The sequence below is a fragment of the Streptomyces sp. NPDC059695 genome, from assembly GCF_042733785.1.
Classification (GTDB): domain Bacteria; phylum Actinomycetota; class Actinomycetes; order Streptomycetales; family Streptomycetaceae; genus Streptomyces.
In genome coordinates, this window is sequence record NZ_JBHWFF010000004.1 from 173,295 (window position 1) to 267,406 (window position 94,112).

62 protein-coding genes and 3 pseudogenes are annotated in these 94,112 nt (G+C 70.5%); 28 read left to right on the plus strand and 37 right to left on the minus strand.

Annotation, left to right across the window (positions count from 1 at the left end; translation table 11 throughout):
- Window positions 1-41: 41 nt before the first annotated feature.
- From ACFV2S_RS07450 to ACFV2S_RS07475, 6 genes are all read right to left on the minus strand, one after another.
- Window positions 42-719 carry a hypothetical protein gene (locus ACFV2S_RS07450; RefSeq protein WP_385555121.1) on the minus strand — a complete coding sequence of 226 codons (678 nt, stop codon included), beginning with the start codon at window positions 717-719 and terminating at the stop codon, window positions 42-44.
- Between the two features lie 78 nt (window positions 720-797).
- A complete protein-coding gene (locus ACFV2S_RS07455; RefSeq protein ID WP_385555122.1) occupies window positions 798-1,523 on the minus strand; it encodes a Crp/Fnr family transcriptional regulator in 726 nt (241 codons plus the stop codon).
- 331 nt (window positions 1,524-1,854) lie between these two features.
- Window positions 1,855-4,383: a polynucleotide kinase-phosphatase gene (locus ACFV2S_RS07460; RefSeq protein WP_385555124.1), complete on the minus strand. Its 2,529-nt coding sequence runs from the start codon at window positions 4,381-4,383 to the stop codon at window positions 1,855-1,857.
- Entirely contained in the window at window positions 4,380-5,954 is a 1,575-nt protein-coding gene (locus ACFV2S_RS07465; protein ID WP_385555125.1) for a 3' terminal RNA ribose 2'-O-methyltransferase Hen1, read from the minus strand. Before ACFV2S_RS07465 ends, ACFV2S_RS07460 begins: the two co-directional genes overlap by 4 nt.
- A gap of 71 nt (window positions 5,955-6,025) precedes the next feature.
- Window positions 6,026-6,949 (minus strand): homocysteine S-methyltransferase, encoded by a 924-nt coding sequence (gene mmuM, locus ACFV2S_RS07470; protein ID WP_385555127.1) that lies wholly within the window; start codon window positions 6,947-6,949, stop codon window positions 6,026-6,028.
- 13 nt (window positions 6,950-6,962) lie between these two features.
- Window positions 6,963-7,886: an LLM class F420-dependent oxidoreductase gene (locus ACFV2S_RS07475; protein WP_385555129.1), complete on the minus strand. Its 924-nt coding sequence runs from the start codon at window positions 7,884-7,886 to the stop codon at window positions 6,963-6,965.
- Between the two features lie 244 nt (window positions 7,887-8,130).
- On the opposite strand from ACFV2S_RS07475, the gene ACFV2S_RS07480 reads away from it, so the two are divergent.
- Entirely contained in the window at window positions 8,131-8,406 is a 276-nt protein-coding gene (locus tag ACFV2S_RS07480; RefSeq protein ID WP_385555131.1) for a hypothetical protein, read from the plus strand.
- Between the two features lie 173 nt (window positions 8,407-8,579).
- Here ACFV2S_RS07480 and ACFV2S_RS07485 read toward each other — a convergent pair whose 3' ends face one another.
- The 5 genes and pseudogenes from ACFV2S_RS07485 to ACFV2S_RS07505 all read right to left on the minus strand — a co-directional run bounded on the left by ACFV2S_RS07485 (window position 8,580) and on the right by ACFV2S_RS07505 (window position 13,214).
- Window positions 8,580-9,068 (minus strand): DUF6099 family protein, encoded by a 489-nt coding sequence (locus ACFV2S_RS07485; RefSeq protein WP_385555133.1) that lies wholly within the window; start codon window positions 9,066-9,068, stop codon window positions 8,580-8,582.
- 327 nt (window positions 9,069-9,395) lie between these two features.
- Window positions 9,396-9,716 (minus strand): annotated as a pseudogene (locus ACFV2S_RS07490) (nucleotide pyrophosphohydrolase); the annotation flags it as partial.
- The gene (locus ACFV2S_RS07495; protein ID WP_385555135.1) at window positions 9,713-10,858 is read right to left on the minus strand and encodes an ATP-binding protein; all 1,146 of its coding nucleotides are present in this window, start codon (window positions 10,856-10,858) and stop codon (window positions 9,713-9,715) included. The pseudogene ACFV2S_RS07490 and the gene ACFV2S_RS07495, both read right to left, overlap by 4 nt.
- A 364-nt stretch (window positions 10,859-11,222) precedes the next feature.
- Window positions 11,223-11,654, minus strand: a complete 432-nt coding sequence (locus ACFV2S_RS07500) for a cell division protein SepF (protein WP_385555137.1) — start codon at window positions 11,652-11,654, stop codon at window positions 11,223-11,225.
- A 330-nt stretch (window positions 11,655-11,984) separates the two neighbouring features.
- Complete coding sequence (locus ACFV2S_RS07505) at window positions 11,985-13,214, minus strand: PLP-dependent aminotransferase family protein (protein WP_385555139.1); 1,230 nt, start codon at window positions 13,212-13,214, stop codon at window positions 11,985-11,987.
- Window positions 13,215-14,054: 840 nt separating this feature from the next.
- Here ACFV2S_RS07505 and ACFV2S_RS07510 point away from each other — a divergent pair.
- Both ACFV2S_RS07510 and fabI read left to right on the plus strand, forming a co-directional pair.
- Window positions 14,055-14,627, plus strand: coding sequence for a hypothetical protein (locus ACFV2S_RS07510; protein ID WP_385555141.1), 573 nt, complete (start codon window positions 14,055-14,057; stop codon window positions 14,625-14,627).
- A 34-nt stretch (window positions 14,628-14,661) separates the two neighbouring features.
- Window positions 14,662-15,519, plus strand: coding sequence for an enoyl-ACP reductase FabI (gene fabI, locus ACFV2S_RS07515; RefSeq protein WP_385555285.1), 858 nt, complete (start codon window positions 14,662-14,664; stop codon window positions 15,517-15,519).
- Window positions 15,520-15,835: 316 nt separating this feature from the next.
- Here fabI and ACFV2S_RS07520 read toward each other — a convergent pair whose 3' ends face one another.
- The 3 genes from ACFV2S_RS07520 to ACFV2S_RS07530 form a co-directional block, all read right to left on the minus strand.
- Window positions 15,836-16,513 carry a GntR family transcriptional regulator gene (locus tag ACFV2S_RS07520; protein ID WP_385555143.1) on the minus strand — a complete coding sequence of 226 codons (678 nt, stop codon included), beginning with the start codon at window positions 16,511-16,513 and terminating at the stop codon, window positions 15,836-15,838.
- A 74-nt stretch (window positions 16,514-16,587) separates the two neighbouring features.
- Window positions 16,588-17,592: a proline racemase family protein gene (locus ACFV2S_RS07525; protein ID WP_383784185.1), complete on the minus strand. Its 1,005-nt coding sequence runs from the start codon at window positions 17,590-17,592 to the stop codon at window positions 16,588-16,590.
- Between the two features lie 88 nt (window positions 17,593-17,680).
- The gene (locus ACFV2S_RS07530) at window positions 17,681-18,604 is read right to left on the minus strand and encodes a dihydrodipicolinate synthase family protein (protein ID WP_385555145.1); all 924 of its coding nucleotides are present in this window, start codon (window positions 18,602-18,604) and stop codon (window positions 17,681-17,683) included.
- 157 nt (window positions 18,605-18,761) lie between these two features.
- On the opposite strand from ACFV2S_RS07530, the gene ACFV2S_RS07535 reads away from it, so the two are divergent.
- Together ACFV2S_RS07535 and ACFV2S_RS07540 are read left to right on the plus strand one after the other, a co-directional pair.
- The gene (locus ACFV2S_RS07535) at window positions 18,762-20,006 is read left to right on the plus strand and encodes an SLC13 family permease (RefSeq protein ID WP_385555147.1); all 1,245 of its coding nucleotides are present in this window, start codon (window positions 18,762-18,764) and stop codon (window positions 20,004-20,006) included.
- Window positions 20,007-20,121: 115 nt separating this feature from the next.
- Window positions 20,122-20,577 (plus strand): tellurite resistance TerB family protein, encoded by a 456-nt coding sequence (locus tag ACFV2S_RS07540; protein ID WP_385555149.1) that lies wholly within the window; start codon window positions 20,122-20,124, stop codon window positions 20,575-20,577.
- A 70-nt stretch (window positions 20,578-20,647) separates the two neighbouring features.
- Here the strand turns inward: ACFV2S_RS07540 and ACFV2S_RS07545 are convergent, their stop codons facing one another.
- Together ACFV2S_RS07545 and ACFV2S_RS07550 are read right to left on the minus strand one after the other, a co-directional pair.
- On the minus strand, window positions 20,648-21,931 hold the full coding sequence (locus tag ACFV2S_RS07545) for a cation:proton antiporter (protein WP_385555151.1): 1,284 nt from the start codon (window positions 21,929-21,931) through the stop codon (window positions 20,648-20,650).
- Window positions 21,932-21,936: 5 nt separating this feature from the next.
- Window positions 21,937-22,407 (minus strand): cation:proton antiporter regulatory subunit, encoded by a 471-nt coding sequence (locus ACFV2S_RS07550; protein WP_385555153.1) that lies wholly within the window; start codon window positions 22,405-22,407, stop codon window positions 21,937-21,939.
- Window positions 22,408-22,578: 171 nt separating this feature from the next.
- Here ACFV2S_RS07550 and ACFV2S_RS07555 point away from each other — a divergent pair, with 171 nt between their 5' ends.
- Window positions 22,579-23,580 (plus strand): HAMP domain-containing sensor histidine kinase, encoded by a 1,002-nt coding sequence (locus ACFV2S_RS07555; protein WP_385555155.1) that lies wholly within the window; start codon window positions 22,579-22,581, stop codon window positions 23,578-23,580.
- Window positions 23,577-24,299 (plus strand): response regulator, encoded by a 723-nt coding sequence (locus tag ACFV2S_RS07560; protein ID WP_385555157.1) that lies wholly within the window; start codon window positions 23,577-23,579, stop codon window positions 24,297-24,299. The genes ACFV2S_RS07555 and ACFV2S_RS07560 overlap by 4 nt, the downstream gene beginning before the upstream one ends.
- Window positions 24,300-24,304: 5 nt before the next feature.
- On the opposite strand, the gene ACFV2S_RS07565 is transcribed toward ACFV2S_RS07560, so the two are convergent.
- Genes ACFV2S_RS07565 through ACFV2S_RS07575 form a run of 3 tightly spaced genes read right to left on the minus strand, consistent with a single transcriptional unit; the run spans window position 24,305 to window position 26,167 of the window.
- Window positions 24,305-25,033 (minus strand): hypothetical protein, encoded by a 729-nt coding sequence (locus tag ACFV2S_RS07565; RefSeq protein ID WP_385555159.1) that lies wholly within the window; start codon window positions 25,031-25,033, stop codon window positions 24,305-24,307.
- A 3-nt stretch (window positions 25,034-25,036) separates the two neighbouring features.
- Window positions 25,037-25,720, minus strand: a complete 684-nt coding sequence (locus ACFV2S_RS07570) for an RNA polymerase sigma factor (RefSeq protein WP_385555161.1) — start codon at window positions 25,718-25,720, stop codon at window positions 25,037-25,039.
- Window positions 25,721-25,732: 12 nt separating this feature from the next.
- Window positions 25,733-26,167 (minus strand): hypothetical protein, encoded by a 435-nt coding sequence (locus tag ACFV2S_RS07575; RefSeq protein WP_385555287.1) that lies wholly within the window; start codon window positions 26,165-26,167, stop codon window positions 25,733-25,735.
- 324 nt (window positions 26,168-26,491) lie between these two features.
- Here ACFV2S_RS07575 and ACFV2S_RS07580 point away from each other — a divergent pair, with 324 nt between their 5' ends.
- The gene (locus tag ACFV2S_RS07580; RefSeq protein WP_385555163.1) at window positions 26,492-27,049 is read left to right on the plus strand and encodes an HNH endonuclease; all 558 of its coding nucleotides are present in this window, start codon (window positions 26,492-26,494) and stop codon (window positions 27,047-27,049) included.
- A 216-nt stretch (window positions 27,050-27,265) separates the two neighbouring features.
- The gene (locus ACFV2S_RS07585; protein WP_385555165.1) at window positions 27,266-28,408 is read left to right on the plus strand and encodes an EcsC family protein; all 1,143 of its coding nucleotides are present in this window, start codon (window positions 27,266-27,268) and stop codon (window positions 28,406-28,408) included.
- A 90-nt stretch (window positions 28,409-28,498) separates the two neighbouring features.
- Here the strand turns inward: ACFV2S_RS07585 and ACFV2S_RS07590 are convergent, their stop codons facing one another.
- Window positions 28,499-31,117: a DUF262 domain-containing protein gene (locus ACFV2S_RS07590; RefSeq protein ID WP_385555167.1), complete on the minus strand. Its 2,619-nt coding sequence runs from the start codon at window positions 31,115-31,117 to the stop codon at window positions 28,499-28,501.
- Between the two features lie 521 nt (window positions 31,118-31,638).
- Between ACFV2S_RS07590 and ACFV2S_RS07595 the strand changes: the two genes are divergently transcribed.
- Window positions 31,639-31,977, plus strand: a complete 339-nt coding sequence (locus ACFV2S_RS07595) for a hypothetical protein (RefSeq protein ID WP_385555169.1) — start codon at window positions 31,639-31,641, stop codon at window positions 31,975-31,977.
- 44 nt (window positions 31,978-32,021) lie between these two features.
- On the opposite strand, the gene ACFV2S_RS07600 is transcribed toward ACFV2S_RS07595, so the two are convergent.
- From ACFV2S_RS07600 to ACFV2S_RS07615, 4 genes are read right to left on the minus strand one after another with little or no spacing between them, the layout of a single operon-like run.
- Window positions 32,022-33,281, minus strand: coding sequence for a TIGR02679 family protein (locus ACFV2S_RS07600; protein ID WP_385555171.1), 1,260 nt, complete (start codon window positions 33,279-33,281; stop codon window positions 32,022-32,024).
- Window positions 33,272-37,387 carry a TIGR02680 family protein gene (locus ACFV2S_RS07605; RefSeq protein ID WP_385555173.1) on the minus strand — a complete coding sequence of 1,372 codons (4,116 nt, stop codon included), beginning with the start codon at window positions 37,385-37,387 and terminating at the stop codon, window positions 33,272-33,274. Before ACFV2S_RS07605 ends, ACFV2S_RS07600 begins: the two co-directional genes overlap by 10 nt.
- Window positions 37,384-38,616 (minus strand): TIGR02678 family protein, encoded by a 1,233-nt coding sequence (locus ACFV2S_RS07610; RefSeq protein WP_385555175.1) that lies wholly within the window; start codon window positions 38,614-38,616, stop codon window positions 37,384-37,386. Before ACFV2S_RS07610 ends, ACFV2S_RS07605 begins: the two co-directional genes overlap by 4 nt.
- Window positions 38,613-40,241 carry a TIGR02677 family protein gene (locus ACFV2S_RS07615; RefSeq protein WP_385555177.1) on the minus strand — a complete coding sequence of 543 codons (1,629 nt, stop codon included), beginning with the start codon at window positions 40,239-40,241 and terminating at the stop codon, window positions 38,613-38,615. The genes ACFV2S_RS07610 and ACFV2S_RS07615 overlap by 4 nt, the downstream gene beginning before the upstream one ends.
- A gap of 261 nt (window positions 40,242-40,502) precedes the next feature.
- On the opposite strand from ACFV2S_RS07615, the gene ACFV2S_RS07620 reads away from it, so the two are divergent.
- The 3 genes from ACFV2S_RS07620 to ACFV2S_RS07630 all read left to right on the plus strand — a co-directional run bounded on the left by ACFV2S_RS07620 (window position 40,503) and on the right by ACFV2S_RS07630 (window position 49,813).
- On the plus strand, window positions 40,503-41,705 hold the full coding sequence (locus tag ACFV2S_RS07620; protein WP_382863157.1) for a protein kinase: 1,203 nt from the start codon (window positions 40,503-40,505) through the stop codon (window positions 41,703-41,705).
- Between the two features lie 121 nt (window positions 41,706-41,826).
- Window positions 41,827-44,721, plus strand: a complete 2,895-nt coding sequence (locus tag ACFV2S_RS07625; RefSeq protein ID WP_385555179.1) for a DEAD/DEAH box helicase — start codon at window positions 41,827-41,829, stop codon at window positions 44,719-44,721.
- Window positions 44,722-44,731: 10 nt separating this feature from the next.
- Window positions 44,732-49,813, plus strand: a complete 5,082-nt coding sequence (locus ACFV2S_RS07630; RefSeq protein WP_385555181.1) for a class I SAM-dependent DNA methyltransferase — start codon at window positions 44,732-44,734, stop codon at window positions 49,811-49,813.
- A 49-nt stretch (window positions 49,814-49,862) separates the two neighbouring features.
- Here the strand turns inward: ACFV2S_RS07630 and ACFV2S_RS07635 are convergent, their stop codons facing one another.
- Both ACFV2S_RS07635 and ACFV2S_RS07640 read right to left on the minus strand, forming a co-directional pair.
- Window positions 49,863-50,066 carry a DUF397 domain-containing protein gene (locus tag ACFV2S_RS07635; RefSeq protein WP_385555183.1) on the minus strand — a complete coding sequence of 68 codons (204 nt, stop codon included), beginning with the start codon at window positions 50,064-50,066 and terminating at the stop codon, window positions 49,863-49,865.
- Complete coding sequence (locus ACFV2S_RS07640) at window positions 50,063-50,902, minus strand: helix-turn-helix domain-containing protein (protein ID WP_385555184.1); 840 nt, start codon at window positions 50,900-50,902, stop codon at window positions 50,063-50,065. Before ACFV2S_RS07640 ends, ACFV2S_RS07635 begins: the two co-directional genes overlap by 4 nt.
- 213 nt (window positions 50,903-51,115) lie before the next feature.
- Here ACFV2S_RS07640 and ACFV2S_RS07645 point away from each other — a divergent pair, with 213 nt between their 5' ends.
- Entirely contained in the window at window positions 51,116-51,538 is a 423-nt protein-coding gene (locus ACFV2S_RS07645; protein ID WP_385555186.1) for an ATP-binding protein, read from the plus strand.
- A gap of 155 nt (window positions 51,539-51,693) precedes the next feature.
- On the opposite strand, the gene ACFV2S_RS07650 is transcribed toward ACFV2S_RS07645, so the two are convergent.
- Entirely contained in the window at window positions 51,694-52,281 is a 588-nt protein-coding gene (locus ACFV2S_RS07650) for a hypothetical protein (RefSeq protein ID WP_385555187.1), read from the minus strand.
- A gap of 342 nt (window positions 52,282-52,623) precedes the next feature.
- Here ACFV2S_RS07650 and ACFV2S_RS07655 point away from each other — a divergent pair, with 342 nt between their 5' ends.
- The 3 genes from ACFV2S_RS07655 (at window position 52,624) to ACFV2S_RS07665 (ending at window position 55,081) form a co-directional block, all read left to right on the plus strand.
- Window positions 52,624-53,064, plus strand: coding sequence for a hypothetical protein (locus ACFV2S_RS07655; RefSeq protein WP_385555189.1), 441 nt, complete (start codon window positions 52,624-52,626; stop codon window positions 53,062-53,064).
- Window positions 53,065-53,114: 50 nt separating this feature from the next.
- Entirely contained in the window at window positions 53,115-54,560 is a 1,446-nt protein-coding gene (locus ACFV2S_RS07660; RefSeq protein ID WP_385555190.1) for a hypothetical protein, read from the plus strand.
- A gap of 164 nt (window positions 54,561-54,724) precedes the next feature.
- The gene (locus ACFV2S_RS07665; protein ID WP_382863131.1) at window positions 54,725-55,081 is read left to right on the plus strand and encodes a hypothetical protein; all 357 of its coding nucleotides are present in this window, start codon (window positions 54,725-54,727) and stop codon (window positions 55,079-55,081) included.
- 180 nt (window positions 55,082-55,261) lie between these two features.
- Here ACFV2S_RS07665 and ACFV2S_RS07670 read toward each other — a convergent pair whose 3' ends face one another.
- Window positions 55,262-56,857: an NnrS multi-domain protein gene (locus tag ACFV2S_RS07670; RefSeq protein ID WP_385555192.1), complete on the minus strand. Its 1,596-nt coding sequence runs from the start codon at window positions 56,855-56,857 to the stop codon at window positions 55,262-55,264.
- Window positions 56,858-56,955: 98 nt separating this feature from the next.
- Here ACFV2S_RS07670 and ACFV2S_RS07675 point away from each other — a divergent pair, with 98 nt between their 5' ends.
- Genes ACFV2S_RS07675 through ACFV2S_RS07685 form a run of 3 tightly spaced genes read left to right on the plus strand, consistent with a single transcriptional unit; the run spans window position 56,956 to window position 60,389 of the window.
- Window positions 56,956-58,269: a DUF262 domain-containing protein gene (locus tag ACFV2S_RS07675; RefSeq protein WP_385555194.1), complete on the plus strand. Its 1,314-nt coding sequence runs from the start codon at window positions 56,956-56,958 to the stop codon at window positions 58,267-58,269.
- A gap of 8 nt (window positions 58,270-58,277) precedes the next feature.
- On the plus strand, window positions 58,278-59,414 hold the full coding sequence (locus ACFV2S_RS07680) for a DUF3696 domain-containing protein (RefSeq protein ID WP_385555195.1): 1,137 nt from the start codon (window positions 58,278-58,280) through the stop codon (window positions 59,412-59,414).
- Between the two features lie 42 nt (window positions 59,415-59,456).
- Window positions 59,457-60,389: a hypothetical protein gene (locus tag ACFV2S_RS07685; RefSeq protein WP_385555197.1), complete on the plus strand. Its 933-nt coding sequence runs from the start codon at window positions 59,457-59,459 to the stop codon at window positions 60,387-60,389.
- A 6-nt stretch (window positions 60,390-60,395) separates the two neighbouring features.
- Here the strand turns inward: ACFV2S_RS07685 and ACFV2S_RS07690 are convergent, their stop codons facing one another.
- The gene (locus ACFV2S_RS07690; protein ID WP_385555199.1) at window positions 60,396-63,425 is read right to left on the minus strand and encodes an AAA domain-containing protein; all 3,030 of its coding nucleotides are present in this window, start codon (window positions 63,423-63,425) and stop codon (window positions 60,396-60,398) included.
- A 256-nt stretch (window positions 63,426-63,681) separates the two neighbouring features.
- On the opposite strand from ACFV2S_RS07690, the gene ACFV2S_RS07695 reads away from it, so the two are divergent.
- The gene (locus ACFV2S_RS07695) at window positions 63,682-70,506 is read left to right on the plus strand and encodes a DEAD/DEAH box helicase (protein WP_385555201.1); all 6,825 of its coding nucleotides are present in this window, start codon (window positions 63,682-63,684) and stop codon (window positions 70,504-70,506) included.
- Window positions 70,503-72,764 (plus strand): UvrD-helicase domain-containing protein, encoded by a 2,262-nt coding sequence (locus tag ACFV2S_RS07700; protein ID WP_385555203.1) that lies wholly within the window; start codon window positions 70,503-70,505, stop codon window positions 72,762-72,764. Before ACFV2S_RS07695 ends, ACFV2S_RS07700 begins: the two co-directional genes overlap by 4 nt.
- A gap of 80 nt (window positions 72,765-72,844) precedes the next feature.
- On the opposite strand, the gene ACFV2S_RS07705 is transcribed toward ACFV2S_RS07700, so the two are convergent.
- The 3 genes and pseudogenes from ACFV2S_RS07705 to ACFV2S_RS07715 form a co-directional block, all read right to left on the minus strand.
- Window positions 72,845-78,499: a DUF4011 domain-containing protein gene (locus ACFV2S_RS07705; protein WP_385555205.1), complete on the minus strand. Its 5,655-nt coding sequence runs from the start codon at window positions 78,497-78,499 to the stop codon at window positions 72,845-72,847.
- Between the two features lie 220 nt (window positions 78,500-78,719).
- Window positions 78,720-79,172 carry a hypothetical protein gene (locus ACFV2S_RS07710; protein ID WP_385555207.1) on the minus strand — a complete coding sequence of 151 codons (453 nt, stop codon included), beginning with the start codon at window positions 79,170-79,172 and terminating at the stop codon, window positions 78,720-78,722.
- 14 nt (window positions 79,173-79,186) lie between these two features.
- Window positions 79,187-80,043: pseudogene (locus ACFV2S_RS07715) on the minus strand (restriction endonuclease fold toxin-2 domain-containing protein).
- 98 nt (window positions 80,044-80,141) lie between these two features.
- Between ACFV2S_RS07715 and ACFV2S_RS07720 the strand changes: the two are divergent.
- Window positions 80,142-80,765, plus strand: a complete 624-nt coding sequence (locus ACFV2S_RS07720; protein WP_385555209.1) for a hypothetical protein — start codon at window positions 80,142-80,144, stop codon at window positions 80,763-80,765.
- Between the two features lie 752 nt (window positions 80,766-81,517).
- Entirely contained in the window at window positions 81,518-84,772 is a 3,255-nt protein-coding gene (locus ACFV2S_RS07725; protein ID WP_385555211.1) for an N-6 DNA methylase, read from the plus strand.
- Between the two features lie 23 nt (window positions 84,773-84,795).
- Here the strand turns inward: ACFV2S_RS07725 and ACFV2S_RS07730 are convergent.
- Window positions 84,796-85,041 (minus strand): annotated as a pseudogene (locus tag ACFV2S_RS07730) (transposase family protein); the annotation flags it as partial.
- Between the two features lie 132 nt (window positions 85,042-85,173).
- Entirely contained in the window at window positions 85,174-88,035 is a 2,862-nt protein-coding gene (locus tag ACFV2S_RS07735) for a CHAT domain-containing protein (protein ID WP_385555213.1), read from the minus strand.
- A gap of 140 nt (window positions 88,036-88,175) precedes the next feature.
- Here ACFV2S_RS07735 and ACFV2S_RS07740 point away from each other — a divergent pair, with 140 nt between their 5' ends.
- Window positions 88,176-88,937 carry a DUF6338 family protein gene (locus ACFV2S_RS07740; protein WP_385555215.1) on the plus strand — a complete coding sequence of 254 codons (762 nt, stop codon included), beginning with the start codon at window positions 88,176-88,178 and terminating at the stop codon, window positions 88,935-88,937.
- A gap of 392 nt (window positions 88,938-89,329) precedes the next feature.
- Here ACFV2S_RS07740 and ACFV2S_RS07745 read toward each other — a convergent pair whose 3' ends face one another.
- From ACFV2S_RS07745 to ACFV2S_RS07755, 3 genes are all read right to left on the minus strand, one after another.
- Complete coding sequence (locus tag ACFV2S_RS07745; protein WP_385555217.1) at window positions 89,330-90,316, minus strand: tyrosine-type recombinase/integrase; 987 nt, start codon at window positions 90,314-90,316, stop codon at window positions 89,330-89,332.
- Between the two features lie 162 nt (window positions 90,317-90,478).
- Window positions 90,479-90,685, minus strand: coding sequence for a helix-turn-helix domain-containing protein (locus ACFV2S_RS07750; protein ID WP_385203213.1), 207 nt, complete (start codon window positions 90,683-90,685; stop codon window positions 90,479-90,481).
- Between the two features lie 295 nt (window positions 90,686-90,980).
- Window positions 90,981-91,265, minus strand: coding sequence for a helix-turn-helix domain-containing protein (locus ACFV2S_RS07755; RefSeq protein WP_385555220.1), 285 nt, complete (start codon window positions 91,263-91,265; stop codon window positions 90,981-90,983).
- Between the two features lie 270 nt (window positions 91,266-91,535).
- Here ACFV2S_RS07755 and ACFV2S_RS07760 point away from each other — a divergent pair, with 270 nt between their 5' ends.
- From ACFV2S_RS07760 to ACFV2S_RS07770, 3 genes are all read left to right on the plus strand, one after another.
- Window positions 91,536-92,426, plus strand: a complete 891-nt coding sequence (locus tag ACFV2S_RS07760; RefSeq protein ID WP_385555289.1) for a hypothetical protein — start codon at window positions 91,536-91,538, stop codon at window positions 92,424-92,426.
- 107 nt (window positions 92,427-92,533) lie between these two features.
- Window positions 92,534-93,121 (plus strand): ATP-binding protein, encoded by a 588-nt coding sequence (locus ACFV2S_RS07765; RefSeq protein WP_385555222.1) that lies wholly within the window; start codon window positions 92,534-92,536, stop codon window positions 93,119-93,121.
- Between the two features lie 89 nt (window positions 93,122-93,210).
- Entirely contained in the window at window positions 93,211-94,002 is a 792-nt protein-coding gene (locus tag ACFV2S_RS07770) for a DUF2637 domain-containing protein (RefSeq protein ID WP_385203207.1), read from the plus strand.
- The last annotated feature ends 110 nt before the right edge of the window (window positions 94,003-94,112 follow it).

Below are 94,112 nucleotides of genomic sequence, written 5' to 3' on the forward strand. Positions count from 1 at the left end.
CCGCGGGCTGGGGGGCGGGGGGGGTGGCGTCCGCCGCCGCCTCAGCCTGGGGGGGGTGACCGCCGCTGGGCGGGGGGCGCGCGGGCGCCCCCCCGCGGCTCCCCCTCCGCCCCGGTCAGCGGCGGCGCGGTGCGGCGCGGTACGTGGAACCACGCGGTCTCGTCGGTCTCCTTGGACCGGATGCGGGCCGGCCGGTAGTGGGCCGGCTCGACGTACCGCCCGCCCTCGGCGACGACGTTCCCGTACAGCCAGTCGGAGACCACGATGAGGAGGTCGACCTCGGGGCTCTCCGCCATGATCCGTCTGGCGGGCGCGCTGTCGCAGAGCCGGGCGGCGAGGTCCACCGCCCGTCCGACGAGCCCGTGCGCGTCCTGGGCGACGAGCCCGGCGTTCATGCCGATCCGCAGTCGCAGGCGGCGGCTCCGGCCCTTGTTGTGGGCGCGCAGGCTCTCGTAGAGGGTGTCGATCCACCGTCCGACCATGAGGGTCGGCGGCACGTCGGGGCGCAGGGCGGCGAGGATGCCGTCCCCCCGGTCCTCCTGGTGGAAGGTGCCGGGCTCGACGCCGACGGAGCCGTACGCCTCGTCGAACGCGGCGTACATCGCGGCCCGGTGCAGTTCCTTCTCGGCCATGTCCAGGGTCCCGGAGCCGCAGATGTCGCCGAAGACGACGAACCGGTGGATCCCGCCCGCTACCCCGTTCACTCCCGCACTGCTCACTCTCGGACTCCCTGTGTGTGGTGCCGTGGTGGTGCGCGTTCCAGACTGGCCGCGTCGCGCGGCCGGCGATGTAGCCGTTTACACACCCGGCGGAGATTCGGCCGCCGGGTTTCCGCCGGGGCGCGCACGCCCCTGCGCGAGCAGCACCAGGACCGGCATGTCGAGGACGACGACGGTGCGGTTCGCGGTGCGGACGACGTCCTGGTCCCGGAGCAGGCGCAGCGCCTTGGCCACGGCCTCCCGGGTGGCTCCGATGGCCGCCGCCAGGTCGTGCTGGGGCAGCGGGAGGTCCAGTACGGTCCCGCCGTCGGCGCGCCGACCGGCACGCTCGGCGAGCTCGACGAGCCGGGCGGCGAGGCGCTGGAGGACGGTCTCGGAGGCGAGCGCGCGGCGTTCGACGTCGGCGCTGCGCAGCCGGGTGGCGAGCTGGCGCATGATCAGCGCGGTGGCGTGCGGCCGGGCGGCGAGGAAGCGCCGGAAGCGGTCGCCGGAGACGGCGACGGCCTCGACGGTGCCGAGGGCGGTGACGCTGGCGCTGCGCGGGCCCCGGTCGACGGCGGCGAGGTCGCCGACGACCTCGCCCGCGCCGCGCAGGGCGAGGATGAGCCGCGATCCGCGCTCGGTGCCGACGGAGACGACGGACCAGCCGGAGAGCAGCGCCAGGACGTAGGCGCTGGTGTCGCGTTCGCGGATCATCACCTCCCCGGGCTCGTAGACGCGCCGGGCGCCTTCGGCGAGCAGCGACCGCCGGTCGGCCGCGGGCAGGGCGTGGAGGAAGGAGCGGTCCTGGCCGAAGAGACTCATCGCCGCTCACCCCCGTACCGTCCCGCGGGCCCTCCGGGGAAGGCCGTCCGCCGGTGGCCGCCCGGCTTGTTCGCGCGTGTGTTCCCACCTCATGTGGCGTGCTGCGCCACACTATTGACGCTGTGTCACGCCATGGGGTGAAGAACGCTAGAGGGTGCGGAAGAAACGCGTCAACGAGCACGGGGGGCGCAGGGGAGCGCCGCCCACGGCACCCCTGCGCCCCCCGTGGGAGCGGCCCGGGGGTGGGCGCGAAGCCTTGGCGGAGCCTTCGCGCCCACCCACCGGAATCCACGCTTCTGCCCGGTCGCAGGAATCCCGGCGGCGCCCGGCCTCAGAGGCGCGGGTCGACCGGTTCCGACTCCAGGGCGAGGACCGCGAAGACGGCCTCGTGCACCCGCCAGAGCGGCTCGCCGGCCGCGAGCCGGTCGAGCGCCTCCAGACCGAGCGCGTACTCGCGCAGCGCGAGCGACCGCTTGTGGCCGAGGAACCGCTGCCGCAGCCGCTCCAGGTTCTCCGGCCGCGTGTACTCGGGGCCGTAGATGATCCGCAGGTACTCCCGGCCGCGCACCTTCACACCGGGCTGCCCCAGCCGCCCCTTGGCGTCGCGGACGAGCGCCGCCAGCGGCTTGACGACCATGCCCTCGCCGCCCGCCCCGGTCAGCTCCAGCCACCAGTCGGTGCCCGCGCGGACCGAGTCCTCGTCGCCGGTGTCGACGACCAGCCTGCGGGTGACCTGGAGCAGCCCGGTCGGGTCGTGCTCGACGAGCCGGTCGAGCCAGGCCAGCTGGGCGTCGTGCGGCACGTCCGCGAGCGAGCGGCCGCGCGCCGCCAGCAGCTGGAAGGGCGCGAAACGCACGCCCTCCAGGCCCTCGGTGGGCCAGCAGTACCTGCGGTACGCCTCGGTGAACGCCTCGGCGTCCACCGCCCGCTCCCGCTGCCGGGCGAGCAGTCCGTCGATCCCCTCGACCCCGCGCCCGACGGCCCGCTCCAGGGCGTCGATCGCCCCGGGCAGGACGGCGCCGGAGGCCGCGCCGACCGCCGCGTACTGCGCGCGGAGCAGCCCGGCCGACTTGAGCGACCACGGCATCAGCTCGCCGTCGAGCAGCAGCCAGTCCGTGTCGAGCTCGTCCCAGAGCCCGGCGGCACCGATCGCGGTCCGCAGCCGGCCGAGGACCTCCTCGGTGACCTCCGGGTCGTCGAAGAAGGGCCGTCCGGTACGGGTGTGCAGCGCGCCCGTGGCCCCGCCGACGCCGAAGCGCTCACGGGCCACGGCCTCGTCGCGGCAGACGAGGGCCACGGCGCGGGAGCCCATGTGCTTCTCCTCGCACACGACCCGCCCGACGCCGTCCGCCCGGTACTGGGCGAAGGCCTCGGCGGGGTGCTCCAGGTAGCCCTCCTCCCTGGACGTGGCGGTGGGCGCCATGGTGGGCGGCAGGTAGGCCAGGAGCCCGGGGTCGACGGCGAACCGGCTCATGACCTCCAGGGCCGCAGCGGCGTTCTCCTCGCGCACGGCGACGTTCCCGAGGTGGCGGGTCTCCACCGTCCGTCGCCCCTGCACGTCGGCCAGGTCCAGGGGACGTCCCTGGTGGCCGCCGGGCGCCTCGGTGGCGAGCGGTCGCGCCGGCTCGTACCAGACGCGCTCCGCCGGCACGTCGACGAGCTCGCGCTCCGGCCAGCGCAGCGCGGTCATCCTTCCGCCGAAGACGGCGCCGGTGTCGAGGCAGAGGGTGTTGTTGATCCAGGAGGTGTTCGGCACGGGGGTGTGGCCGTACACGACGGTGGCACGGCCCCGGTACTCCTCGGCCCACGGGTAGCGCACCGGCAGGCCGAACTCGTCGGTCTCGCCCGTGGTGTCCCCGTAGAGCGCGTGCGAGCGCACCCGCCCGGAGGTCCGGCCGTGGTACTTCTCCGGCAGACCGGCGTGGCAGACGACGAGGTTCCCGCCGTCGAGCACGTAGTGGCTGACGAGACCCTCGATGAACCGCCCGACCTCCGCCCGGAACTCCTCGCTCTCGCGCCCCAGCTGCTCGATGGTCTCGGCGAGGCCGTGCGTCTCCTGCACCTTCCGTCCCTTGAGCCACCGGCCGAGCTTGTTCTCGTGGTTGCCGGGGACGCACAGGGCGTCTCCCGAGGCGACCATCGCCATGACGCGGCGCAGGACGCCCGGCGAGTCCGGACCCCGGTCGACGAGGTCGCCGACGAAGACGGCCGTCCGCCCCTCGGGGTGGTGTCCGTCGACGTAGCCCAGCTTCGCGAGCAGGGTCTCCAGCTCGGAACGGCAGCCGTGGATGTCGCCGATGACGTCGAACGGCCCGGTGAGGTGCCGCAGGTCGTTGAAGCGGCGCTCCAGGACGACCTCGGCCTCCTCGACCTCCTCCACCGAGCGCAGCACGTGCACCTTGCGGAAGCCCTCGCGCTCCAGACCGCGCAACGAACGCCGCAGCTCGCGCCGGTGCCGCTGGATGACGTGCGCGGGCATGTCCGCGCGGTCGGGCCGCGCGGCGTTGCGGGTGCGGCAGACCTCCTCGGGCAGGTCGAGGACGATGGCGATCGGCAGCACGTCGTGCTCCCTGGCCAGCCGGACGAGCTGGCGCCGGGCCTCCTGCTGCACGTTCGTGGCGTCGACGACGGTGAGCCGGCCGGCCGCGAGGCGCTTGCCCGCGATGTAGTGCAGGACGTCGAAGGCGTCCCGGCTCGCGGACTGGTCGTTCTCGTCGTCGGCGACGAGCCCCCGGCAGAAGTCGGAGGACACGATCTCGGTCGGCTTGAAGTGGCGCCGGGCGAAGGTCGACTTGCCGGAGCCGGTGGCACCGACGAGCACCACGAGGGACAGATCGGTGACGGGCAGGGTGCGGGTCATGGGGCGACCTCCTTCGAGGCCTCGTCGGTACGGTTGTCGGTACGGCTTTCGGGACGGGTCTCTGTACGACCCTCGGTACGACCCTCGGTACGCCCCTCTGTACGGGTCTCTGTACGACCCTCTGTACGGCTTTCGGTACGGGTGAACACGGCCATCTGGGTCGGTGGACCGACCTCCGGGTCGTCCGGTCCCACGGGGGCGAACCCGACCTCGTACCCGTACCGCCCGGCAACCCCCTCCGCCCAGGTCCGGAACTCCTCGCGGGTCCATTCGAAGCGGTGGTCGCCGTGCCGGACGTGCCCGGCCGGGAGCGACTCCCAGCGCACGTTGTACTCGACGTTCGGCGTGGTCACGACGACCGTGCGGGGCCGGGCCGAGCCGAACACCGCGAACTCCAGCGCCGGCAGCCTCGGCAGGTCCAGGTGCTCGATCACCTCGCTGAGCACGGCCGCGTCGTAGCCGGTCAGACGCTTGTCGGTGTACGCGAGCGAGCCCTGCGTCAGCTTCACACGGGCGGCCTGCCGCTCCCCCATCCGGTCGAGGCGCAGCCGGCGCGCGGCGATGCCCAGGGCCCGCGCGGAGACGTCGAGGCCGACGATCTCCGTGAAGCGCGGGTCCTTGAGCAGGGCCTGCACCAACTGGCCCTGTCCGCAGCCGAGGTCGAGCACCCGGCTCGCACCGGCCGCCGTGAGGACGCCGAGGATCGCCTCGCGCCGCTGCTCGGCGAGCGGCACCGGACGCTCCTCCGTGTCGGTCGTCTCGTCGACGGCGTTGTCGACGTCCTCCACGTCGAGGCCCTCGGCCTCGGCGAGCCGCACCAGTTCGAGCCGCTCCGTCGCCTCCCGGGCGAGGCCCCAGCGACGGGAGAGGTAGCGGGCGGTGATCAGCTTCCGCTCGGGGTGGCCGGCCAGCCAGCCGTCACCGGCGCGCAGCAACTTGTCGACCTCGTCGGGCGCGACCCAGTAGTGCTTCGCGTCGTCGAGGACGGGCAGCAGGACGTACAGGTGGTTGAGGGCGTCCGCGAGCCGCAGCTCGCCCTCCAGGACCAGTCGCACGTACCGCGAGTCGCCCCACTCGGGGAACTCCCGGTCCAGCACGACCGGTTCGGCGTCCACCGTGTCCCAGCCCAGCGGCCCGAACAGCGCCCGCACCAGCTCCGCTCCGCCCCGGGCGGGCAGCGCGGGGACCTCGACGCGCAGCGGCAGCGGCGCCGCCGCCCGCTCGGGCATCGCCTTGCACTCGCCGTGCAGCGCGGTCTTGAAGACCTTGGCGAGCGCCACCGCGAGCAGCGAGGACGCCGCGTAGGGACGGTCGTTCACGTACTGCGCGAGCGCCGAGTCCGGGGCGCCGCCCCGGCCCTTGCCCTTGCCGCGGCGCACCAGCGCCACGGGGTCCACCTCCAGGAGGAGCGCCGCGGTGCACCGCTCGGCGCTCGCCTCGGGATAGAGGACGTGCGCCGTGCCGTGCGAGGTCGAGAACGTCTGCGCCCGCTCGGGATGCTTGTGCAGCAGGAAGCCGAGATCGGTCGCGGGTCGCTCCGGATTGCCGGTCGTACTGATCGTCAGGAACACGCCTTCGAGTATGGTTCGCCCCTCCCCTCCCCACCAGGCATTTTCCGCTCTGCCGGGCCCGGGTCACGGCCTCAGCCGGTGCCGTCCCCCCGCTCCGCCGCCAGGGTGCCGGCGAGCGCGCCGATCGTCGCGGGACCGACGCGGCAGCAGCCGCCGACCAGCCGGGCCCCCGCTCCGGCCCAGCCGAGGGCCCGCTCGGGGTCGAAGGCCATGTCCCCGCTCCAGCCCCGCGCGCGGGCGTCCCACCGCTCCCCGCTGTTGGGGTAGACCACGGCCGGTTTCCCGGTCACGGCCACGGCGAGCTCCACGGCGTCCCCGGCCTCGGCGGGATCGCAGCAGTTCACCCCGACCGCCACCACCTGGCCGTTCCCGGCGGCGACCGCGAAGGCCTCCGCCAGGTCCTGCCCGGCCCGGGTCCGGCCGCCCTCCACCGTGTACGAGAGCCACACGGGCACCCCACACCCCTCGGCCGCCCGCAACAGCGCCTCGGCCTCGTCCGCGTCCGGCACCGTCTCCAGGGCCAGGACGTCGGGCGCGGCCTCCGCGAGCACCTCGATCCGGGGCCGGTGGAACCGCTCCAGGGCTCCCACGGTCAGCCCGTACCGTCCCCGGTACTCGCTGCCGTCGGCGAGCATCGCCCCGTACGGCCCGACGGACGCGGCGACCCACACCTCCTCCCCCACGGCCTCCCCCGCCGTCCTGGCGAGCTCCACGCTCCGGGCGAGCAGCCGCGCGGCCTCCTCCCGGCCCGCACCCCGCCGGGCGAAGCCCTCGAACGTGGCCTGGTAGCTGGAGGTGATCAGCACCCGCGCCCCGGCCCGCACGTACGCCGTGTGGGCCGCCTCGATCTGCTCGGGCCCGTCGGCGAGGAGCCGCGCGGACCAGAGCGCGTCCGAGAGGTCGCAGCCCTGCGCCTCCAGTTGGTTGGACAGCCCGCCGTCGAGGACGAGCACCCCCGCGCCGAGGGCCTCGGCGAGTGTGCGTTCCGGTCTCATCGTTCCGCCCCGCTCACGCCAGCTGCGACTGGACCCGGGCGGAGATCAGCTCCAGGTGGTCGAGGTCCTCCAGGTCCAGGACCTGGAGGTAGACCCGGGAGGAGCCGATCGCCGCGTACCGTCCGATCTTGTCGACGACCTCGGCGGGCGAGCCCGCGAGCCCGTTCGCCCTGAGCTCGTCCACGTCCCGGCCGATGGCGGCGGCCCGCCGGGCCACCTCGGCGTCGTCCTTGCCGACGCAGACCACCAGCGCGTTGGAGTAGACCAGGTCGCCGGCGGGCCGCCCGGCCGCCTCGGCGGCGGCCCGGACCCGGCCGAACTGCCGCTCGCTGTCCTCGACGGAGGCGAACGGGATGTTGAACTCGTCCGCGTACCGCGCGGCCAGCCGCGGTGTCCGGCTCGCACCGTGCCCGCCGATCAGCACCGGGACCCTGGACTGGGCCGGCTTGGGCAGCGCGGGCGAGTCGGCGAGCCGGTAGTACTCCCCGTCGTAGCTGAAGGTCTTCCCGACCTCCGTCTCCCACAGTCCGGTGACGATCGCCAGCTGCTCCTCCAGACGGCCGAACCTCTCCTTCGGGAAGGGGATGCCGTAGGCCTTGTGCTCCTCCTCGAACCAGCCCGCGCCCAGTCCCAGTTCGACCCGTCCTCCGGACATCCGGTCCACCTGGGCGACCTGGATGGCGAGGACGCCGGGAAGCCGGAAGGTCCCGGCCGTCATCAGCGTGCCGAGCCGGATCCGCTTCGTCTCCCGCGCCAGGCCGGCCAGGGTGATCCAGGCGTCCGTCGGTCCGGGCAGCCCGTCGGCGGAGCCCATGCTGAGGTAGTGGTCGGAGCGGAAGAAGGCGTCGAACCCGAGCTCCTCGGTGGCCCGGGCCACCGCGAGGAGGGTGTCGTAGTCGGCCCCCTGCTGGGGTTCGGTGAAGATGCGAAGATCCATACCTCCATCCTGCACCGTCGGGTGCCCGTCAACCTCGCCGTCAGCCCCCTGTCCGCACCGGCTCGGTCGGGTGAATATCCGGCCCCCTGGCGGGCCGCGTCCGCCCTGGCCAGTGACCGGGACCGGGCACCGTCGTTGGCTCGGGCGGAGCCGGACCGCCCGGCCCGCGTGCCGGCGGCCGCTGCCGGTGCGTCTCCCTCACGGCCCCGTCCTCGGCGGCGGGGCCCGGGCCGAGGAGGCCGCCATGTCCCAGGAAGCCGCGCCGGAGCGGGCCGTGCCCGAACAGCCGGTGCCGCAGTCCGTGCCCGAGCAGAAGGGCGCCGGCGCCCCCAAAGGACTGCTCCAGCAGATGGAGGAGCTGATGGCGGCGCTCTCCGCCGACCTCTCCCAGCTGGACGCCGACCTCCAGTCGACCTCGGACCGCCTCACCCCGGACACCGGGCGGGACACGGAGCCGGGACAGGAGCCGAGCCCCCCGCAGGCGCACCCTCAGCGCCCTCAGCGCCCTCAGCACCCCTAGTACCCCCAGCACCTCTAGTACCCCCAGCGCCCCCAGCACCACGGACCCGGGCCCCGACCGGGACCAGGACCCGGTCCCGGCCTCGGCCCGTACGGATCGGCGCTCTGGGACCCCGTACCGCTTGGCCCCCACCCCCTTCGCTCCGTCCTCGCTCCCGCCGGGCGCGACCGCCCCTACCACGACGGGCTCCGCCCCGGGCCCGCTCGGCCTCGGGCGGGGTCGGGCGGTCGGGCACGCTCCCCGTCGCGCACGGCGAGCCGCCGCAGCATCCCTCGCACCCGGTCGCTCGACTCGTCGGCGGCGTCGATGGCCTCGATGCACTGCCAGTAGAGCCCCTCCTCGTCGGTGGCGCAGGCCACCCCCACCAGCGCAATCCCCACCTCTCCCAGTAGCTCCCCGAGCGCGGTCAACGCGCCCCACGGATCCGCCACTTCCGTCAGCTGGCCCGCACGCGGCCCGCCGGTCCCCCAGGTCGGGTACTCCCCGATCTCGCTCAGCCCCCGTGCCTCGCCGCGCAGCTCCATGGGCCCGCAGAGCGCGAGGTGACTCCCTATCGCCTGGGCGAGCGCCTGAGCCTGCCAGGCCTCCGCCACGATGTCCTGTGCTGTCCCGCTCTCCGCCAACGCGTGCCGGCCGAGCGTGATGAGTCGCTCCGCTTCCATCAACGCCGCCCCCGTTCGTACGACTTACTGCCCACTCACTCCATTACCCAGAGTGAGGCCGCCTGAGCCTCGACACCAGAGGAATTCGGAAATCTGTGGACAGGAAGCGGGATGGGGAGAAGTCGATCACTCCGAAGAGTGACGATCTTCGTCCGCGCCCCCACCCGAGGCTCCGTCCGCGGCGCCGGCCACGGCTCCGCCCGCGGTCCCACCCACGACCCCGCCCACAGCTCCGCCCGTGCTCCCACCCACGGCTCCGTCCGTGGGCCCGCCCACCGCCCCCTCCGCACGCTCGCCCTCACTCCCGCCTCCGCCGCCCCGCCTCCGGGCGGGGAAGCGGAGCTCGTTCCGGTCGATCTTGGCCGCGAGGGCCGCGAGGGGATCGACCCCGAGCACCTGACAGAACTGGAGGAGGTAGGCGAGCACGTCCGCCACCTCGTCGGCGACCCGGTGCGCCGACTTCGGGTCGTCCATCACCCGCTCCGCCTGTTCCGGCGTCAACCACTGGAAGATCTCCAGGAGTTCGGCCGCCTCGACGCTGAGGGCCGCCGCCAGGTTCTTGGGCGTGTGGTAGGGCTGCCAGTCGCGGGCCGCCGCGAAATCGGCCAGCCTGCGCTGCAGCCCCGCCACGTCGTTGTCGTCCGTCACACGCCCAGGTCTACCACCGTCACCCCGGGCGTCCGCCGCGCCTCCCCCGCCGACCGCTCGCCGACCGTGCCCGCCACCCTGATGTGCCCGTCGGCGGCGATGTCCGTCGCGAGTCGCAGCAGTTCGCCCAGCTGACGCCCGTCGAGCCCCCGGTCCAGCCCGTCGGCGAGCAGCGTCAGGCTCTGCATGGCGTCCGGCACCTCGGCGATCCGGTCCATCTCCAGGACGCCGGGGCCGGTGAGCAGGGTGAGCGCGAGGGCCAGGTAGCGGAGTTCGCCGTCGCCGAGGCGGCCCAGCGGGGTGACGGGGCGGCCGCCGCGCTCCAGGACCGCGCGGACCGTGCCCTCCGGGAGTTCCTCCACGCCGAGACCGGTGACGGGACCCGTACAGCCCGCGCCGGCGACGGCCGCGAGGCGGTGGTGCCGGCGAGGGCAGTCCGTGTGGGTGCGGTGCAGGACCTCGGCGAGGTTGCCGCAGCCGCGCCGCAGCCGGCCCTCGCCCGGTGCCACGGGGGCCCGCATCCGCTCGGGCCGGGGGTCGCAGGCGAAGGCGGAGCGCAGCCCGACGACCACCTGCTCGGCGGCGGCCAGGACCTCCAGCTGTCCCCGGGTCTTGCCCGCGACCCGCAGCGGCAGCAGGGCCGTGCCGAGCAGGTCGTCGGGGAGGGGTGCGCGGGTGACGGGGGTGGCGCCCGCCGTGTGCCATTCGGCCTGTACGGCGTTCCGGCCGGGGTCGCGGAGGGCCGTGGCGAGCAGGGTACGGCCGTCCCGGCCCGTGAGCCGCTCGCCGACGATCCGGAGCCGGGGCTCGGCCTGGACGGCGAGGTCGAGGTGGACGGGGCCTTCAGGGCCGTCGACCGTGCATCCGATCCGGAAGCCGCGCCTGCCCTGGGCGTCGGGCCGGGCGCGTTCGGGGACGCAGTCGGCGGCGTCGGGGAACACCTCGTCGAGCGTGTCGCCCGCCCCGAGCCGGGCCAGGGCCTCGTAGGCCCGCAGGGTGGTGGATTTGCCGCTGCCGCTGGGCCCGGCGAAGACGGTGACCGGTCCGAGCGCGTGCACGGCGGAACGGTGGCCCGCGAACGCGGACAGCCGCAGCTCGGTCACGGCGGGCCGGGCGACGCGCGGCCCGCCCCGGCCCTCCACGGCGCCCCGTCCCGCCGCGCCGACCCGCCCCTCTCCCGCGACCGGGCCCCGTGCCTCGGGGACGGAGGCACGGGACCGGGAGCCCCGGAGCCCGGGAGCGGGAGCGGGAGCGACCGAGTCGACGGACGCGACGGACGCGACGGCGGAGGAACCCGACGGGGAAGAGCCCGAACCGGCGGAGGAAGAGCCGTCGGCGGCTGAGCCGTCAGCGGAGGAGCGAACGGGAGAAGAGTGAACTGAGGAAGGAACGACGTCGGAAGAGGGGGCGTCTGACGTGCGGGCGAGCGTGGAGCCGCCGGTGAGGTCCATGCCCGGACCGTACGCAGTTCATTCCCTGGCGAACCGTTACGGCGAGATGACCTTCCTACGATCGGGGGACGCCGGCGCTCCGGCCGCCCACCATGCCTTCCTCGTCCTCGCCCTCCGCGCCCTCGACCTCCGTGCCGGCCGGGGCCAGCAGAAAAACGTTCCGGTCGACGCGGTGCATCCCGCTGCCGAGGCCGAAGACGACACCACTGCTGAAGTCGAGGATGCGCTTGGCGACCTCGGCGTCGGCGCTCGTCAGATCGAGGAGCACCGGGATCTGGGCGATCAGGTACTCGGCGACCTCACGGGCGTCGGCGAAGACCTGCACGCGGAGCACGATCATGCGGCGCTGCTCGGCGGATTCGTACTGCTCGGGGATCGCGCGGTGGTCGACCCTGGACGGCCATTCGTCACGGCCGCGCAGGGGCAGGACCTGCGCGAGACCCTCCCACTGCTCGTCGGTGACGTCGTACCTCTCGTACCTACTCATGGACCCATCCTCCCGCTCCTCACCCGTTCGGCCCAACAACGACACGAGGTGATGACGGGGAGGGGGCCGACGGGCGGCCCCGGGTCAGCCGGCCCTCCGGGCCGGGTCGGCGAGTGGGACGGAGTACGTCACGGTGGCCGACGCCGCCAGATCGCCTGCCTCGTCGCCGAGTTCGGCCGGTTCGACCAGTTCGGCGAGTTCGCCAGTTCGCCAGTTCGGCCAGTTCGGCAGTTCGCCAGTTCGGCCAGTTCGCCAGTTCGCGAGTTCGCCAGTTCGCCAGTTCGGCGAGGACCACGCAGGAACGCCGGCCGTATCGCGCCCCCGCGTCCCTCATCGGACGAAGCTCTTCGCCAGCCGGCGGAGCCCCTCCCTGATCTCGTCGGCCGAGTGCGTCGTGAACGACAGCCGCATGGCTCCGGGGTCCGGCTCGCCGCAGAAGAACGGCGCCCCCGGCACGTACGCCACCTCGTGCCCGACGGCGGTCTGCAGGAGGGCCGTCGCGTCGTGGCCGGCGGGGAGGGTCGCCCAGATGAACATGCCGCCCTCCGGCCTGTTCCACCGGGAGCCCTCGGGGAGCGCGGCCGGCAGGCCTTCGAGCATCGCGTCGCGGCGTTCCCGGTAGGCGGCGCGCATGACCGCGACGTGCGCGTCGAGGTCGCTGTCGCGCAGGTAGCGCGCGGCGGCGGCCTGGTCGATGGTCGAGGTGTGCAGGTCCGCGGCCTGCTTGGCGATGACGCAGGCGCGGCGGAGTTCCGCGGGCGCCCGCAGGTGGCCGAGCCGGAGGCCGGGGGCCATCACCTTGGAGAAGGAACCGAGCAGGACGGTGCGGTCGGCCGCCACGGGGTCGGCGGCGATGGCGGCGACGCGCTCGCCGTCGTAGCGCAGTTCGCCGTACGGGTCGTCCTCGACGATCCAGAACCCGTGCCGCGCGGCGGCCTCGGCGACGGCGTGGCGGCGGTCGGCGGGGAGGGTGCGGCCCGTGGGGTTCTGGAAGGTGGGGACGATGTAGAGCAGCGTGGCCTTCTCGCGGGCCGCGATCTCCTCCAGCGCCTCCGGGAGGATGCCCTGGTCGTCGGTGGGCACGGGCACGACCCGGGCGCCCGCGAAGCCGAAGGTCTGCAGGGCGGCGAGGTAGCAGGGATCCTCGACGAGGACCACGCTGCCCGGTTCGACGAGGGCGGTGGTGAGGAGCGTGAGCGCCTGCTGCGAGCCCGTGGTGACGATCAGGTCGTCCGCGTCCGTGGGCAGTTCGCGCGCGGTGAGCCGGGCGGCGATGGCGGCCCGCAGCTCCGGGTCGCCCTCGGTCGTCGAGTACTGGAGGGCCTGCTGGGGGTTCTCCGCCAGGACGCGGTCGTACGCCGCCCGGATCCCGTCGATGTCGAACAGCTCGGGGGCGGGCAGGCCTCCGGCGAACGAGATCACCTCGGGCCGTGCCGTGAGCGCCAGGATCTCCCGTACCGGCGAGGAACCGACATGGGCCAGCCGGGAGGCGGTGGCCGGCGCGGGCACGGAGGGGGTGGAGGGGGTGGCGTTCGTGGGCGCGGAGGCGGCGGAAAGCATGCCGCCAGCATATAGAGAGGGGAGGCGGTGTCCAGATCGTTCGATTCCCTTCGGACATGGGCGAGTTGGCGCTCTCCGGAGCCCCCGAGGAGCGGTGTTCCGGGGCCTCCACGAGGATGCGCCCCGTTCCGATCCGGCCACTCTGCGGGCCGTGGGAATCCGGCCGACGGAAGGGAATGCGGAGGAATGCGCTCCCTCTCCTCTTCCCGCTGGTCGACCCCGGCGCATACGGGCGGGGTGATCTTCCCTCGTCCTGTCCGACGCGCCGCAACCGCCTCTCGGCGCGATGCTCCGTGAGTCACGGACGACTCGGGGAAATCGGCCATTCCGGTCCTTGGCCTCATTGATGGACGAGTGGCGCCGCGGATAGCGTGCGACCGCGCCGGCACCGCGAGGGACGCGGTCTCCGCCCCACGCCCGGCGGTCTTTCGGGTCGAAGTCGAACGAGCGAGGCGAGTGGATCACCATGGCATCTTCCGTTCCCGTCGACGAGGCCGTCGTCGCCCGCACTCCCGAGGAACTACTCGCCCTGCCCGAGGACTACTGGGAGATCGGCGTTCGGGGAACGAGCGTCCACACCGAGGGAGAGGTGTCCGGCGCCGACGACTGCGTCCAGGCGGTGCGCGTGCGGAGCGGTCGAAGGCCGCGGTCCGTTTCGGGCTGCGGCAGACCACCGACGGTGAGGCGCGCGACATGTGGCGGGCGCAGCTCACCCGGCGGATCGAGCACTTCGGCATGAGGGCACGGGAGTAGGCGCGAGTGGCCCGGTACGGCACACCAGCTACGGCCCAGCCCGCACAGACACCGAGCAGCCGGCCCGACCGAGGAGTCCGCACGTCCATGGCCGCCCCCCTCACCATCACGCCGCCTCCTCCTCGGACCTGGTGGCGGCGGCCGGTGCCGCCCGGCGCGGGGCCGTGGGGGTACGGGGCGACGTCCGACGCCCATCACGGGACCGCGCCCCACCCCACCGGCGGGCCCGCGGGCCGGGCGGTCGCCCCGGCGCTGCGGGAGGCCCCGGTGACGCCCGGGGAGCCGGCGTACGGGAACGCCCGCGGGACCGACACCGCCCTCGGCGGTCGCCTGGAGTGCGAGGCCCCGCGGCAGGCCCTCGGGGCCGGCGTCCTCGCGGAGCTGCACCTCGCCTCCGGCAAGGGCGCCCTCGGGCACCGCCTCGGGGCGGCGGGCGCGGTCGAGGCCGTCACCACCCTCCAGGCACTGCGCCACGGCGTCGCGCCGCCGACGGTGGGGCTGCGCCGTCCGGACCCGGCGCTCGGCCCGCTCGACCTCGTCCGTACGGCACGGAAGCTCTCCACGCGCGCGCGTACGGGCGAGCTGGTCGGACTCTCCACCTCCTTCCGTTTCGGCGGACACGACGCGGCCCAGGTCCTGGCCGCGGAAGGGCGATCCTGATGCGCGCGTCCCGCGACCCCCACGGCCTTCCGACCTGCTCGGCCTCTCGGGGCGCCGCTATCTGGTGACCGGCGTCCTCAACGACGACTCCATTGCGTGGCACACGGCCCGCGCACTCCAGGAGGCGGGCGCGGAGGTCCTGTTGACGGGCTTCGGACGGACCCGGCGGATCACGGAGGCCGCGGCGTCCGGGCTCCCGTACCCGGCCGACGTCCTGGAACTCGACGTGACGCGCCCCGAGGACCTCGACGCGCTGACGAAGGAGCTGGAGCGGCGCTGGGGCGCGGTCGACGGCGTCCTGCACGCGATCGCCGCCGCACCGCAGTCCGCGCTCAGCGGCAACTTCCTCACCACGCCCGTCGAGAGCGCGGCCCTCGCGCTGCGCACGGCCGCGTTCTCGCTGCACTCGCTGACGACCGCGCTCGCCCCGCTGCTGCGTGAGGGCGGGGGCGCGGGTGCGGCCCGGGGCAGCGTCGTCGGTCTGGACTTCGACTCGTCCGGGGCCTGGCCGGGATACGACTGGATGGGCGTGGGCAAGGCCACGCTGGGTGCGGTCTGCCGCTATCTCGCGCTCTACCTGGGGCGCTCCGGGATCCGCGTCAACCTGGTCGCCGCCGGGCCGGTCGAGACCGTGGCCGGGCGGGCCGTCAGCACCTTCGACCGGATCGCCGACCGCTGGGAGCAGGAGGCGCCGCTCGGCTGGAGCCGCGCCGACCCGGCCCGGCTCGTCGGCCCGGTCCTGTTCCTGCTCTCGGACCTGGCGGCCGGCGTCACCGGGGAGATCGTCCACGCGGACGGCGGGATGCACGCGGTCCGCATGGGGGCCGGCGCGGTCGGCGACCCCCCGGCCCTCGGCGCCCCGCCCCGCGCCGTCGAGGAGCACCGCCCATGACCGCGGCGGTCGTCGGACTCCGCGCCGAGGGAGAACCGGACCACTCCGGGGCTCACCGTGGAGGGGGCCGCCCTGCTGGAGGTGACCACCCGGCTGGAGGCGGCCGCCCGCTGGGGACGGACCCGGGTCAGGCCTGACCCGGGACGCCGGCGGGGACCGCCTCCGGTCAAGCCTGATCCCGGACGGGCGGGGACCGCCTCCGGTCAAGCCTGATCCCGGACAGGCGGGGGACGGGCTCCGATCAGACCTGATCCAGGACAGGCGGGAGACAGACTCCGATCAGGCCTCATCCCGGACAGGCAGCGACGGCCTCCGATCAGACCTGATCCGACTCCGCGTCCGCCCACAGGGAGCGGACGTGGCCGAGGTGGCGGCGCATGCAGGCCTCGGCGCCCGCCGCGTCACCGGCGATCATCAGGTCGAGGAGCTCGACGTGCTCCTCGGCGGAGGAGACGAGCTTTCCGGCCTCGTCGAGGCCGGTCAGACCGTAGAGCCGGGAGCGCTTGCGCAGGTCTCCGACGGTCTCGACGAGCCGCTCGTTCCCGGAGAGGGCGAGCAGCGCGAGGTGGAAGCGGCGGTCCGCCTCCAGATACCCGATGAGGTCGTGCTCGCGGGCGCGGGAGACGATCTCCTCGGCGACCGGGCGCAGCTCCTCGAGCTGCTCCGGGGTGGCCAGGCGGGTGACCCGGGCGATGGTGGGGACCTCGATGAGCGTGCGGAGCTCGGTGTACTGGTCGAGGTCCCGCTCGCTGACCTCGGTGATGCGGAAGCCCTTGTTGCGGACGGGCTCGACCAGGCCCTCGCGGGCCAGGTCGAGCATGGCCTCGCGGACCGGGGTCGCGGAGACGCCGAGGTCGCTCGCGAGCCCGGGGGCCGAGTAGACCTGTCCGGGGCGCAGTTCCCCGGCGATCAGGGCGGCGCGAAGGGCGTGGCCGACCTGGTCGCGCAGGCGTTCCTGCGCTCTGACGAGGCCGTACTGCTTCAGGTCACCCATCGTGCGTCCTCCGAGAAGTCACGGGGGAGCATCGTACAATGTCACGTTTCTCCAGTGGTCGGCCCTGCGGTGGCTCAGAGCAGGAATCCGGCGGGGAACGGGTCCTCGGGGTCGAGGAAGTACTGGGCCGTGCCGGTGATCCAGGCGCGGCCGGTGACGGTCGGGACGACGGCGGGGCGTCCGCCCACGGTCGTCTCGCCGACGATCCGCCCGGTGAACTCGGTTCCGATGAAGGACTCGTTGACGAAGTCGGTGTGCGGGGCGAGCAGTCCGCGCGCGTGCAGCTGGGCCAGGCGGGCGCTGGTGCCCGTTCCGCACGGGGAGCGGTCGAACCAGCCGGGGTGGATGGCCATGGCGTGGCGGGAACGGGTCGCGTCGGAGCCGGGGGCGGCCAGGTAGACGTGCTTCACCCCGGCGAAGGCCGGGTTCTCGGGGTGGACGGGCCGGTCGGGGCCGGCGTTGACGGCGTCCATGACGGCGAGCCCGGCGGCGAGGAGCTCGTCCTTGTGGGCGCGGTCGAACGGCAGGCCCAGGGAGTCGAGGTCGACGAAGGCGTAGAAGTTTCCGCCGTACGCGAGGTCGTAGGTGACGGTGCCGTACCCGGGCACGTCCACCTTGAGGTCGAGCCCCACGGAGAAGGCGGGAACGTTCGTGAGGGTGACGGAGCGGGCCCTGCCGTCCTCGACCCGGACGTCGACGCTGACGAGCCCGGCCGGGGTGTCGAGGCGGACGGTGGTGACCGGTTCGACGACCGGCACCATGCCCGTCTCGACGAGGACCGTGGCGACGCCGATGGTGCCGTGACCGCACATCGGCAGCAGTCCGGACACCTCGATGTAGAGCACGCCGTAGTCGGCGTCGGGGCGGGTGGGCGGCTGGAGGATCGCGCCGCTCATCGCCGCGTGGCCGCGCGGCTCGTACATGAGGAGGGTGCGGACGTGGTCGAGGTGCTCGGCGAAGTGGAGCCGCCGCTCGGCCATGGTGGCGCCGGGGATGATCCCGAAGCCGCCGGTGATGACGCGGGTGGGCATGCCTTCGGTGTGGGAGTCCACCGCGTGGTAGACGTGACGGGTGCGCATGGGGTCCCCTTCTGGTGAGTGAGTGACGGGCGCTGCGCGAGACCCTCGGCGAGGACTTCCTCCGGGGCGGCGCGCACGACGGAGGGCGCTACGCGAGGCCCTCGGCGAGGGCCTTCTCCGTGGCGGCGCGCACGACGGCCTCCTGCCCGGGCGTCAGCGGGAGGCGGGGCTGCCGGGTGGCGCCCCCGGGGTGCCCCGCGAGGTCCATGGAGAGCTTGATCGCCTGGACGAACTCGGTCCTGGAGTCCCAGCGGAAGAGCGGGTGCAGCGAGCGGTAGAGCGGCAGCGCGGCGGCGAGGTCGCCGGCGACGGCGGCACGGTAGAGCGTGACGCACGCGCGCGGGAGGGCGTTGGGGAAGCCGGCGATCCAGCCGACCGCGCCGGCGAGGGCGAGTTCGAGGAGGACGTCGTCGGCGCCGACGAGCAGGTCGAGGCCGGGGGCGAGCTCGGCCAGCTCGTAGGCGCGGCGGACGTCGCCGCTGAACTCCTTGACGGCGACGATGTCGCCGTCGGCGTACAGACCGGCGAGGAGGCCGGGGGTGAGGTCGACCTTGGTGTCGAAGGGGTTGTTGTACGCGACGACGGGCAGTCCCGCGCGGGCGACCTCGGCGTAGTGGGCGCGTACGGACCGCTCGTCGGCCCGGTAGGCGTTGGGCGGGAGCAGCAGGACGGACCCCGCGCCCGCCTCGGCGGCCTGCTCGGCCCAGCGGCGCGCCTCGGCGCTGCCGTACGCGGAGACGCCCGGCATGACCCTGGCCCCGTCCCCGGCCGCTTCGACGGCGGTACGGACGACCTGGGCGCGTTCCTGGTCGGTGAGGGTCTGGTACTCGCCGAGGGAGCCGTTCGGGACGACGCCGTCGCAGCCCTCGGCGATCAGCCGGGCCACGTGCCGCGCGTAGGCGTCGTGGTCGACGGTGCCGTCCTGGCGGAAGGGGAGGGCGGTGGCGACCATGATCCCGTGCCAGGGGTGGGCGCGGGGCGCGGGATGCGCGGGGACGTGCGCGTGGGCCATGAAGGACTCCCTTGTGTGGTGTGTGACATTTTATTGATGGGGGCGAGGTGCACAAGGGTCCCGGACGCGCGCAGTTCTGACACACGATCAGGCCATTCGGGCGAGCTCGGCCCACCCCGGGGAAGATCGGCCCCGGCCGTCCCGGATGATCGAACGCATGCTCGTCCCCTCTGTCGCCGTACTCGCCCTGGCCGTGGTCCTCGCGGGGGCCGTCGCCCGGCCCTTCCGCCTCCCCGAGGCGGCCTTCGCCGTCCCCGCCGCCGGCGTCGTCCTGGCCGTGGGCGCGGTCACGCCCCAGGCCGTACGCGAGGAGGCCGAGCGCCTCGGGCCGGTGATCGGCTTCCTCGCGGCGGTCCTCGTCCTCGCCAAGCTCTGCGACGACGAGGGACTCTTCCACGCCTGCGGCACCTGGATGGCCCGCTGGGCCCGCCGCCGCCCCACACGGCTGCTCGGCGCCGTCTTCGGGCTCGCCTCTCTGATCACCGCCGCCCTGAGCCTGGACGCGACGGTCGTCCTGCTGACCCCGGTCGTCTTCGCGACCGCCGCCCGGATGGGGGCCCGGCCCGGACCGCACGCCTACGCGAGCGCGCACCTGTCCAACACGGCCTCGCTGCTCCTGCCCGTCTCGAACCTCACCAACCTGCTCGCCTTCACCGCCACCGGGCTCGGCTTCACCCGCTTCGCGCTCCTGATGCTGCTCCCCTGGCTCACCGCCATCGCGGTGGAGTACGGGATCTTCCGCCGCTTCTTCGCCCGCGACCTCGCCGCCCCGGCCGAACCCGTCGAGCCGCCGGAACCCGTCGAGCTCCCTCTCTTCGCCCTGTGCACGGTGGCCGCGACGCTCGTCGGATTCGGCGTCGCCTCGGCGACCGGGGTCGACCCGGCCTGGGCGGCCGCGGCGGGCGCCACGGCCCTCGCCGTGCGCGCCCTGGCCCACCGCCGCACCACGCCGCGCGCGCTGGTCCGCTCGGCGGCGCTGCCGTTCCTCGCGTTCGTCCTGGCCCTGGGCGTGGTCGTGCGCGCCGTCGTCGACCAGGGCCTCGGCACGGCGCTCGCCCACGTCCTCCCCGACGGCACCTCGCTCCCGGCCCTGCTCGGCACCGCCGCGCTCGCCGCGGTCCTGGCCAACCTGATCAACAACCTGCCCGCGACCCTGGCCCTGGTGCCGCTGGCAGCGCCCTCGGGACCGGGCGCGGTGCTCGCGGTGCTGCTCGGGGTGAACATCGGCCCCAACCTCACGTACGCCGGTTCGCTCGCCACCCTGCTCTGGAGGCGTATCGCGCACGACCACGACCACCCCGTCGCCCTCGGCGAGTTCACCCGCCTCGGCCTGCTCACGGTCCCGGCCGCCCTGACCGTCTCGACGGTGGCCCTGTGGGGCTCGCTCCAGCTGCTGGGGTGACCCGAAGCGCCATCTGCCGTACACCGGGAACCCCGGGCGCCGCTGCTACGTTCTACAAGTCCGTAGAAGTATCCGACCGGGCAGCCGGCCGGAACGAGCGACGTCTGGAGCACTCATGGCCCTGTGGGACCGCATCAAGGAATCCGCATCGACGATGCAGACCCAGCTGGTGGCGAAGAAGAACGACCTGAAGAGCGGCGCCTTCCGCGACGCGAGCATGGCCATGTGCGCGCTGGTCGCCGCCGCCGACGGCACGATCGACCCCGCCGAGCGCCGCCGGGTCGCCGAGCTCATCGCGGGCAACGAGGTGCTGCAGAACTTCGACGCGCTCGACCTCCAGCGCCGCTTCGACGCCAACCTGGACAAGCTCACCGCCGACTTCGACTTCGGCAAGGTGAGCGTGCTCCAGGAGATCGCCAAGGCGAAGAAGAAGCCGGCCGAGGCCCGTGCCGTCGTCCAGATCGGCATCGTCATCGGCGGCGCCGACGGCGACTTCGACAAGACCGAGCAGGCCGTGGTCCGCGAGGCGTGCTTCACCCTCGACCTGCCGCCCCACGAGTTCGACCTCTAGGCGGTACGGACCCCTGGCCGGTCGGTCGGTCCGGCCCCCGGCCGGTCAGTCGGTCCGGACCTCCGGCCGGTCAGTCGGTGCGGGAGGGCTCGCCCCGGGTGGCCAGATCGTCGTACGGAGCGGGAGGGGCGGGCGGGGAAGCCGGGGCGGGCCGTACGGTCGGCGAGGCTTCCCCGCCGCTCCCCTCCGCTCCCCCGTGCCGCCACCGCGTCACCGCGGCCGCGACCGGCTCGGTGAAGCGGGCCGTGAGAGGACCGACGACGACGAGGATGAGCACGTACGCGGTGGCGAAGGGGCCCATCTGGGGCTGCACCCCGGCGGACACGGCGAGCCCGGCGATGACGATCGAGAACTCGCCGCGCGCCACCAGCGTGCCGCCCGCCCGCCACCGCCCCTTCACACCGATCCCGGCACGGCGCGCGGCCCAGTACCCGGTGGCGATCTTGGTCAGTGCGGTGACGACGGCCAGGGCGAGCGCCGGGAGGATGACCGGCGGAATGCTGGACGGGTCGGTGTGCAGGCCGAAGAAGACGAAGAAGACCGCGGCGAACAGGTCACGGAGCGGGCTCAGCAGGGCGTGGGCGCCTTCGGCGACCTCGCCGGAGAGCGCGATGCCGACGAGGAACGCGCCGACGGCCGCGGACACCTGGAGCTGCTGGGCGACACCGGCGACCAGCAGGGTCAGGCCGAGGACCACGAGGAGCAGCTTCTCCGGGTCGTCGCTGGAGACGAAGCGCGAGATCAGGCGTCCGTAGCGGACGGCGACGAACAGCACCGCCCCGGCCACGCCCAGCGCGATCGCGAGCGTCGCGCTGCCCGCGGCGAGGCCCACACCGGCGAGCAGGGCCGTGATGATGGGCAGGTAGACGGCCATGGCCAGGTCTTCGAGGACCAGGATGCTGAGGATGACCGGGGTCTCCCGGTTGCCCAGCCGGCCGAGGTCGCCGAGCACCTTGGCGATGACGCCGGACGAGGAGATCCAGGTGACGCCGGCCAGGACGACGGCGGCGACCGGACCCCAGCCGAGCAGCAGCGCGGCGGCCGCGCCGGGCAGGGCGTTGAGCGCGAAGTCGACGAGCCCGGCGGGGTACTGGGTCTTGAGGTTGGAGACGAGATCGCTCGCGGTGTACTCCAGGCCGAGCATGAGCAGCAGGAGGATCACCCCGATCTCGGCGCCGATCGCGACGAACTCCTCGCTCGCGCCGAGCGGCAGGAGGCCGCCCTTGCCGAAGGCGAGCCCGGCGAGGAGGTAGAGCGGGATCGGGGAGAAGCGGAAGCGGCCGGCGAACCGCCCGAGCAGACCGAGACCGAGGATGATGGCGCCGAACTCGATCAGGAAGACCGCGGAGTGCACGCCCCTCACTCCTGACCGAGGATCGCGGCGGCCGCGTCGACGCCCTCGCGGGTGCCGATGACGATGAGCGTGTCACCGCCGGCCAGCCGGAAGGCGGGCGTCGGGGACGGTATCGCCCCGGAGCGGCGCAGGACCGCGACGATCGACGCGCCGGCCTCGGTACGCATGCGGGTCTCGCCGAGCACGCGGCCGTTCCAGTACGAGTGGGTGGAGAGCTCGATCCGCTCGGCGACCAGGCCCAGGTCCGTGGTGTGCAGGACGCTCGGGCTGTGGTGGGCGGGCATCAGCGCGTCGATCAGCGAGGCGGTCTCCGCCTCGGTGAGGTGCAGGGACTGGGCGCAGGCGTCGGGGTCGTCGGCCCGGTAGACGTTGACCGTGCGGGTCCCGTCGCGGTGGGCGATGACCGAGAGGTGACGGTGCTCCCGCGTGGTGAAGTCGTACTGGACGCCGATGCCGGGCAGGGGTGTCGTTCTCATCCGCGGAGCAGGCACAGGCCCGTCCCTCCCTGGGTGTCGTGGTGGGTGGTGTCGGGGCATCGTGTCATCCGCCAGGAGCCTCGGAACATGGGTGTCGGCACGGATGGACAGGACCCTGGCACACTGGTCAGGATGAGGCGGGGACATGGGTCCCGCCGCAGGTCAGAGGACATGAGTGGGGTTGCGGGCGAGCAGGAGGAGAGAACGGTCGTGTCGCTGTACTGGCGCCTCTTCCTGCTGAACGCCTCGGTCCTGGTGGTCGCCGTGCTGCTGCTGTTCGGTCCCGTCACGGTCTCCACGCCCGTCCTCCTCGGCGAGGCGGTCGTCCTGCTGGCCGGCCTGCTCGTGCTGCTCGTCGCCAACGCCGCCCTCCTCCGCGTCGGCCTGGCGCCCCTCCAGCGCCTGACCCGGGCGATGCGTGCGGCGGACCTGCTGCGGCCGGGCCGGCGCGCGGCGGTGACGGGGCACGGCGAGATCGCCGACCTCACCCGTACGTTCAACACGATGCTGGACCGCCTGGAGGCCGAGCGGGCCACGAGCACCGCGCGCGTGCTGTCCGCGCAGGAGGCCGAGCGGCGGCGGATCGCGCGGGAGCTGCACGACGAGGTCGGCCAGACCCTCACCGCCGTACTCCTCCAGCTGAAGCACACCGCCGACCACGCCCCCGCCGCGCTCCGGCCGGAGCTCCACCAGGCGCAGGAGACCACCCGGGCCGGCCTGGACGAGATCCGCCGCATCGCCCGGCGGCTGCGCCCGGGAGTCCTGGAGGAGCTGGGCCTGCACAGCGCGCTCAGGTCCCTGGCCTCCGAGTTCTCGACGCGCGGGCTGACCGTGCGGCCCCGCATCGACGCGGGGCTGCCGAAGCTCGGCCCCGAGACGGAGCTCGTGCTCTACCGGGTCGCCCAGGAGGGCCTGACGAACACGGCCCGGCACGCGGACGCGACCCGGGTCGAGCTGCGGCTGAGAGCCCTGCCGCACGGCGGGGTGGGCCTGCTGGTGCGGGACGACGGCCGCGGCATCGGCACGGCGCCCGAGGGCGCGGGCCTCCGGGGGATGCGGGAGCGCGCGCTGCTGATCGGCGCGGACCTGACGGTCGGCGACGGCGCGGAGGGCGGCACGGAGGTCCGCCTCGACACGACGAGCGACGGCCCGAGCCCGAGGACGAAGCCATGACGGCCCAGAACCCGCCCCACGACGCCGCGCCCACGGGGACCTCGGCGGCTACAGCCCCGGCCCTGGATCCCGCCCCCACTCGCATCCTCCTCGCGGACGACCACGCGCTGGTACGGGGCGGGGTGCGTCTCATCCTCGACGCGGAACCGGACCTCACGGTGGTCGCCGAGGCGGCGGACGGGGCGGAGGCCGTGACCCTGGCCCGCTCCCCGGACATCGACCTGGCCGTCCTCGACATCTCGATGCCGCTGCGCACCGGCCTCCAGGCGGCCCGCGAACTGAGCCGCCTCCGGCCCGAGCTGAGGATCCTGATCCTCACGATGTACGACAACGAGCAGTACTTCTTCGAGGCGCTGAAGGCGGGGGCGAGCGGCTACGTCCTGAAGTCCGTGGCCGACCGGGACCTGGTGGAGGCCTGCCGGGCGGCCGTACGGGACGAGCCGTTCATCTGTCCGGGCGCCGAGAAGGCCCTGATCCGCACGTACCTCGACCGGGCGGAGCAGGGCAGGCCGCTGCCGGACAGGGCCGTGACGGAACGCGAGGAGGAGATCCTGAAGCTCGTCGCCGAGGGCCACAGCTCCAAGGAGATCGGCGACCTCCTGGTCATCAGCCCGAAGACGGTCGAACGCCACCGGGCGAACCTGCTCCAGAAGCTCGGCATGCGCGACCGCCTGGAGCTCACCCGGTACGCGATCCGTGTGGGCCTGATCGAGCCGTAGGGCGGTCAGGGCCTGCCACCGCGCGACCGTTCGGGTCCGCGGCCGGGCCGGGCGGAGGGATCGCCGTACCCCCCATCCCGATCGGTACGGGGCTGCGCCGAAGGGTCGGGGACGGGGTCGGTCCGGCAGTACCGGGGAACGAGCTCCTCACCGCCGGCGGCGGCCACGAGGCGCTGCCGCGCGGCGGACTTCGACGCCTGTCCCCCCTTCTTCTCCTCGAAGGCGCGGCAGAGAGCCTCGCGGCTCCTGCCGGGGAGGTCCACGGGGTCCTTCTCGGGCCGCAGGGGCGCGGTCGTACCGGGAGCGGCGGACCGCGAGGCACTCGCGCCGACCCCGGCACCGGCGGTGGCGCCGGTCTCGTAAGGCGGCGTGGGGGCCGGGGCGGGCGCGGTGCGGGTGGGGCTCGGCCCGGGCGGCGGTACGGGGGTGCCGAGGAAGGGGTCGGGGAGGTCGCCGGTGGCGACGGCGACACCGCCCAGTGTCAGGCTCGCGACCAGCACCGCGAGGCCGGCCTTCAGGGAACGCCGGGGGCGCCGGGGGGCGGGGGCCGGGGTCCAGTCGTCGACGTCGCGGGTGGGCAGGGAGGTGTGGAGCCCCTCGTCCCGGGCGGCCCGGAAGGCGGCGAGGGCCGCCGCCTCCCCCGGGGTGGCGGCGTCGCCCCCGGCTCCGCGCTCGGCCCGCAGAGCGGCCCGCAGGAGCTCCCCCGGCTCGCTGCCGCTCAGCTCGTCAGGCATCCGTCACCTCCCTCTCTCCTTGAGCTGCTTCGCAAGTCGGTTCAATCCCCTATGTGCGGCGGACCGTACCGCACCGGGACGCTTGCCCAGCACTCGGGCGGCCGAGGGGCCGTCGAGACCGACGACGACCCGGAGCAGTACGGCCTCGGCCTGATCCCGCGGGAGGCCGGCGATGAGGGCGAGGGCCCGCTCCGTCGACAGCGCGTCCAGAGCCTCGCCGGCGGCGTCCCCTGTGGCGGGGAGCTCCGCCAGGTCCTGCTCGAAGGGGGCGGGGCGGGGCCGGGAGCGTACGCGCCGGAGATGGTCGAGGGCCCGGTGGCGGGCGATGGTCGCGGTCCAGGCGCGGAAGCCCGCGCCGTCGCCGCGGAACCGGCCGAGGTCCCGGGCCGTCTCCAGCCAGGCGTCGGAGGCGACGTCCTCGGCGTCCTCGCCGACGATCCCGCGCAGGTAGCCGAGCAGTCCGGGATGGACGATCCGGTAGACCTCGGAGAAGGCCTCCTCGTCCCCGCGCCGGGCCCGCTCGACGGCCGCTCCGAGCCGGGCGTCCCGAGCGGCGCCGGACTCCCCGGGCGACTCCGGACCGTGCGCGGTGGCGGACGCGTACCCCTTTTCCTCGCCCACCGACCTCTTCACACCCCGCACACCCAGGAACTCCACGTCCTCACGGAACAGCCGGAGGACGTCCATCCTGTCAGACCGTCAACAGGCCTTTCCCGACACGCTGTCCGGGACGCGGGCCAGGCCACGGCGCGAGCGGGCGGACCGCCGCCCGTGCAGGGTGAGGAAGTAGAGGTGCAGCGATTCCTTCGGGCCGATCTCGAAACGGTTCACGGTCCGGCCGAGCGGGTTCCACACGCGGCCGTCCGGCATCCGTACCGCGACGGGGTGCTCGAAGACGGAGCGCAGCAGGTGCCCGTCCGGCAGATCGACCCACACGGCCCCGGCCTCCCGCACCAGCACCTCCCCCACGTAGGCCCCGAGCCCGAGCAGCGCCCCGGCCACGCTCTCCCGCCCGGCACCGCCCTGCCGCAACCCGTCGACGATCCGGTCGACGACCCGCAGACTCCCCACGGAGTAGTCCAGGGGCAACCGCCCCCCGACCCGCTCCACGAACTCCGCGGCACACCCCTCCATACCGGCCGCACACAACACCAGGCTCTCGCAGTCCACCGAAGCCCACCCTTCCCCATAGAGGCGACGGAACCCACCGGCTGACCCAGCGCACCACCCCGGAGAAACATCACGGGCCACGGGCGTGACGCTGGTCACAGAGGCCCGGACGCGGGAGCCCGGCGTGCGAAGGGCCGCGTGCGGCGCTCGCGCGTACCGGTCCGGCGGCCGACGAACTCGCCGCCGATGAACGGGGCATCATCGGCGTACCTCTCGCTCCTCGGAACCGGCCCGCCACCCCGGTCTCGGCGCCGACGGAACGGGCGCCCGTCTCGAAAGGGAAGTGGAATGCACCAGGAAAGCCCGGCCCTCCCCTCGGAGGGCCGGCCGAGTCGCCATGTCGTCGAGGTCACCGGCGGATCCCCCGGACAGTGGACGTTCGACGTGCTCGATCAGGACCGGTGGTCCCGCCTCACCGAGGAGGAACGGAAGGCCGCGCGTCACAGGGCCGTCAAACGGCGGCAGAACCGCCGCCGTTCCCGACGGATGCGGGATAACGGTCCACGTGACCGCTACACGCCGGAGCAGATCGGGGACCGCGACGCATGGCGCTGCGTGATCTGCCACGGCGCGGTGAAGCGCGAGTACCGGGCACCGCACCCCTGCACGGCCAGCGTCCACCACCTCGTGGAGGTCGCGGCGGGCGGCACGGACACCCTGGACAACGTGGCTCTCGCCCATCTCTTCTGCAACAGCGACGCCTCCGCCTGGGGCCAGAAACCGCCCGCCGAGGCCCGTAGGAGGCTGGCGGACCGCGTCCTCCACGGCGCACACGGTCCGGGACGACGCGACCGGACTCCGGACGCGACCGCGGTGACCCTGGCGGCAGAGATCATGTCCGCCTAGCGCGGCCCCACGGCCGGTGCGACGCACTCACAGGGGCAGCCCCTGTCCGCCGAGGCGCATGTCGACTCCGTTGAAGGCGGCGGGAGTTCGAGGCACACCCTTATCCGACTATCGCCACGGAAGCGGGCATCGACCACTTATTCTCGGACCTCACGCAGCGGCCACGGCCCCGTCGCCCCGCCTCGACTCGCCCCGGATACAGGAGCGCCACCGACCATGAGCAACCCGCAGGACCCGCGGCAGCCCGATCGGCTCCCCTCTGAGTACGAGCTCGACGCATGGCACGCCGTTCAGGAGTTCAAGGGGCGCACCCTCTCGCGCACGATGAGGAACGCCGGCGAAGCGATGGGCAACGGCGTCGCGGAACTCGGCAAGCGGGCCGCGAAGAAGCTGGAGAGCCACCCGCGGGCCAGGTCGACGGTCGCGCGTGGACAGGAGTTCGCCGCCAAGGGAGCGCGGAAGGTCGGCGCCGGAGCCCGCGGAGTGGCCGACGCCATGCCGGACTGGGGCGGCACCGCCGTCCAGTCCCTGCGGAAGACAGTGGGACGGGTCTCGCGGGCGGGGCTGTCGCCGAAGCGCGTGGTGGCGCGCCACCAGAAGCACGGGCACGAGGTCGAGTCGCTGCGCGACGTGCGCCGCCTCGACCTGGAGCAGGTCGACGCGGTCCGTGGACGGGCGGCGAGTTGGTACCTTCCGGCGGCCGCGGCGCTCTCCGGAGCCACTGCGGGACTGGTGATCACCGGAGGGCAGGCCACCATCGCCGTCACCGCCGGTGCGGCGGCGGCGCCTTCGGGCGGGGCGATCGCGAGCGCCTTCCTCGCCGACACCGCGACCGTGCTGGGACTCGCCTCCCGCGCCGTGGGCCAGGTGTCGTTGTCCTACGGGTACGACCCCGAAGAGCCGGCCGAGAAGCTCTTCCTGATGTCGGTGGTCAACGTAGGAACGGCGAGCTCGGCCAGTGCCAAGAATGCCGCGATGGCCGACATCTCGCGCCTCACCCAGGCCCTGTTCCGTGGCAAGACCTGGAATGTCCTGAACGAGTCGCTGGTCAGCAAGGTCTCGCAGCAGTTCGCGAAGGCGTTCGGCTTCCGCCTCACCCAGAAGGGGCTCGGCAAGGCCGTGCCGGTGGTCGGGATCGCCGTGGGAAGCACCCTCAACTGGTCGACCCTGGAGGGGATCGTCGATGCCGCCGACATGGCGTACCGGCGCCGGTTCCTCCTGGACAAGTATCCGCATCTAGCCGACGAGGAAGCGTCCGACTGGTTCGCCGACACCGACCCGGACGTTCCGGACGGTGCCGACGAGGAGATCAGTCTGCTCGGGGAGATCGTCGTGGCGGGTGGACCCGACCTTCGCTGACCTTGTCCCGGCGGGGAGACCACGAGACGGCCCGGCACAAGCGCGGACCCGGCCAGGCCCCTCGGCCGTGTCCGGCCGTGCCGGGAGGGTTCACGCGGCGCCCTCGGGAGCGTCGTCCGCGGGCCGGCGGGCCTCAGCGAGCGCGACCGCGCGGACGAACCACTCCAGGACGCCGCGCAGCTCCTCGCCGTGGTCGGCGAAGACCTCCAGCGGGAACGAGGGACGCAGGTCCAGCTTGGCCTCCGCGAGCACGATGCCGTCCACACCGTTCAGCCGCGCCATCAGCTCGCGCCGCAGCACCTCGTCGTCGAAGGGCGGCCGGCGCTTCAGGTGCTGGAAGACCACCTCGGCGGTGCCCGTCACCGGGTACAGGGCGAGGGGCCAGATCGTTCGGGCGCGAGCACCCCCGAGGGACAGCATCGGGAAGCAGCTGGTCTCGCTCTTCTTCCCGTGTTCGAGGAACCCGCCCAGCTCCTCCCAGAACCGCAGGCTCGCGAGGACGCCGTCCACCGTGCCGGGCGTCTGGTTGTCGCGCAACAGCGTCTCGAAGCGCGCCGCCGCCGTCTCCGCGGCGCCGGTCCCGCCGGGCTCTCCGGCTCCCTCGACGGTCCGAACCGGGGCCTCGTCCTCGAAGTCGTCCCGGCCGGCCAGAGCGGCTAGGTCCGCCGCCGTGAGCCGATGGGCCCGGCGAGCGCGACCCCACTCGTCGAAGGGAACGCCCTCGGACTCCAGGACGCTCTTCGGACCGGGCCTGTCCTCCTGCCCCTCGGGCCAGCGGAAACCGGGCGAGATCTTGCCGTCGGCCATCAGCACGCGATAGGCCCCGTGCAGCGCGGGTCGTGTGCTGATGTGGTTGCCGACCGCGACCGCGTGGGTGCCGATGAGAGCGGCGAGGTCGCCGTACGTCGTCCACGTACCCGCGGGCATGTTCAGCAGCGCCTGTCGGAGCTCTCCCCAGCCGGCCCACTCGGCGTCGGCGTGGACCACCCCGTCGATGGGTCCGGGCCACAGCTCCACGGCACGGTCGCCCAACTCCTCGGCGCGGGCGACGATCTCCGCCCTCCCCCAGCGCTCCTGGGCCGCGATGTGCTGGTTCATGCGCAGGGCGCTGGAGTCGAGGATCTGCTGCTTGCGGTGGAAGGGGTGGTTGGAGAGGCGGGTGTTGTCACCGGAGAGCGTGAGGTTGCCGAGGGTGTGCACCAGCTGGGTGTGCAGCTCCTCCGGGCTCTCGGTCTCTCCGGCCTCCTCCGCGAGGAGGTCGAACCACTGCTGGGCGGGGTGCTGCGGCAGCACGTGCTCCACGGTGAGCTTCGCCTTGCCGTAGTCGACGGGCTCACTGGCGGCGTGGCTCTCCTCGAACCGGCGCAGGATCTCGAAGCGCTGGTGCGAGCGGCCCGACTTGTAGAAGGGACGACTGCGGATCGACTGCCGCGTGACCGCGTCGGAGGGCCAGATCCGCGTCCCCGTCTTGGCCGACAGTGCGCGGCGCACCGCCTCCGCGAGCGAGCGCCCGTTCTCCAGCTCCTTCTCCACCTCCTTGGGCAGTTCCATGAAGGTGCGGTTGTTGCCGGTGGTGGAGTTGCCGGCGAACAGACGACGCACCATGTAGCTCTCGGCGTACGCGAGGGCGGCCGCCGCCTCCTTGGGGTCGCACTCCCCCTCGTCGAGCAGGTCCAGCAGCTGGAGTGCCAGGGGGTAGTGGGTCTGGCCGCCCCAGCGGGCGAGCCGCTCCAGGACCTCGCGCAGACCGGGGTCGCTCTCCCGCGACGGCTCGACGATCCGCATGAGGCGGCCGGCCCGCACGTACAGCCGTGAGACCTCCGCCTCCAGCGCGTCCTCGTCGGTGCTGATGGGTTCGAGGCGCCTCTTCTGGTCCCGGTAGATCTCGCTCTGCTTGGCCCGGTTGTCACCGTCGACGACCAGGTCGAGCCAGACGAGCAGTTCCAGCAGGGCCGGTCCGAGCAGCTCCTGCATCGGCAGCCACAGCGTGCGGTAGACGGCCTCGCCGCGCTTGGGAAGGCACATGAACAGGTAGTTGCGCAGGAGATCGCTCTGGCTGAGGCCGACACCCGTGTTGTTGATGGACTCGAAGATCCGGTAGACGTTGTCGCCCTCGGCGGCGGTGATCGACACGATGGAGAGGAAGTTCCTGAGTACGGACTCGACAGCGCCGGTCCATGCCTCGCCGCCACGCTCCTCACCCTCGGTCAGAGCGGCCACGAAGAAGCGGTACGCGCCACCGATGTTGCCCGCGCCGCCGGCGGTGGGGAGCGACTCCACGCAGGCGACGAACGCCTCGCGGTCCGCCTGCGTCGGAAGGAGACGGTAGTGGTCGTTCCCGTCCTGGTAGCCGTTGACCAGGAGGAGATCGTGGATGCGGGCGGCGTTCTTGTCCCGTCCTCCCGCGCGATGGTGGTCCCGCAGGGCGGTGAAGGCGAGCATCAGCGTGGTCAGACGCTGCTGGCCGTCCACGACGAGCCACCGCTGCATGCCTCCCGCCGCGACCCGCTCCGGCGCGAGCACCACCGACCCGAGGAAGTGAGCCGCCGGCTCCCTGCCCTCCAGCTTGTCCTCGACGAGCTCCAGCACGTCGTCCCACAACTGCCGCAGCTCATCACGCTGCCAGGTGTAGGTGCGCTGATACAGCGGAACCTGGAACTGCGTCTCGCCGTGCACCAGTTTGCTGAACGTCGTCTCCTGCGCGTGCACGCAGATCCCCTCCCCGACTCTTGCCTGTCGGGCCGCCATTGTGCCGTACCTGGGTGCGGTGATCGGCGGAATCGACGATCGTAGGACCGGGAACGCACCGAGGTGGCATGCACCGATCTGCTCGATCTGCCCCCCGCAGTTGACCTCGGGCGGTTGCCTACCTGGGCCCGAGGACTGTCCCCCGCAGAACGTCGACCGGGAACTGGCCACGGACGGCCTGGAGGACGGCGTCCGACCGGAAGGAGAAGGAGGATCCCACGGCCCCGACGTTGTGGTCCCGTGGCATCAGTCGCAGGGCCACACTGCCCTGCGTAGCCGACCCTGCCATGCCGGGTGAAGCGTAGCCGTGCATCGCCACGATGTTCGGGGGACGCCGCCAGGCGGTCAGCACGGCGGGACGCGTCGGGAAGCAACCTGCAACCGCCCTTGCATCCTGTGAGCGGCACGATGCCCCCCGGGCGGCCGTCGTCACCTGTAGGGTCGTCGACCACGCTCGCCCTGAGCCGTCCGAAAGGTGCCGCATGACCAAGCCCGCCACCGTGGACCTGACGAAGGCAGCCCCCGCAGTCTCCCTGGCCAAGCATGGCGTGACCTCGGGGCTGATCAAGGTCAACCTGAACTGGACCTCACCGCAGACCGCCGCCCAGCGAGCGGCCGGCGAGGCCCGCGGCCTGTTCGGTCGACTCAGGGCGTCACTACGGTCGGCCGCCGCCAGGACCGTGGATCCGGAAGTAACGCTCCCCCCGGGCACACCCGGTACGCGACCGGGTAAACGGCCGCGCGCCTACCCGGTGATCGCCTCGGCAGCCGTGTTCGCCAAGGTGATGCACCCCCAGGTCGATATTGCCGCGACATGCTGACGCTCTCTCCCAACTGCCCTTGCCCAGAAGGGCGGTCACGAGCCTCACGTGAGATCGGACAACAGCAGCTCCAGTTCCCTCTCCTCCTCGACACGAACACCCAGTTCGGCGATGGCCGCAGCGAGTGCGGGCTCCCAGGGGGTCTCCGTCGGGGTGCTGACGAGCGGGGACAGCGGAGGTGAGGCGCTGCGGAGCACGGCGGCACGGTAGTCCGCGGCCGTGTAGCGCCAGGGCCGCCACGGGACGCGGCGGCGAAGGACGCCGGCGATCCTGAGCCCGCCCCAGTCGAAGTCCCCGTGGTAGTACAGGGTTGCTCCGTGGTCGTGCAGCCCCCGGAGCAGTGTGAGGGCGGCGGCGGAAGGCTGGCCCTGGAGGCAGACCAGGGGCGGGGAGGCAGGACCAAGCGTGTCGGCCGCCGCCGCGAGGACGGTCGGGTTCTCGCAGATCCGCACCACGGGAGCGGCGACGGCCGGAGGCCTGCGGGTGAGCTGGCGAAGGGTGAGCACGCAGGGTTCGCCGTCTTCGGCCAGGCGGTCCAGGGCTGGGGTGCCGCGCAGGTTCAAAGTCAGGACGGTCGAGGACAGCTCGTCCCGCAACAGTCCCACCGAGGCCCAGGCCTCGCGTCGCCATTCGGCGCCCTGGCCGTCGTGGAAACCGGTCAGTGCACGAGCCCCGGACAGGGTGAGGGTGGCCAGCGGTGTGCCGTCGTCAAGGGCGTGAGCCCCGCCGAGGACCCGGGCGGCGAAGGCGGGTAGCGAGACGACCGGGACGGCGGGGAGTGCGCGCAGGGCGGTGGACACCCCGGTGAGCAGATCGAACGTGACGTCTGGAGTGCGCCCCAGGCGCCGCGCCAGGCCGTCGGCGCGTATCCGGGCCACCCACTCCGCAAGCGCGGGGACCGTAGCGACGAGCTCGTCGAGCGGCGTGTGCGCCCGCTTCCAGGCGTCCTCCTCCTCTTGGCGGGCTTGGACGAGCGAGGTGACAGGCCCGGTGAGCGCCGCGACCGCGGCGGCGAGGCCATGGGGGCTTGCGCCCGAACGGCGCAGTACGGCGTCGACCGCTTCCAGCCGTACGGTCAGCGACTTGCCTCCACAAGGGGCCCGGGCAAGAAGTCGTTCGGCCGCCGCCCGCTGGGCCGGAGTGGGATCGGCCAGGGACACGGAACCGGTCAGGGGCTGCCCGGCCACAAGTCGTCGGCGCGCTCGTTCGACGAGCCAGGAGAGGTCCGGTGTGCCGAGCAGCCTGGCGAGCCGCGGGCTGTCGACTGCTGCGGTGCCGGGCTCGGGCCCGTGGGTCAGCTCCACAGTGGCTCGGGCTCCTCTACGCCGGGCGCGTCCTGGAGCGCGTGCCGTACGGGGTCCTCGCGGCGCTGCCGTCGCGTGCCGTCCCATTCCCAGCGGGTGACGAGGACCGCCGCCACCTCGTCGATCCGGGACAGTTGGGCGATGGCGATGCCGGGCACCTGCGGGTAGCAGGCCCATTCCCGTTCGCTGGTCATGACCACATCGAGGTCGAAGGCGCTCAGCAGGCCGAGGCACTTGGCGCGGGAATCGTCGTCCACGCCGGCGAACGCCTCGTCGAGGGTGACCAGGCGGGGCGCGTGCGGGCTGCCCGCGCTGGCGTAGTGCGAGGAGGCTGCGGCGAACAGCGGTACGGACACGGCGAGGACGCGTTCTCCGCCGGAGGCGGGGCCGGTGGCCGGAACCCAGCGCCCGTGCTGGTGACGTTCGACGCCGAATTCGTGCCAGGAGCGGTAGTCGAGCGCGGCGGTGAGGTGTTCGAGCCAGCTGCCCGAACCGTCGTCGGACTGCTGGCGGGCGATCTGGGCCTGGAGGAACTCGCCCACCGCCGCGCGGTCCTCCGACGTCCAGGCGTCCGCGGACTGGCGCAGCCTCTCGCGGGCTTGGGCGAGTCCGGACGGGGCCTTGCGCGAGGCCCGCCACACCAGCCGGAGTCTCATGCCGGTGGAGGTGGGACGGTCCTCCAGTTCGGTGTTCATGTCCCGCACCTGTCGTTCGGCGGCACCGATGAGTTCCTGAAGGGTGCCGGCGACCTCGTTGATCAGGTGGGTTTCGAGGATCTCGCGTTCGTGCGCGGACAGGATGCGCGTGAGCTCGCCGACCTCCGTGGCGAGCGCGTCGGCGAGTTCGGGTACGGCACGCTCGCGCCTCTGGTAGACGATGTCGACGACCACGCCGTCCTCGACCATGCGGGCGGACGCGCTGTGCCCGTGCCGGGACAGGGTGTCCTGCAGGGTCTTGAGTTCCTCGCTGAGTCGACGCTGGACGCGTTCCCAGGCGGCATCCGTGTCGTCGACGGACGACAGGCCGGAGTCGATGGCGCGGGCGAACGCGATGGCCGGGGTCGCAGCCCAGGTCCCGTCGTCCGAGGCGGGGACGGTGACCTCGGGCAGCGCGACCGCGACCAGGCCGGTGGCCGTGAAGCGCTGGAGCGCGGCGATGGCCTCCGCACGTGCGTCGACGGCGTCGTCGAGGTCCTTCTCCAGTTGCTCGATCCGCCCCTCGGCCCGGCTCGCCTCCCGGTCCGCCTGGGCGTGACGCTGTCGGGCGTTCTTCTGGTCGGCCTCACAGATCCGCTGTGCCTCGGCGGTCTCGGCGAGGCGCCGTTGGAGTTCGGCGACAGCGGCGCCGACGGTGGAGCGCAGGGTCCGGTGCCGCTCGTCGGCCGCCGCCGCCTCGCGCGCCGCCTCTTCGGCCCGCTGGGCGAGGTCGACGACCCGCTGCTCCGCCTCGGCCGCCTCGGCACGCTCGTCGTCCACCTGCCGTGCGGCCTCCCGTTGTTCGCGCAGCGCGGGCCAGAGAGCCGCCAGCGCGGTGGCGAGGGAGCCGAGGGCGTGACGCACGGCGGTGAGCCCGGCCCGGTCGGCGGGCAGCTCCAGATCAGCGGCGGCCTCGGCGAGTTCGATGGCGGCCCGCTCGGCGTGCTCTGCCGCCTTGGTGACCTCGGTAGCACGCCCTTCATACCGGACACGGGCCTTGCGTACGGTCTCGGCGGCGGCGCTCACGAGCGCGTGTGCCCTGGTGAGCGACGACTCGTCGGGGACGTCGGCGAGCTCGGCGTCGAGCGTGCGCCGACGTGCCGCGATCACCTCGGACCGAGCCGTGAGGTTCTCCGACTCCTCGCGCAGGGAGGCGAGTTCGATGCCGAGCGCGGCGACACGGGCTCGGCGCGCCGCCTCGCGGGCGCCCTCGCCGATGTATGTGGCGGCGGGCTTGGCCCACGTACCGGTGAGTGCACCGACCCGAAAGCGCCCGTCGGGTGCCACCCATGTCGTGGCTCCTCCCCCGCCGTCGAGGCCGATGGCGGCAAGAAGTCGGGTCACCGTCGTCTCGTCCAGGACAGCGGCCTGTCCATCGCCGTCGTCCACGGCCGGGCACAGCATGTCTGCCAGCGAGGGGCCGCTCACCGGTCCGTTCGACGGGGAGAGCAGGACGTCGTGTCCGTCCACAGCGAGGGCGGAGCCGTCGGGCAGCACCCAGGCGTCGAGGAGGCCAGAGACTTCGAGCGCCGCTTCGAGCCCGGCACGGTCCGCTTCGGATAGTTCGTCACGGAAGTCGACCAGGCGCCAGAGCGGCGCGCCCGGCAGTGTTTCGCGCAGGCCGGGGGTACGCGCCGCCGGGGGCCGGGGCTTGCGCCCGGTGCCGGCTTCCAACGCGGCGAGCTCGCGACGGGCCTCGGCGGTGCGCTCTGCCAGCTCCGTGGTCTCGCGGGCGGCTTCGGCCGCCTGGTCGGCGAGGTCCGCCGAGCGGGCGGTGTGCGCCCGGGTGGCACGGGCCCGTGCCGGGTAGGGGCCGTCGAGGTGACGGGTCCACTCCTGGAGTTCGTCCAGGAGGCCCGTCTCGTCAGAGTAGGCCAGCTCCTTCCAGGCGCGGGCGCGCTCGCGTACGTCGTCCAGGAGGGCCCGGCCCGCCCGCGCCGCGTTCTCCTCCGCCTCGCCGTGCGTCTCGGCTGCCAGCGCGAGGTCGGTCTCCGCCTCGTCGAGACGGCCCGATGCCCCACGGTGCGCGGCGGCGGCCTGCTCGGACGCTTCGAGGCGGCCCTCGATGTGGTCGAGCGCCCGCTGGGCGCGGTCCGTGGCTTCCTCGACGGCCCGCCGCGATGCGGGCTCGGGCAGCAGGTCGTCCGCCGGTAGGGCGACGTGCCCGGCGGCTGCCTGCTCCCGCGCGTGGGCGTAGGTCTCTTCGGCCCGGCCACGCGCGGCACGCAGCCTGTTGTCGGCGGTGCCGAGCCGCCCGAGCGCCTTGGTGTGCAGGGCGTCCGCCGTCTGCCGGTCCTCCCGTGCCCGGTCCGCCGCCTGCCCGGTTCGCGTCACGGCCTGGGCGGCGTGCTCCAGCTCTCGGGCGTCGCGCATCTCGGGCGCCTCGCGCAGCGCTGTCTCCTGGGCCCCCAGACGTTCCCCGGTCTCGGCCAGGGAACTGATCTCCTCTTCGGCCGCCGCTCGCTTCTCCTCGGCGCGGGTTCGGCGCTCCTGGTCCTCGGCCAGATCTCGCTGCACGCGCTCGTAGCGGGAGTGCTCGGTGCGCGGAAGCCGGGCACGACGCCGGGTGGCGATCCGGGCGTACCGCCTGTAGTGCTCCAGGAAGGCGGAGGCGGCCCGCTCGGCGGCGGACGCGGCCGCCAGCTCGTCCTTCTCCTCGTCCAAGGAGCGGAACGCCTCGGCCACGTCGGCGATGACGGCCTGGTCCACGGGCGGCAACGCCTCGGTGAGCGCGCGGGAGAGAGCGGCTTCGTTGGGCCGCTTGGAGAGCTGGGGCTGGCGCAACTGGATGAGCAGGTCGACGAGGGCGGCGTACCGCTGCTCGCCGAGGCCGAAGAGTGCTTCGTCGACCGCCCTGCGGTACGCCTTGGCCTGGTCGTACACCATGCCGTGCCCGGCAACGGCCTCGGCGAGGCGGTCTCGGGACAGGGCCGTGCCGGTGGCGTCGAGGAGTCGGAAGGTCTCCTCCGTCCGTTCGACGGAGGAGTGGTCGACGCGCTGGCGGGTGACGGCGTACCAGTGTCGTGCGATGCCCCGCCCGCTGACGGCCTTGAGCCCGCACAGCAGTGTACGGAAGTGCTGCTCACCGGTCGTGTCGTCGAGCCTGCCGAACTCGACCCAGGTGTAGCCGAGCCGTTCGGAATGGGGGTGCTCGCCGCCGAGGAGCAGGTTCCACTCCATCCGCTTGCCGGGGTCGCCGTCGGGTTCGACACGACGCGGGCTGAGGTCACCGTCGAGCAGGAACGGCAGGGTCAGGGCGAGCACCTTGGATTTGCCGGTGCCGTTGTTGCCGCGCAGCAGCAGGCGCCCGTCCCGGAAGTGGAACTCGTCCACGTCGTAGTGGAACAGGTCGACGAGCCCGACGCGCAGAGGCTGCCAGCGGGTGCGTCGCGGGGTGGGGAGGCGGGTCACGGGGCGGCCTTTCGCGGCGGAGGCACGGGGGCGGAGCCGGGTTCGCGTATGACGGTCTCGCCGACCGAGTACCGGGCGAGCGCGGGTCGCACCACGACCGCGTACGGAGTACGGGAGACCAGGCCGAGCGCGGTGAGCCGGGCGACGGCCTGTTCGACGAGCTCGGTCTCCATGCCTGGCTCCCGGGCTGACTTCGACCAGAATCCGCCGTGCTGGGAGGCGAGTTCACGGGTTCGGAGGGCAAGCTCGTCGAGTTCGACGGGGCCGCCGGCGGCGGCCAGGTGCTCGGCGAGAAGCAGGGTGACGTGGCCGTAGGTGCCCTGTTCGGGCATGCGGAGGTCGGTGAGGTCGTCTTCGGGGTCGACCATGGCGATCCCCTCGGCGCGCACCTCGGCGACCAGTCCGGTCAGCTCGGTGATCCGGGCGGTGAGGAAGCCGCGCTGGCGGGTGAGGTAGCCGAGTTCGGCGTCGCTCAGGTCGTCGTAGTAGAGCACCGGGTCGTCGAGGAGCCTGCGGGTGAGCGAGCGACGCATCGCACGGAAGCGCAGCTCGTCGCTGTCCAGGGCGGTTTCGGCGACGAGTTCGGCGAGCCGGTCGTCGAAGGCTTCGGCGTGGACGGTGGAGGGGCCGCGGCGGGAGGCCAGGAGCCCGGCGAGGACCCGGCGTTCGACGTCGTACAGGACGTCGCCCGCCCCGCTGACGTAAGCCTCTTCCTCACCCGCGACCCGCCGCAGCACGCCGAGGTCGAGCAGCAGCCGCACGACGACGGCGAGGTCGAGGCGCTCGTCGCGGCGCTCCAGGGCGAACTCGATCCCCGTCGCGGCGAGTCGGGGATCGGCGGCGTCGAGGACGATCTGGTCGGCGAGGCGCCCGAGGGCGATCTGGGCCTCGCCGCGTTCGAGGGCGGCGAGCGCGAGACAGAGCAGGACGTAGCGGCGGCGGGTGAAGGGGGCGGCACCGCGGGTCGTGTCCCGCACGGGGTGTGTGGGGTCGGTGAGGACACCGGGATTCTTGCGCAGACGGGCGGCTTCGGTGTCCACCTGGAGTGCCCAGCCGGTGTTGCGGTCGAACCACTCCCGTAGTTCCGATGCGTGCCGGCGGGCCAGGCGGAACTCGTCGGCGTACCGGCCGCGCGCGAGCAGAAGCGGCTGCTTGAGCAGGGCGCGGGCCGCCTTGCGCAGCTCGGCGGCGTGCTGGCCGTCCAGCACCTCGGCGAGTGGTGTGGTCATCGTCCGGGTTCTCCGCCCGCCAGACCGTCTCCGCCCGTCAGACCGTCTCCGTCCATCAGACCGTCTCCGTCCATCAAGTCGACGATCTCGATGAGGTGGTCCGGGCCGCTGAAGACTCCGCCAGGGGTACGAACCTCGGCGGTCGTGCCGTCGGCGAGTGCGGTGAGTCTGATCTCCATGGAGCCGTCGTTGCTGGTGGCCGTGGTGTGCCGCATGCCGGGCCGCCACGTGGCCAGGGCGTCCCCGAGCAGCTGGAGGAACAGTCCGAAGGAGGCGGGGTCGAGCTCTCCGAGACCGGACAGGCGCGTGACGCCATGGGTGACGAGCCGGGCGCGGGCGGCGGCCGTTTCGGCGGCCTGCTTGGCGGCGGTCTCGGCGAGCGAGCGCCGCCGCTCCTCCCGGTCCTCGACCTTGCGGGGCTTGCCACGCCGCTCGTAGCTGCCGGTGCGGCGCAGCTGTGGGCTGATGCGCAGCGGCTCAGCCTCGGCCCACGGGGTGGCGGCCGGGACGGGCCGCGCCGCGCGGGCGGCGAGGGTGTCGGCGTCGATGGTGAGGTGCCGGGCCGGATAGAGGCCGAAGGCGGCCCGCCACAGCCGGTGCCGGGCGTCGTCGTCAGGCGCCTCGGCGAACCAGCGCGCGAGCGTGCGGAAGTCGGCCGACCGGTCGGAGCGGCCGGCCCGGCGCTCGTTCAGCGCTCGTACGACGGCCAAGAGCTGGGGAATGGCGCCGAGCGCCCGACTGCGCAGGAGCCTGGCCTGCGACTCGCGCCCGTCCCTGCTGATGAACCACGCGCCGAGCCCTGACCAGCGGGCTGCCCACCGCTCGTACACCTCCCGCTCCGCGTTCTCGGCCTCCTCCGGCGAGGCGTCGGCGGCCTCCCGCCGGGCGGCTGCCCGAAGCAAGGGCTCCACCCTTCCGTCCTCTTCCAGCTCCAGGATCAGCCGCGCGATCCGCCCGCCCAGCGTGATCAGATCCTGGATGAACCGCTCCAGGTACTGGATGAGCCGGTCCTTGTACGCGAGGAAGGCCTCCTCCTCGACGTCGTGCAGGTCGACGGTCCGCTGGAGCGATCCCATGAAGACCCGGGCGTTGTCGGCGAGCGCGGCGAATCGGCTGGCCAGCGTGTCGAGCGTCAAATGCGTCTTGGCCGGATCCGGCTCCGCCTCGGCAGCAAGGACGAGAAGGACGCGAAGCTGGGTGACGATGTCGTGCAGAGCCACGGCCTGGAGGGCGCCGCGACGCCCGAGCGCCTCGTCATAGGCGGACAGCGCCTCCTCGGCGGCCTCTCCCTCCCGCGTGAGCTGGTAGATGAATCGCTTCCGATAGAAGTCTTCGACCGCGGTCACACGGGCGGTGTCGGGGTCCGCCCGCAGATTGCCCCAGCCGACGAGCTTGTCGAGCGCACCGGCGACGGCATCCGGCTCGACGGGCCGGATGTCCGCCGGCAGTGCGGTGTGCACGTCCTCTGGCCGCAGATGGACCGCAAACCGTTCTTTGGCCGTCAGGAACACCCGCATCACGTGGCGATAGAGCGGGGTGTTCGGCACGGTGAGGTGAGCGAAGGGGCCGAAGCCCGACGGCTCGGGAAGCGGGCCGGTGGAGGCGCTGGGGGCGGTGACGGTCATCGCCCGTCATTGTCCCCGGGGTGCGGCGACCGCGGAGAGAGACCGAAGTACCTGGCCGATTCACGCCGCCCTGACCAGCTCGGGAGGGCAGGCGAAGCCTGAGCCCGCGGGAACTGTTCTCGATCACCATTGGCTGTATCCGGCCAGGGCATGGGCGGTCTGACCCGAACCCGACCGTATGTCGGACACCGCCGATACCCTTGGCCCGTACGTACGCGACCATCGCACAACCTTCGGTGGATCTTCGAGGTGGAGACCAGAGTGAACGCAACGCCGCTGAGCCCGGACGATCCGGCCGAGCTGGGCGGGTTCACGCTGCTGGGACGGATCGGCCACGGCGGCATGGGCCAGGTCTACCTCGGCGAGTCCGCCGCCGGTGAGGCCGTCGCGGTGAAGGTGATCAAACCCACGGTCGTCGATTCGGAGACCCGTCAGCGGTTCGCCCAGGAGATCGAGGTCCTCAAGACGATCTGGGGACCGCGCGTCGCCGCGTTCGTGAAGGCCGACACGGAGTCGGAGCAGCCGTGGCTCGCGACCGAGTACGTGGAGGGCCCCGACCTGCGGCGGCTCCTCGACACCCGGGGTGTCCTGTCCCCGCTGGCAGCCGCCTCGCTCGGCGCGACCCTCGCCGAGGCGCTGGCCGGAGTCCACAGCCAAGGGCTGCTGCACCGGGACCTCAAGCCGGCGAACATCCTGCTCGGCCCCAACGGTCCCAAGATCATCGACTTCGGCCTCGCCGTCTTCGCCGAGTCCAGCGCCTCCCTCACCGCGCCGAACATGGTGATGGGCACCCCCGCCTGCATGTCCCCGGAGCAGGCGAACGGAGAGAAGCCGCTGACGGCACCGGTGGACGTGTACGCGCTCGGGGCGGTTCTGCTCTTCATGACGACAGGCCACTATCCGTACCAGGCCGATCACGTACAGGTGCTCTTCAGTCACATCGTCAACCCCGACAAGGCCCCCGACCTGTCGGGAGCCCCCGAGGAACTGGTCGGTCTCCTGTCGTCCATGCTCCGGTACGCACAACACGACCGTCCGACGATGGACGAGGTGGTCGCCCGGTGCGTGGCGATCATCAAGGCGCACGGGGCGACGGTGGCCCAGGCCCGACGACAGCTGGCCTCCCTCACCACGGCCGCGTACGAATCGCCGCAGCCCTCCCCCGTACCGACTCCCGCGTCGACGCCCGCAGACGCCGTGACCTTCACCGACGCGCCGACGCTCCCGACCCCGGACCCCGTGACCGTGGCACCGACCGTCCCGCTGCCGCAGCAGTCCGCCGTCCCTGCCCATCCTCCGGGTTACACCCCGACGGTCGCGACCACCACCCCGGACGCCGAGCCCGCAGCCGAAACTCCGGCGCAACCCACGGCCACGCCTCTTGCCGCTCCTCGACGTTCCGCCGCCGCGCTCCGGATCGCGGCCCAGTTGCGGGAGACATACGCGTCGACGGCGCCGTTCTGATCGGGCCGGCAGGCAGCAGGGCGCCGGGGCGGCCTGGACAAAGGTGACCATCGTCTCTTGTCCGGGGCCGTGGCCCGCACGAAGATCTACACAGTTCAGCAGCTATCAGGAGGTACCGCGGGTGACCGCCCAGCAGTCCAGTCGGCAGTCCGGTCGGCAGCCCGCCCCGGGTACCGGTACGAGTCTCCCGCCCGGCGCCCAGATCGTCGTGCGCGATGAGGAGTGGCTGGTCAAGAACGTCACCCGGACCGATCATGACGGCGACCGCATCGAGGCCGTCGGGATCTCCGAGTTCGTCCGCGATCAGGAGGCCGTCTTCTTCACCGGCCTGGAGCGCACCCGCGACGGCGCGCCCGGCATCGAGCTGATGGACCCCGCCAAGACCACCCTGATCAGCGACGACTCCCCGAACTTCCGCCGCAGTCGGCTCTTCCTCGAAGCGATCCTCCGCAAGACCCCGCTGCCCCAGTCCGAGCGCGGCCTGGCCCTCGCCGACAGCTTCCTGCTCGACTCGCTCCCCTACCAGCAGCGCCCCGCACAGCTCGCGCTCTCGGGCCGGAACCTGCGCCCCCGCATGCTGATCGCGGACGTCGTCGGCCTCGGCAAGACCCTGGAGATCGGGCTCACCCTCGCGGAGCTGATCCGCCGCGGCCGCGGCGAGCGGATCCTCGTCGTGACCCCGCAGCACGTTCTGGAGCAGTTCCAGCACGAGCTGTGGACACGGTTCGCGATCCCGCTGATCCGCCTCGACTCCGCGGGCATCGAGCGGATCCAGCGGGAGATCCCCGCGGGCCGCAACCCCTTCACGTTCTTCAAGCGCGTGATCGTCTCGATCGACACCCTCAAGAACACCGACCAGTACAAGCACCACCTGGAGCACATCCGGTGGGACGCCGTCGTCATCGACGAGTCGCACAACCTGATCAACCGCGGCTCGCTGCGCAACCAGCTCGCGCAGCTCCTCGCCCCGCAGACCGACGCCCTCATCCTCGCCAGCGCCACCCCGCACAACGGCAACGCCCGCTCGTTCGCCGAGCTGATCGCACTGCTCGACCCGGCGGCGATCCGCGACCCGGAGCGATACTCGGCCGAGGACATCAAGCACCTGTTCATCCGCCGCACCAAGGTCAGCGCCGAGGTACGGGAGAAGATGTCCGGCCAGTGGGCCGACCGGGGCCCTTCCGAGTCGGTGCACTGCCCGGCGACCCCGGCCGAGGAGAAGATCTTCGAGGAGCTGGCCCAGGTCTGGCTGCCCACCGAGAGCCGCTCGGTGAGCGAGGTCCCGCTCTTCCCGTACACCCTGCTCAAGTCCTTCCTCTCCTCGCACGCCGCCCTGAGCTCGACGGTCGACACCCGGATCAAGACGCTGGAGAAGAAGAACGACCCGGACGCGACGGGCGCCGAACTGACCGCCCTCCAGCGCCTGCGGGAGCTGACGGACGGTCTGACCGCCCAGGACTCGGCCAAGTTCACCGCTCTCGTCGAACAGTTGAAGGCGATCGGGGTCGGACCGCGCAGCGAGACCCGCGTCGTGGTCTTCTCCGAGCGCGTCCAGACCCTGGAGTGGTTGCGGTCCGCCGTACCGGCCGCGCTCGGTTTCAAGGGCAAGGCCCTGGAGGAAGCGGCCCGTGTGATGCACGGCGGCCTCTCCGACGAGCAGCAGATGCAGTGCGTCGAGGACTTCGGCCTCGCCGACGCACCCGTACGCATCCTCTTCACCGGCGACGTGGCCTCCGAGGGCGTCAACCTCCACCGGCAGTGCCACCAGCTCATCCACTACGACGTTCCGTGGTCGCTGATCCGCATCGAGCAGCGCAACGGCCGTATCGACCGTTACGGCCAGGTCCACAAGCCGCAGTTCCGCGCCCTGATCCTGACCAGCGAGGTGGACGGCGCGAAGGACGACCGCACGGTTGCCGAGCGTCTCCTCGAACGGGAGGACGAGGCACACCGCTCGCTCGGAACGGCAGAGGCGGTCTCCGGCCTGTACCGCGCGGAGGCCGAGGAGAAGTCACTCATCCAGGACCTCCTCAAGGGCCGCACGGTCGACGAGTCCCTCCAGCACACCGCCGAGGAGGCGGGCGGGGCGGACGACTTCCTCGCCGACTTCTTCGCCCAGGTCGACGACGTGTCCGACGAGCCCTCCGCCGAGACTCCCGCATCGGACGGTTCATCGGCCGCCCCGCCGAAGGCCCACGTGCCCCGCCTCTTCACGACCACCCGCGAGTTCGTCGACGAGGCCGTACGGGAGGTCTTCCCGGACGCCCAGCAGTCCCTCGGGATGGACCGCGACCCCGAGAACGGCCTGATCTCCTTCAAGCCCCCGGTCGACCTGGTGCACCGCCTGAAGGCGCTGCCGCCCGACTACCGCCGCGAGCAGCGTCTGAGCGAACGCCTCCTCGTCACTCTCAACCGCAAGCTGGCCGACCGCGCCCTCGTACGGGCCCGCGAGTCGGGCACCTCCAGCTGGCCGGAGATCTCCCTGCTCACCGACCTCCACCCGGTGGTGGAGTGGCTAACCGACAAGGTCCTCGTCAAGCTGGGCCGCCAGGAGGCCCCGGTCATCACGGCCGACGTCGAGGCCCCCGTGTATCTCGTGCAGGGCATCTACTCCAACGCCCTGGGCCGCCCGACGGTCGTCAAATGGATGGCGGTCACGGGCGAGGACGTCACGGACGACATGGTGGGGATACTCCGCGAGGCCGGCATCGGACCGACGATGGCCAACCCGTTGCGCCCCCACGACGTGGACGGCCTGCGGGCCGGTATCCCGGCCGCCCTGGAGGCCGCCGAGGCCTTCCTCTCGCGCCACAGCTCGGAGTGGGACAAGGCCCTCCTCTCCCCGATCGAGGAATACCGGCACCGCCTCGGTCAGTGGGAACAATCCACCCTCGCGGGCGAGGAGACCAAGGACGACCTCTCCCGCCTCGCCGACTCCCTCCTGACGACGGGCCGCCCGATGCTGCGCGTGCTGGCCGTCCTCGACTCCGCCCACGGCTCCGCCGCGCCCGCCTAGGAGAATCCCCATGACGTACGACTCCCTGGTCAACCGCGGTGACTACTTCTCCGCGCACTACCTGGCCGAGGTCTTCCCGAAGGACCTCAAGTCCGTGCTGCTCGCGGCCTGGAAGACCCGCGAGGAGGAGGCCAAGTCCGCGGACTCCGCGGATCAGGAACCCGACCCGGAGGCCCTCCCGGTCACCCCTCGTCTGGGTCTGCGCGCCCTGCGCCGCCCGTACTTCCGTACCCGCGCCTTCTTCGCGGAGGCGGCGGTCGCACACGACGACGCGACGACGTACGACGCACCCGAGTGGCGCGAGCGCGCGACCTCCCTCAACGCCTCCGTCCTCCGTGCCCTCGGCTACGACGCCAAGCCCCAGACCCTCACGGTGTCGCGAGCGGACCACACGTACGAGATCCCGGTCGCGCACGCCGAACCGGGCCTGGTAGCTGTCGACTGCGGCTGGGCGGCCGAACCCGACGCGGCCCTGGACCCGGACGGCCCCGGCCGCCTCCTCACCCGTGTACAGCTGGACGCGTCCTCGTCGCTCCGCACGGGCTCCAAGCTCGCCTCGTTCCTCTTCGCGAGTGAGGACGCGCCCCGGTACGTGCTGCTGCTCGCCGGCGGCGTGATCGTCCTCGCGGACCGGGCGGCCTGGGGTGAGGGCCGCTACCTCGCTGCCTCGCTCGACACTGCCCTGGACCGCAACAACACCAAGGACGGCCAGGAGATCGACACCCTGGCGGCCCTCTTCGGCGCGGACTCGCTGCGTACGCCAGAGGAGGGTGGCGAGAACCCGCTCGCCGGACTCGTCGACAAGTCCACGAAGCACGCCGTCGGCGTCTCGTCCGAACTCCGCGACGGCCTCCGCGAATCCGTGGAACTCATCGCGAACGAGGTCCTGGAACGGATCACCAGCCATGACGGAGTCCGCCTGGAGGACGTGAAGGAACTCCCCGAACTCTCCAGGCAGCTCACCCGCGAGTCGCTCCGCTACCTGTACCGCATCCTCTTCCTCCTGTACGCGGAGGCCCGCCCCGAGCTGGGCATCCTGCCGTCCGACTACCCCGAGTACCACCAGGGGTACGGCCTCGGCCGCCTCGGCGAACTCGTCGCGGAGCGCGACCTGGTGGGCGAGAAGGCCCGCGAGGGTGTGTACCTGTACGAGTCCCTTGACCTGCTCTTCAGCAAGGTCCAGGAGGGCTACCGGCCGCGCCGCACGCACGGGGTGGCGGAGAAGGAGTCTGAAGACATCGGTCTCCGCTTCGAGCCTCTCCATTCGAAGCTCTTCGAGCCGGAGTCGATCCGCCTGATCGGCGCGGAGTCGGTCAAGGACCCCCGCCACGACGACGACTCGGACGAGGGCCCGCGCTACCTGGACACCCGACTCCGCAACGCGACCCTGTACAAGGTCCTGCGGAAGCTGATGCTCACCCGGGGCAGGAAGGGCGAGCGCGGCGGCTTCATCTCGTACGCGCAGCTCGGCATCAACCAGCTCGGCGCGGTGTACGAGGGGCTGATGTCGTACGCGGGCTCCATCGCCGGCGAGGAACTGTACGAGGTCGCGAAGAACGGCGACCCCAAGGACGGCTCCTGGCTGATCCCCTCCTCCAAGGCCGACGAGTACGCCGATTCCGTCTTCGTCCGCCGTCGCGACGAGGAGACGGGTGCCGACGTCCGGGTCCGGTACCGCCCGGGCTCGTTCGTCTACCGCCTCTCGGGCCGCGACCGCCAGACCTCGGCGTCGTACTACACGCCGGAATCCCTGACGAAGGTCACCGTCCAGCTGGCTTTGCAGCACCGCCTGGACCAGGACGACACGGTCACGGAAGCCCGGGAACTCCTGGACTGGAAGATCTGCGAGCCGGCCCTCGGCTCGGGCGCGTTCCTCAACGAGGCCATCAACCAGGTCGCGACCGAGTATCTGCGCCGTCGCCAGGACGAGACCGGCCAGGCGATCGACACCGAGCAGTACCCGGTGGAACTCCAGAAGGCCAAGGCGTACATCGCGCTGCACAACTCGTACGGCGTGGACCTCAACTCGACGGCCGTGGAGCTGGCCGAGGTCTCACTGTGGCTGAACACGATGCACCCGGGCATGGAGGCGCCGTGGTTCGGCCTCCACCTGCGGCGGGGCAACTCGCTGATCGGCGGTCGGCGAGAGATCTACGGCGCGGACCGCCTGAAGAAGGGCGGCTGGCTGGGCGCCACGCCGGAACGCTTCCCTCTTACGGATGCGGGGGCGGGCCTTCCGAACGGCTCGGTCCACCACTTCCTGCTCCCGGCGAAGGAGTGGGGTGCAGTCGCCGCCGAGAAGGAGGCGAAGGCGCTGGCCCCGGAGGAGGCGAAGGCGCTGGGTGCCTGGCGCAAGGCGATCACGAAGTCGCCGAGCGCGAAGCAGACGGCCCGGCTTCAGGGGCTTGCGCGTCGGGCGGAGTACCTGTGGCAGCTGGTAGTGCGTCGTTTGGAGATCTCCGAGCGGGACATCAGCCGCAGGATCGACGTCTGGGGCGCGGAGCCGGAGTGGCTGCGGCAGCCGGTGGAGGCGGTCCAGCGTGAGGAGGTCCTGGCGGACCTTGAGGCGGTGGACACCCCGTACTGGCGGCTGAAGACGCTGATGGACGCGTGGTGCGCGCTGTGGTTCTGGCCGGTCCAGGAGGCGTCGCTGCTGGATGGGACGAATCCTCGTTATCGGCAGGCGGCGGAGCTGGCGGAGCAGTCGGCTGCGTATGAGGTGGCCGTTTCGGGGGTGGAGGAGGACGAGGACGCTGGCGTCCTGATGTCCTGGGAAGTAGAGGGCCTGCCCGGTTTCGGCACGGAGGTCAAGCAGCGCTCTCTGACGCAGGAGGACGTGGCGAAGCGGCGAATGGGCCGCCGCAAGGAGGCTGTCGCCGAGCAGCGCCGCACGGTGATCCCGCTGGCGAACCTGGACGACTGGCTGGACTTCGCGGAGTCGCTGCTGGGCACGCAGGATGTGCCGTCGGAGTCGCTGATCGCGGAGTTCGAGTCGCTTACAGAGCTGACACCGTATGAGGACGCGCTGCCAGACTTGATGGGCATGGATCGGTCCTACTGGCTGGAGTCCCGCTTCCCCTGGGCGGCTCACTCGAAGGACATCGCCACTCAACAGGGCTTCTTCCACTGGGAGCTGGAGTATGCCCAAGTCTTCGAGCGGGGCGGATACGACTTGCAGGTGGGTAACCCACCGTGGGTGAGGCCGGACTGGCAAGAAGATGGAGTTCTAGCGGAGATCGACCCCTGGTTCAAGCTCGCTGAAAAGCCAAGCGCGGCAGAGTGGCGACTAAGAAAAGAAGATGCGCTCGCCGGTAAATACAGCCGAGCGTCGTTCGTACTGGGCGAGCTAGCCACGATCACGGGCTTGGTGGCCATGATGGGAAGCCCAGCCACCTATCCACTCCTCGCAGGAACACGTGGCGATCTTTACCGAGCATTCCTGGTGCAGGTTTTGCGCCACCTAGGCCACGCTGGGCGAGGCGGCCTCATTCACCCGGACACACATTTTGGAGGCATTCACGAAGGAGCCATTCGTGAAGCAGCATACCGACACCTGCGAGTACACGCCCATTTCATGAACTCCGCAAATTGGGCATTCGAGGATCTCGGGCGAACCCAAGAATTCGGCGTACACATCTACGGACCCGAAGGACAACCAGAATTCCTCCATCTCAGCGAATTGCGTAGCGCTGAGACCCTGCCAGCCTCCCTGTCCCATAACGGCCACGGGGCGCTCCCCGGGATCAAGCACAACGGTGCTTGGGACATTCGCCCCCACCTCAGTCGCGTCGTACACGTCGACGTCGCACGGCTTGCGGCGTGGAAGAGACTTACCGATTTCGACGGCTCCCTACTTCAGACCCCGCTGCTGTATCCAGTTCTGGGGAGCGAAGAGGCCGCGATCGACGCTATTGCTGCTCACACTCCACGCCTTTCCTCCTTCGACCCAATGATCACAATCGGCTTCCTCGAAACCACAGCCAAGCAAGACGGGTTGATTCGCTGGAATAGCCAAGGCGTGCACGATCTATCTGATGTGATCATTCAAGGCCCTCACATCTCCGTGGCCCATCCCTTCGCGAAGGAACCTAGGATTCCCTGCAAGAGTCATCGCGACTGGAATCCAATCGCAGCGCACCAGATGACGGCAGACCGCACTCCAGCAACCAACTACAACATCGCCACCGATCGAGAAACCTACCTGACGGCGCAGAGCTCCTGGTGCGGCAAGCCTTCTTCGTCGTACTTCCGACTGGCATGGCGCGCCATGATTCCGTTCATTACAGAGCGCAGCCTTTTCGCTGCCCTGATCCCACCGGGCCCATCTCACGTTCACACAGTGCAGAGCATGGCCATGGCCGATAATCGCCTCACGGCCCTCAATGCTGGATTCTGGGCGGCGCTCCCCCTCGACTACCTCTTGCGCATCACAGGCCGATCTCATCTCCAGGTGGCCGAGGCCCGCAAGATGCCTGCCCCTGACCCTCGGCACCCTCTGGCCCCCGCTCTGCTCCTGCGCACGCTCCGTCTCAACGCCCTCACGAACCACTACGCCCCCCTATGGGAAGAGTTGTACGACCCTCGCTGGGCGGGCTACGAGGACTGGGCGAATCCAGACTGGCCCGGGTTGACGCCTCTTACTGTCAGCCTCAAGCCTCTTTGGGACTACAGCACGGCCCTCCGAACCGAACACGAACGGCGTGCTGCACTCGTTGAGCTCGACGCGCTTGTATCAGTCTGGCTTGGCATCACTGCTGACCAGCTCGCCGCCATTTACAGGACGCGTTTCCCGATCCTGCACGATTACGAGGCACAGGCCTACTTCGACGCCAACGGCCGTAAGATCGCCGCCAACTACAACACCTACGGCCACGGCCAAACCAAGCAGGACTGGCTGGATCTCGAAGCCCACCTCGCCGACCCCGACGGCACCCCGCCCCCGGCCGGCTACGTCGCGCCCTTCTACAAAGCCGACCGCGAAGCCGAGATGCGGGCTGCGCACGCGCACTTCCAAGCGCGGCTGGACGCGGAGATCGCCGCCGGCCGGTGGACGCCGCCGGCGCGCAAGGCGGCCAGGGAGGACGGGACGTGACACACGGGTGCCCCGGACCCTCGAAGGGGCCGGGGCACCCGGCGCCGTTCTACCGGCTTGCGAAGCCGACGAACGCCGCCCAGGCGGAGGCGCCGACCACGAACGCCGGGCGGCTCGTGTCCTTGGAGTCGCGGACGTGGACGCTGCTCGGGCTGTCGGCCACCTCGACGCACTGGCCGCCGTCCCCGGCGCTGTAGCTGCTCTTGAACCAGGCGAGCGTGTCGTTCTCGCGCCTGGGCTGCTTCGCGTTCATTGGTCTCCCAGCAACTTCTCGATCAGGGCCTGCGAATCCCACGGTGTGAGGGCCTGAGCACGCAGGCTGCCATACGTGGCCTCCAGCTCACGGACCTTGCTCCGCTCGGTGTACAGACGGCTGTCACTCTGCACTTCCACGTAGGCAATCCTGCGTCCGTCCCTCATCTCCATCAAGGTGAAAGGCCCTGCGAGGCCGGCGTGTTCCCCTCGGTCGAGCGGCATGACCTGGATCTCGATGTTGCGCGACTGACCGATCAAGAGAATGTGCTCCAACTGCCCGCACCAGGAATCCTGTCCCCCAAGGCGCTTGTGTAGCGCAGCCTCCTCGATCACGAAGCTCACGTGAGGGTGCGGGCGTCTGGCAAAGATCTCCTGCCGGGCCAGTCGGGCCACGATCCGCTCCGCGATGATCGACTCGTCGACAAGCGGCCTCCACATTCCGAACACCGCCCTGGCGTACTCCTCCGTCTGCAGAAGACCGTTGACCACGTGCGTGTCGTACACATGGAGTTCAACTGCCTCGGCCTCCAGCTTGGCCGCATCGCGGAAGAACGCCGGATACTGCGCCCGGGCGACCTCCTCCTTCATCTCCTTCAGGACCTCACCTGCATCCAGCACCTCATCGACCTGGTCGATGAAGCGCGGTGGCGGCACCCGCCGTCCCTGTTCGTACGCGGCGATGGTCGACGCCGAGTAGCCGAGCCTCGCCCCCAACTCGGTCCGCTCCACCCCGGCCCGTACCCGGAACCGTTTTAGCTGGCGGCCGAAGACGCGCAGGATGCCCGTCGCGCCCTGCTCGGCCTCGTACCCGGCTTCCACTTCACGCTCGTCCATGATCCGCGCCTCCCGCACCCAACGCCCCGGCCGTCCCGCCAGTCACGCCCCGTACCGCCGACACCCTCCGCACCGACGCGTACAGCCCGTACCCGTCCGCACGTCACTCCTGGTCAACGTTACTCACGCAACGCCACCGTTGGCCGCATGGAATCCACAACTCACCCCACCCAACCCGCGCACGAATTCAAAGCCCCCGCGCGGGAGTTCGACATGCGTTTCACATCCACCCCACGCGGCGCGCGGCTCGCTCGGCGTCTCGTCTCGCACCGCCTCCACGAATGGGGCCACCCGTACAACACGACCGCCAACGACACCGCCACCCTCCTCGCCGCCGAGCTCACCGCGAACGCCGTAGGCCATGGCCACGTCCCCGGCCGGGACTTCCGTCTCCGCCTCACCGTCGACACGCCCGCCGATGCCGACACCGGCCCCACGAGCATCCGCATCGAGGTCACCGACACCCGCACCGAGCGGATGCCCGCCCTCACCACGCCCACCCCCGACGCCGACGCCGAAGCCGGCCGCGGCCTGCTCCTCGTGGCTGCCCTCGCCACGCACTGGGGCACCACGCCCCGCGTCGCCGCCCCCGGCAAGACCGTCTGGGCGGAGTTCAGCGCTCACGCCGGCGTGTGATTCCTCCGCCGCGGAGGAACTGATCCGCACCGAGCATGCCGCCCGGATGGCTGAGTACCGTGACGGACCCCGCCCGGTCCTGTCCGGTCGTCGGCGGCGAGTGCCGTCCCTCACGGGAGACACCTCGAGTCGCTGACGACCGTGAGCACCAGCCGTCACACCCCCTTGGCGCCGCCCTTCTCCAGATTCGCCAACACCTGCTCGGCCACCTTGTGTGCCTGAGCGTTGAGGTCCGGTTCGGACACCACGTGAGGCGGCGAGTACCTCTCGACGAAAAGGAACTGACCGGCGCCGATGTCCACCGTGAGCGAAGCCCGCCAGTCGTCGCCGTACATGACCTGGCGGGCCGCACCACGTCCCTTCACGGTGATCGGCACGGCCTTCGTGGGGCTGGGGTCCGTGCCGTCGGCGGTCTCCAGCAGGGCATCCTCGTTCTTGAAGACGGAGACCACGTAGCCGGCCGGGTTGTTCTCGTCCGGAGTCATGGAGAAGTAGCAGCTGAACTCGCCCTTACCGGACATCGGCTTCGCGTCCCACACGCCGATGGCCTTCTGCTGCGCCTCTGTGAGGCTGGCTTCGCAGACGGAGTTCTCGGTCACTCCGCTGGTGTTGATCGGCGCCACGGCCACGTGTTGCCCGGAGTCCGCCTTCGCGGACGCGGCTGGCTGCTGATCGGACGCGGCACACGCCGACGCCAGAACGGCCAGCGGCACCAGAGGCCACATTCGCAACTGCGGACGCACTGCTTCTCCTTGGGGGATCGAAGGACCACGCCGTGGGCGCGACGGCGTTGATCACCCTAGCCAGGCGCCACCCGACGCCGGGGCCGACCGCTCAGTTCCGGACCCGGCGACCACTCAGGGTGGCCGGATCCGGTCTCCAGGCCCGTACCTGGCCATCCGCTCCAGACCCGGCGACCGCTCCCCGTGCGAGCAAGAGCCGCTCGCCCGCTCCCGCGCATATTGAGGAATGCACACCCGCCGGAGCACAATTCAGCCACTCCAACCCCCTCTGACCCGATCTCACTTTCTGTACGCGGCCCCCGTTCCGTAAGTTATTTGAGGGACCATCAACGGGGGAGAAGCATGGCTTGGGACGAATGGGAGCAGATCAAGGCGGGCGCGGCAGCCGGGCCGTCCGCGCCAATGCGGCTGAACCAGCTCGCTCCGGCGGCGGGCGGTGGCGGTGCCGGCAAGCCGGACCTGGCCTCCAGCCCAGCGGCCAAGAAGGCGGCCGCGAAGGCGATCGACGACGACCTGGAGCCGGGGGTCACGAGGGACGGCAAGCACGCGGCCGAGACCACGAATGCTGCGGTCAGGGCGTTCGGGGCGAAGGACGGCCACGGCTGGGACACCTCCGGTGCGCTGAAGAGAGCTCACGAGACGTGGGCGAAGCAGGTCAAGATGCTGCTCGGGCGCCTGTCCTCGGAGAAGCAGGCCCTCAGCGCGACCGGCATCAGCATGCAGAACAACGAACTCGACATCGCCGCGCGACTGGCCCGCCAGTCGCGGATCCAGGGCGTCTGACGGGCCGGCAGACCGGTCTCAGGGGAGTCATGCCGACCTATCACGAAGCCATGAGCACCGACCTGTCCACGCTGACCGCCGCCGCGGGCACGTGGGAGGAGATGGCCGCCAAGTTCAAGACGCTCGAGGACCGGTACGAGAAGGACGTCCACGGCGTCTCGCTCGGCGAGTCCTGGATCGGGCTGAGTGCGAACGCCGCAAACGCCAGGTTCACCGTCACGCTCAAGGAACTCCAAGGAGCGCAGAAGGAGGCGAAGGCGGTCGCACGCATCCTGCGTGACGCGCACACCCAGCTCGCCGACCTCCGCAACCGTCTCAAGGCGATCCGTGACGAGGCGGTCAAGGCGGGCATGCGCGTCTCCGACCAGGGCACGGTCGCCTTCGACACGGAACGGCTCACCCAGACCGAGCGCACTGCCTACGTCCACGACCCCGACTTCCAGCAGACCGCCCGTACCCAGGCGAACGAGTGGGCCGAAAAGCTCGTCCAGGCGGTCAAGGCGGTCACCGACGCCGACGACGGCATCCGCCTCGCCCTCGACGCCGCCGTCCTCGACTCCGACCCCATGGACGGCACCTTCAACGGCTTCAACCGGAACCCCCAGGTCAGCCCATACCCCTCCCTGGAGGAGGCCGGCAAAGCCGCCAACATGCCCAAGGACCGCAAGGACGTCCCGGCCTGGTGGCAGAGCCTCGACCCGGTCACCCGCGGCATCCTGCTGAAGGAGAAGGGCGACGAACTCCGAGCGGCCGGCATCATGGACCCGCGGTACCAGTGGCGCTCCCCCGACCCCGGATCCGGCCAGTTCAAAGGGGAAGAGCCCACCCCTGAGGACCTGTGGTTCCACGCCCGTGCCCTGGGTTTGGCGACGGTGGGCGACGCCGCCGGAGAGACCGGAGCCTCCCGCAACATGCTGCACTACCTGCGAGGCACCGGCGAAACGCTCGACCTCGACGTGGACCGGATACTGGCCGACGACCCCGGATTCCGGTCGGAGATCGAGAACGATCACGTCGCCGACAACCAAGACGCCTGGCGCCGACGGGCACTGGATGAATTCCACAAGGCCGGAGGTGCCGAGACCGTGGTCATCCCGGTTGAGAGCAGGACCAAGCACACGACCCTGGGGAGCGACGAGTGGTTCCACGCGGTGGGATCCAACGCACACAACGTCTCCGGGTTCGTCACCGTCACCCCGGATAGTCACGGCGGCGCGCCCAAGGTCTCACTCGACTACCAGGTCAACGTCTGGGACCGATACAACTGGGACCACGGCAAGTCCACACCCTTCCTCGGCGGCCTCATCAACATCTCAGACGACGACATGGGCCGACTGCACAAGGTGGGCTTCGGCCAGGAATTCGACATGACGGGCGGCAGCTCCGCCCACCACCACGATCTCGACAGCACCACACCCCCGACCATCACTCCAGAGGACCAAGGGCGCGAAGGCACCCGGGGCGACGTGTCCCGAGGCGAGGAGAAGAACCGATGAAGCCCTGCCCTACCGCGAGAGTCCTCCTTCTGGTCCCGGCGGCCACTCTCGCCGCAGGGCTGACACTTGGCGGCTGTACGTCCGCGTCCTCGGACCACGTGACGCGCACAGCTCCCTCCCCCAGCTGGGAGAAGGGAGCGGGCGCCCCGGAGGCAGCGGCGTTCATGAAGATCCAGATCCCCCAGGGGGCGACGGAGGTGAAGGGTGCCGTACGGATCCAGCCGCAGGAGAACGTCTATCTGCTGTCCTTCGTCACGAGCGAGCAGACCGCGGAGGCGATCACCGAGGACCTGCACCCTGACTACCCGCTGGCCGTGGAAGGTCCGTCGTCCTCGTCGTTGAGTGGGGAGGGATTCAAGCACCTCGATCTCGCTCCGCCGCAAGAGCTCAAGAGCGTGCGGACGACAAGTGCGTGTCCGCCCTGCGTCGGCGACTCAAGGCGTCGCCACATCCAAGGCATCGAGATCCACATCGGCGCGGTTTCGGGGGATCGCGTGCGGGTCTACCTGGCGGCGTACTGACCTGCCCGGTGCCGCGACCGCTCGACAGATCCGTCACGGAACTCGCCGCGGGGAGGAGACCCCGTCGCCATCGGCCGAGACGCGAGCCTCTCCCTCGGGCGTCGGCACGTCGAGGCAGCCCCTGGTCGGGACCAGATGTCGTTCTTCGAGCCCGACCAGGGTTCCCTGGGCTGATAGAGGTCAATCGTCCTTCGGCACGCGCTCGTACGAGAAGGTGCACCGGACACGGCCGTCGGCCACGGGAACGAGGCGTACCTGCTCGGCGGGCATCTGCAGCGCCGTGCCCGCCGGCTCGTTCCAGAGCGACACCGTTCCTCCGGCCTCCCCGAACGACAGGTACGGTCGCTCGGGCTTCAGAACACCACCCCGGCTGCCGAGTCTCGCCGCGGGAACCGTCGGCTCGACGCACGTCCACTCCGGTTCCACCCCGAAGTAGGAAGGTGGCGCCGTCTTCCGCACCGCGGCCGTACGGAAGTCGTCCACCGCTCCCCGAGCTGAGTCCAGCGCCCCCCACATGCACACCAGCAACACCGTTACCTGGGTGAGCACGTACAACGGGACGCCCAGCCGCTCGACGGGGCTGACGAGCGGTGCGTGCACGTGCTTCGCGATGCCCCAGAGGGCCGGGACGAACAGGGCGTAGCCGAGCAGGCTCAAGAGCTTCGCCGCCGACGCGGCCTGCCAGATCCCGGGGACGTCGAGGTCATCCGGCGTCAGCCCGAGGCTGTCCGCGTACAGCGCGTGCAGCACCGACCCCGAGGCCACCACGAAAGACACGACAGCCGTGAAGACGAGCGGCGCCGCCCATGCGAGCCACTCACCCCACGTCCACTGGCGGACCAACAACCAGATCCCTCCGGCCGTCGCCGCGATCGCGAAGATCGACAACATCTGCACCGGGGTCCAGCCTCTGTCGTCCCCCACGTCCGCGCCGATGGAGACGACAAGGAAGTAGCCGGCCACCGCACCGAACATCAGGAGGCTCGCCACACGGCCGCCGGCCGCGAAGATGCCGTAGGCCAACCTGGCGCCTCCGACGAAACACAGTGTCGCTGCTCCGGCCCACACCCATACCCGTACCCCGCTCTGCTGCCGGGCGACCACCGCGCAGAAGGTCATGACGAGCAGCCAGGCCACGACCCGGTACACGCGGCGCCGGCCGTCCTCCTCACGGCGCTGCACGATGTGACTTCGCTCCCGGCCGTAGACCGGCCGTACGTCGATGGCAGCCGCGGGGGCGGAGCCGCCGGGCAGGTCCATGCGGGAAAGCCGGCGGGCCTCCGACGCCCTACCCGTGACCACCATGCCGGTGTCGTGCCGGCCGCTTCGCTCCCAGAAGCGCGCACGTGACACCACCGCTGCGCGGCGCAATCTCGCCACCGACGTCAGCGGTCTCGGGTGGGGTACTCGGGGTGGCCTGTGAGCGACGGTGTGCGCCCGCCAACCGGTCAGCTGCTCCCGGTCCCGGTCCACCAGCTCGCAGCGCCGGGCGTACATCTCCAGACCGGCCGCCCGTGCGAGCCGCTCCACCCGCCAGGCGGCCGCCCTCTCCGTGCGCCGGTTGCGGGCGCCGAAGAACCGGACCTCGACGGAGCACAGCCGTGCCGAGGCGGCCCCGCGCAGCACGCCCCGCGACGGGCCCTCACCGCGGGCGAACGCCGTCACGACCGGCCAGCCCTGCTGGCCGAACAACCGCTCCGCCTCGTCCCAGTCGCGTTGCTCCCCCCGCACCTCGACGAGCACCAGCACCCGCTGGTCGTAACGAATCCCCGGCATCAGCTCCCCCTCTCACCGGGATCAGAAGGTACAGCGGCCTACGATGTGACGGTCACGGTGGAAGGAAGCCACTCGTACGAGGGAACGGACGCGAAGACATGTCACCGGAGGACAGCGGCAGCCACCGCGCGCCCCAGTCGAAGGACCAGCTGTCCTTGTACGGCCGCTATCTGGACGACGCGTCCCCAGAGGACAGCGGGGCCTTCCTGGTGGAGATCGGGGCGGGTGGACGAAGCACCGATGTCGAGCTGGAGCAGCCCGACGAGGAGCCGGAGAGCGCGGACGACCGGATCACGGCACCGTACGACCCGTCCAAGATCGAGATCCAGACCCTCAACCCGACGATCAACCTGCTGATCTCCCGGCTGGTCAACGGGATGATCGATCTCGCCCCGGATTTCCAGCGCAAGGCGGGCATCTGGTCGGACGAGCAGCAGAGCCGGCTGATCGAGTCCCTGCTTCTGCGCATCCCCATTCCTTCCTTCTACGCCTCCGAACTCACCGACAGCTCATGGGCCCAGGACAGTTCCTGGGCGATCGTCGACGGCATCCAGCGCCTCACCGCCATCGCGCGGTTCATCGCGCCCGAAGCTCTGGCAGAGGCGGGGATAGATTCGGGGCCTCTCAGGTTGCGCGGCCTGGAGTACCTCAAGGACGACTTCGAGGGCAAGGGGTACGCGGATCTGTCGGGGCGCATGCAGATCCGTCTCAACGAGAGCCAGGTCGTCGTCCACCTCATCCGTCCGGGGACTCCGGAAGAAGTCAAGTTCAACATCTTCGCGCGCATCAACACCGGCGGCCTCCCGCTGACCCGCCAGGAGATCAGGCACGCCCTCGTCCCGGGCCCGGCCCGTAAGCTTCTGTCCTCGCTCGCCGAATCGCCGGAGTTCGCCTCGGCCACCAGCTACGGCGTCTACAGCGAACGGATGGCGGACCGCGAAATGGTGCTGCGCTATCTCGCCTTCCGGCTCACCGATCCCAACCTGTTCAGAAGCCAGGACTTCGACCAGTTCCTCGCTCTCACGATGCGCCAGGTCAACCGGCTCACCGATGACGAACGGGACGATCATGCCCACGACTTCCGGCGGGCCATGGTCACGGCCGAGAAGATCTTCGAAGGTCATGCCTTCCGTAAGCAGTTCCCTGGCCAGACCCGGCGCTCGCCGGTCAACAAGGCCATCTTCGAGACGGTTTCCGTGAATCTGGCCGCTCTCTCGGACCGCGAACAGTCTGCCTTGGTAGCGTGCCGTGAAGACGTGGTCGAGGGCTTCCAACAACTCATGACCGACCGGAACTTCGAGCGGGCCGTGTCCGTGGGAACCGGCGACCGGGGCAAGGTGGTCGACCGCTTCGCCAAGGTGCGCGAACTCTTCCGCACCGTCCTGGAGAACAGCGGGGGCAGCACGCAGTGATCGCGCACTTGTCACTGGCCAACTTCAAGGCCTTCCGGACCGCCCGTATCAGGCTCGCCCCGGTCACCCTCCTCACCGGCCTCAACTCCTCGGGCAAGAGCACGGTCCTGCAGTCCCTGGCGCTGCTGCGCCAGTCGTACGACTCGGGCATCCTCATGTCCACCGACGGGGACACCGACAGCGGTGGCGGCTTCCTTCTCGACGGGGACCTCGTGGAGCTGGGAACCGGCCAGGACCTCCTGCACGAGGACTTCACCACCGAGGGGCCGGGCCCGAACCCGCTGATCTCCGTCGCGTGCGAGAACGCCGACAAGGAGACGTACATCTGGTCCGCCCGGTACGAGGCCGAGCAGGATGTACTGCCGCTCGTTCTCTCCCGCCACCCCGACGACTGGGGCAATGTCCCCCTCTTCTCCCGGCGCTTCCAGTACCTCAAGGCCGACCGGATCACGCCTGCCACCACCTACCCCCGCTCGCACCACCAGGCGATCGGCCGCGGTTTCCTCGGATCGCGTGGCGAGCACGCCGTCAACTTCTTGCGGCATCACGCGCAGGACGTCGTGTCGGACGGCCACCCGCTGCGACACCCGGAGGCCGGCGGGCACACCCTGCTCGACCAGGTCGTCGCGTGGATGCAGGAGCTCTGCCCCGGGGTCAACCTCGAAGCCTCGGAGATTCCCGGGATCGACTCCGTGCGCCTCAGCTACGGATTCGGCGGCACCGCAGGCCTGAACTCCACCCGACGCCGACGCCCGACGAACGTCGGCTTCGGCCTCACATACGCCCTTCCCATCGTCGTGGCGTGTCTCACCGCCGGGCCCGGCAGCCTCATCCTTCTTGAGAACCCCGAGGCCCATCTCCACCCGCGCGGCCAGTCCCGTATGGCGTCCCTCATCGCCGCCGCGGCGTCCGCCGGCGCCCAGCTCGTCGTCGAGACCCACAGCGACCACGTGCTCGACGGGACCCGGCTGGCCGTCAAGCAGGGACGGCTTGCGGCCGCGGACACCGCGGTGCACTTCTTCCGGGGCAACGGGGCCGGCGTGGAGATCATCACTCCGACGGTCGCCGAGGACGGATCGCTCTCCGAATGGCCGGAGGGCTTCTTCGACGAGTCGGAGAACACGCTCGACCAGCTGCTGGGCTGACCGCCCGCTCGTCAGTTCCGGAAGCCACAAGGGGGGCGCTTCATGGTGCTCATGTTCTTCAACGAGAAGTCCTGCGTCTCCGACTGCTCGCAGGACGAGGCCGGGCAAGCCATGCGCGATTTCGTCAAGGTCTGCCAGGCGGTCAGGCGGGTGGACAGCGGGGTGAGTCTCGTCAGTGAGGTCCGGCTGGAGGACCTGGAGATCGCTCCCGGCTACTACCTCGCCCAGTGGCGGAACGAGAGCCAGAACCGAGATCACTGGCGGTTCATGCGGTTACTCAACCGCAAGTCCCCTCACTCCACGGTGCTGCCGGCTCCTCCCGAGGACCAGGAGGCCGAGTACCGCCACGACGGCGTCCCCGTTCTCGGGCTCGCCGCCGCCCACCTCATGGAGACGATGGCCGTCAGTCTGCCCACCGCCCGGCCTTGGGAGGCCTCCTGGCTGCGTGTCGAGTACGTCCTCGTCGACGATGACGAGGTCCAGGAAGACAACGCGGAGGTCCGGCACGCCTCGACACCCGAGCACGTGGCGGAACACGCCGACTGGATACGCGAGAGCACGGCGAACGCCGTCACCTCCGGCGCGCAGCTTTGGGAGGAACGCGAAAGCCTCTTCGCCTCGCTCCAGTTCACCCCGGGGGTGGAGGACGACCTGAGGAACCTCCCAGGTGTCTCCGTGCCCTCGGTCCGGGCGGCGCTGCTCGCACTCAACACAGCGGCCGAGGCCTGGAAGCCCGGGGATTCGGAACCAGCCTGGCCGATCAAGGTGGTCCCCGAGAGCGACACCCGGATCAACCTCGGACTGTGCAACTTCACCGACACCGACGGGACCAAGCGGCTGTTCAGCCTCCACACCCGGTTCCGGCCGAGGCCCGGACGCATCCATCTGCGGGTGGTCACCGAGGAGGGCCGCGTACGCATCGGCTACATCGGCCGGAAGCGCCTGACGGCCGGGGTACCGCGTAGCGCCCGGTAGCGGCGACTACGGCAGCCAGCGCGCGGCCTGTTCCCGGCTGACCCGGGACGCATCAACCCACCAGTGCCCCGCTTCCTTGTCCCACCTGGCCCTCAGCAGGCTCTTCGCCTCGTCCTTCTCCGCGTACGGGACTTTGAGATACAGGCGACCGTCCCGAATCAGCCCCGGGTACACCTTGCCGGCCGGCGCCTCGGCTCGCGGGGCAGGTACCTGGGGCACCGGTGCGGTCTCCTCGGCAGGACGCCATGGTGCGCGCGCCGGACGTTCCATGCGCGTGCGCTCCATCAGCCGCCGTACGCGGTCGCAGGAGGCGGGGTCGGTGTAGCGCATCATCAGGTCCGTCGGCCCGATGTTCGCGAGCAGGTTCTTCGAGCCGTGCCACAGGACCGAACCGTCCAGGATGAGGACCTTCTCGTGCATGCGGTCACGGAACTCGACCCGGCAGCCGACGGCCTCCAGCTGCCCGACGAGCTCCCGGTGCCGCGCCACGCGGGTGGGTTCCTGCTGCTCCTCCGGCGGGCGGGTGAAGACCGTGACCCGGAGCCCGGCAGCCACCTTGGGCGCGAGCATCCCGGCCCACCAGCGGACCGGAGACGGGTCCATGAACGCCGAATACAGCTCGATGCCGCGCTGCGCCCGCTCCACGTCCCACGCCACTGCCTCCAGGACCTCGCTGTGCTCGAAGAAGGCCGGCCGCGCCAGCTCCTCCTCCGAAAGGGTGGCCAGCTGATCCGCGTCGCGGATCGGGATCAGCTGGTCGGCGGAGATGGTCTGCGCGTGTGCCTCCAGGTGATCGACCATCGCCAGTGCCTCGCTGTGCGGGGCCAGGTGCTTGCGGAGGAAGGCGACGTCCGCCACGACGACCAGGTGGTCCTGGGCCCGGCTGAGGGCGACGTTCAGGAGGCGGCAGGTCTGCGAGGACAGTCCCGTGCCGCTGTAGAAGAAGCCTGGGTCCTTTCCTGCGCCCGCCACCGTATCGAGGAGCACGACGGGGCGCTGGCTGCCCTGGAACCGGTGGACGGTGTCAACCAGGCCGTCGTAGTCCTCCCCGAACCGGTGGGCCAGGCTGCTCTTGAGGGCCTTGACCTGTTCGCGGTACGGGGAGATGACGGCGAGTCGGTCGGTCGCACGTTCCCCCTCGGGAACCCTCTGCCACTTGCGGCCGGGCAGGATTCCCTCGTACTGGAGCCCGCGGACCAGTTCGTGGATGACGGCGGCGTGCACGGCGTTCGTCATGTGGGGCTTGCGGCCGCCTCCGGCGATCCGGCGGCCGGAGGTGTCGATCAGGATCACCGGCGAGTCGATGAGCGGTGCGAACGGTAGGCGGCTGGTGTCGCCGCGCCCGGTCTTGAGCGGCGCGTCGAGGTATGCCACCTCGTTGACCACCGCGCAGATCGGCTCCCGCATCCGGTACTGGGTGTCGAGCGCCACCAGGCGAGGGTCCTGGCGTACCCGACCTGAAGGGTCGACCAGACCGGCGGCGTGGAAGGCGTCCCGCGCCGTCCACTCGCGGGAGTGAGCCCGCTCCTCCTCGCTCGCCTCCCGGTCGCCGTCGCCCTTGGTCACGGCGGGCAGCTGCCGGAAGTCGCCCGCCACGATCACCCGCTTGCGGGCGAGACCGGCGGCGAACCATGCCGAGGGCAGGTTGACCATCCCGGCCTCGTCGATCACCACGACATCGACCTCGTCGAGCAGCTTCCTCGACTGCACTGCCTTGGCCACGGTCGCTCCGAGCACCCGGCAGTGGGAGCGAACCTCGTCCTGGATCTGCTTGCGTTTCCGCCCGAGTTCGTCAAGTCGCTCCTGAAGCGAGGCGGCGGACTCGGCGACGGTCGGTCTGGGCGGAATCCCTACGACGGCGGCCTGGGCCGCGGGGAGGGCTCGGCGGGCCTCGGCCGCCTGCTTCTCGCCCGCCGTGTGGCGACGGGCCGCGCGCGCGACGTCCTCCCTGGCCCGCGTCGCCTCGTCCTCCTCGTGCGCCAGGTCGGACCGGAGCTCGCGCAGTTTCGCCGCTCTGCGCTCCGCGAGGAATCCGGTCGGTGGCCCCACTTTGTCCATCTTCAGCCGCAGCTGCGCTGCCAGGGTGTCCGCGGCCGCCACCGTCCGAGCCGCGGTGGCGTGGTCACGGCCGGCCTCGGCCATCTCCTTCGTGCCGGTGGCCAGGTCCGACTCCAGGTCCCGGACACGGTCGTGCAGGGCCAGCGCCGCCCTCGCCCCCTTGAGCTGGTCGGCCGCCGTGCTGATCTGCCGGTCGATGCTCTCCACGAGCAGGGCGGCAATCCGGGCCGGGTCGACCTGGTCCCCATAGCGGCTGCGCAGCGACGGCAGGACGATGGTCCCGGCCCGCTGGACGATGCCCTCGGCGAAGCCCTCCTCGTGCTCCAGCAGGGAGCACATCCGCTCAAGGGCCTGGTCCACCGCGACGTTCGTGGGGGCCAGGAAGAGGACCTTGAGTCCCTGGCGGAAACTGCCCTCGACGATGTGGCCGACGACATCCGTCTTCCCGGTCCCGGGCGGCCCCCACAGGAACAACACCTCACTGGCGAGGGCCTGCGCGACGGCGTCACGCTGACGCGGGTTCAGCTGGAGCCCGGCCCAGTTCGCCACCCACTGTCCCGGGTTCTCGGCACGGCCGGTGCGCGGGGTACCCCGGCCGACCAGCCAGCCCGCGTGGTCCGCGTCGACAGGGCTGTCCTGGCTGCCGGCCGTCTCCAGGCGCTCGGCCAGCGCGGCCCAGTTGGCGGAGTCGTCCTTCCGGATCTGGATGTTCTGAAGCGAAGCCCCGAGGTCGGCTTTCGTCACGAGCCGTACGGTCCCGTCCGGAGCGCGGGAGGCCTCAGCCGGGTCCCACGCCTTCCGGGAACGGGACGGCCGGGCGAGGACGGGAGCACCGTCCAGGCTGTCGTGCCATGTGCGGCACTCGAAGAGGTACTCGCGCATCCCTCCGGAGTGCGAGAGAAGGCGCCCCTTGGAGAGGTCGACCTTCACTGCGCCTTCGGCGTCGTTCCGGAGTTCGGCGAGGATCTCGGCGCGCACCGCCGTCAGAAGCTCATCGACAGGATAAGGACGTCCCGCCCCGGTCATGTGCACCGCTCCCCCACCATCGCCCCAAAGGTCCGGTGACTGTACGTGAGTCGGCCGCCGCCGAACGGTGCATTGGGCGGCCATGGCCAGGCACCGGCCTGTCGCTGGCCTGAATCATTCGCGATCAGTCATTGCCAGGAGCGATGTCGGCAGCTCCGTATACCGTTGACGCAGCTCACCGACCTGGTACGAAGCGAAGGAGAACGTCGTGAGGCCCACGCTGGCCGCCGCGCAGCTGCGGGGCAGTCTCACCCAGTACCTCACGACGACGTACGCGCTCACCGACGAGGACACCCGACGGGCGCTGGAGCGGTTCCTCGAGCATCCCGAGACGGGAATGTTCCGCGGTCCCTATCTGCGGATCAGGACCCCCTTCCACAAGGCCGGCGCCGGCTGGGAGAAGCACCTGGAGTGGAACCCGGGCTTCACCCCGTACCGGCATCAGGCGAAGGCGTACGAGCGGCTGAGCACGCTCCACGGGCCCGCCCTGCCTACGCTGGTCACGACGGGGACGGGTTCCGGGAAGACCGAGTCGTTCCTCATCCCCGTCCTCGACCACTGCCGCCGGGAGAAGGCCCTCGGCCGGCGCGGGGTCAAGGCCGTGCTGCTCTATCCGATGAACGCGCTCGCCACTGACCAGGCAAGCCGCATCGGCGACTACCTCGCGCAGCCGGACCTGGCCCAGGTGACGGCGGGGCTCTACATCGGCGACCGGCCGGACACCGACTTCCGCCGGGTGATGACGCGGCGCGAGGAGATGCGGCAGTCGCCGCCCGACCTGCTCATCACGAACTACAAGATGCTCGATCTGCTGCTCCAGCGGACCGAGGACCGCGCGCTGTGGCAGGACTCCAGGATCCAGTACGTGGTGCTCGACGAGTTCCACACCTACGACGGGGCGCAGGGCACGGACGTCGCCATGCTGCTGCGCCGCCTGGCGATGACCACGGGTCAGAGCGAGCCCGGGCGTCCCCTCGGTTCGATCTGCCCGGTGGCGACCTCGGCGACCCTCGGTGAGTCCGGCCCCGGGGCCGGCCCCGGCTCCATCCTGGAGGTGGCGGCGCAGGTCTTCGGGATGCCGTTCTCCTCTGACGCGCTGGTGGGCGAGGAACGGATGACGCCCGAGCAGTTCACCGGACCGGTGAACTACGGGCTGCCCGAACCGCCTTCGCCCGAGGAGGTCATCGCCTGCTCGGGCGGCCCCGATGTGGTGTCGCGTCCGGACACGCTCGATCTCAACGCCCTGGCGGCACGGATGCTGGGACAGCAGGGCCTGTCCGCTTTCGAGATCGGACGGCTGCTCAAGCAGCACGACTTCACTCAGGGGGTGCTGTCCCTTCTCGACGGGGACCCGCTGAGCGAATGGGAGCTCCGCGACCGCCTCGGCCGGTTCGGATACGCCTGGGGCCGGACCGCCCGGGAGAATCCCCGCCTCGCTCTCGCCGCGCTCGCGCGGTTCGTCGCCCTGCTGTCGGCCGCCCGCGATCCGGAGTCGGACGAGCGCCACCCGCGGCCCCTGCTTCATGTGGAGACCCACCTGTGGGTCCGGCCGGTGGGCCGGATCGTGCGCGGAGTCGGCCCCGGCAAGCCCGAGTTCCACTGGTACGAGGACGATCGCGCTCGGCGCTCTGCCCTGCCCGCGACGCCCCCTGAGGGCGACGAAGAGCCCGAAGCAGGTCAGATCGGGCACGTGGCGCGTTCTCATCGCGCGCAGTCGGCGATCGGTGCGGACACCGCCGTGCGACAGGCGAGCATAAGGCTGCCCGCCGTGTACTGCCGCAACTGCGGCCGCTCCGGCTGGGCGGCCGTCTCCCCGGAGGCTGATCCCCAGCAGCTGGTGATGGCCCACGACAAGATCTGGCGCGCCAGCGTGGGGCGGGAGAAGCGGCGGGTCCGCTACTTCATCGCCGCCACGGCCGCGGAGCAGGAGGACACGCTGGCGGCGGTCAGCCAGTCCCGGCCCGCGACGGGGGGTGGACAGTCGCCGGCGCTGATCCTGGACGGTGCTCAGGGTACGTTCCGGCTTCCGGTCGCCCAGGACGCCGGGAACCTCCAGGACGCCAGCTTCGTCCTGGCGATCACCGAGAAGAAGACCGCCGACCGGGCCGCCGTCGATCAGCGCTGCCCCGCCTGCGACACCGACAATGCGATGCGCTTCCTCGGCACTCGGCCGGCCGCCCTGGCGGCCGCGACGGTGACCCAGTTGTTCACCGGTCAGGAGGTCGCGCTCGAAGTGGAGGAGCGCAAGACCCTCCTGTTCAACGACTCGACCCAGGACGCCGCCCACCGCGCGGGCTACGTGGCGAACCGGTCGTTCACGTTCTCGCTGCGCTCGCTCCTGGCGCGCAACCTGGACGAGTCCGGCAAGCCGTCGGCTCTCAACGACCTGATCGGTAACGTGCTCGACTCCGTCGAGGATCCGCAGGCTCTCGCGGCCGTCGTCCCGCCCGATCTGTACGACGAGCCGGGGGTGGACCGGCTGCTCTCCGGGCGGGGCACGGGCGACCTGCGGACCTGGAAGCTCATCGGAGAGCGGCTCGCCTTCGCCACCGTCATGGAGTTCGGGCTCCGTTCCCGGCAGGGCCGCACCCTGGAGCTGACCCGGACGGCGGCCGCCGAGGTCGTCATCGTGGACCAGCACCGGATCACCGTGCTCGCCCGCGACCTGCACATGGCCCTGCCCGGCCAGCTGCTCGGCACCGGACTGCCGACGGCCGAGCGCTACCTCGCCTTCGTCCGCGGACTGCTGGAGCGGGTCCGGGTTCGCGGTGGGGTCCGACACCGGTGGCTGGAGCCGTGGATGAAGGACGCCGGGGTGACCCGGTTCAAGATCTGGGGCGGCCGGCCCGACGGCATGCCGGCGTTCCCCGACAGCGTCGCTGCGCCGCGCTTCCTGCTCGACGGTGACAAGGGCAGGTCCGACTTCGACTCGACGACGGCTCGCGCCGGCTGGTACCAGGACTGGGCACGCCGGTGCCTGGGCCTCGATGCCCCCGGGGCGGCCGAGTACCTCCGCAGGCTGCTGCCCGTCCTCGTCGACGAGGGGCTGCTCGCGGTACGGACGGCACAGGACCGGACGACGAAGGTCTACGGCCTACAGCCCGGCCACATTGAGGTGCGGCTGCTCGAGGACGACATCGTCAACAAGGCCTTCGTCACCTGTGAGGCGTGCGGCTGGCAGCAGGTGGTCCATCCCTCCCGGCGGACCCGCTGGTACGGCCATCCCTGTCCCCGGTACCGGTGCCGCGGGCAGATCACCGCACCGCAACCGGGTCAGGCCACGGTGCTGTCCTCCGGTTCCACCAGCTTCGGCGGCCCCCGGCCGCGCGACTACCGTGACGACTACTACCGGCATCTGTACCGGACGGGTGGCACGTTCCGGGTGGTCACGGCCGAGCACACCGGCATGCTCACCCGGCCCCAGCGGGAGCGCGTGGAGCGGGCCTTCCGCGACGGCACCCACTACACCGACCCGAACGTGCTGTCGTGCACTCCGACTCTGGAGCTCGGCATCGACATCGGAGACCTGTCCGCGGTCCTGCTGGGATCGCTTCCGAAGGGCCCTGCCAACTACGTGCAGCGAGCGGGCCGCGCGGGCCGCAAGACGGGCAACGCCCTGGTGGTGGCCTTCGGCGGCCGTCGGGCCCGCGACCTGTACTACCTGGACGCGCCAAGGGAGATGATCGCCGGGGACATCGTGCCGCCCGGCTGCTACCTCTCCGCGGTGGAGATCCTGCGCCGCCAGTACACGGCACACCTTCTGGACCTCGCGGCCCGGGGCCGGCTCACGACGAGCGACGGTGAGCCGCTGCAGCCCGCGCCGCGCCTGGTGTCGGCGCTGTTCGGCAGTACGGCCTGGTGCCAGGAGCTCGCGGACGCGGCCCTCGCCCATGGCGCCGTGCTCGTCGAATCGTTCCTGGACCTCTTCCCCTCCCTCCCCGGCCGGCTGGACACCGGGGTCTCCGAGCAGGCCGCCGAGGAGCTGCGCACGTACGCGTGCGGTGGCATCGTGCGCGCACTCCAGGAGGCCGAGGAGGAATGGACCGGCCGCGGTGAGGAACTCCGGCGCCGGATCCACGCCATCGACACCGCGATGGACCAGCTCGTACGCAGTGACCCCGAGCAGGAACGCGAATGGCGCGAGTTGCGCGCCGAGCGCTACGCGACGGGCAACCTGCTGCGCGACCTGAACCAGACCAGTGCCCACGGGGCTCTCGTCGAGCTCGGTCTCCTGCCCAACTACACCCTCTCGGACACCACCACGCAGCTGGAGGCCAGCCTCTACTGGACCGAGCAGCCCGAAACCGACGGGTCCAAGAGGACCTACCACAGCGAGGTCCGGGACTACGAACGCTCACGCCGGTCCGCGCTGTCCGAGCTGGCGCCCGGAAACAGCTTCTACGTCAACGGCTACAAGCACGTCGTCCGGGCCCTGGACATCGGCAGTCCGGAGCGTCGTGCCTGGTCGGTGTGGCGGCTGTGCCCCGCCTGCGGCTACGTCCGTACGGAGAACGCCCAGGCCGATGCCTCGCCCTGCCCCCGGTGCGGCGGCCGGGAGATCGCCGACGCCGGCTGTGTCCAGCGCGTTCTCGAACCGAAGCGGGTCATGTCACGCGACAAGCGGGACGACGCCCGGGTCCGCGACGACAAGGACGAGCGCGACAGCAAGAGGTACGCCGGCCTCACGACCGTGGACATCGACCCGGTGCACCTGGCCATGGGCTCCTGGCGCCACGACACCGCCGTCTTCGGCGTCGACTTCACCCGTCAGGCGGTGGTGCGCACGCTGAACCTGGGCCTCGACCGCCAGGACGGCAGCAGCACCGTGCCCCTCGCCGGGGCCGACGTACGGATCAACCCGTTCTACGTCTGCACGAGCTGCGGCGGCGCCACCTCAGAGGGACGCCCGGTCGTGGACCACCACCAGGACGCACTCACCGAATCCCTCGCCGCGGCGACCAGGGCCAGCGCTCACCACCAGCTGTGGTGCCCGCGCCGCAAGGTCCGTACGAGCACCCCGGAAGGCCAGGGGAAGGGGGAGGACGTCCCCCTGCTCCTGGCCCACGAACTCACCACCGAGGCCGTCCGCATCCTGCTGCCCGCGTCGGTCGCCCGTGTCAAGGAACGCCTCGCGTCCTTCACCGCCGCCCTGTTCGTGGGCATCGCCGCACGCTACGGCGGCGACCCGGACCACATCGACATCACTGCCGCGTCCATGCCCGACGGCAGCGACCCGGAATGGCCTCGCCGCTTCCTCGTCGTGTACGACCGTCTGCCGGGCGGCACCGGCTACCTGCACCGGCTCGCCACCTCCGACGGCTTTCGCGAAGTGCTTCTGAGGGCCCGCGAGGTGATCGACAGCTGCCCGTGCATCGAGAAGGGCCTCGACGGCTGCCACCGCTGCCTGCTGCGCCGCGTACCGGCCGGCGACTACGACAAGGTCAGCCGCAACGAGGTCCGGCAGATGTTCGACGAGCTGCTGGGAGCCGACGGCGGCGACTGGGCCACCTCACCGGTGGCGGCCACCCACCAGATCCCGCTGGAGCGGCAGGCCGAGAGCGATCTCGAGGTCATGTTCCTGGAGACCTTGGGCGAATGGGCGAAGCAGCCCTCGGCCAAGGCCAGCGCGGACGCATACACGACCACGGCCGGAACGTACTCGCTGGACCTGCGACTGACCGGCGTCGACGGAGCCACCGTCAGCTGGCGCGTCTCCCAGCAGCGGGTCCTCGACGGCACCCGACCTGACGTCCTCTTCGAACGCACCGACGCACCCGGTCCGCGGATCGCGCTCTACCTCGACGGATACGAGTTCCATGCCGGGCCCAAGCACAAGGACAGGTTGGCCGACGACGCCACCAAGCGCACCCGGCTGCGCGCCGACGGAGTGCGGGTCTTCCAACTCACCTACTACGACGTGAAGGACTGGCGGACCCGGGTCCGTGACACGGGCTACGCGAGCACGGGGCCGGAGCAACCGGTCTGGGTGCCGTACGGCGAGCAGGGACAGAAGCGTGCCCGCGACTACTACGCGGGCGTGCACGACGGCCTGCCCGGCGAGCTGTCCGCGAACCTCTGGGTGAATCCGGCAGACCTTCTGATCGCTCATCTGCGCACCCCGGACGCTTCCTTGTGGCAACAGCGCGCCGAGGCCGCCGTAGCGGGGCTACTGGGCGCCGGAGCCCGGATCGCCGCACTGCATCCTCAAGCGGTCGGCGAACAACTCCTCACAGCGCTTCGGGGCGGCGCCCCGCAGGGGCCCAAGGGACCGGTGCAGCTGCTCTCCGCAGTCGACGCCGCAGGATGCTTGGTCACCGCTGCCGCGGACGGTCGGCACCGGCCGCCGGTGTGGACCGCGCTGACCCTGCTCGACGACAGCGACCAGGCTCTCTCGGACGAGGCCGCGCACAAGCGACGATGGCAGGGCTGGCTCTACTGGAGCAATGTGCTGCAGTTCCTGGAGCACGGTGGCGGTGACAGCGTCCAGTTGACGACCAGCCTGCTGGAAGGCTTCACCGCCGACGGCCTCGCCGTCACCGGGGGGTCGGGCTGGCTCGAATCACAGCGGGTCGAGCAGCAGGCCGCCGTTACGGCGAGCCCCGCCGCAGGCCTCGCAGAAACGCCTGCCCCGGTCATCGCCACGCCTCGGCTAGCCCAGCCCTCCGACACGGCACATGACACCGGCTGGGAGCAGGTACTGGAGTTCCTCGACCCCGATGAACCCGGCCTGCTCCCCCTCAGCCAGGGGCTCCGCGCTCTTGGCGTGGTGCCGCCGGAAGCCGGCTACGAGTTGGACGAGCACGGCTGGATGGCCGAACTCGCCTGGCCCGCCGCCCGGATCGCTGTCGTGACGGCCCCCCGCCCGGTCGACGGAGAACGGGACCACGATGCGGAGGACCGGGACAAGGCCTTCACCTCGGCGGGCTGGCGGATCCGCACAGCCACCACCTGCACCCCCCAAGACATCAAGGACCTCCTTGCCACGGCGGAGGGCGCAGACACGGACACGAACGACGGAGATCAGCAGCGATGACGACCACAGGCGTGACCCTGCGTCTGCTCGACAAGGCGGACAAGGAGATCCTGAGGCTGCCGCGTGCGGTCAAGGGCGCGATCTACGACTTCCAGCACAAGTTCAAGGAGAACCCGCATCTCCGGGGCCTGCGGCTGAAGCAGCTGGAGGGCCACGACCGGCTCTGGTCGGCCCGTATCAACGACGAGTACCGGGTCCTGCTGCTGCGCCTGGCGGACACCGACTGGCTGATCGTCTCCGTCAAGCACCGCAAGGAGGCCTACGAGAAGCTCGACCGGCTCTCATACGGCATCAACAGGATCACCGGCGGCATCGAGTACGTCGACCTCCAGATCGTCGAAGAGAGCGTCCTTCGCCGAGCGGCGACTCCCGGGCCCGCCATCGTCCCCACCGATCCTGCCCCGGCGCCCGCGCCCACCCCCGTCCCGCTGTTCGCCGCGTTCTCCGACGAGCAGCTCACCGACCTCGGCGTTGCGGGACCGCTCGTGCCGGTCGTCCGGACTCTGACCACCGAGGATCAGCTTCTCGGCCTGGCGGAGTACGCCCCTCAGCTCACCTCGGAAGTCCTGCTCGCGCTCCACGACGGTGCGTCGTACGACGCGGTGCTGGAGCAGATCACCAGTCCCGTCTCCGCTCCGGAGCCCGTCGACACCGACGACTTCCGGGCCGCCGCCGAGCGGCCCGCCACCATGGTCACGACGACGGACGAGGCGCTACGAGAAGCCCTGGAGGGCGGCGACTTCGGTCGGTGGAAGGTATTCCTCCACCCGACCCAGTCCCGGCTCGTCGAACGCGAGTACTCGGGTCCCGCCCGAGTGGGGGGCGGACCGGGCACAGGCAAGACCATCGTGGCCCTGCACCGGGTCAAGCACCTGGTGGACCGGCTGCCCCCTGGCCGCAACAAGCCCGTCCTCCTCACCACGTACAACAAGAACCTTGCCGCCGATCTGAGGTCCCGTCTCCTCCAGCTGGGTGGCGAGGAGCTGTTGGCACGCGTGGAGATCAGCCACGTCGATCAGCTCGCCCTGCGCGTCGTACGCGAGGCCGAGCCCGGAAGCGCCAAGCAGACGCTCGACGAGAGCCAGGCTCTCCGTGAGTGGCGTGCCATGCTCGACGAGCTGGGTGAAACCGGGTGGGACGCCCAGTTCCTGCATGACGAGTGGTCGCAGGTCATCCTGGGCCAGGCCGTCGTCTCCCGGACCGAGTACTTCCGTGCGCGCCGAGCCGGCCGGGGCAAGAACATCGCACGGGCCGAGCGCGCCGAGATCTGGCAGCTCGCGGAGCGGTTCACCCAGCGACTCGACCGTCTCGGGCGGCAGACCTGGGAACAGGTCGCCGAGCGCGCGGCGCGGCTGGAGATGGACCGCGAGCAGCGGATCCAGGCCGTCGAGCGTCAGCGCGAGGAGGCGGGTGGTCTCGACAACATTCATCTTCAGGCGGGGTCCACCGGATGGCTGCGGCACCGCTTCCAGCACATCGTCGTCGACGAGGCACAGGACCTGCGGGCCGCGCACTGGAAGCTGCTACGGGCGATGGTGCCGCGTGCCGCCAACGACATCTTCCTCGTGGGCGACACCCACCAGCGCATCTACGGCAACCAGGTCACGCTGGGAAGCCTCGGCGTCCACATCCGCGGGCGCTCGGCCAAGCTGACGTTGAGCTACCGGACGACACGACAGATCCTTGGGTCCGCACTCGGCGTGCTCAGCGGCGAGAGTTTCGACAACCTGGACGGCAGCACCGAGGACCTGGCAGGGTACAGGTCCGTCCTGACCGGAAGCCTTCCGCAGTTGCACGGTTGCGACGACTGGGAGGCCGAGCAGGAGTCGATCGCCACGCTCCTCGCAGACTGGATCGCCCTGCCGACACCGCCTGGGCAGATCGCCGTCTGCGTTCCGACCAACGCCATGGCGAGCGAGCTGGCTTACACCCTGCTCGCCCACAAGGGGATCAAGGCCGTCGAGATCGGCCCCGAGGGTCCTCGGGGAGACGAAGGCGTGCACATCGGCACGATGTTCCGCTTCAAGGGACTCGAGTACCAGCGCATGGTCATCGCGGGGGTGCGGGACGGACTCGTTCCTCGGGAAGCGGTCAACCGCCTACGCAGCGACGATGCCGTCCGCTACCGGCGTGAGCTCCAGCGGGCCCGCTCTCTGCTCTTCGTCGCGGCCACCCGGTCCCGGGACAGCCTCGCCATCTTCTGGCACGGTCGTCCGAGTCCGTTCCTCGAACCACTCATGCACATGCCCACTTCATGAACACACCCGGCGGCTGAGCCTCCCTGAGACGGAAAGTCTCGGGGTGACTCGGCCGCCCGGTCCTGCGGGGCATTTGGCCTTCAGTCGCGAACGTGCCGGATGTGGGCGGTTCGCCGCTTCCCTGAGCCGTCTTCGTACTCGACCGTGGAGCCGGCCGTGGACCACAGCAGAGCAACGGCGAGGGGGGTGAACGGGCTGAGCACCTCGCCCTCCTCCGTCGCTGGACTTTGAGAAGTGATCTCGCACTCCTCGACGTCCGTCGACCCGCCGAAGGTCAGGCCGACCAGGCGGCCGGGAGCGACCATCTGTCCGCCGGTTGCACGGGGAGTGGAGGGCACCGACCTGAGGAGAGCCTCCAGGAAGGTGGCACGCTCCTTGAGCTGCGCGCACCGCTTCTCCCAGTGGCGCCGGTTGTCGGCGCGCACCCGGTAGTCGGTGGCGGTGTCCAGGGGTTCCGGCTTCAGCAGGTACTCACGGATCTGGGACAGTTCGTTCTCGACGCGGCGACGGGAAGTCTCGGCCAGTGCTGTCACCGGGTACCGGGTGACGGGGGCGGCTTCGTCGCGTCGCGGAGCCGGCACGGTTCCGCTCCTCCGCGCGGAGGGAACGGGGGCGCCGGCGGCCCTCGTTCCGGTACCACGAGCCGAAGAGGGCCGCCGTGCGGGCCCGCTCAGCGGTTCGGCTCGCGGCGACGACATCGTCAGCGACGGTGCTTCAGGTCCCGCCGAGCTGCTTGCGACCACGCGCGGGCTACGGAGGCTCGTCCGGGCGAGGGTCACCGCACGTTCGACAGCGGCACGGAGCCGGGTTTCGGCTCCGGACCGGTCACGGTACCAATCGGTGCCCCAGATCCGATGGAGCTCCCAGCCGAGCCCTCGCAGCACTCCTTCACGCAGACGGTCACGGTCGCGGGCGGCCTTCGAGGAGTGGTACATGGCACCGTCGCACTCCACGCCCAACGCGTACAGGCCCGGCCGGTCCGGATGCCGAACGCCCAGGTCGATGCGGTAGCCGGCCACCCCGACCTGGGGCTGTACGTCATAGCCCCAGTTGCGGAGCACCGCCAGTACGGATTCCTCGAACGGGCTCTCCGGCTGGGCGTCCGGGTCCACCGGCTCCTGGGAAAGCACGGACGGACCGCTCTGCGAATACCGCAGGTAGCGGCCGAAGTGCCGGAAACTCTTGCTCCCGGTGTCTCCCACCTCACCCGGTTCGAACGAGGCCACGACCTCCACGCGGTAGCGCGCTCGGGTCACGGCGACGTTCAGACGGCGCCAGCCATCGGCCTTGTTCATCGGGCCGAAGTTCTTCGAGAACTTGCCCTGAGCGTCCGGGCCGTAGCCGACCGAAAGGATCATGACGTCCCGCTCGTCGCCCTGCACGCTCTCCAGGTTCTTCACGAAGAATCCGTTCAGCCGGTCCTCGGAAAAGCATTCGTCGAGGTCAGGCCGACTCTGCCGGGCCGCGTCCACGGCGTCCTGGATCGCGACGGCCTGGGACTGGGACAGTGCGACCACACCGAGCGATCTGCCCTGGCGCGTAGTGAAGTGGTGGATGACGCGGCGGGCCACCTCCGCCGCCTCTCCTGGGTTGTTCCGAGCGGCGGCACCGGAACGGTAAACGCCCTCCGCAGCGCGGTAGAAGGCGACGCCGACGTCGTCCCCCTCGGCGTGTGCCCCCGGGAAGGTGGTCATCGACTCGTCGTAGAACTCACGGTTGCTGAAGGCGATCAGGTCCTCGTGGCGGCTGCGGTAGTGCCAGCGCAGCGAAAGGCTCTCCAGCAGCCCGCTCGCCTTGCAGAGGTCCAGCACGGAAGCGAACCTGTCCGGGGCCTCCTCGTCCTCGGCGTCCTCCTCGTCGTCGTCCGCCGAGGAGAAGAACGCGGTGGGCGGAAGCTGCTTCTGGTCGCCGGCGACGATCAGTGCCCGGCCGCGGTAGACGCAGTTGATGGCGTCCTGCGGCAGCACCTGCGATGCCTCGTCGAAGATCACCACGTCGAAGACGAAGTCGGGTGGCAGGAAACGACTCACGGTGAGCGGACTCATCATGAAGCACGGCTTGACCCGTGACACCGTGTCCCTGGCGCTTTCCAGCAACTCTCGTACGGGCTTGTGCCGGCTCTTCTTCTCGCCTTCGCGCTTGAGCAGCGCCGCACCCGGGGTGTTCGCACTACGGGGACGGCGGCCGTCGCACGCCTGGACGACGCGCAGACGGGCGTGGTCGGCCAGCTTCGCGTCCAATTTCCGGAAGCCGGTCACCAGGTCGTCGCGGTCGGTGGACCGGGAGACGGCCAGTCGTCGGTCGGCCGTCAGCTGGAGATCCGCCCAGGCGCGGAGCACCGCGCGTTCGACCACGTCCGGGAAGCCTGCCGGAGCGACCCCGCGGCGCACCGCCCGGTCCACCAGGTCCCCGAGGCCCAGACCGTCGAGGGCGTTGCGCCCGATGTCGTAGGCGCGCCACTCGTCGGGACCGCCGCGGTCACCGTCCAGGACGGCGAGCGCCTTGACGGCCACGTCGTGGCCGCCGGCGAACGACCGGCGCAGCTCCTCGGCGCGTTCCGCCCGGAACATCCCCGCCAGCGCCTCCGAGGCACGTGACCACGCGTCGGCGGCGGCTTCCAGTTCCGCATCGGCTTCCGCCCGGTAGAGAGTCTCGGCGGCGGAGGCGCTCAGGGAAGCCTCCTGCCGAAGCGCGCACGACTCGCGCAGCGTGGTGATCCATTCCAGGCCGGTGGTCAGGTCGGCCACCCTGGTCTTCCGGTCCGCGTAGAGGTCTCCGAGGAGTTCCCGGTCCGCTTCCGCCCGTGACCGGAACTCGGCCACGGCGGCACGCGCCGCCTGTACGGTGCGGACGGCCGCGCGTGCGGCGGTGAGGGTCCAGGTGCCTGGCGCCGCGACTCCGGCTCCGTCCTCGGCGGCTGTCCGCTCCACGGTCCGAATCAGGCGCTCCGAGGTCCGGAGCGGCGCCACATGGGCGCGACTCCACTGCGCGGCGGCACGGAGGCTTCCCGGTTCCAACTCGTACGACGGCCCGGGCATGGGCGGGAGCACGAGGGAATCCCGCCACTCGATCAGGCGGGCGGCAGCCTGTTCCGCGGTGTTCTTGGCAGCAGCACGCGGTTCCCCTCCGGAAGCCATCTCGCGTGCCAACGCGTCATGGTTGATCACCCTGGGGGCAAGCCCGAGGACTTCGTCCGCCCGTCCGATGAGGGCGTTCAGGCCCTCGAAATCGGTGCCCTCGCCCTGCCAGTACTTGCCGAGAATCTGTGCGTGGCGACCGACCTCGGTGTCCAGGGCCCGCGCCGCCTGCTGCCAGGCCAACGCTGCCGGCAGCGCGGCCAGCACCACCTTGCTGCACTTGCCGCCCTCGGGCAGAAGCGACCGCACCACCCGCCGGTCCGCGCGACATGCCGCGGTCAGCCTTGCCGTGATGGACCGGTGCACGGTAGCGAACCGGTGCGCCACGTCCTCGAGGGAGTCCTCCTGCAACACCCGGTCGGTAAAGAACTCTTCGGCCCTTCGCCGGGCCTCGCGCAGCCGGTCGACGGCTTCACGCAGGACGTGCGCGGCGACCCTCGCGCTCTTCGCATTGTCCCCGGTGAGCCATACCGCTGGCGGCTTGGCGTCGTCGGCGTGGCCCGCCAGGCCGGCGAGGCGCCCCAGGCGAAGCGCCTCGTCGCAGGTCTCGGGTGCCGGAAGACCGTACATCGCGGCCACCGCCGCCAGTGACTTGACCGCCTCGTCGAGTGCTGCCGCATCGGCTTCGAGTCGATCGCCGAGCTCGCGCATGGCGTCAGCGGTGAGTCCACTGAGGTCGATTGCCGGGGGCAGCAACGTCGCGAGAGCGGTCTCCTCCGGGCTCGGCGTGGAGACCGTCTCGGCCGGCAGTCGGTTCCAGGCCGCTCCGAGCGATCGCTCCGCCGAACGTTCGGCTTCGACGACCTCGTCCAGACGACGCCGGAAGTCCGACACGTCGGTGGTCAGACGGTGGTGGTCGGTGGTCAGCCATGAGAGCGGCAGCGTGGGCCGTCCGCTGGCGACACGGAGAAGGGAGGTCAGCCGGGATGCGTCCCGGACTCCCTCCCAGCCGAGTTCGGACAGGAGGGCCGCGTGCTCCACCAGCCTCGTCGCCAGCTCGCCCAGGGTTTCGGTAGTGAGGTCGAGCGCCTGCAGCGGGTCTTCGCCGGCGGTCAGCCCGTACCAGGAGAACGCGGCACCTTCGGCCGCAGGACGCCACGACCTGCTGACCTGGCGGGCGGCTACGGTCGACTGACCGAGCCGCTCAGCCGTGAGGGCCGCCGCATCGAAGGCGGTGCTGGGGGGCAGCGGGTGTGAATCGTCCAGAAGGGAGATCTGCCCCAGGACATCATGCAGGCTCGCGTCGATGCCTGGGCGTATCTCGTTCATCGCCGCCGCGTATCCGGAGAGGTCGTTACGCAGCTGACGCGCGCGCTGAAGGTCTGCCTGGGCACTGCCGGGCGAGGCACGGCGAGGCGCCAGCAGCGCCTGGCCGAGTTCCTGCGCCACCTGCTTCCGGCCCGTGTTGTTGCTATGCAATGCCAGGACATAGTCGTCGAGGCCGACATCGCCGAGGCGGTTGCGGACCACATCGAGGGCCGCGGCTTTCTCGCTGACGAACAGCACGGTGCGACCCTGCTCCAGCAGGCCCGCGATCATGTTGGTGATCGTCTGGCTCTTGCCAGTGCCGGGCGGCCCGTCCATGACGAAGCTGCGGCCTTCGAGTGCGGCAGCGACGCATTGCCGCTGTGACGAGTCCGCGTCGAGCACAAGCGGAGCGTTCTCGGGCGGCTGGACCTCGTCGATGCGGTCTGTGTCGACTGGTTCGAAGGCAAAGGTTCCGGATGAGATTCCGGAGTCGGCACCGAGCCCGATCGCTCGCACGAGGTCGCTGGCCTGAACGCGGCCGGCGTTGTCCAGGAGGTCCCGGTACATGACCTCCTTGCTGGAGTTGAACGTGTCCAGCACGATCCGGTTGGTTACTTTCCAACCGCGCATCCCAGAGACCGCGTTCCGCACCCGCGCGATCAGAGCCGGAACGTCGCGGTGATCCACCTGGTCGACGCTCGGCCATTCGACACCCAACTCGCCCATCTTGATGGCGAGGGCCGGGTTGAGGGAGGGCTCCTCATTGGCGTTGATCTTCAGGACATACGCATCCCCGCGACGCCGCTCGAGAACAACCGGCACGATCACCAAGGGAGAACTGAAGCTCTTCTCGGCGGATGAGGCCGGCGTCCAGTCGAGGAATCCCACGCCGAGGTGGAGAACCCACAGGCCGTAGTCGTTGAACTTCTCCCGCGCGACCAGGGCCAGACGCCGTAGGTGCCGAGCCTGCTCGGCCTGAGTGGTCTTGGAGGTTGTGAGCTGCACGCCAGGGCGGGCGGCGCCGACTCCCGCCCGGGACGCGGGGGTGTCGATCGCCCTGGCGCCGGCGGTGGAGCTGATCGGGATCGCCTTGGCGGCAGGGGCCGAACCGGCGATCCCGTCCTCGGGGTCCTCGTCTCGCACGACGGAGAAGGTGCAGCCCCGGGAGAGCCCTTCCAGCACTCCGGTGAGCCCGGGCTCGACCAGGTCCATGCCCGCGGACGAGGAGCGGCGCTGGTAGTTGAGCAGCCGGTTGCGCAGACTCAGTTCAATGAGCGAGTCCCGCCATGAGGCGAGCAGCTTGTCCAGCCGAGCGCGGTCCGCGGCAGGCAGCGAGCCTTGACGGGGCATACAGCGCAGCTCCCTCACTGTAAAGATGCCGTGAAGGCATGAGGCTAAATGGGTGAAGCATAGCGGTGCGTCGCCCCCGTGTCCGGGGAAGATCGCCAAGAGGACGAGACAAGCACGGAAGAGGCAGGGGCAGGGGCGGGACGGCAAGGCTCCAGTAGGTGCGACCTGCCTCTGCACCGACCCTTCCGCAGCGCCGGATGGTGCACTTGAGGCTCCCCGGTCAGCAGTCGAATGCGTCGAGGTGCCGGCGCAGCAGGTCACCGATGTCTTCGCGGCCTCCTTCGGCCGGCAGCGGCGAGGGGGCTTCCTCGCCATGTGCTACGGCGAGGCTGCTGGTGAAGCGCACGAGGTGGGGCGCCGGAGCGAAGGAGTCGCGCAGCCAGACGGCGAAGGCTCCGGCTTCGGCCGCCGTCACATCGGTGAGGGTGATGTAGGCGTAGTCGGGCTCGGTGATGGCCGCGGTACCGTCCAGCCACACGTCCGGCGACAGCTCAATTTCGAAGTCCAGCACCGTCATCTCGTGGACGCCGGAGCGCCGGTGTCCGATGGTGGGGTCGGGGAACGCCTCGCGCAGCGCCCGCTCCAGGGAGTCCAGCGTGGCGTGCCAGGCTCCGCCGTTCCCCTCGGGAGGACAGAAGGCGAAGTTCGTCCGGATGTTTCGTTCCGTGGCCATGGTCTTCCTCGCTCTCAGGGGACGTACCGCGTCGAGCCGGGCGTGCCCGTCATCGCCATCATGGACTGCCAGTAGACGGCGTTGCCCCTGCCGTTCGTCACGATCTCCGGCCCCTTGATCTCTCTGTTCGCGGGGTTGGCCATCGCCCGCTTGTAGCGGACGAGCTCCTTCTCGTCACCCGCGTACATGGAGTCGACGACCGGGTCCCATGAGATCTTCCCCTGATTGTTGATCTTGACGGGCTTCGTCAGGGTCTCCTCGACCCGGTCGAGGGTGCGGAAGCTCTTCTTCGTGCAGTCCGGGTCCCGTACGTGCTTGGCTTCGACGAGGCGGCCGTCAAGGGGACGTAGCCGGCCACCATCAGTCCGCGCTTGCTCCCGAGCAACGGCACTTCCCGCTCGGGATTGCCAGCCACGCGAAGCTGGTAGGCGTTGTCCGGGGCCGCCGGGCCACCGCCGCCGGCCAGGCCGCCGGGGCGGAGGGTATTCACCCGCGCGCGGAACTGCTGCTGCTTTGCCGCGGTGAGCAGACGGGTCGTCCCAGGGACCGGTGGAATCGGGTCGACGAAGGAGATTCCCAGGTCGACAGGGTTGATCACCGGAGCCAGGGCTGGCACCTGCCCGGTGTACGACGCGAGGACGACCGGGACAGCTACGGGCACCGGCGCGGGATTGAGAGGCGGCAGGAACGGGAGTCCCGGGATGGCGGGCGCCGCTGGTGGATCGGCCTCGGGGAGCTTGATGTCTGCGGCGGACGAGTCCAGTGCATGGCCCACGGAGCCGAGGTCCCGGATCCAGGAGTCCCCGAGCACGGCATCGAGCAGTCCACCGTCGTATCCGTTGCCCCCGAACATCGGCTGGTCCCAGGGCATGTCGGCCGCGAAGAGGTCCTTCTTGCGCTCGGCGATCTTCCCCTTGGCAGCCTCCACATGCTCGGCTGACCGGTCACACGCCTTGGCTATCTCAGACCGTGGAGTTCCTCGTCCTCCAGGAACAGGACCGGACCGAGCACGTCGCCACCGAAAAGGAACTCGCCGAGGCCAGTAAGAACTCCTGGATCAGGATCCCCCTCTTCGACTACACCCCATCCGAATGCCTCCGTTTCGTCCTCAGGGGAGCCCAGCCGCACCGGTCGAGCGAATGGGCCGACACCCCCGCACGCTCCCTCGAAGACCAGCTCGCCGAGATCGCACAGGAGATCACCCTCCGCGGCGGGGCCGCCGAACGCAAACGTCTCGACGAAATTGAAGCAGCCCGCCAGATGCGCATCCGCCGGGAAGCCGCCATGGAAGAAGCGCGCATCCAGTACGCCGAGGCGTACCGCTTCCGGCACTTCGAGACGTTGGAAGCGGCATGGCGTCACGCCACCGGACTCGCGGGGTACGTCAGCGCCGTACGCACCCGAGTCGACGCCATGCCCCCCAGGCCAGACCAGGACCGACGCCGAAACGTGGATCGACTGAGCGGCAGCCCGCGTGGAGCGCCTCGATGCTCTGAACACGCCGCCCCGGCTGAGCCGACGATCTCAGGCCCTTTCTCGGACACCGGAGCCCTTCCGGCCCCTGACACAACACGGACCGGAGACCTCAGTTAGCGTCACGGAACGTCACTACCGAGAAGCGGATGGGGCAGGGGCGGCCAGCAGCTCAGCAGCCAGCGCCCCGGCCACCTCAGCGCGCCCAAGAGCGGACAGCGGAGGGCTCCACTCGGTGGTCGCCAGCCCGTATGGCGACCCATCAGAAAACGTACCGTCCATGCGTCAAGCGTGCATCACGTGCATCGAGCATGCGTCGCAATATCGCACCTAACGCATGTAACACCCATAACGCACACTCGGAGAAGCGTCAGGTCACGCGTCCTTCTTCACCGGCTCCAGGATCGCCACGCACTCCACGTGATGCGTCATCGGAAAGGGATCGACCTGGACGGGTCACGAAAAAGACCAGGTCAGAGGCGTTCAATCCGCCAGTTGTCCCGCGTACGGGAACGCGGAGCGTCAAACGAGCGTCACGCCAAGCAATCCATCCTCGCGCTTCGCAACAGGCCGCCCGCGCCCGAACCGACGATGCGCCAGCTGCCACGGACGAGAGGGACTGGCTGGAGTGAACCGAGCAGGGAGTCGTCAGGTCTGTCTGGGCAGGTGTAGCGGCTTCGCTGCAAGAGAGCGACGGCTGACGTTTGGTCGGCTGATCAACGGTTGACGAGGGACGACCGACGATGATGGCGACGCCCAGGGCCCCAGGTGCCGTAACCGGCATGTCGGCGTCCCGCGTTCCTCGGGGGCCAGCCCGGCCACCGCCATGGGATGATCAGCCCCATGGAGGGCACCGGCCTGCGGAGGACAGCATGAGTGACGGCACCGGGCATCTGTCCAAGCTTGTCTGGTCGGTGGCCGACCTGCTGCGCGGCGACTTCAAGTCTTCCGAGTACGGGCGGGTGATTCTTCCGTTCACGGTGCTGCGCCGACTGGACTGTCTGCTGGCCCCGAGCCGGCAAGCGGTGCTCGACGAGGCCGAGCGCACCGACGGCGAGCAGGAGCGTGAGCAGCGTCTAACGGCCGCCTCGGGTTGGCCCTTCTACAACTCCAGCCGACTCTCCATGGAAAGTGTCCTCAGCGATCCGGAGAACGCTGACCGGTTGCTCCTGGCCCATGTCGACGGGTACTCCCGGAACGTCAGGGAACTGCTGGACGGCTTCGAGTTCGAGCGGACCGTCACCCGCCTGCATCAGGCCCGACTCCTCTACCGCGTCGTCGCGCAGTTCGTCTCGATCGACCTGGGACAGATGATCACCGACGACCACATGGAGAGCCTCTTCGAGGAGCTCGTCCGGCGGTTCGCGGAGAGCGGCAACGAGGCGAGCGGGGAGCACTACACCCCCCGGGACGTCGCCCATCTGATGGCCAGCTTCCTCGTCTCCGCCGACTCTGACCTCCTGACGTCGCCGCATGCCGTCCGCACCATCCTGGATCCGGCCTGCGGGACGGCTGGCCTTCTGACCGAGGCTGCCTCGTACATCGCGTTGTTCAACCCCCGGGCGGACGTCACGCTGTACGGCCAGGAGATCAACCGGGAGTCATGGGCGATCTCCCGCGCCACCATGATGACCAGTGGCCGCCGGGCCTCGACGATCGCCTTCGGGAACGTCTTCGCCGAGGACGGGCACCAGGGAACCGCCTTCGACTACCTCCTAGCCAATCCGCCGTTCGGCGTCGACTGGAAGAAGAGCGAGTACGCGGTCCGGTTGGAGCACGAGCAACTCGGTTTCGCGGGCCGCTTCGGGGCCGGTCTTCCCCGGATTAACGACGGCTCACTGCTCTTCCTGCAGCACATGCTGGCGAAGATGAAGCCGGTGAGCGCCTCGGGCGAGGGTGGCAGTCGAATCGCGGTCATCTTCAACGGCTCCCCGATGCACGTCGGGGGTGCGGGGTCCGGCGAATCGGACATCCGGAGGTGGATCGTGGAGAACGACTGGCTCGAGGCCGTGGTCGCGCTGCCCGACTCCCTCTTCCCCAATACCGGCATCAGCACTTACCTGTGGGTCCTCAGCAACCGCAAGCCGGCGCAGCGCAGAGGCCAGGTGCTGCTGCTAAACGCTCAGGACCAGTGGCAGCGGATGCGTCGCTCCATCGGATCTAAGCGCAAATACATCACGTCGGACCAGATCGCCGAAATCACCGGGCTCTACCTGGACACCTTGTCCGCCGACTCCGCCCAGCAGCCGGACGACCGGGTCCGCGTGGTCTCCACCCACGAACTGATGTACCAGCGCGTCACGATCGATCAACCGCTGCGGCTCAGGTACGAGCTGTCCGAGGAGATCCTGACTCGGCTCGCCGAATCACGCGTGATCCAGAAGACCCATGACCCCGCTGCCCTGCTGGCCGCCCTGCGTCCGTTGGTCGGCTCGACGTGGACGAGGGGCCAGGAGGCCGTCACAGCGCTGCGCCGGGCGGTCGCCTCGGCCGACGTAAGCTGGCCGCGCGGCAAGATCTTCGAGGCGGCGGTCCGCAAGGCCGTCGGCGTACGCGATGGCGACGGAGAGCCGCAGCGGATCGGCGAGGCGTACGAGCCGGATCCCGAGCTGCGCGAGTTCGTCCACCTGCCGCTGCAGGTGGATCCGATGGACCACCTCCGACGCGAAGTGCACCCGACCGCTCCGGACGCCTGGATCGACGACAGCAGGACACGGGTGGGTTGCGAGATCCCATCCGCGCTCTTCTATCGACCGGAACTTGACGGCCAATTCGAACTGCTGCGTCACCTGGCCAGGTTGGAGACCACCCGGGTCCACCCGCCGCAAAGGGGCCAGGAGCAGGAGGACGGCGCGGACCGGCCCAAGCACCTGCGCGCACAAGACCTCCACGAGGCGGACTCGGCCGTTGAGCTCCCCGACGCGCCGGAGGATGGGGGGGCGCTGACCCTGTGCTCGGGCGGCATGCTCGTCGGACGGCCGGGGAACTGGCGCCTGCTGCCGCAGGGCTTCGGCGAGGCGGCGACCTCGCTCTTCGTGCTGCAGCCGCTCCGCGGCAGCGGCCAGGCACTCTGCGAGTGGTTGAACTCCCGTAAGGACAACGGTCAGTACCCCAGCGCTCGCGATCTGCTGGACACGCACGTCCCCGTCGACCTGGTAACCGACAGCGAGGTGGAGGGCCTCCTGGAGACCGTGCAGGAGGGACGACGCGCACTGCGGACCACGATGTCGGGAATCCTGCCCAACGTCTTTGGCAGCGGCGAACGGGACGTCCAGGGGGTTCGGAACGAGATCAGGTTCGCCGCCCACGAGGCCGGCCTGATCGGCGAACTCGTACGCCCGCTGGACGACCCGATCTCGCGTGCCGAGTGGAGCTTTCCGCACCACGCCGCCGCGCTGTCCCGTCGGTACCGGGTCAGCACGCACCCGGCGGAGCGGAAGGACGGACTGCTCAAGCTGGGCGAGGGCCTGGCCCGGGTGCTGGGCGTGCTGGCGCTCACCGAGCTGGCCGCGTCAAACGGCTTCTCCCGGAACCTGCGCAAGCAGTTCCGGACCGGCGCCACCTTCGGCACCTGGCTCTGGATCCTCGATCGGCTGGAGGCCGAGGGAATCGAGCCCCGCATCCAACAGCTCGCCACCGTGCGCGACCGGGGAAACGCACGCGCCCTACTGGGACACATCAAGGACTTCAGGAATACCTCGCACCACTCGCACGGCGTCCGCGCCAGCCACCAACTGGCTGAAGACGTCGAGCGGTTGGAACCGCACATCGTGCGAGCGATCAGTTCGGTCAGCTGGCTCTCCGGGACGCACTGGGACTGGGTGGAGCGGTGCGAGTACCTCGACGAGGGCTCGTACCGGATAGTCGGGCTCCGGCTGAGGGGTAGCCATCCGAGCTGGGAGCCGTTCGAGCGGTCGAGCACCCAGCCGCTTCGGCCCGACCGCATCTACGTGGACAGTGCCCCGTACGGGGCTCCGGTCGATCTCTGGCCGTTCGCTGTCGTCAGCCTGTGCGAGGAATGCCGGACCCGGGAGCTCTTCCTCCTCAATGAGGCCCGGGACGACCAGCTGACGCTCCGCAGCCTGGAGGAGCATTCGCTGGAGATCACGTACGGCCCATCCGAGTAGCGGCGGCAGCCGTTCCGTGCTTGGCCTGGAGTTTCGCGTACAGGCTCCATGGCTGCTGTGACGTAGGCGTGGGGGGTGCCGACGGATATGCCGAAGCCGGCGGCGATCTGCGCGAGCGTGTCGTGGCGACGAAGCTAGACCAGGCCCACGAGGGCACGCTGGTGAGGCGGCAGCTTGCAGCGGCGGCCACCCTCACGGGTGACGATGAACATGCATACCCACTCGACCAGAGCGTGAGGCAGGTCGAGTGCGGCAGGATCGAGAACCAAAGAGGCTCCTGCGCTACTGAGTTGATACATCGAGCACCTCTCTCAACGGCACAGAAGTCTCGCGCGTCGCGGAACCTCAGCCTGTCACCCGATCAGTGGCCGCTCTGAAAGAGCTCAGTGATGAGCAGCAGCTCAGACAACTCCGGTGATCTTGAATGCGGCCCAGAACAGCGGGTTCTCGTGCATCTGTTGCTCCATATGGCTTCGCCAGTCCAGAAGGATGGCGTCGATGGCTGATTCTGCGGCGAACACCGGCCCTGCCTCTGAGGGCATGCGCCACCAATGTTCCCGTAGGTAGCGGATGGTGCGGGCGTAAGCGGTGTGGGAGTCCGCGCCGACGCCGAGATGTGCGTGGAGCACAGCGGAGAACACGAGACCTTGCAGGTCAGTGATGTCCCACAGGGTGGAGATGACCGCCTTTGCGCCGCGGGCAAGAAACGCGGATTCGATGCTGCGCAAGGTCTGCACGGTACGACCGGTGCCTTCATGCGTGCCTGTTCTGCAAGCGTTCAGGATGACCAGGTCGACACTGGAGAAGACTGCGCCGGCGAGAACCCCGCTGGAAGTTAGTGTGGCCGCACCGAGTGAATCGCCGTGCAGAGCGAGTCCGGCAGCCCAGCGATTCGAATGTGTGAGGCCATGTGCCGCGACATGGACGATCCGGGCCATGGACATCATGTGCAGAGCGCGGTCCGGGGTCACCTCCTCTTGCCTGAGGACTTCCACACTGTTGTGGAGGTCGGCGATCACGTCGGCTTCGCACAGTGGCCCGCTGATCAGCTCGAGGTCGGGGAGGTGGCCACCGCCGTGTGCCACCACCAGCACCTCGACCAGGGCCGCATGCCGTTGGGAACTCTCGATGGCGGATACAAGTCGAGCCGTAGGAGCGTAGACCACCTGCTCGAAAGCGTCGGTCAAGGTGGAGGTTAGCGTGCTGTCGAGCGGAGCTGCATGGAGGGGCAATAACTCCAGCGGAGCCGTGGGGCTGAGCACCAACCGGCGGAAGTCACGGGGTGAGGCCGTCTCGATGATGGCTTGAGCTAGCCCACCGCACTCGGCGACCAACTGCTCCAGGTTGTTGTGCCACCCACGTCGGGGGCGATCCGGTGCTTGCCGTGCCCATTCATCAACCGCACCTGCGAGAGGCCCCAGGGGAATCTCCTCACACGACACCAGGTCGAAGTACGAGTGGCCCGCTCGGGTCCGACACACAGCGAGCTGGAGGGTTCCGTACCGGTTGATGAGGTGGACGAACGCTGTTTGTTCGTCCACAGAGGGTTTGTCGGAGCGATGGCTCCATCGCGCCTTTCCGTTACCTCGCCCTGTGGCCGCCCGAAGAAGTTCTAGAGCGCGCTGCCTGGCCTCGGCAGCGGCCTGCAGCTCCGCGCCTTCATCCGACGGGAATTTTCCGTCAAGCAGGCCAGCGGCTTGCCGAGAACGGATCCAGGCGAGGTGACGTGCGGCGGCCATGAACGATTCGTACTCAGCGGCGTCGGACTCCAAGGCGAGCTCATCGTGGATGTCCTCACCCTTCGCGGTTTCACAGGTCAGGAAGGCGACCTCTGCGGCCTGATCGTGCCCTTCTAGGGTGATCCTTTGCCTTATCGTCTGCGTCTCATCCCCGACCAGCCGACGGAGCGCTGCGATCGCGGCTTCCTTGGCCCGGGCGCACAACTCTTCCGGCAGACCGAGCTGGATGCTGCCGACTGCTCTGAGCTCACCGTCGCCGACAAGCCGGACAATGCTGAGGCGGGCGTACCCAACGGTCGCAAGATGCAGAAGCTCCAGAGCATGCTCCACCCAGGAGAGGGAGTAGGTGTACGGGGCTCGGAACGGAGGGTCGGGGTCAGCCGGAGATGCGGGAAAATGGAACCACAGCCTTAGACCGTCACCGTAGTCTTCGACCCCGAAGCCGTACTGTGTTGGCGGCTCCGTCAACATCCGCACAGCCGCCATATGCGCATCTGTCTCCACTGTGGCCAGCCAGACGGGGTGAGGACCTGCCTGTCTGTGGAAGAAGCGGGTACCGCACGTGATGATTTCCTCAGCCATCCACTCGGGCACCGAGGAGTCCGGGGCGACAGAAACTGGTTGCCACAACAAGGCCTCATCTGGCTCCAATTCGGCTCGATGCAGGCCTCGCCCCGCCCGAAGACAGTCCTCGCCGTACCGTTCATCCTCCGTCATGGGCTCGATCAGCTTGAACTCATATGCGGTCAGGTGAGATGCCAGCTGACTCATCTGGGCGTCCCACGCGTCGAGGTCCCTGCCTAAACCCGTCAAGAGGTCTGGCGAGAGCCTCCTGAGGCGATGCACGGTCTCTTCCAGATCGACGCTGTGTTGCCAGCGCTTCGCTACCTCCAAGAGGTCCGGTCGGCCGGCCAGCCCCGGCCTGGCTCTCAGGAAAGCCTCAGGGAGGGTGATCTTCATCAAGCCTCTGGTGACGAGGAACTCCGCGCACGCCTTCGCCGTTCCGGTGGCGGACTCGTGCAGGAGATCCGGGGGCAGGAAGGTGAAGGGGTCCTCCGCGTTATGCAGGACGGTGTCGACAAGCCGACTGTCCTCGAAGCACCAGACTGCCGTGAGCTCGTCGCGGACCTTCTCCGGCGAATGTGTCGACAGTCGGCGTCCCACCCACAACTCAATCAGCAAGGCATGGAGACCGCCAATGTCCCACCACCGATCCCACGGCACGCCACCTCTGCGGACCGTGCGCAGGACAGGCATGACGAGGTCGCGGGCCACCACAGGTCCGGGGATCCCTGGTAGGACGAGGCCGGTCGATCGGAGCTGATCGCCGATGGCCTGCGGGGAGCGGCACCCGACGTCCTCCATGGCAATGCGGGTCAGAACGGCGGCAAGCGCCAGTTGATCTTTCGCGACCCACGAGGGGAACATGTGGGAACGGCGTGTGTCGGGGGTGAGCTCGCGGCAGACCCGAGCTGCGAGACTGTCGACCCACGTGGTGCGTATCCGAAGCAGATGGTCTCGCATCAGTTGTCCCGGCCTCCCCGACAGTGAGCATTCGCCACGCCAGTATGGCTGCTGTACCCGCAAGTCATCGTGAGATCAGGGGGCATAGGGCCACCAGGTCGGGAGCATCCTGCACCCGCTGTTCGGAAAGGCATACGACGATGCCCCATGCGCCCACCACGGTCACCCAGGTCGTGATCGTTCTCCTTCTGGTACTGCCCGGAGTGACATACCAGTTCGTCCGCGAACGCGCCCGTGGTCCGGTGCCAGGTCACAAGGACCTCGGAGAGCGGATACTCCGAGCCGTCACCGCGGGGATCGCTCTCGACGCCCTTTACGTCCTGCTCGCCGGCCCTTGGTTGGTGCGTCTCGTCTACGACCGTCGTCGGGGCTGGCTGACCGGCGCGACCGACAATCCTCGCACCACCGCGCTGGTGGCGACAACGCTGTTGATCGTGGTGCCGGCCGCCGCCGCCTGGATCGCCTCCTGGCTGAGCTCTCGAGGAAGTCGGTCCACCTACGATCCGATCCCTACGGCATGGGACAAGGTCTTCCAGCGTAGGAGCCACTGTCTCGTACGCGCCCGTATGAAGAGCGGCCTCTGGGTGGGCGGGTACTACGGGGAGCGGTCCTACACCTCCGGCTACCCGGAAGCCGCAGACCTGTATTTGCAGACCACATGGTCTGTGTCCAGTGCCGGACGGTTCGATTACCCACTGCCGCGTTCCGGCGGGATCTATATTCGGATGGACGATGTGGAGTTCCTTGACTTCGTCGAGGTACCACCCGGGACCGAAGAGGGAGACACCGCAGATGCCCGAGACACGACCGCAGTTGGACCCCAACGGGAAGAGGGGGTACCGGCCCGTCGGGAGTCGACCCGAGCCGACGCAGGCTCCGCCGACGCCGCCTCCGGTCGCTGAGCCGGACACAACCACCGGCACCGCCAACGAAGAGTGACGCGAGGCGTCCGCCCTGCAGAACCGTCGCACCTTCACCGCGGCCTGAACCAGGGTCGCCCGTGTCACCGAAGCTGAGTGGCGTGCCCTTCCCTCAAGACGTGGTCTAGCTGGCAGGGGTTGCTACTGCGGTTCGACCGTGCTGAAAGTTGAGCACACCGTTACGCATCTTGGGGTCTCCCCCTGATCCTCCCTCTAGCCGTGAGGCTCTGCGCGAGCTCCTCCAGGGCAACCTGCACGCGCATGCCTGGCCATTCGACAGCAAGGGGCGCTGGTCGCCTCCCGATGAGAGCGCGTCCGCCTGACCGAGCAAACATCTCCGCCCCATCCGGTAGGGACGGGGCGGAGACGTTTGCTCATGCTGAGACAGTGAGCGGGACATCCAGCCGCTCCCACGCACCGAGCACTGCCTTGTGGGCATCAGGCTGGAGGTGGGCGTAACGCTGGGTGGTCTGGAAGCTCTCGTGGCCGAGGAGGTGCTGGACCTCGTAAAGGGAGACTCCCTTCTGGACGAGCCACGAGGCGCAGGTGTGGCGCATGGAGTGCGGCGGATAGTGCGGGACAGGGAGCTGCTCCCCGTCGGTGTCGAAGTAGTGGGCGTTCTCGATGGCCGGCCACCAGGTCTGGCGGCGCCAGTTGCCGTCGTCGAGGCGACGGCCAGCGCGGCCCTTGGTGATAGTGGTGAAGACCAGGGCGTCACGATCGAGCGGGCGGATGTGCCGTTCAAGGGCGTCCAGGACGTGTGGCGGGAGCGGAACCTCCCGGCGGCTCCTCGAACTCTTGGGGTACTCCTTGATACCGCTCTTGGTGTTGACCTCCACCACGAACAAGCGGGAACGGCGCTGGTCGATCCGATGGCGATGCAGCCCAGCGAGTTCGCCCCAGCGCAGGCCCGTGTAGAAGCCGAGCAGGCACATGGTGCGCCACGGGGCCGGTAGCTCGTCGACGATGCTCTGCGCCTGGTCGAGGGTGAACCACTGCGGCGGCTTGACCGCGATCTGCGGCAGGTCGATGTTCCGGCAGGGGCTGACCGCGATGACATCGTCGTCGACGGCCGCCCGCATGATGGACGACAGCAGGTTGTACGCCCTCTTGATCGCCGAGGCGCCGACCCTCTTCTCGACCAGTCCGCGGATCCAGCTCTGGACGTCCATGCGGGTGACGGCCCGCATCTCCCAGTCGGTCCAGTGGGGCAGCACGTGGTTCTTGATGCTCGAGGCGTCGCCGCGCAGCGTGTGGGGCTCGACGACGCGGGCCTGCCACCAGCGGGCGTGCCACACGTGGAACGACATCTCGCCGGCTCGCGGGTCCCGCATGCTGCCACGCGCGAACTGAGTCTCCATCTCGGTACCCCAGGCGCGGGCCTGTGCCTTGAGGGGAAACGACTCGCTGAACCGGTCTCCAGCCCGGTTGCGGACGGTCGCCTGCCATTTGCCGGACTTCAGCTTCCGGAGGTACGTGGTTCCGGTCCTTCCTGTTTCGCGTACAGACGAGCTTGGTCCTGGTCAGCGGCGGGACGCGGGCCGGGCAATCACCCGGCTGTTGATGAAGTCATCCAGGCTCGCGGCGGGAACGCGGACGCGAGAGCGAGCCAGTCCTGTGCGCAGGTCGACGACGGGCAGCTCGCCAGCGGCAATAAAGCGGTAGACCGTTCGACGGTCGACGTCCAGGGCTGCGGCGACGGCAGGTATGGACAGCAGGCGCGGGGCCATAGGCGGTTCCTTTGCGTGAGAAAGAGCGGCGAAAATTGAGGGATCTGGCCGGGATGGGACGCAACAAACCCAGACGATGCGGCGGAATCACCGAATAGGACTTCTACGTACGGCCGGGATCTCCGAGCGGGGCTACGTACACGCAGCGAGGAATCCGAAATCGGCGTGTAAGTGAATCGAGCATGGCGTCCTCTGGGGAGGTGGGCGGACTTCTGGCGGGGACCGGTACGACGGGGCGTTCCGGGACCAGCAATCATCCAGAGAATCCCCGGTTAGGCTAACCGGGGATCGTCGCCTATATTTCGCCCAGCCTGGCCGCCCTCGGGGACGTGAGCGCGCCGGCGAGAAGGGCCTGCGGCGCGATTCCAAGGGCTGCAGCGATGGTGACGAGGTCGTCGATGTCGCAGCGGCGGACGGTGCGTTCGATGCGAGAGAGCGCGGTGAAGGTCATGGGCCGACCGAGTGCGGTGACGCGGGCGGCGAGCTGGCGCTGGGAGTAGCCGCGGGCGGTGCGGGTGCGTTCGATGGCCTGGGCTGCGGCGTGTCCAGCGGGTCCGATGGCGAGGGGGCGTGGCGGCATGGGTGGTGTTGTAGCTTGCGCGCCGACCGGTCCGAAAGAGCATTCCTGTCTGCCGTGAGCGATGCGGATCGCGCAGCGATTTCCGGCGGTGATTTCGCCGACCGGGAATTCGGACCTACAGTGACCGGACTCGTCACCACGGCATGCTGACAGGTCGTGCAGAATTCCTAGGCAAAGTCTGGACTTCTGCGCACCAGGTGTGGCTGTGTTGGCCATGCACCCCGACAACGCCAGATCCCCCTGCCCTCTCCTGAAAGGCGGTCGATCGCCATCGCCCGTATCCGCACCATCAAGCCCGAGGCGTTCTCGTCCGAGTCTCTGGCTGCGGTGTCCCTGTCCGCCGAGCGAACGTTCTTCGGGCTGCTCACCCAGGCCGACGACCAAGGCCGCTTCCGCGACCAGGCCGCCGTCATCGCCGGCCAGCTGTGGTCACTGCGCCGCGAGCACGGCCCAGAGGCAGTCGAGGACGACCTGATCCAGCTCGATGACGCCGGGTTGATCTGCCGGTACGAGGGCGACGACGACAAGCGGTACCTGCACATCGTCACCTTCGCCAAGCACCAGAAGATCAACCGGCCCAGCGGAATCCGAACTCCCCCGTGCCCGCACCACGATCTCGGCATTCCGCGCGAGCCCTCACCGCAGGTACAGGGAGCCCTCGCGGAGACTTCCGCGAGGGCTCCGGGAGGACTCACGGAGCCCTCCGTGAACAGCGGACCCGCAGGTCAGAGCCGATTCCGTGAACACTCGTCGCAGCCTCAGGGAGGGCTCACCGAAGCCTCCGTGAGCCCACACCGTCCGGATCTAGGACCTAGGAACAGGGATCTAGGATCTACTCCGTTGGGGGGCGCAAGCGCCCCCGCGCTCGACTCGGTCTCGACGAAGGACCTGATCGGCGAGTACGCCGCCGCATGCCCCCACCGCCCGCCGCAGAACGTGCTCGGGCACCTCGGCCGCGAGGTGAAAAAGCTCCTGGACGAGGGCATCTCCCCCGACCACATCCGCGCCGGCCTCGCCCTCCACCGCGCCAAGGGCCTGCACTCGAGCACCCTGCCCAGCCTCGTGCACGAAGCCATGAGCGCCACCCCGACCACCACCGCTCCCCACCAGCCGTGGACCAACCCCACCAACACCGCTGCCGCCTACGGAGGCGAACTCTGACCGCCACCCTCACCCGCGCTTCCCAGCAGCCCGCTCGGATCACCAGTCGACTCGGCGACATCCTGGCCCAGCGCGGCATCGCTCCCGACACCGCCGCTCAGGAGCCGATGCCCGAGCCGGTCACCGCGCTGCAACTGGCCGAAGCCCGCATCCCCGCCCGCTACCGCCACGCCCTCGCCGACCACCCCCAGGTCACTGCCTGGGCAGACGCGATCGCCCGCGCCGGACGCCACGGTCCCGCCGGCGCACCAGGCATCGCGGAAGGTCCCTCGCTACGAATCGTCGGACCGACCGGCACCGGCAAGACCCACCAGGCGTACGGAGCCATCCGCAGCCTGCTCGCCGCCGGGGTCCGCCTGCGCTGGGAAGCCATCACCGCCGCCGACCTGTACGCCCGCCTGCGCCCACGGCCGGGCTTCGACAGCGAGCGCGACCTGCAGAGCCTGATGCGCTGCCCGCTGCTGCTCCTGGACGACCTCGGCGCGGCAAAGACCAGCGAGTGGACCGAGGAGCTCACTTACCGGCTCATCAACCACCGGTACGAGCACCTGCGCCCCACCCTGATCACCACCAACCTCACCACCGATGCCCTGCGCTCGGCCCTCGGCGACCGCGTGTCCTCCCGCCTCGCCCAGATGACCGAACGGGTCATCCTCGACGGCGACGATCGCCGCCGTCCCAGACGCGCCGCCTGACGCTCGCCGCTACCTCGCGAACCCCTCTCCCTGCCGTCCGGCCCCATCGCCACGGACGCCTCGCCACCCTGCCCTTGGAGCATCCCCGCTTGACCACACCTTCGCCTGCCCCGCACCCCGCCGACCGGTACACCCTCCTCGCCGCCGGGGTCGTGATCCTCGCCCTCACCGCCGCCGGTTTCTGGCTCTCCTACGCCCACCTGGCCGAGGTCGCCGGAGAGCACGGCCTCGGCAACTCCCCTGCCCGCATGTGGGCCTGGCCCGCCACCCTCGACGCCTTCATCGTCGCCGGCGAACTCCTCATGCTCCGGGCCGGCCTGCGCCGCCGACCCGACGGCTGGGCCATCGCCATCACCGCCACCGGCTCCCTCGGCTCCATCGCCCTCAACGTCGCCGGCGTCACCGGCACCCGCGACCCCGGCGACGTCCCCCTCCTCGACTACGTCGTCGCCGCCGTACCCCCGACCGCAGCACTCCTCGCCTTCGGCGTCCTCATGCGCCAGATCCACCAGCACCTCGCTCAGCCAAACCGTGGGGGCGACCCTGGCCACCTCCGGATAGGCGGACCTGTGGTGACCGAGCACCCGCGGGAACGGGACCGCCCCCGCCCTCATCCCGTCCCCGCTCGGCCTGCTGCCGAGGTAGCTCCCGACGGCGAGCCCCCGGCACGTCCGCGCAAGGTCGGCCGTCCCCCGACCGGAGACCTCGACGAGTTCGTCCCGATCGTCGAGCAGATGCAGGGCGAGCAGACCCGAAAGGCCATCCGGGAAACCCTCCGCTCGGCGGGCCACACCATCAGCAACGAGCGGCTCACGGAACTCCAAAAGCTCCTCGGAGGGACGGTCCCTGAGGGCCCGTCCGAAACCGCAAAGGATCACTGACCGGAAATAACCGCAGGTCATCCCACTTCCGGGGGGGGGGGGGGGGGGCCCCCCCCCCCCCCCCCCCCCCCCCCCCCCCCCCCCCCCCCCCCCCCCCCCCCCACCCCCGT

Excerpts from the sequence above, each read along its gene's own strand:
- ACFV2S_RS07635 (WP_385555183.1), bottom strand. The coding sequence starts at position 50,066 with ATGAACGCGAAGCAGCCCAGGCGCGAGAACGACACGCTCGCCTGGTTC.
- ACFV2S_RS07530 (WP_385555145.1), bottom strand. The coding sequence starts at position 18,604 with ATGGCCCACGCGCACGTCCCCGCGCATCCCGCGCCCCGCGCCCACCCC.
- ACFV2S_RS07595 (WP_385555169.1), top strand. The coding sequence starts at position 31,639 with ATGACCAAGCCCGCCACCGTGGACCTGACGAAGGCAGCCCCCGCAGTC.
- ACFV2S_RS07615 (WP_385555177.1), bottom strand. The coding sequence starts at position 40,241 with ATGACCGTCACCGCCCCCAGCGCCTCCACCGGCCCGCTTCCCGAGCCG.
- ACFV2S_RS07575 (WP_385555287.1), bottom strand. The coding sequence starts at position 26,167 with ATGGAGGGGTGTGCCGCGGAGTTCGTGGAGCGGGTCGGGGGGCGGTTG.
- ACFV2S_RS07560 (WP_385555157.1), top strand. The coding sequence starts at position 23,577 with ATGACGGCCCAGAACCCGCCCCACGACGCCGCGCCCACGGGGACCTCG.
- ACFV2S_RS07500 (WP_385555137.1), bottom strand. The coding sequence starts at position 11,654 with ATGAGTAGGTACGAGAGGTACGACGTCACCGACGAGCAGTGGGAGGGT.
- ACFV2S_RS07510 (WP_385555141.1), top strand. The coding sequence starts at position 14,055 with ATGGCCGCCCCCCTCACCATCACGCCGCCTCCTCCTCGGACCTGGTGG.
- ACFV2S_RS07475 (WP_385555129.1), bottom strand. The coding sequence starts at position 7,886 with ATGGATCTTCGCATCTTCACCGAACCCCAGCAGGGGGCCGACTACGAC.
- ACFV2S_RS07665 (WP_382863131.1), top strand. The coding sequence starts at position 54,725 with ATGAAGATCCAGATCCCCCAGGGGGCGACGGAGGTGAAGGGTGCCGTA.
- ACFV2S_RS07655 (WP_385555189.1), top strand. The coding sequence starts at position 52,624 with ATGGCTTGGGACGAATGGGAGCAGATCAAGGCGGGCGCGGCAGCCGGG.
- ACFV2S_RS07630 (WP_385555181.1), top strand. The coding sequence starts at position 44,732 with ATGACGTACGACTCCCTGGTCAACCGCGGTGACTACTTCTCCGCGCAC.
- ACFV2S_RS07460 (WP_385555124.1), bottom strand. The coding sequence starts at position 4,383 with ATGACCCGCACCCTGCCCGTCACCGATCTGTCCCTCGTGGTGCTCGTC.
- ACFV2S_RS07565 (WP_385555159.1), bottom strand. The coding sequence starts at position 25,033 with ATGCCTGACGAGCTGAGCGGCAGCGAGCCGGGGGAGCTCCTGCGGGCC.
- ACFV2S_RS07570 (WP_385555161.1), bottom strand. The coding sequence starts at position 25,720 with ATGGACGTCCTCCGGCTGTTCCGTGAGGACGTGGAGTTCCTGGGTGTG.
- ACFV2S_RS07555 (WP_385555155.1), top strand. The coding sequence starts at position 22,579 with ATGAGTGGGGTTGCGGGCGAGCAGGAGGAGAGAACGGTCGTGTCGCTG.
- ACFV2S_RS07520 (WP_385555143.1), bottom strand. The coding sequence starts at position 16,513 with ATGGGTGACCTGAAGCAGTACGGCCTCGTCAGAGCGCAGGAACGCCTG.
- ACFV2S_RS07740 (WP_385555215.1), top strand. The coding sequence starts at position 88,176 with ATGCCCCATGCGCCCACCACGGTCACCCAGGTCGTGATCGTTCTCCTT.
- ACFV2S_RS07540 (WP_385555149.1), top strand. The coding sequence starts at position 20,122 with ATGGCCCTGTGGGACCGCATCAAGGAATCCGCATCGACGATGCAGACC.
- ACFV2S_RS07585 (WP_385555165.1), top strand. The coding sequence starts at position 27,266 with ATGAGCAACCCGCAGGACCCGCGGCAGCCCGATCGGCTCCCCTCTGAG.
- ACFV2S_RS07685 (WP_385555197.1), top strand. The coding sequence starts at position 59,457 with ATGGTGCTCATGTTCTTCAACGAGAAGTCCTGCGTCTCCGACTGCTCG.
- ACFV2S_RS07610 (WP_385555175.1), bottom strand. The coding sequence starts at position 38,616 with ATGACCACACCACTCGCCGAGGTGCTGGACGGCCAGCACGCCGCCGAG.
- ACFV2S_RS07480 (WP_385555131.1), top strand. The coding sequence starts at position 8,131 with ATGTCCCAGGAAGCCGCGCCGGAGCGGGCCGTGCCCGAACAGCCGGTG.
- ACFV2S_RS07660 (WP_385555190.1), top strand. The coding sequence starts at position 53,115 with ATGAGCACCGACCTGTCCACGCTGACCGCCGCCGCGGGCACGTGGGAG.
- ACFV2S_RS07525 (WP_383784185.1), bottom strand. The coding sequence starts at position 17,592 with ATGCGCACCCGTCACGTCTACCACGCGGTGGACTCCCACACCGAAGGC.
- ACFV2S_RS07725 (WP_385555211.1), top strand. The coding sequence starts at position 81,518 with ATGAGTGACGGCACCGGGCATCTGTCCAAGCTTGTCTGGTCGGTGGCC.
- ACFV2S_RS07710 (WP_385555207.1), bottom strand. The coding sequence starts at position 79,172 with ATGGCCACGGAACGAAACATCCGGACGAACTTCGCCTTCTGTCCTCCC.
- ACFV2S_RS07765 (WP_385555222.1), top strand. The coding sequence starts at position 92,534 with ATGCCCGAGCCGGTCACCGCGCTGCAACTGGCCGAAGCCCGCATCCCC.
- mmuM (WP_385555127.1), bottom strand. The coding sequence starts at position 6,949 with ATGAGACCGGAACGCACACTCGCCGAGGCCCTCGGCGCGGGGGTGCTC.
- ACFV2S_RS07670 (WP_385555192.1), bottom strand. The coding sequence starts at position 56,857 with ATGCCGGGGATTCGTTACGACCAGCGGGTGCTGGTGCTCGTCGAGGTG.
- ACFV2S_RS07705 (WP_385555205.1), bottom strand. The coding sequence starts at position 78,499 with ATGCCCCGTCAAGGCTCGCTGCCTGCCGCGGACCGCGCTCGGCTGGAC.
- ACFV2S_RS07485 (WP_385555133.1), bottom strand. The coding sequence starts at position 9,068 with ATGGAAGCGGAGCGACTCATCACGCTCGGCCGGCACGCGTTGGCGGAG.
- ACFV2S_RS07580 (WP_385555163.1), top strand. The coding sequence starts at position 26,492 with ATGCACCAGGAAAGCCCGGCCCTCCCCTCGGAGGGCCGGCCGAGTCGC.
- ACFV2S_RS07750 (WP_385203213.1), bottom strand. The coding sequence starts at position 90,685 with ATGGCCCCGCGCCTGCTGTCCATACCTGCCGTCGCCGCAGCCCTGGAC.
- ACFV2S_RS07505 (WP_385555139.1), bottom strand. The coding sequence starts at position 13,214 with ATGCTTTCCGCCGCCTCCGCGCCCACGAACGCCACCCCCTCCACCCCC.
- ACFV2S_RS07745 (WP_385555217.1), bottom strand. The coding sequence starts at position 90,316 with ATGGAGACTCAGTTCGCGCGTGGCAGCATGCGGGACCCGCGAGCCGGC.
- ACFV2S_RS07755 (WP_385555220.1), bottom strand. The coding sequence starts at position 91,265 with ATGCCGCCACGCCCCCTCGCCATCGGACCCGCTGGACACGCCGCAGCC.
- ACFV2S_RS07550 (WP_385555153.1), bottom strand. The coding sequence starts at position 22,407 with ATGAGAACGACACCCCTGCCCGGCATCGGCGTCCAGTACGACTTCACC.
- ACFV2S_RS07645 (WP_385555186.1), top strand. The coding sequence starts at position 51,116 with ATGCGTTTCACATCCACCCCACGCGGCGCGCGGCTCGCTCGGCGTCTC.
- ACFV2S_RS07735 (WP_385555213.1), bottom strand. The coding sequence starts at position 88,035 with ATGCGAGACCATCTGCTTCGGATACGCACCACGTGGGTCGACAGTCTC.
- ACFV2S_RS07535 (WP_385555147.1), top strand. The coding sequence starts at position 18,762 with ATGCTCGTCCCCTCTGTCGCCGTACTCGCCCTGGCCGTGGTCCTCGCG.
- ACFV2S_RS07640 (WP_385555184.1), bottom strand. The coding sequence starts at position 50,902 with ATGGACGAGCGTGAAGTGGAAGCCGGGTACGAGGCCGAGCAGGGCGCG.
- ACFV2S_RS07455 (WP_385555122.1), bottom strand. The coding sequence starts at position 1,523 with ATGAGTCTCTTCGGCCAGGACCGCTCCTTCCTCCACGCCCTGCCCGCG.
- ACFV2S_RS07700 (WP_385555203.1), top strand. The coding sequence starts at position 70,503 with ATGACGACCACAGGCGTGACCCTGCGTCTGCTCGACAAGGCGGACAAG.
- ACFV2S_RS07675 (WP_385555194.1), top strand. The coding sequence starts at position 56,956 with ATGTCACCGGAGGACAGCGGCAGCCACCGCGCGCCCCAGTCGAAGGAC.